The organism is Pseudobutyrivibrio sp. MD2005 (assembly GCF_000621865.1).
Classification (GTDB): domain Bacteria; phylum Bacillota; class Clostridia; order Lachnospirales; family Lachnospiraceae; genus Pseudobutyrivibrio.
In genome coordinates, this window is record NZ_JHXE01000012.1 from 1 (window position 1) to 115,343 (window position 115,343).

Consider the following 115,343-nt stretch of genomic DNA (forward strand, 5'->3'; position numbering starts at 1 on the left):
TTTACTAAAAAAAGGTTTTTGTTTCGTCTTAGAAACTAAATGAATTTCAAGGATACATGTCATTCATAAACTTTTCGAAGAAAAGTTTGTGTTAAGTAACAAGCTTGCTTGTTACCATAAAAACTTGTATTAATTCAAGGTTTGTTTCACTGTTCAGTTATCAATCTTCGCTTTGTTGTTGCCTCAGCAGCAACTCGTTTATATTATCACGATGTCAGCTTCTTGTCAACAACTTTTTTCTTTTATTTTGAAACTTTTCAGGATTTTAAAATTGTTTATACAATTTTCTCAATTCCTTATTATGTTTCCGCACCTCGTTCCCTCAGTGCTCGATTATAATATCACCTAAAATGCGCCATGTCAACAGATATTCTGTGAATCTTTTAAAGTAAATCTATTCACTGCTGCCACGGCAATTGTGTGAATTGTACCAATTATTTTTGCAATTTCATTTTAGCCTCTATATTTAGTTACTGGTTAATAATATTTAGCGAGATATCGCATCCACTGCTTCTTTCACATTGGAAACCCCTATTACTTTTATACCAGATATACTACTCACTGCAGGCAAATTAGATGCAGGAATAATAGCCTTTTTAAATCCTAGCTTTTTTGCTTCACTAACTCTTTGTTCAGCCATCGAAACTGAACGCACTTCCCCTGATAGACCTATCTCTCCAAATACAATAGTACCTGCATCAACCGGAATATCTTTTTCGCTAGAATATACAGCCATCGCTATAGCTAAATCAATTGCTGGCTCATTAATTCTTATACCACCTGCAATATTCACATATATATCTGAACGACCAAGGAATATACCACATGATTTATTGGCCTTTAAATCTCTCATTCTTTCCAATACAGCAACTAACAGATTTACTCTGTTGTAATCACAGCCCGTTGCCATTCTACGTGGAATTTCAAATGCTGTCTTGCTAACAAGTGATTGAATTTCAACTAATATAGGACGTGTCCCTTCCATAGAACATGTAACAACGGAACCTGTCGCATTTTCTGGTCTACCATCAAGCATCATAGCAGACGGATTTTTAACCTGCTCCAAGCCTATATCTCTCATTTCAAAAACGCCAATTTCATTTGTAGAGCCAAAACGATTCTTAACCCCACGCAATATTCTATATGAAGCATGTCTATCACCTTCGAAGTATAAAACAGTATCTACCATATGTTCTAACACTCTTGGACCTGCGACAGTACCTTCTTTTGTAACATGTCCAACAATGAATACCGCTATACCCTTCCCTTTTGCAATTTGCATCAATACAGATGTTGATTCTCTAACCTGTGATACCGACCCAGGTGCAGAACCGACTGTTTCATTAAACATCGTCTGAATAGAGTCAATTATTAGAACTGTTGGCATCTCTCGTTCCACAACAGCTCTAATAGTATCCAAACTAGTTTCACACAGTAAATCCAGTTTATCATTAAAATCACCTATTCTATCAGCCCTAATTTTAATTTGCTGAAGTGATTCCTCTCCTGATACGTACATAACGTTAGTACCTGATTTACATAATTGTTGACATGTTTGAAGTAACAGTGTTGATTTACCTATACCAGGATCTCCACCTACTAAAACCATCGATCCAGGTACAATTCCGCCGCCCAAAACTCTATCAAATTCTTCAATGTTAGTAGATATTCTCTGCTCATTAGAAGCTTTCACGTCTATAAGCTTAGTAGGCTTTATATCAGACACCTTGGCCCTTGTTTTTACAGTAGTTTTATCTATAGTTTCTTCTACTAAGGTGTTCCACGCGCCACATGCAGGACACTGTCCTGACCATTTTGAGCTTTCATTACCACATTCCTGACAAAAAAACACTGAAACCTTTTTATTCGCCATTATTTTCTCCTTATAGATAAAAATCTTCCCAATGTAAATTGGGAAGATTTCGTCGTTCATAATAAAATAATATTAAACTTTTTTAACTTCAACTAAAACCGCTACGCCTGGGTCTAATTCAACTGACAAATTAAGCTTTCCACCAAGATTTGTCTTCATCTGTCCTGCCTTTGTACCAGCAACTGTAATATCATAATCAGTCTCTGGTTCAAGCTCAAGAGTAATCATTGCATCCTCTTTTCCCTCAACTGTGAAAGAAACTGAATCTGCGCTACAATTGAATTTTTCTACTGCCGTTCCTGGCACAGACTCATAAACGAACATCCCATTTCTCTCAAGTTTTGTGATATCTGAGAATGTCTTTACCTTGTACAAGTCCCCGTCGTGTTTGTAGTCCTCAAGCTTCTTCTTAGCAGATAAGGTGTAATCGCCAAAGCTGATGGTTCCGTCTGCTTCACTGCGAATCAACTCACTAATCACAGCCATCTTAAATTCCTCCTATAGTTACTGCACGTTGCAGAATGTCTTACCCCGATTATAACAAAGGAATTTCATTTTCACAATAAAAGTAAAAATAAATTTACTTATTTTTCAAAAACGATTACATCCTTTTTAACCTTTGCTTTTACAGTATCAGAAGATTTGATTTTACCAGCTAAAATATCTTCTGCCATCACATCTTCCAGAGCTGTTTGTATCTTGCGTCTGATTGGTCTAGCACCATACTTAGGATCAAATGATTTTTCAACAATCCATGTCTTAACAGATGCCGTGATTGTAACTGTAATATCCATCTGTTCCTTACATCTTGCAGCAAACTGCTTAACCTGAAGTGCCGCAATTTCCTTCATATCATCTTTATTTAGCGCTCTGAATACAATAGTCTCATCTATACGATTTAAGAACTCAGGCTTAAAGATTCGCTTAACCTCTTCCATAACGCCATTCTTCATAAACTCGTAATCTTTGCTTGCATCCTCTTTTGAGGCAAAACCAAGCTTTTTAGGCTCTATTATAGCCTGAGCTCCAGCATTACTTGTCATTATAATAATTGTGTTTTTAAAATCAACTTTACGGCCCTGCGAATCTGTTACATGTCCATCATCCAAAATCTGAAGCATTACATTGAAAACATCAGGATGAGCCTTCTCAATTTCATCAAAAAGAATAACAGAATATGGGTTTCTTCTTACTTTTTCTGAAAGCTGTCCGCCTTCATCATATCCTACATATCCTGGAGGCGAACCAATCATTTTAGATACAGAGTGCTTTTCCATGTATTCACTCATATCAACTCGGATCATTGAATTCTCGTTACCAAAGACAGCCTCCGCTAAAGCTTTAGATATTTCTGTTTTACCAACACCTGTAGGACCCAAGAATAAGAACGAGCCGATTGGTCTTCCCTTTTCTTTTAAACCAACACGACCTCTACGTACTGCTCTAGCAACAGCAGATACCGCTTCTTCCTGTCCAATAACACGCTTGTGTAAAATACTTTCTATTTTTCTAAGACGTACAGATTCCTGCTCTGTAAGCTTTGCTACAGGTATCTTAGTCCAAAGTGCAACAACAGCAGCTACATCATTTTCAGTTAGCACTGTAGGCTTATTGTTTGCTCTACGTCTAAGGCGTTTTTCCTCAGCCTCTTTTTTAGCAATAAGCTCATCCTTGTCCTTTTTGATAGAACTAGCAAGTGCTATATCACCTGCAATGATTGCATCTTCCATATCTTGAGATAATTGCGCAATCTTCTTTTCTAAATCATCATCCTTTGTAACTACTTTAACTGTCTTAAGCTTAATTGCAGCTGCAGCTTCATCCATAAGGTCAATAGCCTTATCTGGTAAAAATCTATCTGCAATATATCTCTCTGATAAGTTAACACAAGCTTCTATAGCTTCATCAGGAATAGTAATTCCATGATGAGACTCATAGAGCTGTCTAACGCCTTTAAGAATTTCTATTGTCTCTTCTGTTGTAGGCTCTTCAACCATAACTGGCTGGAAACGTCTCTCGAGAGCCGCATCCTTTTCTACGTATTTACGATATTCAGTGATAGTTGTGGCACCTAAAATCTGGATTTCTCCTCTAGCCATTGCTGGCTTAAGGATGTTGGATGCATCGATTGCTCCCTCTGCTCCACCGGCTCCAATAAGGGTGTGAATCTCGTCGATAAATAAAAGTATATTGCCTTCAGCTATTACCTCTGCTATTACCTTCTTGATTCGCTCTTCAAATTCACCACGATACTTTGAGCCAGCAACCATTCCTGATAAATCTAATGATAGAACTCTCAAATCTTTAACAGAATCAGGAACATTACCATCAACAATACGTTCTGCCAAGCCCTCTACTATGGCTGTTTTGCCAACACCCGGCTCACCTATAAGACATGGATTATTCTTTCCACGTCTAGAAAGAATCTGGATAACACGCTGAATTTCAGATTCGCGTCCAACAATAGGATCAAGCTCACCTTCTTCAGCTAGTTCTGTTAAATCCCTTGAAAACTGTTCTAAATAAGATGTCTCATTACGCTTTCTGCCACTGTTTATAGCTTGCATTTCTTCCTTGTAGACAGTTCCCTCTGCCCCCATTCCAGCAACAAGCTCAGAGAAAAGCTTATGTGGGTTAATATCAAGCGAGTTTAAAAGTCTTGCACCTGAACAATCCTGCATTCTAATCATAGCTAAGAGCAAATGCTCTGTTCCTATTGTTTTAGAATTGCACTTTTCAGCTTCTTCTAGCGCATGGTCTAAAAGCTGTTCCATCTTAGGTGTGTAGCCGTCACGATCCTGAATAGCTATCTCTCCACCTGGAGATATTAATTCCTCAACAAGCTTTAACAATGCTTCCTTACTAACACCGTTAGAATTCAAAACTTTGGCAGCAAGAGAGTTTTCCTGATCAATAATAGAAATCAGCAAATGCTCCGTTCCAACATAGCTATGCTTTAAAGATTTTGAAAGCTTTGATGCGCCTGTAATTGCGCGTTTTGCCTGCTTAGAATATTCCATATTCTTCTGCTCCTTTTATAGATCATTTAAATCCATCATGTTTAAACTAGAAGCTCTTCTAGCTTCATATGATTCTGATTCATAACGAGATCTCGATGTATCATCCTCATCCTCTATCTCGTCATCATATTCATCATCCTCTTCGTATTCCTCTTCTTCCTCATCGTCGTCATCATCTGCATCACGATCTCTGAGAGAGAACACAATTGAACGAGGTGTTTTCTTTGCAGGCTTAATTGGAGCCTTTGCAAAAACATCTCCATCAAAATCGTCGTCATCACCACGACCTCTGATTGCCTTATTAATAATGATAAATAATAATACTACACATAGGATAATTAGTCCCATGATTATCTTTCTGTATAAGCCAAGCTTCTGAATATAAACTCCACTGTCAGAACCGGCTGCACCACTTTCTCCGTCGCCTGAAGTAGTGTCTACTGAAGATGATGAGAGTGCAGACTCATCGAATCTTGAAACAGTCTTGTACTCTGAATCATATACATACCAGCCTGTTGCGCCATCCTGATTTGTTCCATATACATAATAGAAAGCAGAATCACCTGTAGTGTAAGCTGTAGCTGTGCCGCCTGTCACTTCAAGGCTAGTAGCTGTAAATGCTGATGAAGGGCCAGAGCCATTATCTGAAATAATGACGTAACTATCTTTTGAGCCAAGCATTAAAAACTCTGAAACAGTGCCAGCCTCAGCATCATAAAGATAGAACACACCTGAACCAGATGTATTGTCTGCTGGCTTTAAATATAATAAAGTAATTGTTCCATTTGAAGGCTCGCTATAAGTACTTGAACCAATTTTTACAGTAGTCTTAGAAAATCCTGATGGCATTTCAGAATCAGAATATCTTTCAGAAACTACATATGCTGTACCATTAATATCAAAACCACCATCTGAATTGAGAGAACCTACTACTCCACTCGCAGATGTAACAGCTGCTGGCTGAGCGCCATCTGTTTCTGTGTTTTCTGTTTCATCTGTCTCAGTCTCAACATCTACTTCTGCATCATCTTCTTTAACAACTGTCTCTTCTTCATTGTTTGCTGTTTCAGTTGTTTCTGTTGTAGTCTGAGTACTAGCTGAAGAGCTAGAACCGCCAATACTAAGAGTGGTGCTACTTCCAGAATTAGCAGATGAAGATACTATAATAGAAGCTGTTCCTGCTGATGAAGCTTTAAAAACAATATCAGCTGATTTACCAGAGAACGAAACTGAATTACCTTCAGCGCTGGCAGATGATGCACTACAGCTGATGTAATTAAGCATACTTGATGTGTATTTAACTGTGATAGTACCACTTTCTGTGCCCGACACAGATACTGTAACCGAATCCCCCACCGCAGGAGAACTCTTTGAAACCGTGATAGTGGTAGTACCTTGTGCAAAAGCCACAATATTAAACGCAAAAACTAAAACCGCAATAATAACCGCATTGAAAAACCTTCTATAACATTTACTCATAACAATTACCTTCCTTAAAAGCCGGTGTGCCCATAGCCACAATAACTTGTAAAAGGCCAATGTGACACACTATATATAGATACTTTAATTATAGGTAACCCACAATACTTAGTCAACAATTTCTACAAAGTAATATAAGCCAAACAATCCCTGAAACCCCTGAATATGAGCCGATTATGCTCGCAAGATTGTTATGTGAAATTTGTATGTTAAGGATGAATAATATAACAAATATAATGCAAATGGTAACAAGCTGTGATATTACTGCAAGTGAAACTATCATGTCTTTGTCTAATCTTCTCTTCATAAATAAGTACCTCCTGTGTTATCGATGAGATAATTCTAGCAGGATTATATGTACCTATTTATGTACTTCAAAGAAGATGGTGAAGATGGTGAAGGCGAAATTTTGAATTAAAAAAGCTACGTGCAATACATCTGTATCGCACATAGCCTTTTAATAAGGTGGAAATTCGTGTTTAGAATCCTCCACCAAGATTTTCCAGTGTATCAATTACCACTGTACAATCTGGTTTTACATTTTGCATAACAACCTTCATTTGGTCTTCAGGTATAGCTACACAGCCACCAGTATATGGCTTGTTAGGTCCTGTACAATGTAAGAATATAGCTGAACCAAGCCCTGGAACACCTTCCTCATTGTAGCTGATATTTAAGCAATATTGATACTGACGAGTATACTCAATAAGATGCTCACTATTTTGGGTATCAAGATTTGGATAATCATTAATATTAACCATCTTATTGTACTGCATTCCTGGGTTTACATCACCTGACCAATACTGTTCATTACCGACCTGAATATAAGGTATGGCACAGCCAGGATCTTTTGCAATTCCAAAGGCCGCATTAAATCTATAGGTTCCAACAGGTGTCTTCCCATCCCCTTCTACCGTCTTTCCAAGGCCATTTTTACCTATAAAACCAGGAGTGCTCATAATCTGATACCACTTGCCATCAGAACCCTTTTCATTCAAGGATACCCATGCTGTAGTTCCTTCATAATTTGCAACAACAAGCATTTGAGTAGAAGTCTTCGCTTGTGGCAACTTTGTAATCCAATCAGGAGAATTGCCAAGCATAGTAGTGGTTGAAGTGGTGGCACCTTCAGTATTTGTAGACGAAACTACTGATTTCGTTGAAACTGGGAATGTAAAATATGTATCTTTATATGGTTCATTCTTCAATGTGAAATGCCACCATTCCTCTGGAAGCGGATTAAATCCATGGCGAACCATAACATCTCTAAGAAGCATTCTATTTGCATACTGCTCTGCTGTAATGCCAGTATAATCAGGATGGCTCAGTTCACCAAAATAATCAAAGGTTCCTCCCATATCTACTTCTTTTTCTGTAGTCATATCAAAAAGAGTCAAATCTACAGTGCTACCCCTGCTATGACCTGAATGTTCGGCAATATAACCTTGTGGGAATAAAACTGTTTTATCTAACTCAGGATAAAAATATTGCTTCATTCGCACATCATTTTCATCTAAAGCCCAGTTCATAAAATTGGTAACTGCCATCTGAGGACGATATGCATCGTATATCTTTAGTCGATATCCTTTTTGCATAAGTTCGTCACTGGCACCTTTTAAAGCTACTGCTGCCTCTTTTGTAAGAAGTGCCACCGGCTCCTCGTACCCAGCAATTCTGTCGCCAACAAAATTATAAGTAGAATAATATCTAATCTCTTGAATAGCATCAGGCACAACATCACTAAGTAATACAAAATCAGACGAATCCGCAGACAGCTTGACATCATCGTTTTTAGCACAAGCCTTTAGCATATTCAAATCAAATATACATAAAGTAAGCGCCGTAATAATTAATACAGTCGTAATTCTTTGAAATACTTTTTTCAAAGTCTCCCCTCCTTTGCTTTGTTAATTATTTCAGTAATAAAAATTTTACCTCAAATTAATAAATAATGGGGAAATATCGCAAAAAGTTCATAGACTATTGTTTTTTCATCAAAAAAGAGCCCCTTACAATAAAATACATTGTAAGGAGCTCGCATATCATCAACCACCTGAGTGATATTAAACTGCTAAGAAGAATTTAACTAAGAATAATGCTGCAATTACATATGTAAGAGCTGAAACTTCTTTAGCTTTTCCTGTAAATACCTTGATGAATGTGTATGAAATCATTGCAAGTCCGATACCGTGTCCGATTGAACCAGAGATAGGCATTGCAATAAGCATGATTGTAACAGGTACACAAACTGAAAGATCATCAAAGTTAACCTTCTTAAGACCAGTCATCATAAGAATACCAACATAAATAAGTGCTGATGATGTAGCTGCTGCTGGAATAATAGCAGCGATAGGTGCGAAGAAAATACATACAAGGAATGCAATACCGCATGTAAATGCTGTAAGACCTGTACGTCCACCTGCCTCAACACCAGAAGCTGATTCAATAAATGTTGTAACTGTAGATGTTCCAGTAAATGAACCTACGATTGTACCAACTGAATCTGAAAGAAGTGCTTCTTTCATATTTGGCATATTACCTTCTCTATCTACCATGCCGGCACGAGAAGCTGTACCAACAAGTGTACCGATTGTATCAAACATATCAATAACGCAGAATGTGATTACAAGTGTAATCGCTGTAAACCATCCCATTTTAGCAAGTCCGCTAATGTTAAACTTGAAAAGTGTTGTTTCAGCCATATCACCGAAAGCTGGAACAAAAGATGCATGTGCAAGTGATGCAAATGGATTGTTGCCAAGAATAAATGCATCGCCAGCCCAATAAAGAACTGAAGCTGCAAGCATACCAAGGATAACAGCACCCTTAACACCCTTCTGTGCAAGAGTAACAATTACGAATAATCCAACAAACATAGTAACTGCAGAAAGAACCATAACTGGATAAGCATCTGTCATTACTTCCTTAGCATGACTAGCTGTTAATGATCCAAAGAAGTCCTTCATTACAAAATACTGTGTACCATTTGAATCTGCAATATATACATTAGAACCAAATCCAATGTTAAGAAGCATCAAACCGATAGCTGGCGAGATACCAAGACGAATTCCAAGCGGAATAGCATCAACGATCTTTTCTCTGACATTTAAAAGAGAAAGGATGAAGAATACAACACCTTCAATGAAGATGATGCAAAGCATTGCCTGGAATGACGCAACATAACCCATTCCTTTTACAGCAACAAGTTCACCGATAACAACTGCCATGAATGAGTTAAGACCCATTCCTGGAGCAAGGCAAAATGGCTTATTAGCCAAAAATGCCATAACAAAAAGTGCAACTGCTGATGAAAGACAAGTAGCAAGGAACACACCATTCCAAAGAGCCTGTCCTCCCTGTCCATAATTTGTGAGGATGTTCGGATTCAAGGCAATAATGTAAGCCATTGTCATGAATGTGGTGAGTCCAGCAAGAATCTCTGTTTTTACAGAGGTGTTGTTGGCACTGAGTGCGAATGTCTTTTCTAACATAATACTCTCCTTTTATATAAAACTTTAATTGGAACCTAGTTTAATGAAGCCTTAATGAAAGCAGCAAACAGTGGGTGTGGCTTATTAGGACGACTCTTAAATTCTGGATGGAACTGAACACCAACGTGGAATTTATTTGATGAAACTTCGACAGCCTCAACAACCTCATCGTTAGGTGATGTACCAGAAATAGTAAGTCCTTTTTCTGTCATGAGCTCACGGTATGAGTTATTAAATTCAAATCTATGTCTATGACGCTCTGAAATGTTGTCTGAACCATACGCTTCATGAAGCTTTGTGTCTGGTCTGATAGCACATGGATATGCACCAAGACGCATAGTACCGCCCTTTCTGAGAACAGCCATCTGCTCTTCCATAAGGTCGATTACACAGTTCTTTCCTGTGCTATTAAACTCTCTAGAGTTAGCATCTTCAAGACCGCAAACATTCCTAGCAAACTCGATAGCAGCAACCTGCATACCAAGACAAATACCAAGATATGGAATATCATTTTCACGTGCAAACTGGCAAGCAGCAATCTTACCCTCTACACCTCTATCACCAAATCCGCCTGGGACAAGGATTCCATCACAAGCACCAAGCTTTTCTTTAACGTTATCTTTTGTGATTTCTTCAGAATCAACCCATTCAATTTCAACGTGAGCATCATTAGCATAACCGCCATGATAAAGAGCTTCACGAACTGAAAGATATGCATCATGAAGAGCAACATACTTACCAACAATAGCAATCTTTGTTGTCTTCTTAAGACCCTTGATAGTCTCAACCATCTTCTCCCACTCTTCAATCTTTGGAGTAGGATTATCAAGGCCAAGTTCACGGCAAACAACATCGTCTAAGCCGTATTTATGCATCATGAGTGGAGCTTCGTATAAGCAATCTAATGTATCATTTTCAATTACGCAATCTTTCTTAACATTGCAGAAAAGAGAAATCTTATCTTTGATTGATTGCTCAAGTGGATGATCCACACGGCAAACAATGATATTTGGAGCGATTCCAAGTGACTGAAGCTCCTTAACTGAATGCTGTGTTGGCTTTGACTTGTGCTCTTCAGAACCTGAAAGCCAAGGAACGAGTGTAACGTGGATAAATAAGCAGTTCTCACGTCCCTTTTCAAGAGATACCTGACGAATAGCCTCAAGGAATGGCTGTGACTCAATATCACCTGTTGTTCCACCGATTTCTGTAATAAGTACATCGCAATCTGATGTCTCTGCGCCCATATAAATGAAACGCTTGATTTCTTCTGTTATATGAGGAATGACCTGTACTGTCTGTCCTAAATACTCGCCTTTTCTCTCGCGGTTAAGGACATTCCAGTAAACCTTACCAGATGTAAGATTAGAGTATTTATTAAGGCTCTCATCGATGAAACGCTCATAATGTCCAAGATCAAGATCTGTTTCCGCTCCATCGTCAGTAACAAATACTTCACCATGCTGGTATGGGCTCATAGTACCTGGATCAACATTCATGTATGGATCCAACTTCTGTGAAGCCACCTTATAACCTCTCATCTTAAGTAATCGTCCAAGGGACGCTGCTGTAATACCTTTTCCTAAGCCAGATACTACACCACCAGTAACAAATACATGCTTTGTCATGCTCTACTCCTTTGTTTTTAATTTTGGCATAAAATAAAAATAGCGTTTTTTTTTTTGAAGATTTACTCCTCAAAACCAAAAAACGCTCAATTACTACGAAAGTTTACAACATCAAATATGATTTGTAAAGTATAAAATATAACTATTTTTCTTTTGGCTATACCTACAACTTTTCGGTCATTTATAACAAATTTAATATTTTGTTTATTGTATATTTTGCAATCTCCATTTATAATACGTCATGTTGTGAATTCTATATATTAATAAGAAAGAATACATTGGTTATGGAAAAAGAATTATTTAAATTAGGAATCGACATCGGCTCTACGACCGTTAAAATAGCAGTTCTCGATGACGATAACAATCTATTATTTTCTGATTATCAGAGGCACTTTGCCAACATTCAGCAAACTCTTACTGATTTATTAACACAGGCAAAGTCTTCACTGGGTAAAATTCAAGTACGTCCAATGATTACTGGCTCAGGTGGACTTACTTTAGCAAAACATCTTGGTGTAGAGTTCGTGCAGGAGGTTATAGCGGTATCCACTGCCCTTACTCATTATGCACCTAAGACAGACGTTGCCATCGAGCTTGGCGGCGAGGATGCCAAGATTATCTATTTCGAGAATGGTAACGTTGAACAACGTATGAATGGTATTTGTGCCGGTGGTACAGGTTCATTTATTGATCAGATGGCTTCTCTATTACAGACTGACGCCACTGGTCTTAATACATATGCAAAAGATTACAAAGCAATTTATCCAATCGCCGCTAGATGTGGTGTATTTGCAAAGACAGATATTCAGCCATTAATTAATGAAGGTGCATCTAAAGAAGATTTATCAGCATCTATCTTCCAGGCTGTTGTAAATCAAACAATATCTGGTCTTGCTTGTGGTAAGCCTATTCGCGGACACGTTGCATTCCTCGGCGGTCCTCTTCACTTTTTGGATCAGCTTAGAGAAGCATTTATCCGCACTCTCAAATTAGATGATGAGCATGCTATTCTTTTGGACAATTCTCATCTTTTTGCAGCCATAGGTTCTGCCCTTAATTCTAAGGAAGATCAAAACGTTCCTATGGATAACCTTATCGACAAGCTATCAGAAGGCATTAAGATGGATTTCGAAGTAGCTCGTCTTGAACCTTTATTCGAAGGGGAAGATGATTTTAGAGCTTTCAAAAATAGACATGCCAAAGCAGAAGTTAAAAAGGGTGATTTAGCAAACTATCATGGCAATGTTTACCTTGGTATCGATGCTGGTTCTACTACTACTAAGCTTGCTGTTGTAGGCGATGATGGTACACTGCTTTATTCTTTCTACTCAAGCAATAACGGTAGTCCACTTGCTACATCCCTAAAGGCTCTCAAAGAGATTTACTCTATCATGCCTGAAGATACTCATATCGTTCATTCATGTTCTACCGGTTATGGAGAGGCTTTACTTAAGGCCGCACTTCAGCTTGATGATGGCGAAGTAGAAACAATCGCTCACTATTATGCCGCTGCTTTCTTTAATCCTGAAGTAGACTGCATACTTGATATCGGTGGTCAGGACATGAAATGCATCCGCATCAAGAACGGTGTAGTTGATAGCGTTCAGCTTAATGAAGCATGTTCTTCTGGTTGTGGTTCATTTATTGAGACTTTCGCTAAATCCCTTGATTTTACTGTTCAGGATTTTGCTGAAGAAGCGCTTTTTGCCATGAACCCTATCGATCTTGGAACACGTTGTACAGTATTCATGAACTCAAAGGTTAAGCAGGCTCAGAAGGAAGGCGCCAGTGTTGCTGATATTTCTTCAGGTCTTGCATATTCAGTTATTAAGAACGCTCTTTTCAAGGTTATTAAGCTTTCTGATGCCTCAGAGCTTGGAAAGAATATCGTTGTTCAGGGTGGTACATTCTACAATGATGCTGTTCTTCGTTCACTTGAAAAGGTTGCAGGTGTTAACGTAGTTCGTCCTGATATTGCAGGTATCATGGGTGCTTTCGGTTGTGCCCTTATTGCTAAGGAGCGCTACGAAGAAAACCCTACCACTACTACTTTAGGCATTGAAGAAATAAACAATCTTACATTTGATACAAAGCTTACACGTTGTCAGGGATGTGTAAACCACTGCTTACTTACAATCAACAGATTCTCAGGTGGTCGTTCATTTATCACTGGTAACAGATGTGAAAAAGGTGCTGGTGGAGTTAAAAATAAAGAAAACATCCCTAACCTTTACGAATATAAATACAAGAGATTATTTGACTATGAGCCACTTTCTGAAGAAGAAGCCACACGTGGTACTGTAGGAATTCCTCGTGTACTTAACCTTTATGAAAATTACCCATATTGGGCTACATTCTTTAAAAAGTTAGGATTTAGAGTAGTTTTATCTCCTCGTTCTAACCGTAAGGTATATGAACTTGGAATAGAATCTATTCCATCTGAGTCTGAGTGTTACCCTGCAAAAATGGCCCACGGTCACGTACAGTGGTTAATCAACGAAGGCAATGTTGATTTCATCTATTACCCTTGTATCCCATACGAGAGAGATGAATTCCCTGATTCAAACAATCATTACAACTGTCCTATCGTTACTTCATATGCAGAAAATATTAAAAATAACGTGGATGAGATTACAACTGGAAAGGTTCGCTTCCTCAATCCATTTATGGCATTCTCGTCAGAAGAGATATTAACAACTCAGCTTGAAAAGGTATTCAAAGACGAATTTGATATACCAGCTGCAGAGGTAAAGGCAGCTGCACATGAAGCCTGGCTTGAGCAAGAGCATTTCAGAAATGATATGTATGCCAAGGGAGCAGAAGTTCTTAAATATTTGGAGGATACAGGAAAGCACGGTATCGTACTTGCAGGTCGCCCTTATCATGTAGATCCTGAAATTAACCACGGTATACCAGAGCTTATAAACAGCTACGGCATCGCTGTTCTTACTGAGGATTCAATCTCTAACCTTGGCGAACTAGAGCGTCCTCTTATTGTTATGGATCAGTGGATGTTCCACTCACGTATGTATGCCGCAGCAAATTACGTAAAGAAGCATGATAACCTGGATTTAATTCAGCTCAACTCATTCGGTTGTGGTTTGGATGCTGTTACAACTGACCAGGTTGCAGATATCCTTACAGGCTCAGGCAAGATTTACACATGCCTTAAGATTGATGAGGTTAACAACCTTGGTGCCGCTAGAATCAGAGTTCGCTCTCTTCTTGCTGCCCTTAGAGTTAAAAAGAAGAAAAAACAGGAAAGAGAAATCGTTCCTGCTAGTTACAAACGTATCGTATTTACGGAGGACATGAAGAAGAATTTCACAATTCTTTGTCCACAGATGTCTCCTATCCACTTTGATTTAATCGAGCCTGCATTTAATGCTGCCGGTTACAATTTGGTTATTCCAGACATCCCAACTCGTACTTGCATTGATGTAGGTCTTAAGTATGTAAACAATGATGCATGCTACCCTTCACTTATGGTAATCGGACAGCTTATGGCTGCCATAGATACCGGAGAATTTGATATGAGCCGTACAGCTCTTCTTATATCTCAGACTGGTGGTGGTTGCCGTGCTTCAAACTACATTGGATTTATTAGACGTGCCCTCGCAAAAGCCGGCTATCCTGATGTTCCAGTTATTTCAATGAACCTTAACGGATTTGAGCCAAACCCTGGATTCAAGCTTACACCAAGCCTTATCCAGCACGGTTTATATGCTCTTACATTCGGAGATATTCTTCTTCGTTGTGTATATAGAGTTCGTCCTTATGAGGCTGTTGAAGGTTCTACAAATCAGCTTCATGATAAATGGAAAAAGCAGATTATTGAATTTGTATCAAACACAAAGGTTCTTTCTCATAGTAAGTTCAAGAGAATGTGCCGTGAAATGATTCGTGATTTCGATAATCTACCAATTATCGAAGGTCTTAAAAAACCACGTGTTGGTATTGTAGGTGAAATCCTTGTTAAGTTCCTTCCAGCAGCTAATAATCAGCTTGCTGAATTGCTTGAGCAGGAAGGTGCCGAGGCTGTCGTTCCAGATTTAACAGACTTCCTTCTTTACAGTTTCTATAATGCAAACTTCAAAGAAGAAAACCTTGGTGCAAGCCGCAAGACAAAAATGTTCTGTAATTTAGGAATTAAGTTCTTTGAGTGGTTAAGAAGTGCTGCCAGAGATGAATTTAATAAATCAAAGAGATTTACTGCACCTGCATACATTACAGATACAGCAAAGAATGCAAAGGAAATTGTTTCAATTGGTAACCAGACTGGCGAAGGTTGGTTCCTTACAGGAGAAATGCTAGAGCTTATTGAATCTGGCGCCAGCAATATCGTATGTATTCAGCCATTTGGATGCTTACCAAACCACGTAGTCGGTAAGGGTGTTATTAAGCGAATTCGTCACGAACATCCAGAAGCAAATATCGTAGCTATTGATTACGATCCAGGTGCTTCAGAAGTTAACCAGCTTAACAGAATCAAGCTTATGTTATCGACTGCAAATAAAAATCTCAATAAAAAAGAGGCCTAAGGCCTCTTTTTTCATTATCAAAATCTGTTAAATATTAGATGCTACAATCCTAAATTCGTATGGCTTTAAGTAGGATTTCTCCCATTTACTCTCTGGGTAATTACCAAAGATTATGTTATCACCATAGAACTCTACAGCTTTTGTAAAGCCTGTCAGATTACAATAGATATACAAGCGTTCATCTTTGGATTCTCTAGTAAAAATATACACATCATTAGGTGATGCTACTCTTCTATAATTTCCTTCAGCAAGTGCCTGAGAATTCTTTCTAAACTCAATCATCTTTTTATAGAAGTTTAGAATACTATTTTCATCAGCACTCTCATCTTGTACATTGATGTATGATTTATTAGCATTAATTTTGATCCAAGGCTCTCCAGTAGTAAATCCTGCCCCCTCAGATGAATCCCATTGCACAGGTGTACGAGCATTGTCTCGCGTAGTTTGAAGAATAAGCTTACGTCTAACGGAGTGTACAAATAATAAGCGTTTCATCGCTTGATTGATATTGTATGACTCTATATCCTTTATATCTCTTAACCCTCTGAAATCGGCATTTGTCATGCCAATTTCTTCACCTTCATAAATAAAAGGAACGCCTCTAAGAGAAAGGTTTAGGCCGCATAGCAGCTTAGCGCTCTTTTCCCAGTATTTCCCTGTATTACCAAAATGATTAACAGAACGGATTTGATCATGATTCTCAAAGTAATTTGCAGGAACCTCTAATGCTTCCTGCCACTTATCAAGAATTCTTATAAGCTTACATGGTCTATATTTTTTCTTGAACCACTTGATTCCTCTGCTGTCAACATCCATGTGCTCAAAGAAGAATACCGCATCTAATTCCTTACGATTTTCATCGCTAAGTAGTTTTGCATCGTCAGGAGTAACCATTACTGTCTCACCAACAATAAAAGTCTTGTATTTGCTCCAAACCTCTGAATTAAATCTTTGAATCAACTCGTGACAGCCTTCTGTATTAAGATAATGCTCCCTTCCAGTAAGACTAAAACGTTTTATACCATTTTCAAGTGATTCTTTATAAATGATGTTGATTACATCACATCGGAATCCAGCCACTCCTTTATCAAGCCAGAATCGCATGATATCTGTGATTTCTTCGTAAACATCAGGGTTATGCCAGTTTAAATCAGGCTGCCTCTTGCTAAATAAATGAAGATAATAATCTCCAGATTCTGTTTTAGTCCAAGCCTTTCCTCCAAAAAATGAGCCCCAATTGTTTGGAGCGCCATGGCCTTTACCTTCTCTAAAGTAATAATAGTCTCTATATTTAGGGTCACCAGCAAGGGCCTTTTGAAACCACTCATGATGATCAGATGTGTGATTTATAACAAGGTCCATGATAATCTTTATTCCGAGGCGCTTAGCACGACTAATAAGTCGTTCCATATCCTCCATTGTTCCGAAGTCTGGATTTATGTCCTTATAATCAGAAATGTCATAGCCGTTATCATACCCAGGACTCGAGTACACTGGACTTAACCATATAGCGTCTACGCCTAAATCTTTTAGATAATGAAGCTTAGATATGATACCACCGATATCCCCAATACCATCTCCATTGCTATCGCAAAATGAGCGTGGATAAATTTGGTATATCACCGCGTTTTTCCACCACTTTTTCGTGCTAGAAGTAGCCATAACCGTCCCCCATTTTCTAGTGTCTAAATCAATCATAGCTGATTAAACATATATTTTCAATAATTTATTCACAATTTAATCACATGGCAACAATTAATAAATACAATTCAAAAACAATAGCTTAAATATACAAAAAACGGCAGACTCCTCCGTCTGCCGTTATATATTTATGATTATTTTGCATCATATTATTATTTATAACAATATACTCTCTGTGATTATTTTGCCAATAACATCATAATCTTATTAGATCTAGCTACAAATTCTGTCATAGCCTCTGGTGACAATGGTGCATTAGCAATCTTAGCTAAATCATAAAGCTGAGCCGCAAATATAGGTGCGTTTTCTGCATCCTTATTGTTGAGGATATACTGTACCAAATCGTTATTTGCATTAAGCACAAGTGTCTCAGATGCTGAACCAAACATTCCCATATCCATTCCGCCCATAGCATACATTTTCATCATATCCTGCATACGGCGGCTTTCCTCTGAAACAGTAAGCATTGAAGAAAGATCCTTGTTCTTGAACTTCTCAACCTTTACATCAAGACCTTCGTTATTAAGTGCTTTTCTAAATACCTCTGTAAGTGTATCAGTCTCTGCCTTAAGCTCATCCTCAGATGTTTCTTCTACCATTGAATCAGTAACATCTGCATCTATACGACAGAACTTGTAATTTTCGTTACGCTGCTCAAGCTGTGTAATGAATGAGGTATCGATAGCATGATCAAGAATAACTGCATTCATACCTTGCTCTTTGAACATGGCTACATACTGTCCCTGCTGATTCATATCAGTTACATAGTAAACAGTCTTACGTGTATCTTCTGGCTCCTTAGATGCATCGGTGTCTTTATTTTCATCAACTACCTCAGCCTCTACCTTCTCACCATTTTCATCTGTAGCCTTCTCCTCTTCCTTGACAAGAAGCTCTGGAAGAGTAATGTACTTGTCGTTAATATCCTTGAATAAGATGTAATCGTTCATCTTATCGCAGAACTTGTTATCCTTTAAGCAACCAAACTTGATGAATGGAGCGATATCGTCCCAGTATTTTTCGTAAGATTCCTTTTCTGTCTTACACATTCCAGTAAGCTTATCAGCAACCTTCTTTGTAATGTACTCAGAAATCTTTGTAACAAATCCATCATTCTGAAGAGCAGAACGCGAAACGTTAAGTGGTAAATCAGGACAATCAATAACACCCTTAAGAAGCATTAAGAACTCTGGGATAACTTCCTTGATATTATCTGCAATAAATACCTGATTGTTATATAGCTTGATTGTACCTTCGATTGAATCGTACTCAGTATTAATCTTAGGGAAGTATAAAATACCCTTGAGATTGAATGGATAATCCATGTTAAGGTGAATCCAGAATAAAGGCTCTTTATAATCGTGGAATACATCACGATAAAATGCTTTGTAATCTTCTTCTGAGCATTCTGAAGGATTCTTTGTCCAAAGTGGATGTGTCTCGTTAAGTGGAACAGGACGCTTTACAATCTTAAGCTTATCCTTAGCTGGTGATACTTCTACCTGCTCTTTTGTACCATCTTCTTTTTCTTTCTCTTCGAATTTAGCTTCCTCATGAATCTCTTCGATTACTTTATCTGTGTCGCGCTTATCGGCAGCATCGATTGTCTCGTATTCCTCTGGAGCATCCTTCTTTGAAAGATAAATCTCAGTAGGCATGAATGAACAATACTTTTCAATGACCTCACGTGCTCTGTATTCATTAGCAAACTCTAAGCAATCCTCATTTAAGAAAAGTGTGATTTTGGTACCGACCTGATTCCAGTCGCCATCACCCATCTCAAACTCTGTGCCGCCATCACATTCCCAGTGAACAGCTGTAGCGCCATCTTTATATGATAATGTATCGATATGAACTTCATCCGCTACCATAAATGCTGAATAAAAACCGAGACCAAAATGTCCAATAATCTGATCTGAATCAGCCTTATCCTTGTACTTCTCAAGGAAATCTGTAGCACCTGAGAAAGCGATTTGATTGATGTATTCATCTACCTCTTCAGATGTCATTCCAAGACCATTATCGATGAATGTAAGTGTTTTGTCCTCTGGGCTAACGATAACCTGAACCTTAGCCTTATAATCAAGTGGAAGTGAATACTCACCCATCATATCTAACTTTTTGAGCTTTGTAATAGCATCGCAACCATTTGAAATAAGCTCTCTATAAAAAATATCGTGATCACTGTATAACCATTTTTTAATTACTGGAAAAATGTTCTCACTTGTAATTGATAAACTACCCTTTTTGTTTCCCATTATTACGTCACTCCTTTGCAATAAATCTCACTTAAATAATGATAATACTGCATTTTCTCAAAGTCAATAAAAAATTAGCACTCATTTTAAATGAGTGCTAATAAGTCATTATTTTTCCGATACACAGTAATAATCAAAGGTGCCTTTGCTGACTAATTCACCAGCTTCATCCACAACATCTACATCCACAATGCAGAATTTACGAGTACGCTTAATAACGTGTCCCTTAGCTGTAATTCTTCCAGATTTTGCCCCTTTTAAGAAGTAATAGTTAGACTGTTGAGTAACATACTCTCTTCCATCTGCGCGAGATGAATATCCTGCACATGTGTCAGCAAGAGCAAAATGCGCACCTCCATGAGCTACTCCAAGCACATTTAAAGTCTCTGGAACAATATCAATATGTGCTGTAGCACCTGTTAATTCTATGTCATCTAAAACTATATGGTTGTACTTTACAAACTCATTTGCCTCTAATGAATGGCTTAGCATATCCATTAATTCTTTACTCATTTTATATCCTCTCTTCAATAAAACACTAGACATATTATATCAAAATAGCGTAAAAAAAGGACAACCGTTTTGGTTGTCCTAAATCCCTTATGTACTCTCCCTTTTCACAAGTGATACAGGTAGAAGTGTGCGCTTTGGTACTGTTTTCCCCTCTGATGCCGAAATGACCATGTCAACTGCGGCTGACGCCATTTCTTTTATAGGTTGATGGATAGTTGAAATAGGTGGATTAGTGATTTGGGAAATCATAACGTCATCAAATCCAACTAGCTTAATATCCTCTGGAACCTTTTTTCCAAGCTTTGAACACACTTGCAACACTTGTGAAGCTATAAGGTCAGAACTGGCAAAGACGCCGTCTATTTCATCATCCAGTCCTAACGCATCCTCAAGTAAATCATGATAATCCAAACTGTTGTATTGTCCAATATTGGTCTCTACAACTTTGTAATAAATTCCGTTCTTTTCACAGACCTCTTTAAATCCCAATGTTCTGTCATCGGCTGGCATTGAATTCTCCGTTACACCGCTGACATTTAATAATCTTTTACAGCCCCTGTCAATTAGATGCATAGCAGCAAGCTCCCCTCCTTGCTTGTTATCACACTCTATTGCCGCTGTACCGTTCTCCACAAAACGCTCTACTGTAACAAGTGGAATTTTGCTATCTGTAAATTCCTGCACTGCAACACTTGCTGAAAAAAGAATTATCCCAGCAACTCGGTTGCTTGTGCACATATCAAGATACTCTTTTTCTTTATTATCTCTCCCCTTTGAATTATAAAGAATAATTTTATATCCTTTTTTACTTGCAGCGTTTTCAATATTACTAATCATCTCCGCAAAATACGGATGTCTAATATGTGGGACAATGACACCAATTGTATTTGTAGACTTCTTTGATAGAGAGCGAGCAACTTCGTTTGGTGTGTAATTAAGCTTGTCCATCGCTGCAAAAACTTTTGCTCGAGTTGCATCACTAATATAACCCCTATTATTAAGAACTCTGGAAACAGTAGTGACGGTTAAGCCACACTCTGCCGCCACATCCTTTAATGTAGCCATTAGGTCCCTCCTTAAATTATTTAACAGCGCCAGCTGTGATACCTTCAACGATATATCTCTGTAAGAAGAGGTATAGAACAAGGATTGGAAGCATCGCTAAAAGAAGTGCCGCCATGATAAGTCCTGTATCTGTTGAATATGTACCGTAGAATACCTTTGTAGCAATAGGAATAGTGTATAATTCCTTACGACCTAATACAAGTGATGGAAGTAAGTAATCATTCCAGAATGCCATTGCATCAATGATTGCTACTGTAGCAATAGTAGGCTTCAATATCGGAAATACGATTTGAGAGAAAATCTGCCATTTGTTACATCCATCAATTGTAGCTGCTTCTTCAAGAGAAATAGGTACATTGGTGTGGATACTTCCATGGAACATAAATGTTGCCATAGAAAGTGAGAATCCAATGTGCATGAATATCAATGTAATTCTATGATTCAAAATACCAAAAATTCCACCATAAAGAGAAACAAGTGGTACCATGAGAACCTGGAATGGAATAACCATTGAAGCAATCATAGTAACGAATAAAATCTTGTTTGCTTTCCAATTATTTCTAACAATAAGATATGCTGTCATAGACGACAAGATGATAGTTCCTATTGTTGAAAAAATTGTTACGACTAATGAGTTTCCAAATGATCTAAAGAAGTTCATCTTCTTGATAGCATTTGGGAAGTTCTCAAGTGTAAAGCCATGTCTACCAATCAAAGCTAAAGGATTAGCTGTGATATCTGACTTTACTTTAAATACATTCATAATAACCATAATGAAAGGGAATACAAATGCAATAAATAATATCGTAAGTACGATAATCATAAGGGCATGTTTTATTTTTTTGTTGCGTGCTGCCTTTTCGTTTTCCATTATGCCTGTACCTCCCCTTTCTTACCAACGTATACCTGTAATCCACCAATTACTGCACAAATGATGAATAAGATTAATGCCTCTGCCTGGCCAGTACCATAGTTCTTATTAATGAACGCCTGATTGTACACGTGCATAGCTGCAAGTGCTGAACTACCATATGGATCACCGTTTGTGAGTGAAAGGTTAACATCGTAAACCATGAAGCATCTGGTAATTGTAAGGAACAAACATTGAACGAATGATGCTGTCATAAGAGGTATAGATATGTGAATGATTGACTGTGAACCTGTACAGCCATCAATTTTAGCCGCCTCAATAACATCTTCTGAAACGCTCATAAATCCAGCAACATAGATAAGCATCATGTAACCTGCATACTGCCAAACTGAAACAATAATCAATGCTGCGATTGCACCACTTTCAGTTGCAAGAAGTGATTTAGCGTTTCCACTTGAAATAGTACTTGCAAGCTCAACAAGAGCTTTGTTAAATACGAACTTCCAAACATAACCTAATACGATACCACCAATTAAGTTTGGAACAAAGAAACCTGCTCTGAAAAAGTTCTGTCCTTTAATACCGCTTGTTACCATGTATGCAATGATAAAAGCTACTGCATTGACAAGGATAACTGCTATTGCAGAATAAATAAATGTTCTACCGAGTGATACCCAGTAACCTGAATCCGCAAATGCGTTAACATAATTCTCAACGCCTACGAATGGTTTTACACGTGAGACACCGTCCCAGCTAGTAAATGTAAGATATAAACCATAAATAAAAGGTATGATTACCACACAAGCAAAAATCACTGTTGAAACGCCTGCAAAGAGCAAATACTGCTTTAATTTATAGCTCATGGTATTTGTTTTCATATTGATTTCCCTTCTAATAAATTGGGCCCTGAGAGTCTCAAGGCCCATATTATGATATTCAGTGTAGTTCGCCCTATTTATGGGCTCACAAGATGTAGACTCGCCATTTAAGATGCCTTCGTCTAATGTAGTTCGCCCTATTTATAATCAGCTTCGCTGATGAGGGCTCACAGCATAATTTTTACTCGCTTACAGCTTCGCAAAAAATATGCATTTAATGTTCAATTGGTGTTGCAGACTTGAAGTATGTTTCTACTTCCTTAACTAATTCGTCTCTGCTCATAGCCTCATCTAAGTACTTCTGCATAATCTCCTGACCTACAACTGTCATGTGATCATCTGGTAAGTAGTTGTAGTTAGGGATAAGCTTTCCAGCATCAGCGTAAGACTTAACTGATAATGAAAGTGGGTCAAGTGCTGAAGCATCAATGTTATCAAATGCAGGAACAAGTGCGCACTGCTCTGTTAAGAATGCATTTCCTTCGGGATCACTTACAAGCCAATTTAAGAAATCAAGAGCTGCCTGTCTCTGCTCATCTGAAGTAGCGTCTGAGCTATCTACGAAGATGTACTTAGAACCGCCACCTACAAGCTTTGTATTTGTATCATCAGATGTATTCTCTGGTACTGGCATAATTCCCATGTTCTCTGTGTAATCGTACTGGTTGATTACTGACCAATCCCAGTTACCACCAAACATGAATGCGATTTCGCCTTCAGCAAGCTTCATTGATGTCTCTTCACGATCTGCGTTAGCTGCTGAGCCCTTAGCATAGTTGTAAGCGATTAATGTATCAAATGTATCCATAAGTTCGTTGAACTTTTCATTGCTTCCAAGATCAGCCTCACCTGCAAGTAATGAGTTTACGAATGCATCTGGATCTTCCTGCTGCTCGTATACTTCTGCGAAGTAGTGAGCTCCAAGTGACCAATACTCAGAAAGAACACCAACTGGCTGTTCCATTCCGCCTGCCTTAAGCTCATCTAAAAGAGCCTTGAAATCATCAAGTGTTGCTACAGATGATGGATCAAATGTCTCACCTGTGATAGCTTCGATTGCATCTGCGTTGTAAAGAACACCTCTTGCCTCAACACAGAATGGGAAACCAGCAAGCTTATCGTTTACTGTAATACCAAGGTTTGTATGGCTAACCCAATCTTCATTTGAAAGATCGTAAGCATAATCATCAGCAAGTGAATAAATATCCTTTGCATCTACCATTGTAAGTGTGTATGGATCATTAGATGCATACTTTGTTGCTACCTGAGAAGCAACAGTTGTGTCTGTGTCAGCGTTGTATACTTCAACGTGAACTCCTGTAGCATCCTCATAAGCCTCAGCCATTTCCTCGAACTGAGTCTGAATCTCAGTCTTAGAATTTAAAATTGTGATTGAAACCCCTGAACCAGAACCGTTAGAATCTGATCCGCCATTGCCGCATGCTACAAATGATGCTGACATAGTAGCTACCACTAAAAGTGATAATAACTTCTTCTTCATTACAATTAACCCTCCTTCAATAGGTTGTGTGTTGTTTATGTGAAGATAATAGCATTGGCTATATGGTATGTCAATCGGTTGACATACATTTTAGGCCCCAAAATGCTCATTTTGTTAGAATGAGTTAATTTCTAGTTGTCATTTTTGTGCACTTTTTACATAATATCATCTCTCATTCAAATTCTAAGAATGTTATTTAATGTTAAACGTATGACATACCATAAAGAAAAAAATAAAAAAAGCGTTATCGCATATACGATAACGCAAACAGTTCCAACAAAATACTACTAATTTAATTTTAAAGATCTACAGAGCCTACGCGGTCCTTATTAGCAACATAATAAATCTTGCGCTCTTCTGGCTTGATGTAGATATTGATTTCCTCAAGAGTCTCTTTCTTGTAATCCTTCTTGAACTGAGCCTGAGCTTTCTTTAAGCACTCAGCCTCTGTGAACTCACGATCCTGATACTGAACAACTGCTGTTGTTACTACAGCCTTCTTAGCCTTAGCTACTGTCTTCTTAACAGCCTTTGTAGCTGTCTTCTTTACTGTCTCAGCCTTCTTTGTAGCTGTAGCCTTAGCCTTTGTAGCTGTCTTCTTTGCTGTTGTAGCTTCCTTCTTAACTTCTGTTACGGCTTTCTTTGTAGCCTCTGTTGCATTAGCCGCTGCAACCTTTACTGTACTAGCAGCTGATGCAGCTGACTTCTTTACGTCATCAACTGTTACTTTTGTTGTTACCATTTTTTCACCCTCCTATATGAGCAAAACATTATTATTTTTTTATTAAGGTATATTATAGTCATTTACATTTGCAATTGCTAGTATTTACCCCTAATTTTCTACCAAATAACTAATAAAATTATAATAATCTTCACTTTTTCGTATAAATTGCGTAACTATTGTAAATATTCATTCAGTGTAGCAAATAGTTTGTCGTTTGTAAGTTCCGACACATCCTCAGGAAAATCTATACCATTCCACAATTTAGTATTCATATCTGAAAAATTTCTATTCTCTATATCTGAAACAATATCGTCTAAAACTTGCTTACGACGATTCTCAATAATTACTTCTTTATTGGCTTCTGACAGCTCCTCATTATACTTGTCCAAGCACTGGAAAAAATAATATCCACCGTCTGCTGCAACAGCTGTACTTACTTCATCTGTATCTAGATTAAATACAACCTCGTCAACTTCTTCAGGGTATTCTCCTCTTCCAAAAGTCACCTGGTAAGAATCCAATTCTGTGTATGTAGATGCAAGTCTCTCGAATGTGTATCCATAATCAATCATTCCCTGAATCTCTTGAGCCTTTGATTCATCAGATACAAATAACACGAAAGCTTCCATAACTCGTGCTTCATCTTCTGAAACTTCTTCATCAACTGAATCCATTAATTCCTGATATACCTTTGAAGCTAATGCATAGTGCTCATATATTTTCTCTATGTCGCCCTTCTTTGCACCAGTGAATGATTTTTCTGCTGAGTTCAATGATTTGTAATACTCAGCTGCTGCATCTTCACATGCCTTTTTTTCAGCATCAGAAAGTTCAATTTCATTTTCCTCGGCATATAGATTTAATACATAAACACGTGTAAGATGTTCCATTGTCAAATCTTTAATCGAACTTGTCATGGTGCTGACATCGTAATCATCAGACCAAAGATTAACTCCATTAACAGAGCCATAGATATTTTTTTCATTTAAAAGATAAACAAGCGCCTCTTTCTTTGAGCACTTCATATCTCCGATTTTAAATACAGTGCTATGACCACTTGGCGCACCAAAGTACACTTCCTTATCGTTTATTGTACATGCCGACATGGTGAGGCATAAGCATATCGTAAATACGAATGCAGTAATTCTTTTTATAAACTTCATATTAACCCTCTACAACAAGATATCTTCCATCACTTAAAGGAAAAACTTCCTCTGCAGATAGAATTTCATTCTCAGACATACCCGTTGTATCCATTCCATCCTCAAGATATGCCATAACTTCTTTTTTATTTTTGCAGACAACTGCACATACATCCTCTAAGAACTCTGCAGCTTCGTCATAGTTCTCAGCTACCTTTTCAGGAAAAAGCTGAAGCTGTTTATCCAAAAAAGTTTCGACTACTAATTTGTCGTACATATTGAAATACTCCTCTCTAATGCAAACGAATAAATTAACACTTCTTTAACTGGTTGCTCGTATGCTTTTTCAATTGCAGATTTATACAACTGCAATTGCTTTTCATATCTTAACACTAACTCATCTTCTTCGTCCACTCTATCTGTCTTATAATCCAAAAGAACTATTCCATCATCTTCTTCCCAAAATACATCAATGATTCCCTGAACAAGAATCAGTTCATCTGATGCATCCGAATCTGCAAACAAGTCCTCTGCATCTGAGCCAAAGACAAAAGGCTTTTCTTTATAAAGACGATTCTTTAAAGCCGCCATGCGCATACGATTTGCGGAATCATCCTTCAAAAATGTTTTTAATTTATTGATACTAATTCTTTCAAACTCATCCTCTGATAAACACTTGATTTGATTCATATATTTAAGTTGTTCATCAAAAGAGTCTATAATATCCTCTCTAGCAAAATCATAGCATTCCAAAAACCTATGCATTGCAGTTCCATATAGTGCTCCAGCCGGGACATTGGCATTTTTTGTTTCTTCTTCAGATGCCCCTCTCATAAATATTGGAATGTATCGTTCATCCTCGTTAAATATGAATGCAGGTGCAGCATCTTCATTAAATGCAAAAGCCTTTTCCATCTGCTGATGCTTGATTTCAGAAACCGAGTACTTGCTTTTATATGCGCTGTCTTTAATACCATCATATTCATAAGATAAGATATTTGATATCGCATTTTCGGAATTCATTTCATCTTTTGAAATCATATCCTTTATGATTATTTTAGCCTGCTCTTTTGATATGGTTTCTTGGATTTCACTTATAAATAAATCTTCGCAATTTATCAATTTCCTTTTATAGTTGTAGCCGGTAATATTCAAAGCTCTAACTATCAACTCCAAACTCGAAGAAGCCTTTAGCTTTGTGTAAGTGTCAAGGGTGGCATCAAACTCCTCTAACTTTTGTATGACACTCTTGCTACTAGACGGCTTTACTGTCGATGTAATGATAAGCTTATCTACCGCTCTGGTAAGTGCAACATACAGTATTCTTAAATACTCTCCTCTGGCCTCTGCCTGGACTCTGGACTTTACTATATTATAAAGAGGTGTTTTATATGAAAGTCGTGTAGCTGGATTGCGATAATTCATAGCAAGTCCCAGCTTGTCATCATAACAATAATATCCCCCTTCGGATTTTATGCCTCTGCCACAGCCTGCAACGAAAACAACCGGGAACTCAAGTCCCTTGCTCTTGTGAATAGTCATAATTCTAACTGCTTCATCATTTTCGGTTACAATCTTAGCCAAGCCTAAATCTTCATCGTATGTCTTAAGTCCTTCTATATATGAGACAAATCTGGATAAACCCTTAAAGCTGGTATTTTCAAATCTTATGGCTTCATCGATAAGCTTATCTAAATTAGCCGACGCCATCTTTCCATTAGGAAGCGCTCTTGTGTATACGTCAAATCCAGTTTCTTTTAAAATATGCTGAAGCATTTCATGAATCGGAGTATCAATAGCCTCATCTCTAAACTGATTTAATACTTCAAGGAATGCTTCCACATCTTTTGCATGAAACTCATTTTGATATTCCAGAATGCAGTCGTAAAATGAAATCTTTGGATTAGTAGCTCTGATTTCTGCCAATCTTTCTGACGAAAATCCAAACATAGGAGAATGAAGCGCTGCAACTATTGGAATATCATTAAATGGATTGTCGATTGTTTGAAGCATGGCAAGCACTGTTTCTATCTCTTCTCTATCGAAGAACCCAGTTTCCTCCGCAACATAGGCCGGAATACCGCAATCCTTTAACACAGAAATATATTTATCTGCATGATCTTTCGTGCCTCGCATCAAGATAACAATATCCGAAAGCCCCATTTTTCTTTGAGCTCTTCCATCATCACCTTTACAGCTAACTTCAAATTGTTCTGCAACAAGCTCCTTTATTCTCTTTGCTATTACAAGAGCTTCCAGAGAATCTGCATCATCAATATTCAACTCACTCATTGCATCTTTATCCTCTGATGCAATAAGCATCTCGGCAATATAATCCTCTTTATTTCCTTTAAAGGAATCATCCCCAAGCTTTAAAGCAGCCCTTTCGTCATAGGTAACACCACCTACATCCATCTGCATTAGCGGTTCAAATACTTTATTGCAAAATTCCAGAACTTCAAATCTACTACGGAAATTTTTATCCAAATCAATGCGAATAGAATCCCCTTCTGTTGTCATTGGATACGAATCCAGCTTATCAATAAAAAGCTTTGGACTAGCCTGTCTAAAAGCATAAATAGACTGCTTTACATCACCTACTGTGAAATAATCTCGCCCATTTGTGATAGCTGTTAGTATCTGCTCCTGTAGTTCGTTGGAATCCTGATACTCATCAACCATTACCTCTTTAAAATGATTGGAAAGCTCAATGGCAACAGGACGTTTTTCGTGGGCCTCAGAATCCTTGTCCCTGAGTATTTCAAGTGCCATATGCTCAATATCATTGAAATCAAAAATATTGCGTTGCTTCTTTTCCAAAAGAAGCGCTTCGGAATACGCCTTTGCAAACTTCAGTAATGCTTCTGCCTGCCTTTTAACAAATGAAATATCCCTTACCATACTCTCTAGATTTACAGAGTAATATGATTCCTGAAGAGATCTTGTTATTTCTTTATATAATGCGCGCAGTGCTCTTGCTCGTTTTATATCATCATCATTCAGTACTGTTCCCTTTGTACCAAGCCTTGCCGCAAAGCTTGTATTATTGATAGCTTCATACTTATCCACATAACTTGATGCTTCAAAAATGCGTTTCAACAATGCAAGCTCATGAGACAGCTGTGTGGCATCATCGCTTTTACAATCTCCATTATATAAAGATATGAATCGCTCTAATTGAGCTATAGGCTTTTCCAGAAAAGTATCAGTCAGTTTAACAATTTCTTTTGCAAGCTCAGAATCTGCCAGCGCTTCAACAGTATCGATATCATACAGTTTAAGAGCATTGTCATACCACTCGTCGAGCCAAGCATAGCTTTGAGCCTTCTTGTGAAGCTCATGCACCATATCCTTTAATGTGGAAATATTTCTTCCACTTATATAAGCATCTGCCAGAAGCTTAAAATCCTCATCTGGGTTTTCAAGTTTGGATGACAAAAGATCGTTGAACACATTATCATCCAACATTTTCAACTCACCAGTCTGACCGATTCTAAAGGAAGGATCCATATCAATTTCATAAAAGTAGTTTTTAACAATCCAATTGCAAAAACTATCAATGGTACGGATATGAGCGCTATGAATAAGTGTGGCCTGGGTACGGATTCTGGCACTGCTGCTATTTGATAGGATTGCTTTTTCTATAGCTTGACGAATCCTGTCCTTCATCTCTGCCGCTGCTGCATTTGTGAAGGTAACCACCAGGATTTGATCTACATCTATTCCATTTTTCTCATCCAGTATTTCAGATATAATTCGCTCTACCAATACAAAAGTCTTGCCGCTGCCTGCTGCAGCGCTAACAAGCATATTTTTACCTCTTGTATTTTTTACAAGCTCCTGTTCCTTAGTCAGTGCCACTGGTATCCTCTCCTAATTCCTTTTTCATTAATTCTATTATTTCCGAATTGTCTTTTGCCTTCGCCAAATCCCTGGCATTAAACCCAGCTTCATTTTCGTTGAAGTGACATATGCTACTGTAATTACAATATCTGCAGGCATCGATGTGTGTCCCTAAACGGGCAGGTGATGGTTCAAACTCGCCTTCAATTATTCTTTCAGCCGTCTTCGATGCAGATAGCATAGAGTAATCTATTACTGTTTGCATATCCTGCCTGCTAACAGCATTTGTTTTGGCAGATAAATCTCCTCCTGCCTTTATTCCATAAGGTACAATTGATGATTCTTTAGTCTGACCATCTCCCAGTCCTACCGTAGAATCATTAGCCCTTAAATCATCTTCCTCAAGAGATAAAAGACCTTCCATTTTGTTCTGCTTTACTCGCTCTTCTTCGGCACTCTTGCTATCTGCCGAAGTCTCTAAAAACTTATTTGCAAGTTCATAATAAAGCATTGCAGAAGGATGAAATGCTGTATTTGGATATTTTTCTTTTAGCTTGTCTATTACAACACCCATATATATTGGAAGCTGTAAAGATAATCCATAATAGCATTCACTTAATTCAAGCTTATGACCGCTTGATTTGTAATCTATGATTCTAACAGCCTTATCATCTGATGCCGTTAAATCGATTCTATCAACCTTTCCCTTGAGATTTGCAAGCTGCTCATCTGTTTCTAATGAATATATCTTTGAAGTTATTTCTTCTTCAAACATCTCCGGCTCAAACTCACCTCTTGAAACCTGCAGAGTGATTACCTGAACCACATATCTTAATGTGTCCTTCATACTCTCCACGATGTATCTTTGAGTGTAATCCTCCAAGGTGGCTACCTTTGCCATGCTTTCAAACGTCTGGGAAATTGCAACATCAATATACTTTTCCCGCTCGGCTTCTGTAACCTCTCTAAAGGTCTTGCCATCCTCCTTTAAAGCCTGCGAATATCTCTCAATGGCCTCATGATAGAAGTTGCCCATGTCGATACTTGAAAGCTCGAACTGTTCTCGTTCTTTAAGCTTTAAGACATATGTAAGGAAATATTTGTAGCTGCATTCGTTGTATAACTCGAACTTAGATATTGAGCCTGATATTATCTCATCTTCATTTAATGCCTCATTTACAGCAAGCATTACATCCTGAGAAAAGCTTTCCTTTTTGTGCTCGTAAAATGCACCTTCTATCAAAAGATTAAGTGCTTCTTCCTCATTCTTCTTTGCCCAAGCTATAAGCTGGCTAAGCAGCCTGTGTTCTTCTGCTGATAAGGCGTCAAACCCAAATGTTACAGCCTTGTTCAAAAGCTCTGTCAAATAAGTAAGACAGCTTGTTTTTGATAGCATCTTATCCTCTGGTGAAAACTCAATAATTTCGTTTAATGTAAGACCTGGGAATAATTTTTTAATTGTATCAATTAAATATGATGGATTAACACCTTTTCCCTCGCCATCTACTCGTGGCATTGTAATATAAAGCCTTTCATTTGGCTTTGTGAGCATTAAATATAGATAAAAGCGCTGTCTAAATGATTTTTGCCTGTCACTAGGTGCAAGTTCAAAGCCTAATGCTAAAAGCTGTTCTCGTTCTAACTGAGACAAAATACCACCATTTTCGACTTTTTTAGGAATTGAATCGTCTGAAGCTCCCATACAAAACAGCACCTTTATATTGGATAATCTGGTACGTTCAATATCTCCCAAAATCACACTATCATTTGCAGGTGGGATGACACCAATTGAAGCTGCAGATAATCCTGCTTCATATATGTCATGGAATTCCTTTAACGCCATAGGTTCATCGCCCAAAATGCCTACCAACTTGTCAAAAATATCCATAATGACCTGGTAAACCTGGCTGTACTCCTTCGCTCTGACAGTCTCATTTTTATCTTCATACATTTGGCCGCGTTGTTTGAGCTTGCCTTCAAAATCAAAAGTAACCATAAAATTATATAAAGCCACTGCAATGATTCGTACATTCAGATTTTTGTCTGAAAGCTGCTTATCCAATTCCATAAATGGCTTTATGATGGATTCTCTGATTTGATTTACCTTTAGCAAATCTTCATCCTCAGAAAACTGATTAGAACGGATGGCAAATGGATGGAAATACTTTTTCTTGCCTCTTATACCGGTAGAAATCAGGTAGTTTTCCAAAAAATCTATGTCCTCCACTGGAATATCAACCATTCCAGATCTGAGGAATCTAAACACATCTTCTCTTCTAAAATCTCTTTCAAAAATGTCAAATACCGCTGCCAAAGCTTCAGACATAGGTGAAAACAAGATTTCTGTTTTGGCATCAATGAAGTAAGGTATGTTGTACTCAAAAAATATCTCTGCCGCCAAATAGCGATATGTTTCTAGATTTGGTGTAACAACAGCAATGTCCTTATAGTGCATTCCCTGTCTCACCAAACGATTAATCTGGATGGCCGTATAACGCAGCTCATCTCGTATGCTTCGACAGCTAGTGAGCACTATTGAATCTTTAGCATCGTCCCCTTCATAAGCCTTGCAATTGTCGCGAAAGATATTTCTTTCCAAGTGACTCAATACACTATTATTTGATAACCAACCGTTATCTGCTGAAATCATCATTATCGGATTGATTTCAACCTGCTTGCGCTTTGCAAGCTTATTCAGCTTTAATGCAAATTCTGAAGACATGGAAAATAAAGCATCCTCTCCCTTATCCTCCAGAAGGGATGCTTCTTCATCAGCTGTTATGGTTACAGCAACCTCGTCACATATATCAAGCATGTGCTCCACAAGTTGATACTGAATTGGGGTAAATCCTGTAAATCCATCTAAAACTACCGTAGAATTCTGTACAATCTTAGAATCATCTAATAGCTCATTAAGTGTAGACAGAATTGACTCTGTGGTAACATATTTTCCATTAATAAAGTCCAAAAAAGCCTCGTATAAAACTAACAAATCCGAGGCTTTTCTCCTGAAACTTTCAGACATTGCAGGGCTGGCAATCATCTCTTTTAATTTATCAGCTGTTATATTATACTGAGTCATTTCGGAGATAAGTGACTTCACCTGCGTTATATAGCTAATTTTAGTTATATTCTTACTTAAGGTTTTGAGTTCTTTTAGATGATTATTAATTATCTTTCGTACAACAAGTGATTTTCCGGTATCATCAAGTACTGCATTTACACCTGCTGCAAGCTCCTCAAATACTCTATATGCCAATCTATTAAAGGACAAAACATCTATGTTCATAATGCACTTGTTTGGATGCATCTGAACCAGCAAACGCTGAGTAGACATTGTGTACTGTTCAGGAACTATGATAAGAAAATTCTTATCCTTATTTTCAATTGATTCTTTTATTATCCTTGAATAAAGGGTAGTGGATTTACCACTACCCGAACTACCAACTACTATTGATAATGCCATTTATACCTCATGTAATCCGCTCGTTACGGCTACAAGCATTATCTTACTTTGCTTCGCATGGAAAGCTTCGCTTGAGTAAGAAATTAGCTTGATGCCTACGAGCTCATTTAATTAGTTTAATTACTGCGGGAACATGCCTCGAAGCATGGTAGCCATTGAGCCTGTTCTTGATCGCTGATATGGTTTGCCTTTAAGATAAAGCTCTGCAACATTTAACTTGCATAACTCATTAACAGGAACCTCGTATGGGTTGCCGTCAAGCACTACTAAATCGCAACTCTTTCCCATTTCAAGAGTTCCTCGCTCTTTTTCATCAAACAATGATAATGCTCCATTATATGTAGCCATTCTAAGAGCTTCATACACAGAAACTGATTCATCAACATTTTTATTGTTGCAAGCATCGTGTATCCACATAATCGGATTTGGATCAGTGGCTGGTGCATCAGAATTGAAACAAACCTTTATGCCTGCATCAGTAATTGTGCGAAGTGGATTAACAAAACTATAGCGCTCTTCTGAGAGCATATTCTTGATAAACTCATCAACGCCATCAATATGAGATAGCAATGATGGCATCGCCGAAATCATAATGTTGTATTTGCTACATATCTTTAAGCTTCGCTTGGTAGGCAATGAACCATGCAATATGATATGTCTGTGGTCATATCTTGGGTAATCCTCAAGAGCCATAGCTATAGCATTGACTGCTTGTTCAAAAGCAGCATCACCAACTGCATGCAACGCAATCTGGTATCCTGCCCTATTGGCATTTACACAGAACTTTTGAACATCCACATCATCATAGTATGAAACACCCTTATGTGATGCATTTGAATATGAATCTATAAGAGAAGCATCCTGATTAGAAAATGTTCCATCGAGATTTGCAAATACAACTCGATTCATGTCTTTTTTTGCAATCTTATCTACATTGGAACATTGATAAGCAACCCTTATCTGCATTCCGTTATCAAGTCCTTTGGCAACAGAACGCTCCATATCAAAATCATAATCACGTATAAATCCTAATCCACTTGCCGAGCAGATAAGACCAATACCCTTGCTAGCCAAAAAGTCTGTAGTTTCCACCATTGAGTCTATAACCTTTTTGGTAGACAGGCCATGAGAAACGAATTCGCAGGCAGTTGTAAATGCCTCCTGTCTTAGCTCACCTGTCTCAGGGTTAAAGCCTCTGAGATTTTCAATTTTGGATTTAACCGTTTCGATAAACATGCTATTAGCAACACCAGAATGAGCGTCATGCTTGATTATCAGTGCAGGCTTATCTGGACAGGCCTTATCCATCTGCTCTCTTAATAACAGATATCCTTCTGAAACAGAAAACTCTGTGGCACCAAATCCTACTATTATGTTTTCTCTGGTATTTTCAGCATAATCTTTAAGCTGCTCTAATATTTTAGAATTAGAATCTGTATCATTGATAGGAAACAGCTTATGCAAGATGGAAAAACCAGAATAATGCGTATGGGTATCTACAAATGCCGGCAACGCCACATTGTTCCCCAATTCTATTGGAGGAACAACCTCGTACTGGGTTGGAAGGGTATCACCAATATAGGCGATTCTTCCTTCCCTCTCAACTAAGTAATTTGCTATAGTATTATTCTCATCGCATGTGATAATAGTACCATGAAAAACCTGCATATCCTACCTCCCAATACAAATAGTATTACTTTGCTTTTTTAACAGGTCTGCAAATGTGACGTGGAATACCATCTACCATGATTGGAGCCACATCGCCCTGAATCAATGGCTTAGCATAGGTAATGAAAGCCTCTGTCACATATGTACCATCATGTGTAATCCAATTTCTGGGAACAAGCTTTTCATCATTAGCAATCTTGTGCACATCCTTAACCTCTGTACCGCACTGGTAAGGGTCATCAGAATGGCGAGTAAGAGTAACCATCTTACCTGTATCACCTTCGTCGGCTGCAAGCACAGCTGCACCACCTACCTGATATGCTTCAAGGATATCGATACGAGATGCTAAATGAGAGCCTGCACGTTGAAGTGTTGAAAGCTCAATAGCTCTTGTCTTACATCCAAGTTCACGACCAATATAATTGCAAAGATATGATGCTGTACCAGTCAGCTGCTTATGGTTAAATGCATCTACGAATTCTACGTTGCTTCCAAGCTCACAAACATATTTGCCATCTTTAGTGTGAATACCTTCAGAAACACAGATAACAACTGAATGCTGCTGCTTTAACAGCTTTTCAACTCTCTCTTTGAATTTTTCAACATCAAATGGAACCTCTGGTAAATAAATCAAATCTGGGCCTTCACAATCTTCTCCCTTTGCAAGGATTGAAGCGCCTGTGAGCCATCCTGCATTACGTCCCATAATTTCAACGATAGTAACAAGTCCCTTGTCATACTCAAGACAGTGGCCATCTCTGATAATTTCCTTTACAGATGTACCGATGTATTTAGCTGCACTACCAAAACCTGGTGTATGATCTGTAAGAGCTAAATCGTTATCGATAGTCTTAGGGCATCCTATAAATCTAATTTGTGAACCTGTGATAATTGCATAATCTGAAAGCTTTTTGATGGTATCCATAGAATCATTACCACCTATGTAAATCAAAGCTTCGATTTCGAGCTTGTTAAGAATAGCGAAGATTTTCTCGTACGTCTCCATATCCTCGTGGATTTCAGGAAGCTTGAATCGGCATGAGCCTAAATAAGCTGCTGGTGTACGTTTAAGAAGTTCTACATCCAAATCATTCTTGATAAAATCGGAAAGGTCAATGTAGTCCTCTTCCATAAGTCCTTTGATACCATGAAGCATTCCATAAATCTTTCCTGCCCCACGATCCTTTGCTGTCCTAATAACTCCTGCCAAAGAAGAGTTGATTGCGGCGGTCGGTCCGCCTGATTGTCCCACAATTACGTTTCCAGTCATCACTACTACCTCCCAATTTTTAAAATCTTTAATTAGTCATCTCTAGGGTCGTCTCTAAAGAAGCTAGCTATAATATCACATATACACCATATGCCCCCGCCTACGGTAGATGCGATAAAAATCTTAAAAATATTGATAATTAGAATACTGGCTGTAAGAGTACTAGCGGTAAAACCAGTAACTAACCAATATACAGGCCTGGCAAACAACCAATATCCTCCTACGTACAGCCCCAAAACTGTACCGAGGATGCTAAAAAGATACGCCAATGCCCTTTTTGCATTTCTTCTCATATATGACTCCCTATTTAATATCTACTTAAAATGGTAGCATAAGAGACCCAAAAACGCCACACAAAATCCCATAACATACAATTGAAATGATTGCAGCCATTGCAAATCCAGCGATAACATCTTTGATAAAATGAACACCGCCAACTACTCTAATTACCGCAAGTGCCACACCGGCCACTGAAATCAATGCACCTAAAGGGATAGATGTTTGCATAATAGTGAATGAAACGATAAATATAGAAAAAACATGTCTGCTAGGGAAGCTTTTTCCCTTTGTATCCTTTACAAGAACAGGGACAAAATCATATACCTCGTATGGTCTTGGTGAACTGACAAGTTTTCTGTATATGCTGACTATGGTAAACGAAACAAAAGGGACAATCACGCTTCTATACAAGAGAAGCCCTCCATCCCTCTCAATGCAAAATAATCCATAGATAAGATATGAAATATAGAAAATAACTGTAATATAAGTAATGGCCTTGTCAAGCAAATTGATTACTTTAACAAGACCATTATTATTTTTAATACGTTCTGAAAGCGCTTTATAAGCTATCATGTGTTATGCACCTATTAATAATGTATTGTCTGAATGAGATTTAACTGCTTCCTCAAATGTATGCTGTGCATAAGAAACATCTTTGCCCAAAGCAAATGCCATTTCTTCGTATAGCTTTCTTCCAGCAAGATTAAGGATTTTCTCATCCATCGCCATAACTTTCTTGCCGGCAGCTAAACGGCTCCATTTTCTGATAAGCACTGTCTTTACCACACGTGCCATAGCCTCTGGAGTGAATTCAGCCATAACCTCTTTGATTTTTTCCTGAAGAGCCCTCTCGTTTGGCTCCTGGATACACTCAATGTCGTCAATATTGTCAAGAATTCTAGTAATAGCCTCTACTTCTGCTACCGGACGTAGCCTTACTGTAGAGCCAACAATTGGAGTAAATACCTTTGCCCCTGCCTTAAATACAGGCGCCATACAGTAGTAAGTCTTGCGAGAACCTTTGCCCATAAGCTCCATGTCATCGATATCTTCTATCTGACATACACCACTACCCTCATGAACTAAATAATCGCCTACTTGATATTCCATTTTTCACCATCCTTCTAAAACATAACAACCGGTACCTCCACAACTCTATTCCCCTAAATCTAAATTGCGTATTCATCACGCTGTATGGTTATATTATATCACGAAAAATGGCTTAAATACACAGAAAATTCACATTCGTTAATAATTCCTACTAAAAATTAAAATAGAATTATCTTTTTTGTAAAAAATGTCCTATATTCTGAAAATTAAATTTGCCTTTACATTAAGAAAGAGTTTTGCAATGCAAAACTCTAACATAATAATTTTATTAAATGGGTTAGACTGTGAGCCGGGTTATGTCTTTTAAAGTAGTCATCTATCTAGGACCATTGTCGCCAATGGCCTCAAGCGTTCAACCTAGCGCTGGCGGGCCGCGTACGCGCTGTTTAGAACTTGCTTCGGATGGGGTTTACATGGCTATCATTGTTACCAATGATACGGTGGTCTCTTACACCGCCTTTCCACCCTTACTAATTTCACCTTTTAGCGGTTTCTTTCTGTTGCACTATCCTTGGAGTTGCCTCCACCAGCCGTTAGCTGGCATCCTTGCCCTATGAAGCCCGGACTTTCCTCTCCCCTATCATTACAATAAGGCAGCGACTACTCATCTAGCCCATAAATAATTAAAGTATGCAACTTCCTCCTATAAATTCACGAACCAGAGAATTATTAGGAATATAATCTGGTGCCATAGGAATAAAGTAATCTAATAGTTTAATAAGTCTTTTTGCCTCAGGATACATAGGATGATCTGGCTCTATGGCATAAAGCTGAGGCGCGACATATAATTTTAGCACAGCCATCTCGTAAATTAAAGCCGTGTTGAACAAATAATCTGCTTTTTCCTGGAATGGGAAGATGTATTTTTCTTCTCCTCTTCTAACTGAATCCCACATAGCAATGGTCTCAGCCGCAGATGTGGCACGTGTTCTTGAATCGCGGACAATTCTTCGAATCAATCTTCCATCTGTTGTTGATAGAGGATTGTGTTCATCGATAGAAAGCTGTGTTAATGCTGACAAATAAATCTTGTATTTGCTTTCTGCTGGAAGAGCAGAGCTCATTCTATCGTTCAGTCCGTGGATACCCTCAATAACAAGAATATCATTTTTGCCTAATTGCATGTAATGATCATTGTATTCGCGCTTGCCTGTCTTGAAGTTGAAGTTAGGCAGGAGCACTCTTTCTCCTTTGAGGAGCTTAACCATGCATTCATTGAAATATGGAACATCAAGGCCTTCAATTGACTCAAAATCCTTTTCGCCATATTCATCTATAGGCATTTGATCACGGTTCAAGTAAAAATCATCAAGTGGTACTGGATGTGGAACACATCCCAAAGCTCTAAGCTGTGCTGAAAGCTTATGAGAAAATGTAGTTTTGCCAGATGAAGATGGACCTGCCATCATGACAAATTTAACATCCTTTCTATCAACAATAGTACGAGCTAATTCACCAATGTTTCGCTCCATAATAGCTTCTTGGGATAAAACAATATCTTTTATCCTGCCTGTAGTTATCGCTTCATTTAAAGCACCAACTGTAGGCACTCCCATTGTTTTTCCAAAACGTGAAGCAGCCTGCTGAACCGAGAAAAGCTTCATAGGGCGTGTGAATTCAGCTACTTTTCTTGTGTCCCCTGTAAGCTTGTTGGCATTAGGGAACATAAGCATAATTCCATTTTCAAATTTCAGTAAATCAAAATATCCCAAACAGCCAGTTGATGGAACCATGTATCCGTAAAAATAATCTTTACAGCCATCTAAGTTGTAAATATTGATGCTTGAGCTGTTGCGATACTTCAAGAGCTGTTCCTTGTTTATCATATTAAACTCATGGAACATCTCTCTAGCCTGACTGGTTTTGATTGAATATTTTTCAAGAGGAATATCCTTTTCAACAAGATTATGCATAACCTTTTTCAATTCCTCTATCTTTTCTTCTGTGATTTCCTCAACACCATCAAATGTACAGAAATCTCCCTGTCCAAGAGAATGTTCTACTCTTAAGTAGGCATGTTCAGGGTGTGGATAAACCTGCATAAGAGCCCTTTGTAAAAGAAATACAACGCTTCTTCTGTAAGCTCTTCTTCCATCTTTATCCGCTGTAGTCAAAAACTGAATTTCGGCATCTTCATTTACAGTCTTACCTAATTCTGTAAGACTTCCATTATACTTAGCAAGAACAATGTCGTCCTTGTAATCATCCTTATGAAGTGCAGCAATCTCAATTAAGCTTGTGCCATCTTTATAAGTCTCTTCTTTTCCGTTAATGATTACTTTAGCCATGGCTACCCCTCCATTTCTCCGGTAAGATTATCGATGATTGAAAGATTTTCCTTAAGCTCATCGATTCTTTTTTGTATAGGTGAACCCTCTGCTATATTCTTTTGCAAGCTTAGCTTATCTAGAATTGATAAGTATTCATTTTTGTTCTTTTCAAGAAGACGCTTGAATAATGGCAATTTCTTTTTAATGATAACTGGGCCATACATCAATTCAGCTGCCGATAAAACAGCCGATGAATCAGGTGTATAGCAAACCTTTATAATCGGATAGATTTTACCTTCTTCAATGCAAAGCTCTTCATCCAAAATTGAAAAATGATTACGCACTAAGAACTCTCTTAGCTTATCGTATTCAGATTGTGGCTCTAGTATAAGTGTTTTGGCACTTTTAGCCACTTCAATGCCTGCATCAAGTATTCTAGTAATAAGGGCGCCGCCCATACCACAAATACATATGGTGTCAGCTTCAGATACCGCAAGCTTTTTAAGACCATCTGACAATCTAAAATCTACTTTGTCTAACAATCCATAAAGCTCAACGTTTTCCTTAGCTGAATTAAGAGGGCCTTTGTTGACATCCATCGCAATAGCATGTGATGCTACGGCACCTTCTAAAAGTGCTATAGCAAGATAACCATGGTCACATCCTACATCGCAAATGACATCGCACTCAGGCACCATTCCATATATAATTTGTAATCTTTCCGATAATTTTACCATTTATTTATGTCGATTCTGTTTATTGATCTAAGTAATCCTTTAATTTTCTGCTTCGGCTTGGGTGACGAAGCTTTCTAAGAGCCTTGGCCTCAATCTGACGAATACGCTCACGAGTAACGTTAAACTCCTTACCAACCTCTTCAAGTGTACGAGCCTTACCATCCTCAAGACCAAATCTAAGGATAAGTACACGCTGCTCACGCTCTGTAAGAGTATCAAGCACTTCGTGAAGCTGTTCCTTCAAAAGTGTGAATGTAGCAGCCTCTGCTGGTACTGGAACGTTCTCATCTGGAAGGAAGTCTCCCAAATGGCTATCTTCCTCTTCACCGATAGGTGTTTCAAGAGAAACTGGTTCCTGAGAAATCTTGAGAATCTCATGTACTCTATCAACTGTGATTCCCATAGCCTCTGCGATTTCCTCTGGAGTCGGTTCGCGGCCATACTCCTGTAGTAACTGTCTAGAAACTCTGATAAGTTTGTTGATTGTTTCTACCATATGTACAGGAATTCTGATTGTACGAGCCTGATCGGCAATAGCACGTGTGATAGCCTGGCGAATCCACCATGTAGCATATGTAGAGAACTTGTATCCCTTGTGATAATCGAACTTTTCTACAGCCTTCATAAGACCAAGGTTACCTTCCTGAATCAAATCAAGGAAAAGCATACCACGTCCTACATAACGCTTAGCAATAGAAACAACAAGACGAAGGTTTGCCTCAGCAAGCTTATTCTTAGCTACCTGATCTCCATCTTCCATACGCTGAGCAAGCTCAACCTCTTCTTCTGCTGAAAGAAGTGGCACCTTACCGATTTCCTTAAGGTACATTCTAACAGGATCTTCAATGCTGACTGAATCAGGCACTGACATATCGATATCTTCGATATCCTCGTCATCGCTAGCGAGAAGTAAAGCATCAGATGGACCTGATGAGAAGTTTACATCAATTCCCTTCTTATCAAGGTGTGTAAGGATACGCTCCATCTGCTTAGCATCGATTTTGTAATCCTTTAAGAACTCTGTGATTTCATAATCTTCAATGATGCTCTTCTGTGATTTTGCAATCTTAACAAGCTCTGCAACCTTTGAATCAAGCTCATCACTTCCAAATGAATCTTCATCATCTGTATCATCATCGTCTTCATCTTCATCAATAGATGTCTTAGCACCTACTGATGCTAAAAACTCATCTACATCATCATCGTCTTCAGTCTCATCAATGTTGTCGAAGTCGTGCTCATTAAACTCAAGATCTTCTGCTGTGATTTCCTCAATGTCGCCAAAATCAACATCTTTGTCATCTGCATCAGACTCATCAGCTTCCTCGAGAGAATCTTCCTCAGCCTCTGCTAAAAATGCTTCAGCTGCAGCATTTAAATCTCCATTCTCAATTAACTCGTCAACCTTCTTTTTTGCCATTTTGTTTCCTTTCTATATTGAAATTTCAATGCGCTCTAATTTTTGAAGTTTTACCTTACCTTCACGCAAAGTTTTCAAATCTGTTCCATTATTCTTCGCCATCTGCAAAGAATTTTTCTTTATCCTTATCAAAGTCTCTTTTAGAGCTTTGCTCAGATCTGTGTTGTCAGTGAGTTCGCCAACAGTTGTGTTGAACAGGGCTGCAACAGTGTTGCGTTCCTCTTCTTCCATAAACATATCAACTATTCTGGCGGTATCAACTTTTTGCTCCTTTTCAAGGCTATCAAAAACCTCAAAAGCAACCTTTTTATATACACCGTCTTCAAAATCATCTGGACTAACGTAATCCTTGATTTTGCGGTAAATATCAGTTTGTTCAACAAGCCAGGTTAGAAGTAGCCTCTGGGACATCTTCATTCCATCATCCTTAGGCTTTTGCACGCTTTTCCTAGCTTCTGAAGCCGCATTGCTGCTTTTGACTGTAATGCCAGACTGTCCAAGCTCTATGATGTATTTGCCAAGAGCATCTCTCGGAATATTGAACTTGGCCGCAACTGCTTCAGTGTAGTTTTCTCGCTCCAGCTGAGTTGGAAACTCTGTAACAATCCTCCTGGCAACTTCCTTTTGGAAGTCAGACCTTTTTTCAGGATCTGTCAAATCATAGTTCTTTTCCAACATTCTGATTTGATACATAAAACTATTTTCAGCATTTTGAATACGCTTTTCGTATTCATCTGCACCAAGAGCTTTTATAAACTCATCCGGATCCTTGTATGGTGTCATATTTATGACCTTGCAGGAAATGCCTGCATTTTTAAGAATCGGAATAGCACGAAGTGCCGCTTTTTGACCAGCACCATCTGAATCATAGCTAAGATAGACATCCTTTTGATATCGCTTTAGCATGCCGGCATGCCCTTCTGTGAGTGCCGTACCCAAGGAAGCCAAGGCGTTGTCAAAGCCTGCCTGATGCAGTGATATAACATCCATATAGCCTTCGCACAATATAAAATATTCTCTTCTTGTGGAGCGAGCTAAATAAAGTCCAAAAAGAGTTCTTGATTTGTTGAAAATCTCTGTCTCCGGAGAATTTAGATATTTAGGCTCTCCATCCCCCATTACTCTTCCACCAAAGGCAACAACCTTGCCATTGGCATCTGCAATAGGAAACATTGCTCTGTTCCAGAATTTATCATGACCACCACGTTTTTCATCGATGGTGATAAGACCGCAGTCCTTAAGTATATTATCATCGTAGCCCTTGCCACGAAGATATTTGTATAAAGAATCAGAATATCTGTTAGTACACCCTAAACCAAATTTGTTTAGCGTATCCGAAGAAAGCTCTCTCTTCTTAAAATAAGCCATTGCATTTTCGCCTTCAGGTGAACGAAGCATTTTGAAATAGTAGGCAGCCGCTTCTTTATTAATCTGAAATAATCGACTGCGTCTGTCAGCCTGCTGTCTTTCCTGATAGGTAAGCTCCCTATGAGGAAGCGTAACGCCGCATCTAGGAGCCAGCTCCTCAAGTGCTTCCTTAAAGGTCATGTTTTCGTATGCCATTAAAAAGCTAAAAACATTTCCACCCTTTCCACATCCGAAGCAGTAATACATCTGCTTCTGTGGGCTTACAGAAAATGAGCCTGTCTTTTCATTATGAAAGGGGCATAATCCAAAATACTGGCTGCCCTTTTTTTGTAAATTAACATATCTGGAAATAACATCCACTATGTCCGTCTTGGAGCGGACCTCTTCGATGATTTCCTCTGAATAATAAGGCATTTATTCTCCCTTGTATTAGAATCCGTCTACGACCCATGCCTTAGGCATAAAGTATTCATTAAACTTGGTAATGCAATACTGATCGGTCATTCCGGAAATATAGTCGCATATAATTCTTTCCTGGCTGGTGCCTTCATCTTCCATGGCGCGATATCTTTCTGGCAGCTCTGTAAAATGATCAGTGTAATATTCATACAATTCTCTAATCATTCTCTTAGCTTTTACTTCTTCCACCTTTGCCACAGAATCCTTATATACATTTGCAAACATAAATTTGCGCAGTTCTGACATAGCCTCCTCGATTTCAGGAGACATTTTGATTATTGGGCTATCAGTGCTTTCAATGATAACGTCATGAATCAATGTGTCCAAACGAACTGCTGATGTCATACCAAGAGTCTTTCTGATTTCGAGAGGAATATCCTCCTCCGTAAGAATATGCGCTCTGATGGCATCATCAATATCACTGTTTACATAAGCGATTTTATCAGATAACCTGACAATCTGACCTTCTGGAGTGGATGGATGACCGCTAGTCTGATGATTACGAATTCCATCCCTAACCTCCCATGTAAGATTAAGGCCTTGACCACCCTTTTCAAGCTTTTCTACTATGCGGACACTTTGCTCAGAATGCACAAACCCAGTAGAGCACATCTCATTAAGCTGCGCTTCTCCTGCATGTCCAAAAGGTGTGTGCCCTAAATCGTGTCCCAGAGCTATAGCTTCTACCAAATCTTCATTGAGTCTAAGAGCCTTTGCAATAGTTCTAGCATTCTGTGAAACTTCTAATGTGTGAGATAATCGCGTTCTATAGTGATCACCCTGAGGAGTAAGAAATACTTGTGTTTTATTCTTCAGACGGCGAAAAGCCTTACTGTGAAGAATTCTGTCCCTATCCCTCTGAAATAGAGGTCTGATATCACATTGTGCCTCGTCCTTTTCACGTCCACGTGAATTTTCATTGAGTGTGGCATAAGGGCTAAGTGTTTCCCTCTCCATCTGCTCAATCATTTCTCGTATTGTGCTCATTTTTGCCTCCCTCATTAGCATTAATCGAGACTCCTATAAGACATATTACGAGAAAAAAAAGGATATCCTTTTTTTATAAAGATATTTTTTTATTTTATTAACCTTTGATTGATATCTTCTGCCCTATAAAACAAAAAAGAGCTGAGACACTTGCCTCAGCTCTTTGTTAATGCGGAAGATGGGACTTGAACCCACACGATCGCAATGATCACAAGATCCTTAGTCTTGCTCGTCTGCCAGTTCCGACACTTCCGCATGTCTTTCGATTGATTACTCTCTCGCGACGACTCGTATATAATAGCATCCATATACCCATACGTCAACACTTTTTCTCAAATTAAAGTGTCGTATTTTTACACGCTAAATCAGAATATTCTGACACAATCATGTTTCTGTCCATTATAGCTATTGAAGGTAAACATAACAAACGGACGACACCAATTCGAAATCACCTGATTCCTAACTGGTGCCGCCCCTTAATATCGATCCCAATGGTCTATACCTCTCAGTCTCTTTTATTTTTATAACTTCAAATTTGTCGCGTGTAAAATCTTAATTCTCTGGTGGACTATACCTCCATTCACTAGATTTTAAATAATTACTAAACTTACTTGTCTGGTGGTCCGTACCTCCAATTCCTAAATTTCATCGATTACAAAAAATTGAATTTAATTCTCTGGTGGTCTATACCTCCCTTTCTAAAAAAATATTTTTCTGTCATTTGATAAGTCTATTATATCGTGATACCAATAAATTGCAAGTCAATTAATGAATATATTTTATTTTTGTCAGATATTTCAATGTTCGGTTAAATGTTTTGTGAATAATTTAGTATTGAATTTTAAGTAAGGCCTCACGGTTTAAGGATAATAGTAATAATACCCAAAAAACAACCCCCTTGACTTAAAAGTAGAAATTCTATAGAATACTTTATGCGCGCAGAAGTGGCGGAATTGGCAGACGCGCAGGCTTCAGGTGCCTGTGGTAGCAATATCGTGTGGGTTCAAGTCCCATCTTCTGCATATTTTCATTTCATTAATCAAACACCCGGATGGCTCACAGCCTCCGGGTGTTCATTTTTAGCATATTTCTGCCGAATCCAGCACGATGGTAAATGGCCCATCATTTTGCAATGATACTTTCATATCTGCACCAAACTCTCCAGTTTCTACATGGAATTGTTCCCTGCATTTTTCAATAATGTATTCATACATTTCATTAGCCATATCAGGAGCACCTGCCTCTATAAAAGATGGGCGATATCCTTTTTTGCAATTAGCATAAAGGGTGAACTGCGAAATTAACAACAGCTCTCCTCCTACATCTGTTAATGATAAATTGATCTTATCATTCTCATCATCAAAAATACGAAGCCCTAATAGCTTTTTTACCATTTTATCTGCAATTTCTTTTGTGTCTGAATCGCATACTCCTATCAATACTAAAAAGCCCTTGCCAATCTTACCAATTACATTTCCATCAACCGCAACTGACGCCTCATTTACTCTTTGAATTACAAATTTCATACATCTTCTCCTATTTTTCTTTTATAATTATCGTCATCATATATTTAGAATCATCTGGAATGGTCATAGCACTTGTAAATATCTCTTCGGTTTCCATTCCACAATCAATTACAGCATTAACGCTAATCTTGCCAGCTTCTTCTAAAGGGATAAGCTTTTCTTTTATCTCTGAAATATATTTTCCACTTTTCATGATGATTTTGGTTCCGGGCAGCTTTAATTCATCTTCGATATTTCCTTGGCCTGATATGATATGAATGTTTTCTTCTGCCTCGCTAAGCACTATACCTGCGGATGCAGCTGAGCCGCAAAAGGAAGTGATTCCATTTATTATCTCTACCTCTATCCCATCTTTTTTGGCCAGCTTCATAATGTATCCAAAGGTAGAATACACTGTTGGATCACCTATTGTTAGAAAAGCCAGATTATATCCATCCAGCACCAGCTGTTTGTATTTATTATAGAATTCCTCATGGATTTCCTTTAGGTGATCTTCATCCCTTGTCATTTCAAAATCCATGCTAATTGTCTTCTTATATTTTATTTCAGGAACAACAGGAAGCGTAATTTGATACGCCCTGCACTTATCCTTATCAGCTCTTGGTAAGCATATTACATCTGCTTCTTTTATAGCCTTTACAGCCTTAAGCGTGAGCATTTCCGGGTCTCCAGGGCCCACACCTATACCAAGCAAAACACCTGCCATATAGCATCCTCCATAAAAATTTATTTACATAACTCCCAAAAGGTTACGGCACTGGCTGCTGCAACATTAAGAGAATCCACACCATGATGCATGGGAATAATAGTAACAAAATCACTTGCATCAATAGTCTCCTGCTTTATCCCTGTACTTTCCGTACCAAAGATAACAGCGAGCTTCTCCTGCTTTTTTAAAACAGGATCGGCTAAAGATATAGCATTATCCTTAAGTGCCATAGATACCACTTTAAATCCATTACTTTTAAGGGTAGTCACGTAATCAGACCCTTTATCAAAATATGTCCATGGAACCTGAAAAACTGTGCCCATAGCTACTCTGGCAGCCCTTCTATAAAATGGGTCTGAGCTATCGTGAGTCAATATGATTCCATCCACCCCAAGAGCTGCTGCAGATCTAAAAATTGCCCCTACGTTTGTGGGATTCATAACATCTTCTAGAATAGCAATTCGCCTTGATTCTTTGAGCAAATCTGTGACCGCTGGAAGACTTGGGCGCATGCAGGCAGCCAGCACTCCTCTTGTCAAGTTAAAGCCTGTGATTTTGTTTATAACACTTAGCTCTGCGGTAAATATCTCTACATCATCAGAAATATCAGCCAGCAAATCCTGGACCACATCTGTCTCATATGCTTTTTCCTCTACCAAAAAACATAAAGGTGTAGCACCGCGAGAAAGAGCTCTTTTTATCACCTCTGGAGTCTCAGCGATGAAAATGCCACCATTGGGTTCAAAATAATGATATAGCTGAGCCTCATTATATTTTGTGAAGATGTCTAGTCGCTCATCTTCCAAATTTTGTACTTTTATTACCATTAACCGACTAACAATTCCTTTCTACTCTTTAGTCCCCAATAAATGATAAATGAACTGCTGGGCCGTTCGACCAGAAAGACCTCCCTGCTCCATTTCCCAGATCTTAGCCTTTGCAATAATCTCTTCCTCTGGCATAGTGATACCAGCACGGGCAGCAAGCCCCAAAACAATTTCAATATATTCCTTTTGCATTGGCTTTGAGTAACTGATCGTTACACCAAATCTATGAACTAAAGAAAGCTTTTCTTCTACGGTATCAGAGTGATGTCTGTCATCTGTATTTGCCTGATCATTTCTATCGTTCCATGTCTCTTTAATAAGATGACGGCGATTTGATGTTGCATAAATCAAGATATTATCAGGCTTAGTCTCTACGCCACCTTCAATGACAGCTTTAAGGAACTTGTACTCAATCTCATGCTCTTCAAAAGATAAATCATCCATGTAGATGATGTACTTATAATTTCTGTTTTTGATGCTGGCAATAATCTTAGATAGATATCTAAACTGATGCTTGTAAATCTCTATCATTCTAAGGCCACTGTCATAATATTGATTAACAATAGCTTTGATACTGGTAGATTTACCAGTACCGCTATCACCAAAGAGTAGCACATTATTAGCTTTCTTGCCCTGAACAAAGCTTTCTGTGTTTGCGATAAGCTGCTGCTTTTGATATTCGTAACCGATAAGATCATCAAGAACAACTTCATCCATATTGTTGATTGGGACAAACTGAATATCGTTAACCCCTACCTCTTCTATACGGAATGCCTTATTAAGACCGAACATACCTACACCATAGGCCTTATAGAAATTCGTAATTACGGTAAAGAATTCCTTTTCATCTGAAGCTGCTTCTAATTCCTTAGAAAGCTTTCTAACCTTTTCACTTACGTTTCTGTTGTACATCTGCTGATTCTTGCGAACAGAATTGTAATTCGTAAATACGGAGAAGACCTCTATTCCCAATTCCTTTTCCAAAGCTGAAAAATCGTAATCAAACAGCTCTTTTAGGATTCTAAAATCATTTTCAACTAGATGATTAACAGAACCTGGCTTAACTTCTGTTTTTTCTGTAACCAGCGAAAATGGATTCTCATTGGTAATAATATAGAAAGCAAGATAATTATGCCAAAGATTGTCATCAAAACCATAATCTGTGGCGAGCATTAAAAGGCGCTTAGAAATGGCATTGACTTCCCTTGTTGTCTCTCGCTTGTTGTAATCACCTGATTCCACCTTATCAATAGCTCGTCCCAACTGATACAAAATGCTGTCTTCTGTTAAATCGCCATACATTAAAAGTCTTGAAATCTTATCGTACATAATCTATCCTCTCTTTTTCTTTTTATTACATTGTATACTTTTTTAGGTATTTTCCAATAAAAAAATGGTTGGAAGTGTTTATTAATGGCTAATCCTGTTCTCTTTTATAATCCCCCACCCTACCATCCACACTTATTGACAAATCCAACGAGAACACCATAATACATATTAAAGATTACAATATTAGAGGTGCCTATGATTCAAGATATATATCCTAAAAAACTAAATAACAGCTACAATCCTGCAGCTAAAGTAAATGACAATTCTCTTATAGTAGTCCATGACGCTGGAAAGTTTTTGCTTAAAATAGACGAAGATAATGCAACCATAGCATTTCCTACCGTTAAAGATTTAAAAGACTACAATAATTATATTTATCTATTCCAAGTATCTGGTGAGGAATTCTTCTACGCTCCTGATTTTGATAAAGAAAAAGATGTTATTCCTGATGGATTCGATTTTTACACTATGAAGCAGCTTAGAAATTATTACCTCAATCCAAAGCATTATGTGTTTGCAAGCTATACTGCTATTCAACTAATTGATTGGTACGAAGCTAATAGATTCTGTGGAAAGTGTGGAAATAAAAATGAGCTTTCTAAAACAGAAAGAGCTTTAGTGTGCCCTAGCTGTGGGCATGTGAGATATCCAAGAATTAATCCTGCTGTTATTGTTGGTGTGAGAAATGGTGACAAGCTTCTTCTTACCAAATACCGCACAGGCTTTGCACACAATGCGCTTGTTGCAGGCTTTACGGAAATCGGAGAAACAATAGAAGAAACTGTTGAGCGTGAGGTTCTGGAAGAGACCGGCCTTCATGTAAAAAATATTACATACTATAAGTCTCAACCTTGGGGTATTGCCAGTGATATACTAATGGGATTTTACTGTGATGTAGATGGAGATGACACCATCAGCATGGATGAGAGCGAGCTTAAATATGCCCAGTGGGTATCTCGCGAAGATATAGAACTTCAGCCCCTGGAATACAGCCTTACTAATGAAATGATGAAGCAATTTAAAGATGGAATAAAATAAAGCCTCGCGAGCTAAGCTCGCAAGGCTCTTTTTATTCCTCTGGAAACATTTCCTCTAAAACCTGATAAACACCCTTATCACCCCAGGATGGGCAAATGTTATTAGCGTGTTCCTTAACAGCATCTGGAGCAGTCTCAACAGCATAACTGTGCACAGCAGTGTCTAGCATACCTGTATCGTTATTATTATCTCCGAAAACCATTGTTTCCTCTGGGGAAATGTCAAAAAGCTTTTGGATAAATCCCAGGGCAGCTCCCTTATCAACTGATTTATCCATCATATCAATCCAGTCTTCTCCGGCCATTGTAGCCTTTACCTTATCCTTCCACTCAGGGATGAGTTTAGTCTCACCAAGCTGACGGATTGAAGGCCTATGGAATGCCGATACTTTGATAATCTGCTTTCCTTCTTTAAGCACATCATTTACAACCTCAACATGGTTTCTATAGCCTTCGGTGAGAAGCTTTACAAAGTTTTCTTCATTACCTGGCTCTATGTATGTAACGCCAGGGCCTTCCCATATTACATTACAATCAGGAGTCTCTCTAAGCTCAGCCGTAAGTTTTTCTACATAGGCAGAATTCATCTCTGTAACATGTATGTCGACTCCACGGCACTTAACATGAGCACCGTTGCTGGCAATAAAAATCAAATCATCTTTGATTTCCTCAAACATTCTCTCAATACTTGTAGACTGTCTGCCGCTGGCAATACATACAATTATATCTTTTTCACGAAGCTTTTTAACCTTCTCAATAAATTCAGGATAGATTTCAGGAGAACCATCCTTTACAAGTGTTCCATCAACATCAGTTGCTATTAATTTAATCATATTAACCTTCTTTATATACAATAATAAAAATCAATTCTCCATCATTGTATCATCTTATTGAAAGGTTTCAATGATTTTTTATAATGCCAAATCCACATGGGCCACCGTGGCTGCTGCACCAGTACTTTCTTTAAGATAGATACCAGTCTTTCTAAGGACTGCATCGGTATTTCCATCCATGTCTTTATAAGAAAATTCTGTATCTATATTTCCAAGATAAATTGCACCTACATCTGCCTCTTTAAGATTTAGTAGCTTATCATTGCCATTTTCATCCTTTGTCCAAACCTTTAGCTTGGAATAAACAGAATCATTTTCATCTATCCAGCCGTTTTTATCCTCATCGTAGGATGCCAAATCTTTAAAGCCATCTCCTGATTTTGTTCCAAACAGCTCAGAGCCATCATTGATTTTTCCATCATCATTTTTATCTAAGGCTAGAAATCCACTTCCCTTGCCTACAAATGATATTTCATCCTCTTTTCCATCAGAATCAATATCAAACAAAAACTTCTGATCTGAGATAGATGTTGCATTTGTATCCATATTTATTACTAGTGGATCTGTAAGAACTCTAGTGTATGTTTCTTCCGATAAAGTGTCTATCTTTTGAGAGAGACTTCGCCCAAGAGTAACTTCTACATTAAAGTTTAAGGTTCTACCATCAGAGGTCTGAACAGCGCCTGTGCTCTTAAACGCGGTATTCTCATATTCAAGATGGGTACCCGAGGTGGCTGTGATTTTCTCCCATACCTGCACCCTAGAAGGATTTACAGATGAAGCCAAATTCAAAGTGTTTTGCTTTACCCCATTGACACTAAATGCGACTTGATTTTCCGGACAATTTCCAATTATTTTGTTTTGCCAATCCTTAAATGATTGCATTTGCTCTAGATTTCTTAAATCGGATATACTTCGCTTTCCAGTCAGAAATTCTAGCATGCGCTTAAGAAGCCGAATTTCCAGGTCCTCGTATTCCCATGATGTCATGGCCTCATTAGCTTCTTTTGCACGATTTGCCTGTTCTGCAAGATTTTTGAAAGCATTTTGCATGTTCCTCTGCTGCTGTTCCTTTTTTGATTTTTCTTCATCTTTTTGAAGTTGCTCAAGTGATTCCCTGTAGGATTTTTCTCCCTCTTCTGATAACTTCATGATAGCGCCAACCGTATCCACATTCGCTTGACGTTCAACTGTTACAGATTCAAGGTGGGAGTAAGAATAAGAATTGTGGGTAGATGCCATGTTTACATGGCTGTTTTCAATCTTCATAGCGGACTCCTTTCCACAAACAAAGAAAATAAAAATGTGCCAAACGCGAAGACCTTCGCACTTCCCTATGCCTAGTCTTCGTATTATTTATCGGCGAAAATTTTTAAAAATTAATATAGAACGTAAAAAACAGTAGACTATACAAGCCTACTGTCATATAACGGGATCATTGATGATTATAGTTCAAATTCAACGTGTGCTGTAGTATCTACAAATGGTACAACAACATCTTTTGTAACCTCTAAACGAAGCTCATGTTGCTTGTACGCCTTTACAGCATCCTCTGTGTCGAATATAGCTTCCATAGCCACATCTCCATTTGACGAGCTAAAACAATCAGTGTGAACCTCAATGCTCTGAACTCCTGGTATCTGTCCGTTGAGAGCCTCCAGTCTATTTTTCATATTAGACTTGATTGTCTCAAGGTTTGGGCCGAAGCACTTATCCTGCAATGTCCAGATGATGATATGTTTTACCATTACGTATTACTCTCCAATTTCTTTCTCTAACGGGTACTAGTTTAACACTTTTAGTCAATGAGTTCCACAACAGATTATCTACCATGTAAATAAATACATTCTTTTCGACAAAAAAATGAGCGATGCCTAATGCACCGCTCATTTTATAAATCATTATTTAGAGATTGGTAAGTGGGTCAATCTGCTCAAGAACATTATTCATATCCTCAAACATGAATCCCTTCTTAGTAATCTTAACCTTGATGCTTTCGATATCGTCAGAAACAGTATCAAAGTATCTCTGAGAATCCTCAATATTATCAGAAATAGTATTGATAGATGTCTCGCAGTTTTTAAATACATCAGCCATCTGGATACTCTGATCTGTAACCTCATCAGCAACAGTCTTAATCTGGCCCACAACCTCCTGTGTCTCAACAACCTTATCATGAGATGCCTCGATAGCTTCTTTTGTGTGATCTACCGATTCAACAAGTCGATTGTTGTTCTCGTCAAGAGTCTTCATACTATCAAAGATTGAAGTAACTACGCTCTGAATCTCTGTTGAAAGATTTGTTACTTCATCAGCAACAACGGCGAAACCTCTACCTGCCTCACCGGCACGAGCTGCCTCGATTGATGCGTTAAGAGCCAAAAGATTTGTCTGCTTAGCGAAGCCACCAATCTGCTCAACCTTTTCTCTGATTTCATCAAAGCTTGCCTGGAATGCTTCAAATACCTTCTCTACTTCTGCAATAGTATCAGAAACAGCACTTGAACTCTTATCTACGTTTTCCATACCTTCATGAGATTCATCTGCTGTGGTAACAAGCTTTTTAACAATCTCATCAAAGGCCTGTGTGATTTCTTCGATTGTTCTGAACTCTGCCTTAAATTCATTTACAGATTCAGATACGCTACTATACTTATCTTCAACTACTGCAAATGAATCACTAATTGTCTCAATACCACGAATGGTATCAGCCTCTTCTTCCTGAAGCTTGTTTTTCTGCTCAATAGAAAATCTTCCGACTTCTTTGATGGCTTTAAGTTTATCTTTTAAGTCTGCAGTCTTTTCAATCTTCTGTACTGGCTCAACAACCTGTTCTTCTTTTTTATTCTTTCTACTAAAAAGTCCCATAATCCCCTCCTGCTATTCTATTCAAACACCGCGCATACCATTGTCTGATTTACATGCTGTTTCTTATACTGCTCTCCACCACCAACAATTCCGACATGAGGTCCAACACTCTTCATTGCTGATAAAAAGTCTGTCATATAATTTTGCTGATTGAATAGCAAGTGTCTGTAGATACAATTTACTGAGAAGATAAATGAAATCCTGTTGTTCTCATCCTTTATCTTTCTTCTTGTATCATTGCCAATAGAATCATAATCCTTCAGCTCTAGGATTTGAATCGAATCGTTCTCATTAATTCTCTTGTAGTTAATCAATGAGCCATTATTTCCGATTGCATATGGGCTACTGATAAATATCTCATCGCCAATTACACGACCAAGGGGACTGACGAGGATGTTATCAACAAGTTCTCCTCTGCTAACACCTGCATCCTCGCAATAAACATCTGCTGCAGGTCTGCCGTCAAGTGTAATAAGCTCCTTGTTTGCAAGATTTACTTTTGTAGCAATGTGTGTTTTGCTGCACTCCATTGGTCCAAAAATATTCTCTGAATATGTTCTAATCTTTCCAGACTTATTTTTAATTAAAGCATAGCAACATGCATCTGGGTAAAGTACACCGTTTAGCATTGCATAAGCAGTAGCACCAGCTGGATATCCAAAGATTGTTCCACCAACAATTGGAATTCTTGCTCTTTCTAGCGCAACATTCATTGTTGTTACGAGTCGCTCTTCATCATTTGTGCAGAACTCCATGCAAATAGTGTTGCTATCTCCTGCCTGAATCTTTGACACCCTTTGCTCCAAAGCTGCAATATCTGCTAAAGGTGCTGTAGAAAGATTTCTAATGATTCCAACTTCTGCAGCAACATCACTACCAAACGAAAGTAATATCATTCTCTTATCAGATGACTCTGTATCATAGTACGATGTAGTACTAGTTCCTATAAATGGAACATCTGGAAACTTGCCAGATATTACTTCTGATGCCTCTTTCAAATGTTCATACGAACAGAGCAATACTAATAACGACGGATTGCTTGCTTTTGCCAAAACTTCTGAAACAGCTGAATTGCAGTCTGACTTCATTGAAGTACCTATTGATATTTGCATATTAACTCCTTCCATATTTGAAATAATAACTTGCAAGGAAGATATTACTTTTCCCCAAATTAACACTCTAGATGCAGTATACTACTATATTATGGAAAAAATGTGTCATAACTTATTATTTTTTCTGTATTTTATTATTTTTTTTGTTAATTGCCACAAACATTAGTATTATGATAGCCACGAGTATAATTCCACAAATCACCCATTTGAGTATAGAAAGCTTAGCAAATGTTTCTATTGCAAATGTGCCTTCAAGGCCATTCATCTCACACTGGGCATAGCTTCCAGCTATTTCCACTTTCTTAGATACCCATTTTCCATCAACATATTGGTAGATGTTAAGTCCACCCACATCTCCAACAAAAAATCTTATCTCTGAAACCGGGTCTTCTTCTAATGAGACATCTTGCAAACTTACGTCATAGCATTTAATAACACTATCATCCCTTGTAGGATATGGCTTATCAATCTCTGTGTTCTCCTTAACTGTCAGCGAAGAAACTTCATAATAAACACCTTGCGCCAGAGCAAATGGTTTATTATCAAGTAGCATGTCGGATGCCAATACTGTAACATCGTCAGCATCTTCAGCAACTAAAAACATGTTGCCTGTAATTGTATCGCTATAGACGCCGTTCCATACAAGATGCATGTTTTTCTCTGTTTCAAGATCCGGATATTCCAACTTATCGATGGAAGTACCATAATCCATTTTCTGGGTCTTAACCAGCTTATAGTCGCTATTATAATAATATACGTTCAGTTCATTAAAATGGTCAGCTACAGCTGAGCTTAAAAGCTTATCATATGAAATAACCTCTGCGATGCCGTTATAGCTTACGTTATTAATTCCGCCTAAACTATCATTTGCATAATAATTATTGAAGATACTGTTCATCATATTGCTATGAGCAGTTGTGACATCTTCAACGGAATCACTGATAACATCGCCTATTACTTCACCGCCCCAGTTGGCATCTTCTTTTATTTGGGTAAAGGTGTAACAATTTCTAAGTTTTTTAGCAGCTCCAGCTATACCGCCAACGTAATTCAAGCCCTCGAGATCAGATGCGCTATAGCAATCACTTACAGTTCCCTTGGAGTATCCTACTATACCACCTATATAGTTGCCCTCTTCGGAAATAATTCTGTTCTTGCCCTCGCAGTTTCTAATCAAGCCTAAGCTGGAGTTTCCTACAATGCCGCCTGCATTTTCCTTTCTTAGCTCGATAATTCCATTACTATAGGAATCTTCAAGTACGGCTAAGGTTACATATTTATTGCCATCTACTTTGCCATATCCATCGTTGGCATCTGTTCCCTCTACTGCTATCGCCCCAGCAACACCTCCAACATTTCTATCTCCATTAACGTAGCCTTTGTTATAGCAGTTCTTAATTCTTGATGCATCTTCATTTTCAGCATCAATTGCAGAATAGTCCTCGATAATGTCCTCGCCATTGGCAATTCGCTTCATATTATCAACCTGCTCTTCAGCAAGACTAGTAATATCAGCAAGTTTATCGTTAATAGCATTAATGTCTTTTGTGATAATAGCTCTATTCTTTGACATGCTATCACTCATATCTACTAACGAAGAAGACATATCATCTGTCACTGTATTAACTCTATCATCTGCTTTTTCAGTAACATCGTTAATGTTGTTAATCTCGCTTTGCGCCTTTGAATCAAGTTGCCCTTTAACTTCGTTTCCAACCCATGATGTGTCATACTCTCCTATAGTAGTCTGGGCTCTGTTTACATCAGAATCAAGGTTTTCTATTCTGGAAATGACTGTATTATAATCAAGGTTTGCTATATCTTCGGCTTTTTCTTCTTTGATTTGATCAATATCTTTTTCCGACAGTTTACCTTGAAGCTTCTTTATAGAATCTGACGCATTATCAATTCTACTCTTTGTCTTGTCGACCTCATCGTTGATAGAGTTTGTCATATGATCAGATATAGCATTTATATCTGATGACATCTGGTCTCCATTTTTCTGAACGTCATCTGCTGCATCTCGTATTGAATTCTCAGCATCCTGGCTGGCTGCAGCTGTATCGTCGGAGAGCTGTCTGGAAAGATGCTCCAAATCGTGGATATAAGTTACTAAATCTTCACCTGTTTCCACAATTGTCGGCTCAAACTGACCTGCTATTCCACCGACATCCTGCTTTCCATACACCTTTCCATTATTGGTGCAGGAATCGATTTTACTGCAGAATCTACCGGCAATTCCTCCCACGTTTTTACCTGCATGCTGATAGCCAACAGTACCGTTATTGGTACAATTAGAAATTGGCCCAACGCTGTAGCCAGCAACTCCACCGATATCTACACCAACCTCCAAGCTATCGTAAACGGTTTGTACAATGCTTTCCAAATCAAATGTAGTCACCGAAGAATCTTCAAGCTCTAGCCATCTGCTATCGGAGTTAATATTACCATTATTTGTACAGCCAGTAATTGAGCCTCTATTTTCTCCAGCAATTCCAGCCACAAGCTTCAGACTGTAAACATCCGCTTCATTAGTGCAATTTTCAATCAAGCCAACTCCGCCATTGTATCCTGCGATTCCACCAGAATTGCCTGTACCTGTCACTATACCCTTTGCTGTACAATTTCTTATAGTTCCAGCATTCGTGCCTGCTAACACACCGATGTAGTTATTCTTGTCTAAGGAATAGATTGTTCCATCAATAGTAAGATTCTCAACTACAGCTCCTTCTTCAATATATCCAAAGAAACCGATTGCGCCACTGGACTGATTAATATTGAATCCAGATACAGTGTATCCGTTTCCATTAAACACTCCTGAGAAGGAATCTATACCTGTAAAGTCGTCTATTCCTTCCAGATTAATGTCACTGTCCAAAACAACAGAATACTCCTGGGAGCCACTTCCAACACGGCAGGCATCCGCAAATTTCATAAGCTCTTCCGCAGTTGAAATATGAAGAGCGTTGTCCAATGCTTCTTCAGTAGCCTCTTCTCCTTCTGCTGCTTCCTCTTCCTTCGCGGCATAAGCTGTATCAATCATAGAAAATGACATAATGGAAGATGCCATAACAAGTGCTAAAAATCTTGTAAATCTCTTATTTTTCACGGTCATCACCTCCCATTACAGTGTATGCCTCAATTATTTTGTCCACCTGCTCGTCTGTAAATTGAGGTAATGCAGTGTTTTTGTTTTTAGCGTAACTATCATCGCCCTTGTTGCTAACCCTAAGATCTACTTCGCCAATGATTGTTCCACGCATAAATCCTATGACATCACCTTCAATATGGCCTCGTACAAATCCGTCCACTCGATTTAATCCAATATCTTTAAGATTCTCACCGCTGAGCTGAACGTTCATATCGAATGATGTTTTTTCAATCAGTTTATCTCCAAATAGAAGAATCTGTGGCAGTGCAAACATTACTACGAAGATAGAAATAATTGTTCCTCGACCAAGGCAAACACCGATACCAGCAATACAAGGCTCACTGGTAAGCTGTCCAATCAGAATACCTGCCATTGCAAGCATTGTTCCTGATGTAACGATTGTTGGGAAAGCATAGTTCATAGTATCAATTATGGCATCCCTAGGAGACATGGTCTTCTTTACTTCCTGCCATCTACTTGAAACAACTATGGCATAATCAATATTTGCACCCATCTGAATAGAACTTACAATCAAATATCCCATGAAGAAAAGATTTGTGCTTGTTAAATATGGGAATGAGAAGTTAATCCAGATACAGCCTTCGATGATTAATATCAAAAGCACTGGCATACCAGCTGATTTAAAGGTAAATAGCAAAACTACCAAAACCGCCAACATCGAAACCACATTAACTACTGTGTTATCTCTATCGAATGTTGCTTTCAAATCTTTCTGGCTGGTAGATTCACCCGCAACAACAATGTTTGCTTCATCACCATAATAATTTTTTGCAATAGAATGTAGCTCATCAAGGAATGCAAATGTCTCATCACCTTCCTCTGGAAGAGTCAAAAAAATAAGCATTCTGTCGTAATTTGTTCCTTGAAGCTGATTTCTAGCTATATCAATCTTTGTATATGCGTCTTCAACAGTCTTAGCCTGATCATCGTCCAATGTTATATATTCATCCTCTATCTCACTATGAAGGAATGTAAACATATCAATGAATGGAACTCGATAATCTGTGATGCCACTAATGAGTCTTCCATAGTTCTCGTCATCGATTGCATAAGCAGAATAAAGCAGTTCACCAACCTCGGTATCTATACCAATCATTTCAGAGAATTCTCTGGCATTAAGCTTTTCGGTAAGCATACGGCCGTTCATAGCTTCAGTATTTGCAAGACCAGTTGTGTACTGCACTTCGTCTCTTGAATCCAGATATTCAAGTAAATCAGCTTCTTTTTCATAATCGCCTGATGGCACATTAAGGGCAACCATTGTAGGAGAGCTAAAAGTATCATCAATCAGTTCATTGATTACGTCCTGCTCGCTTTTTGTTGCTGTCTCAAGTGTTGAATATCCATATACATAAGGACATTTTGATGAATAAAAATATCCAAATCCAATCAGATACAGGAATATGATTGGCACAATATATCTTGTTTTGTATGCGAACTTTCCAACAAACGGAATACTTGGTACAAAGCTCCTATGCTTTGTCTTCTTCATTGCTCTTGCAAAAAACATAATAAGACCAGGCATAAGCAAAAATACCGACATCAAGCTTAGCAAAATAGCTTTTATAAGTACCACAGCCATATCAGGTCCTATGCCATACTGCATGAAACTCATGGCCATAAGACCACCAATTGTAGTTAAGCTGGAAGCTGATATTTCAGGTATAGCCTTACTTAACGCTAAAATATCTGCCCTTCTGTAATTGGTTCTCTCTTTTAATTCATTTTTATATTTATTAAGGAAAATAACAGCATAATCTACCGATAGTGCCAGCTGAAGCACTATTGTTACACTATCTGATACGAATGAAATTGTTCCGAACATGAAATTGGTACCTTTAGCAAGAATAGCTGAAGATAAAAAGGTTATTACCAATACCGGAATCTCAGCGTAAGCATCGCTGGTAAATAGCAATACTAAAAATACAATTATTGCAACATACACTGTAATGGATTGCATTTCAACAGCGATTGTTTCGCTTTCCTGGTCGCCTAGTGTTGTTGACACATAGTAATCGTAGCCCTCAAATTCCCCCTCAAGTTTGCTAAGTGCATCCAGGCTCCTATCGTCATCTTCTTCATATATAAACGTGACTGTTAGTAACGCACTAAAATCATTAAAATGGTCGGTGGTGTTATCAAACTGCACCATGGCAACATAGTCTAATGCTGAAATATCATCTACCAAATCTTCCGCCATATCGTAGGTGATATTTTGAACCATTACCTTGCAAGAGCCATAGGTTATGTATTCTTCCTCCATCAAATCCAGACCTATGCTTGTCTCAGAAGTATCTGGTAAATATGCAGATAATGAATTTTCTACTCCTACCCAATTAGCTGCTATAGCAGAAAATATAGCTCCAAGAGAAAACAATAGAACAAACAGATTTCTCTTATCAACGATAAAAGTCGCAATTTTCACCATGAAATTTTCATTCTGTTCTTCTACAATCATTTCCTTATTTTTTGACATTGATGCCTCCTTAATCCCCGTATAAGGATATTTGTCTCTCAAAAGAATATATCGATAATTTTAGTATAGCACTTTAGGATTTAAATCAAATATTACAATCTGGCCCCTTTGTACTACAACCGATTACAATGATAGCTGTCCTGTAAATTAATGCATAAAAAAATCACCTCGTATACTAACAAGGTGATTTTATCTTTATATATGTCGTTTGAACATCATTACAAATGCTACCAGCAAAATGGCACTGCTTCCAAGTATACTTCTGATTCCAAGTATATTAGATACCACGCCTCCAATTCCTGCTCCAATAGCAAAAATTAAAATAATGCCATAGTAATGTAATGCTTTATCTAATGCTTCTGCTTTTCGATTTCGAATAAAGTTAGAAAGGTTATCCGTGCCACTTCTAAGATTGCCAATACACATTGTACTTGCATATGGGTATCCGTTAACCTTTCTAAAGGTCTGCACCTGCATTGCACAGGACATAGAAACTAATGCATTGGCAAGCATATTTAAATTATCTGGGATAAAGGCAACGGCAGCCAGTACTATAATCTCTATTAGTAGAATCATCTGCCGCCAGTGTAATTTCTCAGAACTCTTGCAAAAATATCCAAATTGCTCCGAGATTATGACTCCTATGGCAAAAGCAACTATAGGCATTAAATAATGTAAAGCTTTTAGCCAATCTCCCATCATAAAGTGCTGGCTCATAAGAACTATATTGCCAGTCTGTGCATTTGCAAAAACATTACCTCTAATATTGTAGGTGTATGCATCCTGAAACCCGCCTGATAAAGAGATAATAGCTGATAGTAAAAATGATTCTGATGTCTGTCTCTTTTTCATGTTATGACTGCTTTCGTTTAAGTGATTTTAAATACTCTTTGTGTTCATCGGTTACTCTAAAGCTTTCAACCGATTTTTGGATTGTCTTATTGTGTGTCCACACATCAAGAGCATCATTTTCAATATAGCTGATAGCATCAGCATATTGCTTAGCAAGCGCAGTAGCGAAATACCAGGCAATTGCCATATTGATATAGTACTCATCAGATTTTACCGATGCCACAAGCTCAAGATATTTCTTATCAAAATCATCATCTAAAAACTGGGACATCAATGTGACTATAGCAAATCGCACCGTATAGGTATCATCAGAACGAATCCATTCTTCTATTTTTGATACAAGCTTGTCTCGATTCTTTTTGAAGGATTTCGGTGACATTTGATCACAAGTGGCCCAATTATCTATATAAGGAAGAAACTGTTCCAGCCTTGCGATACATTCATCGTAATCCTTAATCTCTGAAATGATAAAAGCGTGAATCTGATTCTCATCAAAGTACTGATGTGGCAAAGCATCTAAAAACTCCGCCACATCCCCTCTCTTACAGTAACCTTTCGCAAGCTTTCTAAGGACTGGAGTCCTGACACCTATGGCCGATTTCTCCGCTATAGTAGGTGTAAGCTTGCTTTGAAAGTCTCTGTATTTAATATCCTGATTTGAAAATAAATCTGCTCTAATATCTTCTACTATCATATTTACATTGAAATGATTCCAAACACGTTAAGTATAGCACTAACTAAAATAATAACAACAAATGCTGGGCATAAAAATCTAATCATGAATCTAAAGATTGCTTTTCTTCTAAATGGATGGTCGCCCTGCTCTACCTCTGCCTCAAGAGTTGCAATAGTCATATACTTTACAACTAAAATGCATGTTGCAAATGCTGCTATAGGCATCATTACTGAGTTTGTAATAAAATCAAAAAAGTCTAAGAACTGCATTCCTATGATTTTTATATTGGCAAGTGGTCCATTACCAAGAGATGATAAGCTACCAAGGATAATCATAATTACAGCCATGATGTTTACACCAAACTTACGGCTCCAACCAAATTCATCTGAGAATGTAGATACAGCACTCTCTGTCAAAGCGATAGCACTTGTAACTGCTGCAAATAAAACTAAAGCAAAGAATAAAATACCAATTACTCTACCAAATCCCATGCTTGCAAATATCTTTGGCATTGTAATAAACATAAGTGATGGTCCAGCATTAAGTGTGCCCTGGTCTCCGCCTGAGAAAGCAAAAACAGCTGGAATAATCATAAGGCTGGCAAGAATAGCAATCGCTGTATCGAAAATCTCTACCTGCTCTGTAGATTCCTCAATACTAACTTCTCTCTTAACATAAGAGCCAAATGTAATTAAAATACCCATGGCAATTGATAGTGAATAAAACATCTGACCCATGGCAGTAACAATTGTCATAATAGAGAAGTTCTTAAAGTTAGGTATAAATAAATACTTAACACCAGCAAGTGCGCCTGGTCGTGTAACTGAGTAAATACAAATTACTACAGCCAGAACAACTAATATAGGCATAACAAATTTGGATACTCTCTCAATTCCGTTTTCAACACCCATATAAATAACTACAAGTACAAGTATTGCAAATACGATAAACCAAAGCTCTGTTTCAGCACCGTTTGTGATGAATTCACCAAAGAATGTGTCACTGGCAATGGCTTTAACATCGTTTCGAATATATTCAAATAAATACTTGCATACCCATCCACCAATTACTGAATAATAAGGCACGATGAGAATTGGGATGATTGCATTAAGCCAACCTCCAAGTCCCATGAGCTTATTATTGTTACTGATTCTATTAAATGCTCCAACCGGACTTTTGCTTGTATGGCGACCTATGGCTGTCTCCGCCATAATCATTGTGTATCCAAATGTTAATGCTAAAACTATGTATACAATTAAGAAGATTCCCCCACCATACTTAGCACACAAATAAGGGAATCTCCATATGTTTCCTAATCCAACAGATGCTCCTGCAGCAGATAGAACAAATCCAATCTTACCCGAAAAGCTGCCGCGTTTCTTTTCTTTCAATTTCTAAATTCCTCCATATCACTTTAATACTTTTAAGCTTTAACACTTTACGCTGCTAAACTCGTATTTAGGTAGTATACCAAAAAAAATTGCTTCTAGGAAGAGCCCTGAAGCAATTTTTTAAACTTATATTATATTTTTTATTCTATTCATTCTTTCATCCAGCTGGTGATAAACCGGTGTAAGCGGCCACGGCATAAGCTCTATGTATTCTTTATCAGATGGGTTCAATGTTGCAATTCTTTTAATAAAGCCTTCATCTTTTGTATATAGAAGTTTACCAAATTCACATTTAATATATTGCTTATCTGAATTATCAACAGTTTCTGTCACTCTACGAAAGCTGATTCTACCAAAACTATCCTGTTCCTTTATATATGAAGCTTTCTCATGGGATTGCTTAGGCTCATCGAGGCAAATCATTCCTATATTAATGAAGTGCTCCCACATATAACCTGCAATCTTTTCTTTTGAAATAGGATAATCTAATCTATCTGATATCTCAGATATGGAATATCCCAAATCAGCTAAATGGCGCACTGCACCACCTGCTGCTGCATCGTTTATAAAATTTGATAAGGCTTTGTTGAATTCTTTCATAGTTTAGAAAATAAGTATCACTTCTATTTTTTCCAGCACATCGGATCCTCAGCCTGAAGGTCACCAGTGGCATTATATCCTACGGCACGACATCCTCTGCACCAGTTAAGAAGCTCACAATCCTTACATTTCTTAATATTCTTAACTTCTCTGTAGCTCTGCGCAAGATTGCTTTCACGTACCATTGCAAGATTATCAGTCTTCATATTTCCGATTACGCTTTCCATGCGCCTGCATGCCATAATATCCCCGTTGGCAAGAATGGCTACACCCTGTCCCAAATGACAGCCGTCACATATTCTATCGGGATTTGACTTAGAATACTCTGGAACTTCGAAATCCCCCAGCTCATACTGTAGCAGCGTAAAAAGATGATCCTTTAGACCAAATTCTGTCCTTATGCCCGCCTTCTTAAACTCTTTACGCTTATTGTAATATTTAAGAAGAAAATCCCTATACTCTTCTGGTGATGGATATTCCTCCTTTGCTTTTTCCGGTGAGGTAGCACAATACCTTGCGAAGGTAAAGGACTGTACACCGCATTCAGCAGCTACATCCATACATTTCAGGATATCGTCAAGATTCTGCTTGCTTGCCGTTGCCATGAACTGAACATACATCCCAGCTTCTTTAAAATATCTTACAGCATCTATCGTAGCCTTGAAACTTCCAGGTTTTCTCAGTTTATCATGGAATTCCTCCAATCCGTCAAGGGACATCTGATACTTGTAACAACCTAGCTGTCTTAGTCGCTTTACTACTTCGGTACTTAAGTGGAACGGATTTCCCATGATAAGCCACGCTATACCTCTTGTGTGCAGTTCCTCCGCGAAATCCCAGAATCTTGGATGAAGAATCGGATCTCCTCCACTTATGGCCAGCGTAGGATACCCTAGATGTTTTGCTGAGTCCTCCGTAACCTGATCTAGTGTATGCATGAGCTGTTCCCAAGATGTTGATACACATTTTAGCCTTGCATCCTCTGCGAACAGATAACAGTGCTTGCAGCGCTGATCACATTCGTCCGTTATATGCCACTGATATGCATTTACGCGTTTCATCCTAATCCTGCCTAATGCCTGGTCCTTATCTGTCAGAATGATTCCTATCCTGCAGTCCTTTACCTTTCCCTCGTCCCATATAATTCTTACATAAGCAACGTCTATACAGCAGATTATCTGCCTATATCCAGACTCTTTATCATAGAATGGGAAGGAATGGTTTACAGAAAGGGAATCAAGCCCTGAAATCACCTCATCACTAGCACCATACTCATTAAGGATGCTTTTTATGGTCTTGCTGTATTTCTTTGTTGAAAAACGATGTGTAGCATCAGAGTTTCCTGTTGTAAAGGTCAGTTCGCTGACATTTCCCTCTCGCTTTATTCGATACCTAACTAAGTATTCACTCAGCCGCTCCATGATGCTGTTAAGCTCATTTATTTCCTTAAGATCATCATGACTTTTAAGATCAATTGAATCTGAAAAATCATTCTCTCCTGTGAAGCTCCTTAACCCCTCCGACGTAAGCTCAACTCCTGTGAACATACCACATTGCTCAGGCTTAAGGACAGGCTCTATTATGCTGTTCGTAAAATATTCACCGTCTGTTGTATAATTGATATAATAACATTCCCTACTATTAAGGACTGACGCAATCCTTACAGCTTCTCCCGTAAGCAATGACATTTCTACATATGTATCTGGTAAATACCCCTTCGGTAAAAGAGCTGCCAGTTCATCTGTTTTCCATTCAAATACAGTGGAGTCCTCAAACAGCTTTTTTTCTCTCAGTCTGGCTAACAAAAACTTAAAGATATCTTCTGAATCTACAGGTAATACTCTTCTTATCTTGTCCATACATTTTCCTTTACATTTATCTTATGACTTTTCAACTAATCCTCAATGATAAATTCATCTAAAAGATTTGTTATCTGAAACACGTCCCTAACTGGCTCATTAATATGTCTTATTATCATCTCACCCTGGTCATCCATAATCTGGGCCGCTTCCATAAGAATACGAAGTCCCGCACTGGATATGTATGAAAGCTCTGCGAAATCAAATACAAGCCTTTCCACACCATTCAACTTACCATCCATTTGCTTATCCAGCTCCTGGGAAGTAAGAGTATTCAACTTCCCCTCAAGTGTGATTACAAGCTCCTTGTCATTCCTATCCATCTTAATATTCATTGTATCCCTCCCTCTACATTATTTCTTTCCGTGATATTCAATACATAGCATGGTCAAATCATCAAACTGCTCCTCATCTCCTGCAAACTTTCGTACTTCTCGGTCTACATTGTGAGTGATTTCTTCAGGCGATAAATCAGCTACATCGTTTAATGCCTTCAAAGTCCTGTCCATTCCAAACAGCTCCCCTTCAGCGTTCATTGCCTCCTTCACACCATCTGTATATACAAAAAGCTTTGAACCTGGCTTCATTTGTATCTCATAATTGGTATACTTCCTGTTCTTCCTGATTCCAACCATGATTCCATGAGGCTCCTCATATGTCTTAAACTCACCATCCGGTTCCTTAAGAATCGGATATTCATGTGCCGCATTTGAAGCGACAACAAGTCCTGTATTTATGTCAAGTATAGCCACCCATACTGTAACAAACATCTTTTCCTTATTATTGGAAAAGATAATATTATTAACATCCTCCAAAGTCTGATGAGGGTCACGACAGGAAATAATCTGGCTTTGGATAATACTCTTTGCCATCATCATGAACATGGCAGCGGGGATTCCTTTCCCTGATACATCGGCAATTACCATAGCCAGGTGATCCTCATCTACAAAAAAGAAATCATAAAAATCTCCTCCCACTTCCTTTGCCGGTGTCATAGATGCATATATTTGAAACTCTGTTCTCTCAGGAAATGCAGGAAATATGTTTGGCAGCATATCGGTCTGGATGCGGGTAGCAAGGTTCAGCTCTGTTTTAACTCGCTCCTTCGCCAACATGATTTCCATTATCTCATCAACGTAATCTCTCATCTTCTCAGTGAGAATTCCAAAAGACTCCGCCAAATCCTGTATCTCGTCCCCCGTTCTGTATATGTCCTCCATTTCAAAGAACATATTGAGACCGCCCATCTCTCTCATAGATTCAGCAAGCTTTGAGATAGGTTTCACTTCCTTTGCGGATATCCTGCTTATAATAGCCACAGCAACAGTAATCATGATTATCAACATGATAATTGCGCCAACAAGCGACTTGGCAAACCTGTTATTCTGCTCAACAATCGTTTGCCTTGAAGACTCCCTCATTTCTGCCAAAAGATCATTTGCAGGATCCATTATCTCATCAACGGAGACGAACATTATCTGTGCCCATCCACATGTTGCAACGGGTCCGTATGCTGCATAGTAATCCTCCCCGTCTACCTTCAAGCGACAAACTCCGAACTTACTATCAAGAGCCTCATTAATGATTTGACTAAGCTCAGGATTAACGGTCTTTCTGATATCATGGGAAGCATCTTCCGGTTCCTTCAATTCACCAGAAGTACGATAAGTAGCTTCTAGATGTCCTTCCCTGTTTACAAGCACCGAAAACCCAGATTCACCGATATCTCGCTCTTTTATATAATTAATTATGCCGTCTAATTCCACAGCACCTTCTATAACTGCAACCAGCTGGTCATCAACATAGACCGGCATACTGTATTCCATTTCACTGTGCCCGCTGAACTGACTCTTATCAATGGATGAAAAATATATACCGTCTGCATCCACAGCTCCATAAAACCAAGGGCGTGCTGTTGGATCAAAATCCTTTATTTCTCCATTCTCATCAAATTTCCGGTCTGAAACACTGTCCACAGAAAGGGTCACTCCATCCGGAGTGCATATCAAACTTTCTATCGCTCCATAATCTGTTCCCACCATCTCTGTCATCATAGGCTCAAGATTGGCCAGACGCTGCATCATTTCATAGGTCTTTGGATCGATATTATCGTATCCGTCTGGTGCAATAAGCTGCAATGCTGGCTTCCCGGCATTTTCCATCTGGGGTGGAAGTATCTGCTTTTTTTCATACATCTTAGGATGTCGGAACACATCCTCCACCTGGCTGCGTAATGTTATTAGATCATGCTCTAAGAACCTGAATTCATCATCGGTACAGTCAGTCGACCAGGTAATAACGGACATCAGACTCTGCTCTGTATTATCAGTCATGACAGTTCCTAATCTGTCCTGTATAAGTCCTGACTGACTCTCCTCCTCAGATTTCATCACATTCTGGAGATTGAACAACTGAAAACAGAATATGCCAATAAAGATTAGGCCCATTGTCAGCGCTAAAATGATTATGAATTTAATCAGTTTCCCTGCGATTCCCCGGGATTTTAGAATCTGTTTCATACGGAATCACTACCTCTTCTCTAATCATTATTATATCTAAAATATCCTCTTAAACTGTCACAGCTGCTGCCTTCTTACAAGCTCAGCAAAAGCTCCATTCTTAGCGATAAGTTCATCATAAGTGCCTTCTTCAACAACATGTCCCTTATCAAGATAAATGATACGATCGCAATCAATTATGGTTGATAGTCTGTGTGCGATGATAATCCTTGTACATTTCATCTTACCTATCGCATCCGAGACAGCCTTTTGGGTTATATTATCAAGAGCACTTGTTGCCTCATCAAAGAAAATAACAGCAGGTTTAGTTGCGATAGCTCTGGCAATCAAAATCCTCTGCTTCTGGCCACCAGAAAATCCCTTACCTCCTGGCAATACTACTGTATTCATCTCAAGAGGCATCTTTCTTATATCATCCGCAACCCCGGCAATCTCTGCTGCTTCCCATGCTTCCTCAGATGTAATACCATTTCCGGCAAGGGTAATATTTGCATGAATAGACCCTTGCATAAGCTCGCCATTTTGAAGTACGGTACCTATGTGTTTGCGAAGAGAGGACTTATCAAGTGAGCTCAATGGTTTTCCGTCATAAAAAATCTCTCCCCTTTTTGGTTTTTCAAACCCTAGTAGAAGTTTCATCAATGTTGTCTTTCCACAGCCGGTAGTTCCGACTATGGCAACATATTCTCCCCTTCTGATATTGAGAGTCAAATCATCCAAAACAGGTGGCAATTCATCATCATATTTAAAATAAAGGTTCTGAATCTGTATATCTCCCTTTAAGCTGTGAACGATTTCCTTGTCACCTTCGGTTTCTGGAATGAACTTCATGGCAGGCTCAAGCACATTAAAAAGTGATATCGTTCCCGCAAGGGTATCAACGGTGCCTGATAAAGTCTGAAGAGAAGCGGTCACTATACTGAAAGATGCTATGAAAGAGTAGTACTCAGGCATCTTTATATCAGTCATAAAGGCAACAAGATAAATCAGCGCGGTGCCTGTCAAAAGAATCACCGGAGTGAGTATCGTATATATTTTCGCAAGAAGCGGCGGATTGTAGGTCTTCTCTACAGCGTTCTTATATACCGACGCCCATCTGGAGAATGCTCGCTTGGAGGCTCCTGTAATTGTGATTTTGTTTATTCCATCTATGAGACTGTAGGTGATGCCCGACTCCATAGCCTTGCCTGCCATCATGTCTGTTTTTGTGTGATACAGTATCTTTACCGCCTCATAGTTAAAATAGACTATTACAGCTATTATGAGGGATGCTACTGCTGCCAGCTTTGGAGAAAATATATACATCTGTATTATGCACACAAAGGAACACAGCGACGTAAGTATAGTGGAAAGGCTCATATCCAGTATATTCTTGACAATATTGTACATACTGCCTATTCTTTGCCCTAAATCACCTGCCGCAAAATTTTTAAGCTCATCGACAGGCGCATTGAGGGTACGCATCATAAAAGCCGCCTGAAGTGGTATTGTAATTTTGGTGCTTAACAATATGGAAATTCCCTGCTTTATAACTGTGAAAACAAAAACAGCTGCAGTTGCTAAAAGAAGCATCAACGTAACAGTAATAAGCACACTGACATCAGATGAATTTATAACATCCGACATAAGGAAACGGGTCATTGCAGGTGTTACCATTCCCATTAGTATCACTATAAAAGTAGCAGCTATAAAAACAAGAACCTCATTCATGGAAACAAAGCTTAACATAAATCTTATTATGTCCGAAACTTTAAGCTCCCTTTGTGGAAGAGATTTGTAGAATAGCAGCGCTGTTGGTTCAAACTGCCCTGCCTCTGCCCGAGTGATTTTCTTTCTCTTACCATCCTTTGGATTCGTATATGTATAACCAGACAGTCTGCCCGGAATCAATGCCGTATTCTCACCATCAACAGTTGTCCCAAGCATTACACCCGTAGCATTTTCATACCAGTCATCGGTAAGGGTTACCTCTCTCCACATTATGCCCTGTGGTCTGAAATAATTCTCTAAAAGCTCTGTTATATCTTCTGTCAGAATATCCATATCAGGCATCTTTATGTTAAGGCACCTTGCCACCCCTTTGAGTGCATTCCTTAAGACAGCACTGTCATCGCCGAAGTCTTCCCATATCCTGTAGCCTGTTACAACATCCACAAGCCCCTGATATGCATCGGAAAACATCCTGTCTTCATATCTTTTTTTCTTTTTTACCTGTTTATCAAAATAGCTCAAAGTCAATCTCCGGAAATCAGCTGTTCATTACAAGTTTTTTATAGAAACCATCATGCTCCATTAGTTCATCGTGAGTTCCACGTTCTATGATTTCGCCCTCATTAAGAACTACTATCTCATCGCAGTCACGTATTGTTGAAAGGCGATGTGCAACAACGATGCAAGTGATTCCTCTTTCACGTATAGCATTTACAACCCTGCTCTCCGTTGCCGCATCAAGGGCGCTTGTAGCTTCATCAAGAATGATTATTGACGGGTCTGTTACTAGAGCCCTCGCAATTTCAAGCCTCTGTCTCTGTCCGCCCGAAAAATCATAACCGCCCTCCTGAATACGATAATTGTAGCCGCCCGGTCTTTTCATGATTTCTTCGTGTATCTGTGCATCTCTTGCCGCTATAACTATCTCAAAATCCTCAATTGATGCATCCCACATGCTTATATTATTAGCTACAGTATCGTTAAACAGCATAATTTTTTGATCTATTACAGCTACGGAACCCCTGAATTCACTCTCGGGGATATCCTTCATTTCTCGTCCATCAAATGTAATCTTGCCTTCCCATGGTTCATACAATCCTGAAACAAGTGATAATATTGTTGATTTTCCGCACCCCGTGCTTCCAACAACAGCCACACTCATGCCCGGTTCTATCTTAAGGGAAAAATTCTTGATGATAGGCTCCTCAAGGGACGCATATCCAAAGGTCACATTTTCTATATTGACACTGCCTCCAAGCTTTTGATACTTATTTTCAGGTTTATCCGCAGCAAGAAGATTATACACAGGATAGCTCATAACATCTTCTATCCTTTCCATATCAGTCCTCATCTCCTGTATCTTCTGCTCAGAGCCTATGAACTGTTGTGCCGGACTCATGAAGGAAGTCAGCAGTGCCTGAAATGCCATCAACATTCCAGCGCTAAACCTGCCCATCATTACAAGATAAACGCCTATACTCAGCACAAGCACTGAAGATAGCATCATCAAGGCAGACGGAATACTTCCTATAACCCTTGTTACTCTGTCAAATTGCACAAATGAGGAATTAAGATTGGCTTGATAACCTGCCCATCTTGCGAAATACGTGTTTTCAGCGCCTGCTGCCTTTATAGTATCTATAATAGAAATACCAGCCATGGTCGAAGACATCAGTTTACCAACGTCACCCTTTATCACACGCATAATATTTATACGGCGGACAGCCATATAGTATGTGACCAAGACATTTACAAATACCGTCATGATACCGACGGTGGCCAAAATAAGATTATATCTGAACATAAACACGGCATAAATCACCATCATGACCGCGTTTATAATGAGTGGTACCAGCTGCATGATAAAGGTTTCAGCCACCTTTTCTGCAGCACTCTCATTCTGCTGTATTGTACCCACTTCCCTCTGTGTGAAAAAGCGTGCAGGCATATGAAGAACATGCCACATATATCTACTGCTCCCCTTTACACCCAACACACCAAACAGCCTCAGCTGGTATATTGACTGGGCACATCCCACAGCAAGCATTATGGCACATAATATCACAAGCATTATAAAAAATGTAGGAAACCATGAGCTGCATCTTTCTCCAAGTATGTAATCAACATATACACGTGAAAAAGCAGGTGTGAAAACACCTATAAGTGCAGTCACAACTGATGCAGTCACAACAAATATGAAAGTAGGTTTAGCCCCCGCAAGGCTCTCCTTCATATAGGAAAGCATACTCTTCCTACTTCCCTCTGGTACAAAGCCTTCGCCTGGAGACATAAGTATACACAGCCCTGTATATGCATCATCGAATTCCTTCATGGATATCTTGATGCTACCTCGTCCCGGGTCGTTTATGTAGACCTTATCCCCACGTCTTCCACACACAACTACGAAATGAGTGAAATTCCAATGCACGATGCATGGGTAATCCGCCTTCTCAAAGAATTCATCCACATCGTATCTATAGCCCTTGGCATTCAGACCGTAGATTCTTGCCGACTTGGCGATAGTGGACATCCTTATCCCGTCTCTTGAAACGGCGCAGACGTCTCTTATAGTGGAAAGCGGCACCCATTTGCCATAGTATGCCAATACCATAGCAAGTGACGCCGCTCCACATTCCATTTTTTCCATCTGCATTATCATCGGTACTCTAGCAATACCTTTTTTCTTTGGACCTCCAGGATTCATCCTTATCATTTTCCTCCAGCAAGAAAAGAAATCGGTCTAATTGATTCCGTCAAAACACTCGCTCTGTAGGTACCGTCCTCAAGATCACTTTCTGCATAAATCACACGATACCATTCGCAGCCTTTGTTTAAATATCGTATATCATTGGGAACCTGATCCTGATAGTAGAGACTGTTTCCAATCTCTTCAATCGTATATTCCTTATCCTCTATCACCACCTGCATTCCCACATTCATTCGTTCTACATCCTCGGCATTGAAATAGCAGGTAAGCCTGCCGTTATCACTTGAGGCTGCACCGTCTATATTAAGGTCTATCCTTCCGATAAATGCCCACAGTAAAAAAACAGCAATCAGCAGACCACCGCCAAGCACCATTACCCAGCTTGCATAACCGTTGACTCTTATATATCCATCCAATAATTCGACTTCAGATGCCTTTTTGACATTCTTTTCTCTGAATATACTCTTATCGCCCATATCTGTTCCCTACTGCCAGCTTTTCTACGGCACATCGAACCCTTGTCCTTAATATCTCTTACAGATAGTTACGTTCATTTTGTTTACCAGCAGCAAGATATATAGCCACAATAGCAGCCTCCACCTGCTGCATTATCCAGCTCATCATCCGATACTTCCCCGGATACTTTCTTCTTCATTATTTCCTTTTCTTCATCAGTCAACTCAACACCGTACTTTTCGAATATCTCTTTTTTTGCTTCTTTTGTTGATTCTCGTAATTCCTTTAAGAAGTCATCCCTCTTGTCCTCTGCAACCTTATTAAGCAGCATCTCCATTTTCTTATTTCCCATAGTGTACCTCCTTCAAATTGCGATTCCCCTTCGCAAACTATTTACAGTAATTGTTAATATTATACCATGGAATATACACTAGAATGGAATATACATTAAAAAATCACAATCTGTGGCTTAAAAGAAAGGCTTTGATATATGGAATTTCACAATATGTGTAATATTGTTTTTACAAAGCAAAAAGCCCAAGAACTATTCATTCTAGGGCTTATCTATTGTCGCGGTGTCTGATGCTGGAATGGCCAGACTAATTGTCTGCGCTAGCATCCCCACAGCCTGTGTTTGCATATATGCCGCATTCATCTACTAGCATTACATTTAATCCATCATTTAAGATAGTAGTCTTGCGGCTTATCAAACTAGCGAAGATACACTATATGCAATTTCGCTAGTAATTGCCAGGTAAACCTTACTAGCACATTAGCTCAATTTAATATCTCGCTAGTATTAGCTATCAGATTCCTACTAGCTTATGATAATAACACGGTAATCCGCTAGTAATCACACTCTGAAAGCTACTATTGAAATGCAGAAAATGACTACGATGCTAGTAAATGCACTATATGTAATTATCTTTTATTATTGGGTAATGTAATTGAAATGAAAATAGATAAAATCCCAGCAGCCATAATGGCCACTGGGATGTAGATTGCCTCACTACTCATAAGCTTATTCAGCAATACTTATTGTTACATTAACGTCCCCGGCACCAAGCATTTTTTTCATATCCTCCGCAGATGTATTTTCAATATGCCCGAGCTTTGTATAAGCCCAGCTATTTGAACCGTAAAACACTACCAGCTGATTACCTGAATACAAAACAATGTCCCCGGCACTTGTAGTCATCTGCTTATCATTCCTTGGAATAGACTGACCAATAGAGCCAACCTGCTCAAAGTCGCCATACATATCCATATCAATGATGATTGGTTTATCTTCAGCCAGATTCTTCAAAGCTTCTACTGATTCATTTTCTTCCCAGATTACCTGTATCTCTTCATCATTTATATAAAGCTTAAGCATATTTTCCGTCGACCTTTCATCATTAGTAATTACGTCTTCTTCATCCTTTAAGTGATTTTCCGTTTCCGTATTACTGTTCGTTTTAGCCTGTGCATTCTCATTATATCCACATCCAGTAAAGAGGGTTACAGCCATCACACATAATGCTGTAAGACTTGTCTTTATTATCAAAACCTTACTCATCGTCACCTCTCCTTATTTCAGATATTCATTAAAGAAGCTCTCAAGTTTGTCAAACGGAATATAATCCTTATCTCCTCCATCATACAGATCTGTATGAACTGCATCTGGAATGATCATCAGCTCTTTATTATCAGCATATTTGCTGTCCTTTATCATGTCGGCATAAGCGTCTTTACTGAAGTAGCAAGAGTGAGCCTTCTCGCCATGTACAAGAAGCACTGCACTTCTGATTTCATTGCTGTATTTAAGGATTGGCTGATTCACGAAGGATTCACAGCCTACCACATTCCATCCATCATTGGAATTAAGGGAACGGTCATGATATCCACGATCCGTTTTGTAGTAATCAAAATAGTCTTTTACAAAGAAAGGTGCATCTGCAGGTAGAGGATCTACAACACCTCCCGCACGCTTATATTCTCCATTCTTTAAATCTTCAAGACGCTGAGCGCACATAGCCTTCTTCGCTTCATATCTCTTGGCTTCACTGTCATCGGCATCAAAGTAACCTTTTGCATTAACTCTTGTCATGTCATACATGGTCATTGCAGCTGTAGCTTTAATTCTCGTATCAAGCGCCGCCGTATTGATAGCCATTCCGCCCCAGCCGCAGATTCCTATGATTCCTATTCTTTCCGGATCTACCTTTTCATTAAGTGAAAGAAAATCAACTGCAGCCATAAAATCCTCTGTATTGATATCAGGTGATGCCATATATCTTACATTGCCGCCTGATTCTCCTGTAAAAGAGGGATCGAAGGCTATTGTAAGAAATCCTCTTTCTGCCATAGTCTGAGCGTATAATCCTGAACACTGCTCCTTAACAGCTCCAAAAGGTCCTGATACTGCAATAGCCGGAAGCTTGCCATCTGTATCCTTTGGTATATACATATCTGCCGCAAGAGTTATCCCGTAGCGATTTGCAAATGTCACCTTGCTGTGTTCTACCTTCTCACTCTTTGGAAAGGTCTTATCCCACTCTGTTACTAAATTAAGTTCTTCTGTTCTGATCATCATTTGATACCTCCGTCATCTCTGCTTCATTTCGTTTTCGATTTTTCTAAGCATGAAATCCATGCAGTCAACTTTTCTTCCACATTCGTGGTACTCGTCCATGGCTCGGCATCTTTCTTTTTTCAACAGCCTTACCATTTCATCAATTCTGCCTGACTCAAATCTTTCCAGAATAATGTCTGTTGCCTCATTACAGCATCCCGCATCTGAAAGGCTTTGCTTTAGATATTCTTTATCCATGAGTATTCCTCATTTCCATGTAACTATTTCACTTACAATTCTATTGTATGAGCTTGTAAGATTTTTCGCTAATAGTTATAATGAATATCATATTATTCCATTTTGGCATATCATTCAGCAATGAGCAGTGCAGGAAAGGAAGCACCATGGAAATTAGGACTTTAAGATATTTTTTAGCTGTAGCAAGAGAAGAAAACATGAGCAGAGCCGCTGAGATACTGCATGTGACTCAGCCAACTCTATCCAAACAATTAAAATCATTGGAAGAAGAATTGGGTAAGAAGCTATTTACAAGGCACAGTTTCAGTATAAAGCTGACAGAAGAAGGAATTCTTCTCAGAAACCGTGCAGAAGATCTTGTGAGCATGGCTGATAAAATCGAGCAGGAATTTGTTTCACTTGATGACATAAGCGGAGGCGATCTTTACCTGGGACTTGCAGAATCTTATCAGCTAAGATTCCTTGCAAGAGCAATCAAGACCTTTAAAGAAAGCTATCCCAATCTCCATTATCACATCACAAGTGGTGATACAGAGCAACTATCTGAAAAAATAGAAAAAGGACTTCTTGATTTTGTTGTTCTGGTAGAGCAGCCGGACATCAGAAAGTATGAATATATAGAATTTCCACAGGCTGATACCTGGGGGCTTATCATTCCTGAAAGTGACCCTCTGGCAAAAAAGGAATCCATTCGTTTGGATGACCTAATAGGATTACCTCTTTTCTGCTCGGATCAGGCTTGGAACGGAGATATAAAGAAATGGGCTGGGAGCAGATTTTCAGAGCTACAGCTTGAAGGTTCTTTCCGTCTTTCCTACAATGGCTCTATTTTCACAATGGAAGGTCTTGGGTATCTTCTCACCTATGATCACCTTATTGATACATCAAAAGACAACGGCCTTGTATTCAGACCGTTGTCTCCTAAGCTTGAAAACAAAATATATTTCGCATGGAACCGCTATCAGGCATTTACACCTATAGCAGAAAGATTTTTATCGCACCTAAACCGGCACACATAAAAGACCCGGTACAAATGTACCGGGTCTACAGTCTGAACTGCTTTATCAAAGCAAATATCTATCAGTTAATTCTTTTACAACATTCATATTTACAACAGAAGCCGATGATTCAAATGTCAAAATCAAATTTTCACCGGGAAATATCCCATTATTTTCATATAATTCAATTTTTTTGATTGCGGATTTTGCATAGTCAGGATTATCCATCATTCCTTCATGCTCCCAGTATATTTCACCACCGGTTTTGTTTGACAAAAATGTAAAATCCGGATATATAGTTCCATATGGTTTTAGCCTTATTGGGCATTCATATTTATATTTAATCCCCTTTGACTCGAAGTAATCAGCTAATATCTTCTCTGATTTCGATCTAACTCTTACCCCATTATTTGACATGATTACTTGCGAATCTACTAAAAACCCCTTCCCCTCATAAGGCTCAGATATCCATTCATCTAGCTTCTGCTTTTTCGTTGGCTCAACAGGTATTATCAGCTTCTGACGCTCAGCGTGCTCTAATTGATATATTTGTTCTATTTTGTCATCATCATAAATCTTCAGCAATCCTTCTAGCTGTCTAGATACCTTTTCTGTATAACGTAGTATTTTGTTGTTATATGACTTCTGAGCCAACTTCTTTACTAGACTTATATCATTTTTTGGAATATAAACCTTGCCATCGGCCTCTGTACAGCGAAAATACTGCACACATCCCTGGCTCTTACCTAGACGTAAACTCCCCTCAGGTGCTTTCAGCAATTCCTGCTGCACCTTCTGATTAATACTATTTAATCTATTCAACTCATGTATTAATTGTTCCTTTATCGTAATAACATAACTCCTTTCTATAACTCCCACAGTGCAGTTCATACACCTTACTAGCGCTTAATCAGTTAATGACTTTCTGATAGTAGCTTTTGAGCTCCTTGGACTAGCGATTTGCCATATCTTCATATTTCGCTAGTAGTATTATGCATTCATCTACTATCATTACATCTCATCCATCATTTAAGATAGTAGTCTTGCGGCTTATCATACTAGCGAAAATACGCTATATGCAATTTCACTGGTAATTGCCAGGTAAACCTTACTAGCATATTAGCTCAATTTAATATCCCGCTAGTATTAGCTATCAGATTCCTACTAGCTTATGATAATAACACGGTAATCTGCTAGTAATCACACTCTGAAAGTTACTATTGAAATGTAGAAAATAACCACAACGCTAGTAATTGCAATATATATAATTATCTTTTATTAATGGGTAATATAATTGAAATGAAAAAAGATAAAATCCCAGCAGCCATAATGGCCACTGGGATGTAAATTCTGAAATAATCTCTGAAAGAGAAATGATTATCTCTTTGAGAACTGTGGAGCACGACGTGCGGCTTTGAGACCGTACTTCTTACGCTCTTTCATTCTAGGATCTCTTGTGAGGAATCCTGCAGCCTTAAGTGTAGGTCTGTACTCAGCATCTACCTCAAGTAATGCACGTGAAATACCGTGTCTGATAGCACCAGCCTGGCCAGTGTATCCGCCACCCTTAACGTTAACGATAACGTCAAACTTCTCTACAGTACCTGTAGCTACAAGTGGCTGACGAACAACTACCTTTAATGTCTCAAGACCAAGGTACTCGTCGATATCTCTCTTATTTATTGTAATCTTACCTGTGCCAGGTACAAGATATACTCTAGCAACTGAAGACTTTCTTCTACCAGTTCCATAATACTTTGTTGTATTCTTAGCCATGATCTACCTCCTATTAAAATGTAAGCACTTCTGGCTTCTGTGCCTGCTGCTTGTGATCTGGTCCAGCGTAAACGAAAAGCTTTGTGTACATCTGACGTCCAAGTGGTCCCTTTGGAAGCATGCCCTTAACAGCGTGCTCGATAACTCTCTCAGGATGTGTGTTAAGCATATCGCGAAGAGTTGTCTCCTTCATACCACCAACGTAATCAGAGTGATGATAATAAATCTTCTGATCAAGCTTCTTACCTGTAACCTTAATCTTCTCTGCGTTTACTACGATAACATAGTCACCACAATCAGCGTGTGGAGTGAAGACTGGCTTATTCTTACCTCTTAAAACCTTTGCAACTTCAGCACAAAGACGACCAAGTGTCTGTCCTTCTGCATCAACTACATACCATTTTCTCTCAAGCTGAGATGGGTTTGGCATATAAGTATTCATTGAGAATTCCTCCTTAAATAAATCTGTAAAAGCTTCCGAGCCGGTGATGTCCGGGCACCTGCAAGGAATGTTATAGTAAAACCTGCCTCCGGGCTAATGGACGCAAGTCTCCTTACTACATCAACCGTTACATTGTACTATAGCGTTTTATATTAGTCAACCTCTAATTTGCACTATTATCCATCTCGCTTCGCCTTACTACTCGTATTCTATTCCTATCATAGTAAGACCATGAGCTGGAGCTGTTGGGCCTGCAAGCTCACGGTTGCGGCCGCGGAAAATTTCTAACATGTACATCGGATCCATCTCTCCTGCGCCAACCTTAATAAGTGTTCCGGCAATGATACGAACCATATTGTACAAGAATCCATCACCTGTTAATCTGATGTGAATTACATCATCTTCTTTATAAACTCGAGCTGTGTAAATAGTTCGAACTCTTGATTTTACCTGAGCCTTTACTGATGAAAATGAAGTGAAATCATGCTGGCCTATAAGATATGCTGCAGCTTGATTCATCTTATCCACATCCAAATTGTAATAATAATGGAATGTATCCTTTCGCTTTGTAGGATCAGGCATTTTGCGATTTAGAATCTTGTATTCATATGTCTTACGACAAGGGGCATATCTTGGATGGAAATCGTCCTCCACCTGACATGAATACTGAACAACGATATCATCTGGCAAACGCTGATTTAAAGCGAAGCTGATTTTATCCGCCGGCATTCTTGAATTGGTGTCAAAGACTGCCACATTGCCCAGCGAATGAACGCCTGCATCAGTACGGCTTGCCCCCATAATAGATATAGGCTCTTGCAAAAGATCTGTAAGAGCCTCGTTTAATTTCTGTTCAATTGTTACTCCGTTTGGCTGAATCTGCCAGCCGCTATAGTTACTGCCATCATAGGCCACTACTATCATTACTCTCATAAAATAACCTTTACTGCATAAAAAACAATTATATATGTCACAATACAAATATATGCTCTTTGGTCTAAAGAACTATATTTAAGTGGACGCATTTTGGTGCGCCCTTCTCCGCCATTATAGCATCTAGCTTCCATAGCGTATGATAAATCATTGGCACGTCTAAAGGCTGAAACAAAAAGAGGTACTAAAAGTGGCACCATATTTTTAGCCTTCTTGATTAATCCACCTGACTCAAAATCAGCGCCTCTTGCCATCTGAGCCTTCATGATTTTATCTGTCTCCTCAATAAGGATTGGAATAAATCGCAAAGCAATCGACATCATCATCGAAATCTCGTGAACAGGAACTCCCACCTTCTTCAAAAAGCCTAATGATTTCTCCAAACCATCTGTAAGTTGATTAGGTGTAGTTGTAAGTGTCATTATGGATGTTCCAATGATAAGAATAATCATTCTGCTTGTCATAAGCACAGCGTTTTTAAGTCCCACATCACTGATACTAAAAATCCAAAATGAAGCTAATGTCCTTCCTGGAGTCAAAAACAGATTAAACAAACCTGCAATTATAAGTAAAATAACGATTGATCTTAATCCCTTTACCATAAATGAAAATGGCACGTGACTTAGCTTAATAATTCCTACAAGAGTCACAAGAACTACTGCAAACAGCACTGCGTTATTGGCAGAAAACAGTGTGATTATGAAAACCAATGTGGAAAACAGTTTGACTCTAGGGTCTAGAGAGTGCAAAACTGATTCCGCTGGATAATATTGTCCAAGTGTAATTTCTCTTAACATAAGTTTTAATCCTTTGTTTAGTCCAATCCCTTATGGGTATCGGCTAGTTCATTAATGCATTTACTATAGATTCTTTTGCTTCAGCAACAGTAGTTGCAGATGCATCTACATCATAGCCTGCATCTCTTAAGTCATTCATTACATAAGTTACCTGAGGCGCTGCAAGGCCCATCTTTTCAAGCTCTTTATAGTGGGCAAAAACTTCCTTAGGTGTTCCGTCAAAAGCAGGGCGTCCTGCATCCATAACTATAATTCTATCTACATAGTTGGCTACATCTTCCATTGAATGTGAAACCAAAATGACAGTGTCTCCACGCTTTTCGTGCATGTCAGTGATAAGACCTAGTATGTCATCACGTCCTTTTGGATCAAGTCCTGCTGTTGGCTCATCTAAAATAAGAACTGCAGGCTTCATTGCAATCACACCGGCTATTGCAGCACGGCGCTTCTGTCCGCCTGAAAGCTCGAATGGAGATGCAAGATAGAATTCATCTGGCAGCTTAACCAGATTTAATGCTTCGTACGCTCTTTTAATCTGCTCCTTTTCATTAAGCCCCTGGTTCTTTGGTCCGAATTGAACATCCTTGAACACTGTAGTCTCAAAAAGCTGATGTTCAGGATATTGGAACACCATTCCAACTTGAGTACGTAACTCTTTTATATCATAATCCTTATCGTAGATATCTTGACCACGGTAGTAAATATGACCATCTGTAGCTTTAATCAATCCATTTAAATGTTGCACGAGTGTTGATTTACCACTACCTGTATGTCCAATAATTCCGATGAATTCGCCTTCTTTTATGGTGAGACTAACATCATCAAGAGCCGTAACCTCGTAAGCTGTACCAGGCGAATACTTATATGAAGCATGATCCAAAATCAATACGTTCTCTTTTGAATCAGCTGATTTTGCATTAGTTTTATCGAAAGAACCACCCATTCCACCTGTTTGGGCTGAGATTCTTTTTAGATTTAATTTGCTAAGCTCTCCAATCAATTCCTTTCTTGTAAGTATACATTCAGCAATTGGTAAGCCAGCATTTCTCAATTCATCTGCAAGTAATGTAACCTGAGGAACATCAAGGCTGTGTTCTTTTAATGTCTTGACATCCTTAAAGATTTCTCTAGGAGTTCCCTCCATGAAAACCTTACCCTTTTCCATAACAAAAACGTAGTCTGAGTCAACTACCTCTTCCATGTAATGGGTAATCAAAATAACAGTAATACCTTTTTCTCGATTTAGCGTATGAACCGCTCTTAAAACATCTGCTCTTCCATCAGGATCAAGCATGGCTGTTGGCTCATCCAGAATAATACATTTTGGTTCCATTGCCATGACACCTGCAATAGCGACACGCTGTTTCTGTCCACCTGAAAGCTTATTAGGAGAATGATTTTTGTATTTGTACATTCCCACCATTTTAAGAGAACGCTCTACCCTCTCTAAAATCTCGTCTGTTGGGACACCTATATTTTCTGGTCCAAAAGCAACATCCTCATCTACCACTGATGCAATTATCTGATTATCAGGATTTTGAAAAACCATTCCGGCAGTTTGACGCACTGCGAATGTGTATTCATCATCAGAGGTGCTCATGCCATCAACCCAGATAGTTCCCTCTGACGGTGTAAGAAGAGCATTGATATGCTTAGCGAATGTAGATTTACCAGAGCCGTTATGCCCTAAAATAGAAATAAACTGCCCTGCCTCCACATTAAGATTGACATGATCAAGAGCGGTTTGAATGCTTTCAACATTACCCTCTTCATCACGTCTAATATATTCATGTACTAATTCTTTTGATTTTATAATTGACATTGGTACCTGCTATTCCTTCCAGTCAAGTCTATGCAAATTACCCTCGGTTTCTAAATCAAGGAAATCATTCTGTCTCAGTGCCTCGTACAAAACAACAGCAACTGAATTTGATAAATTAAGAGATCTTATATCATGTCCCATTGGAATACGAACGCAATTCTCCTCATTGTCTACAAGGATTTCTTCAGGAATGCCTGCGCTCTCCTTGCCAAACATTATGTAGCAGTCTGGTTCATATTTAACATCTGTATGTTTTCTCTTTGCTTTTGTGGTAGCCATATAAACCTTGGCTCCTGGGTTCTTAGCTTTGAAGTCCTCCCAATCGTCATAACGGAAAACCTCTAGCTTATCCCAATAATCCATGCCTGCACGCTTCACAGTCTTGTCTGTAAGCACAAATCCAAGTGGCTCAATCAAATGAAGACGTGTGCCTGTTGCGCAGCATGTACGCCCAATATTTCCAGTATTAGCAGGAATCTCAGGCTCATGTAAAACAATATTTAACATTTCTAGAATCCTCTAATTGTTCTAAATTTTACGCCTGTTACGATAACAAGCATTATATTTCTACGCTTCGCATAGAAAGCTTCGCTTAAGAAATACAATAGCTTGTTACCTACAGGCTGTTTTTTGTTAACGTGAGATTTTGCTCTCAGTCTTAGGCACGTAACTCCTCGATGAATTCTTCTATACGATCCATAGCCTTCTTCAAAGATTCGATTGAGTATGCATAAGATATACGCACGTTGCCTTCACCAGATTCACCAAAGGCTGTACCTGGAACTACGGCTACTTCTTTCTCGCGAAGGAGGCGTGTACAGAATTCTTCTGAAGACATTTCAAACTCTGCAACAGATGGGAAGATGTAGAATGCGCCATAAGGCTCGAAGCATTTTATTCCCATTTTCTTAAATCTATTTAAGAGATAACGACGGCGGTCGTTATATTCTTCACGCATCTGAGCTACATCCTCGTCGCAATCACGAATAGCAGTAACAGCTGCGTACTGACTTGTTGTAGGTGCACACATAATAGCAAACTGATGAATCTTTGTCATCTGCTTTACAATTATCTCTGGTGCACATACATAACCTAATCTCCATCCAGTCATTGCATGGCTCTTTGAGAAACCGTTGATGTATATTGTGCGCTCTTTCATGCCTGGGAAGCTTGCGATAGAAACATGTCCCTGACCTGTGTATGTAAGCTCACCATAGATTTCATCTGTAAGAACAAATAAATCGTATTTTTTAACGAGCTCAACAATTGGCTCCAAATCTTCCTTTTCCATAACGGCTCCTGTTGGATTGTTAGGAAATGGCATAATCAAAATCTTTGTCTTATCTGTAATAGCTGCTTCTAATTCCTCTGGCTTAAGTCTGAAATCATTTTCTTCCTTAAGATTGATAGGAACTGGAACGCCGCCAGCTAAAATAGTACATGGCTCGTAAGAAACATAGCATGGCTGAGGGATAAGAACCTCATCACCTGGATCAAGCATTGCTCGAAGTGCCACATCAATACCTTCAGAACCACCTACTGTCATAAGCATCTCTGTGAGTGGATTGTAATCCAAATCATAGTGACGCTTTAAGAAACCAGCTATCTCCACGCGAAGTTCCTTTAATCCCGAATTAGAGGTATAAAAGGTACGTCCTCGCTCTAGAGAATAAATAGCTTCATCTCTTACCTTCCAAGGTGTATCGAAATCAGGCTCGCCTACACCAAGGGATATAGCTTCAGGCATCTCTGCAACTATGTCAAAGAACTTTCTGATTCCTGATGGCTTTATTCCTGTGATAGTCTGATTTAAAGGGTTTCTCATAAGCTCACCTTCTCCCTCTCATCTACATGCTTCTCAGCCATAATAATTCCGTGGTCCTTGTATTTCTTAAGAACGAAATTAGTCTGTGTGCTAAGCACTGAGTCAAGTGGAGAAAGCTTTGCTGAAACAAAATCAGCTACCTCTCTAAGTGTATGTCCTTCGATTGAAACCATAAAATCATAGCTTCCAGAAATAAGATAAACTGCATCAACCTCTGGATAGTTGTAAATGCGCTCTGCAACCTTATCAAATCCCATTCCACGCTGTGGTGTAACACGAACTTCAATAAGAGCTGAAACCTTCTCTACGCTAGCCTTTTCCCAATTGATAAGTGTTGGATATCCGCAAATAATATGCTCATTTTCCATAGCCTCAAGCTCATTCATAACTGTAGCCTGATCACAGCCAAGCATCATTGCCAAATCACTCAAATCAATCTTACTATTATGCTCAATATAAGTTAAAATCTTTTCTCTCATTTTAATCACCCCTAAGTCCGTCAATTTCCATAGCCTATAAATATTATTATTCGCCACGCTTGCGCTCTTATTCGCTCATTGCCCTACATAAGATGCTGCTTACGCACCATCTAAGTAGGGATGGCTCATCAAGGGCTCATAATAACATTTATAGTCTACTCCAATTGACTCATCTAAATTTGTTAGTTACTAAACTACTATTTTCGTTCTACGTTTGGTACGGAATATAGTGCGTCGGCTTTGGGTGGCTCTAGGAAACGAACCTCGTCGCCACTTAAGACACGCTTATCATTTGAAGAGTTGGACTTCCCGATAATGGCGGATGCTACCCCCGCGTCCGCAAGCTTTCTAACCAAGCCATTGCCATCGTTTGTTGCTATAAGCATAGAACCTGATGAGATAAGCTCATAAGGATTGATTCCAAAGAACTCACACACCTCTATTGTTTCCTGTTTAACTGGGATTGATTTTAAATCTACATCCAAGCCTACGCCTGAAGCCTCTCCCATTTCCCAAAGGGCTCCGAATATACCGCCCTCTGTTATATCATGCATAGCTGCCACACCATGTTCTACCGCGATGCGACTTTCTGGAAGCACGCTTAGGTACTGATCAAAGTGCTTTGCAGTATCAATAAGTGACTGTGGCAATCTTGTAAGTAATTCTTCCTCGTGATCTTTTGCGATAATAGATGTGCCCTCTAAGCCAATCCACTTCGTAATTACGATATCCATATCTGGCTTAGCGCCGCCTGTAGATATCATCTGACCCTTCTTTACTTTACCTACAGCTGTCACTGAAATAAGTGGCTGATTGACAGCTTCTGTAACCTCTGTGTGACCACCGATTACCTGTACATTGTATCGCTGACAAGCTGCATCTACCTGCTCCATAATTGCCTTAAGCTTGGCCTCTCGCATTCTAGGTGTAAGTAAAACTGTAAGCAGAATACCGATTGGCTCAGCCCCGGCGCTGGCAAGATCATTGACAGATATTGTCACCGCGAGCTCACCTATATCCGATGCTGTGCCAGTGATAGGATCTGTTGAAAGAACAATTTCTTCATCAGGACCAACCGCCATAGTGGCACAGTCTTCTCCTATACCAGGGCCATTATTGACCTCTGGTCTTTTTACATGTAATTGTTTGATTACTGAGCGTTTTAAAACACTCTCTTTTAATTTTCCGATTTCCATATTTTTATGTCCGATTTAATGCAAAACACTAACTAGTTAGCTGCTGGTGCCTCTACTGTAGCTTCTGGAACTGCAGTGGCCTCTGGTGCAGCTTCAGTTGTTGTCTGAGTTTGAGTTTGAGTCTGTGTCTGTGTCTGTGTATCTGTTGATTCTGTTGTAGTAGGATTTGTAACAGAATACTTCGGTGTAATTACAAATGGAGTAGAATTAGCAACTCCTGGTGCATATGTGGCTATAGCCGCTGCTATTGTATTGGCATCCTGTGTAGATACAGCCTGAAGCATAGCATAAGATAAGTTAGGATCTTCTGATGCAATACCTACTGTGACTGTTCTGTTGGATGGATTGTATTTACTGTTGTTGTATACTTCTCTGCTAACTTCCTCACCATTCTCGTACACAATCTTCCATAGACGTGCTGAGTATCCTGTGTGTCCACTAACTGTAGTAGTCATTTTACCAAGTGGTACATTAGGATCTGCCACCCATGTAGTAGCCTGAACATTAACACCTGTAATTTCTGTCTCGTACTCAACTGAATGGGAAGCATCATCCTCTTCCTTACCATAGATGTTAAAGTAAGCCTTATTGCCATCACAATAACCTTCTATATATATAGGATAGTTCTTATTGTTTCTGATTTGAAAATCCTTACCACCTGATTCAGCAATGGCTGCATCCTGTGATGGTGGAACATATGTAACAATCATAGAGTGACATGAGCGAGTGATAATCTCAAGCTCTGCCTCTCGAACAGCTCCGTATAAGGTAGTTGAAACCTGACAAATACCACCACCGTATGTCTCAACAGTAGTACCATTCTCGTAAGAACCTGCTAACATATATCCATTTTCAGCAGAAAATGGTGTGATTGTGTTAAGAACTGAGAACTCATCTCCTGGATAGAGAATTGTTCCATTAATGAACCCAACACCGTTTGCCACGTTGTTCTTTCTGGCTGCAGATGATGAACTATAATCTGTCTCAAAGCTGCCTAGTAAATCTTTGATTTCAGCAAGCTCTTCCTTGCTTCCTCTAGGTTCCTTTACCTCTGTCGCAAGATCTATTGTAGCTGCACTACCATCCCATTCGTTTTCTATATAATCAGCAACGATTGATGCAGATTCTTCAATCTGAACAACGACACCAGATTTACCTTCATGGAATACAAAAGCTCCATTTTCTCTAGTTAAATAATCGTCACTAGCCTCGTCATTAACCTGACTTGAGGCAGAATTCAAATAGTAAATCAAGCCTTCTCTATCAACACCTAGCGATAAAGAAAAATCCTTTCCTCTGCCTTCTTCCAGATCCTTATTTGCCTTAAAACGCTCTCCTAAGTTGCCGTATGTGCCATAAGCCGCTGCCTTTGAAGTAACATCGCTATTTTTTGCTCCAATGCATAAGTCTGCTCCAGTAGCACTAATAGTCTGGTCGTTGGCTGAAAGAGTAAATGGTACATTATCATACTGAGAAAAGTAATCGGCAACAACAGATTTTGCTTCGCTTACTGTCATTCCGCCGACATCTGTACCTGCAATTGATATTCCTGCTGGAATAACCCTAGTGTCCTCTTCATCTTCCGACACTGCTTCAGCCTCTTCATTAGCAAGCTCTTCATCTGATACAACTGTCTCCTCTGATGACTCTTCAGCAAGAGAAATCATGGGAGTACATAAACTGCTGGCCATCATACCAGCTAAAATAATTGATAGAATATTCTTTTTCATAAAACACCCTCATTCGCCCTTTTGGCATTACAAATTATAGAAGCCAATATTAAAATTGACATAATAATGCTATTAAAATAAACTTAAAGTAAGGCAGTTGCCAGTGTAGTAAATACCATGCAAACCACTACAACTACAAGCACTACACTTGCCATAATTTGATGTTTTTTATTTCTTTTCATAATATAATACCTCACAATTATATAAAGTAAAGGAGAAACCATGGGCTTCCCAATTTTACCATTCTTTTTAATATTCCTAATCTGGCTGACATTCAGAATCAAGAGCCTTGATGCAAAACAAGAAAAACAACAGGCTGAATTCTGGGCTAAAGAAAAAGCCGCTAATGCCACTCCTGCTAAGGATATATCTAACCTAAGTTATATTACCATTCCAATAGAGAAATTTCCATTAAATTTTAGTGATGACGAAAAAGTAGTCGCAATAGAAAGTGAACTAAAGGAATTATCAAGTCACAAACTACTAAATCTTACTGGAATTTCCAATACGGATTTAAAACTGACATACGGCCTTCCTAATTTTGAAATCATGAGTCAGATTGGAGAAGACTTTGACAGAGTGTGCGTACTTTTAAATGCTTACGCAAAAGCTTTAATAGAAGCCGATAGAAATGACGACGCAAAAGCTGTGCTTGAGTTTGCTGTAGGTGTCGGTACTGATATCAGCGAATCATATGTGATGCTTGCCGACTATTATAGAACACGCTCACAGAATGAAAAGCTTGGCTTTCTCCGTGAGCGTGTTGAAAACAGCAATCTGCTGCTAAAAAATTCAATTTTAAATAAGATTGATAACCTTGTTCAGGAAGATTTCAGCGCCTACCCCCCAGAGCAACAAAGCTCCTGCTAAATAGGCGATTGTCTTCTTCTCAAAGCCAAAATGTAAACCTGTGTATAATCCTGCTGACACCATAATCACAGACATAACAAGGATAATAGCTATTATCTGCCATACTGTGGTGCCTACCAATCCACAGGCACATCCTGCTGCAGCTGTGTATATATTAGAAATAACAACTATTCGTATATAATCTAAAACTATCAAAGACTCTCTTCTGCGTTCTTGAACAAACTCTCTTCTGAAAGCCTTGATAATCAATCTGATTCCAAGTAATGCTAAAATAACAACTGCAATTATCTCGCCGTTACTTACTGGATTTGCAATTAATCCTTTTATTGAAATCAATCTGCAGAAGGCATATGCCCCAAGATAAAAGATTAATTCTAATCCTGCAACAACTCCACAAGCAACGAGAATTGTTTTTTGCTTTAGGTTTGCAATCATTGCACCTTGTATTTCCATAGCAGCGAAGACATCTAAAGATATCCCTGCTATAATGAGTAAATTTTCAACCCAATTCATTTATGATAATGCTCCATTCAATTTCTTTCACTATAATAATAGCTCAAATAGTTTAATATCGATAATATTCAAATATGTTTTCTTGTAAGTTAATAAACTACATTATTTTCCATTTGTATTACCAACAACTACTGAAATTGGGCTACGGAATATTCTAATATAAACATCTGCCAATTCTTCAACAGGAACTTTCATTCCCTTGATAAGCCACTGAATTGTAACCCAGCTGATTGAATGTGCAAGGAAATCTGCAACCAATTCCTTATTCAGCCATTTATAATCTGCGACCGATGCAATAGCTTCAACATCGATATACTTTGTTACAGCCTTGGCAACGCATCTATTAAATATTTCATTGAAAGAATTCTGTCCTTCCAGCTGTACCGCTCTCTTGTAGAATTCTTTTTCTTTTTCCATGGTAGTCAGCATAAATGTGATACATTCTTTAAGCATTCCATTTGAAAGCAATGGCTCCACCGGAACAAAAAGCTCATTTTCAGTAATCCACTCCAGCAGCTCATATTTATCCTGAAAGTGATTATAAAATGTAGGTCTGATAACCCCAGCTTTGTCAGTTATTTCTTTTATAGTAATTTTATCTATAGGTTTTGTTATTGCCAGCTCCTTCAAGCTTTCCGCCAAAACTATGTCTATAGCGTTCTGTGACTGATTATTCATAGCACTCCTTAAGAATCCTCATATTCCACTGTTACATAAAAGCCCTTTGGCGTCTCTTTGACATCTACTACAGTGCCTTCCTTTGCTTTGATACGCTGCAACGTGGTGTAATTTGCTGACATAGCAAAAGACCTGCCCAAAACATAATAATATGAATTAGGCAGCTCATATTCTGTAATGGAAAGAACATCACCGATGTTAAGCAGTCCTGTTCTTTCCATTTTAAATTCCATTTGTCCCATTAAACATCTTCCTCGTGAGTTATTGTTCCCTCTACAATAGAGCCTGTTGCTTTTCTAACAGAATGAACCATTCCAAAATCTGTCAATCCATCCCATATCATCATAACTCCAATAAGACGGGTAATTAAATTAACTATTCCAAAAGCAGCACCAATGCAAAGAATACCTAACAGAATATTTAATGCTGCAATGATAAACGCTATCCATATCTTATCAGCGCCAGCTCTTGCTGCTTCAAGGGCAAGCGACATATCCTGCACCCCATGGATAACAAGAATAACACCTATTGCGATTGGAATAATCGATACAATGGCACCTGCATCCAAAAACAGCCAGATACCTATAATCGAAAGAATAACGCCAACTGCAATCCCTACTGTATTGAATCCTCGTTCTGTAATCTGATTTATAACAATGATTACTCCTGACAATACAATAATTGCAGCTATAACCTTACTAATGGTAGCCAGGCTTTCAGCTGGAAAGATTAAAAGAAGCACACCAACTACAATAGTAAAAATAGCTGGAACAGTTATGTTCAACCTAAACTCTTTTATTTTGTCTCCCATGATTATTCTTCTTTTTCCTTTCCCCAAAATCCAATTGCAACTGTACCAGGACCTGTATGAGCACCAATTGTAGGGCCAATATCGAAAATACGAACCTTCTCTTTCATATTAGGGAATGCTTCCTCAAGCATATCCGCCATTTCTCTTGCATCATCATAACAAACTGAATGCGTAATAAAGATATTCTCATCATAATACACGCCGTCTGCTATATGATCTTTTATAGCTGCAAGACAAGCTTTCTTAACAAGCTTCTTTCCTCTACACTTCTGTCTAGGAATAAGCTTTCCTTCTTTATTGATATTTAAGAGTGGACAGATATTAAGCGCTGTACCAAACCATCCAGAAATCTTTGATATTCTACCACCTCTAATAAAGAATGTAAGATCTGTAGTAAAGAACCAAGTATTCTGAATATGCTTTTCAGTCCAATCAACCAAAGCATCGAAATCATATCCCGAATCTCTAAGTGATGCCAGCTTATCCATAAACAAGCCATATCCAGCTGATGCTGTAAGACTATCAAAAACTACCACCTTGCAATCCGAAAACTCTTCATTTAGCTCCTCAGCTGCAATACGTGCCGAATTGATTACGCCTGAGATACCTGACGCAAGTGTAAGATGAATAACATTCTTTCCCTGCTCCAGGAAGCATCTGAAATACTCAGCAAACTCATCTGCATTAACCTGTGATGTCTTAGTCATCGCCCCATCAACCATAGCCTGATAAAAGGCTTCTGGCGACATCGACTTATACAAATCATCCTGATAAGCCTTATCATCCAAATAATAATGGAAACAAATATGCTCTATGTTTTTTTCTTTAAGATATTCCTCTGTAACATCTGCTGTCGAACAGCAACTAATAATATAATCTGCCATTTATTTTCCCTTTTTTCTATGCAATTAGTTATCCGTTTGAGTATACCCCAAACCCACACGCAAATGCAACCGTACCGCCATCTATATCTTTTGTTACTAGCATTCACAGCCTATATATACATCAAAAAGCACCGCCCACCCACTGCGGCCGCCGCCAGCCAGGCACATGAGGGGACATTGCATGAATATTGCGTTTTTCTAATGGACCATTCAGGCATCTTTATTTACATGTGTCTTTTGCAGGCCTGTACAATTTTGAAAAAGGTTTTTGGTTGGCGGACACAAAGAATAGAATGATTTGTACTTCTTAGACTGAGGGAAACTTGGTTGATTTTGGAGTGCGCTTAGTAACATAAAAGCAGGTTTTGCAATATATAGGTATGCGCTGCCATGGACGGCAGCGCAAGTGGTCACTTAAAACACGATGTTGAATGTGCCACGGTACCTAGATATGCAAAACCTGCTTTGTTATGTTACTTAGCAAACGTAATATGAAACCAAGTTCCCTCAGCCTGAGAAGTACATAAAAAACTAAGTGTCCGCCACCTAAAAAACATTTTTCAAAATGGTTCATTCCGCAACAAGACACATGTGCGATACCTGAATTTGGTCCATAAGAAAAACTGCAATATTCGCAAAATCGTCCCCTCATGTGCCTGGCTGGCGGCGGCCGTGGTGGGTGGGCGGTGCCTTATAGGCGGATTGGCTGTGAATGCTAGTTGTTGTCTTGTAGGTAGGCTTCGATGGCTGCTAGGCCTTCTTCGTACTCCAGGTTGTCGTATGCGTCCTTGAGTTTTTCAAAGAGTTCGGTCTGAGCTTGATTTCTGTCAGCTTTGTGCAGTTTCTCAAGGCCATCTTCGATGGCTTTAAGTTCGTATTCGTCGAAGGCTTTGTGAAGGTCATTTATAACTACATCCACATCAACAACGATAGATTCTTCATAGTCTTCTATTATGCCATCTGGAGCCAATGCTGATAATTCTTTTGTGGCATCTTCAACCACTTCACATAGATTGTTGATGAATTCGTCTAAGTGTTCATCTACGTAGGACCAGGTTTCGGATTTTGCAGCCATCTCCATTACTCTGGCATTATCAGCAAAGGTATCTCTGCCTATTTGCTTGCTGACACCAGCAATTCCATGAACCTTTACTGTAAATAATTCTTTATCGTTTTTCCTGTAGTTAGGAAGATTTAGTAACAGTGGCTGCATCTCCCTGATGAACGCCTCTAATGTCTTTTGATAAACGTTACTGTTTTGTTTGTTGCGTTTTACAATGGACATCACAGTATCGCCTGTGTTTGGCTCTGCTAAATCTGCAGGAAGATTTCCTTCTATGATTTCTTTAAGCTTTATTCCAAGGATTGGCTTAGCTAAGAAATCTGTAAAGCCAGCCTCTTTAACCAATACTCTGGCGTTATCCTCTGAATTAGCTGTAACAAGTACGATAGGGACATCTGAAAACTCGCGTATTTTCTTGCAAGCCTCTGGTCCAGATAATGGCATCATCATCTGATCAAGCAATACTAAATCAAACTTGTTATTTTTCATGGCCTGTACAGCTGATGCTCCGTCTGGAACAGTTATAACCTCACATTCCCATGGTGCAAGAAGCTGCTGCATAATTTCCAGATTAATCTTCATATCGTCAGCTACCAGCACTCTGGCACGTGGATATACAAAATCTACTCTGTCTGGCAGACCGTGAAGGCCCTGGCCCTGATTGAGAAGTGTTGCTCTATTAAGGACTTTTTCAACCATGAATTCACTCTTGCTTTCTTTCTGGTAGAAATAGCCTTTGAATGTTGATCCAGAAATACCATCACTTGTAGCAGTGATTTCACCGTCCAGCTTTGCGATAAGCTTTTTAACAATAGCAAGTCCAAGACCGGTTCCTTCGGTATTCTTTCCATCTGCCGTAGTTACGTATTCACTAAATATCTCTTCTATCTGAGTAGGTGTCATTCCCTGTCCTGTGTCAGAAACAGAAAAGCTAATTTTAAATCTATCATCTACTCTTTCAAAAGCGATTTCTGCATGTATCGCACCCTTTTCTGTAAACTTTACAGCGTTGGATAATAGATTCTGAAGTATCTCTCTTACTCGCACTGCATCACCGTATAGATACCTTGGATATGCAGAAGTTATGGCCAAATTGAAATCAATCGGTTTTGATTGAAGATTCAGTATGGTAGCATATGCTAAATCTTCAAAGAGTAGGTTGATATCGTAAATACGTTCCGAAAACTCAAACTTTCCTGCTTCAAGCTTACTGTAATCAAGAATTGCATTAACAAGCTCAAGCAAGTTTTCTGAGGCTCTTTTAATATGAGTCACTAAGGTCTTGTTCTTTTCCGATAAATCCTTTTTCGTTCCTAAAATATCACTTATACCAAGGATTGCATGAAGTGGACTTCTAAGCTCATGAGACATCTGAGCCAAAAACTGACTTTTCTTAGCAGTTTCCCTCTTAGCATTTTTTGCTTCATCATGCTGCTCTGTAATATCAGATGCTGTAAAAATGTATCCCTTAATCGTTCTGCCGTCTTCAACAGGAGTGTAATGTACTCTGTACCATCTATCTGAAGAATAATACTCTGCATCATTTCTATTTTCTCTCACTAAAGTCTCAGCTAAGATAAACTTTCCATTTGAATTTCCACCGTCAAAGGCGAATCCTATTGATTTACCACCTGGAAAGAGCTCCATCGCTTTTTCATTTGCATCAATTACATAAAAATCTGAATTCACAAGACAGATCGGATATTCCATTCTGTCAAAAATTGTAGTCTTTAGGATAGAGCTGGTATCCTCTATTCTATTTGTGTGTGCAAGCCAAAAATAGATTAAGCAATCGCACAAAAATGCAAGCGAACGTGTTCTGTCAAAATCCAAGAAATCGTGTAGGATGTATCCCAGAATAGCTATAACAAAAGAAAGCATCATATATCTTCCAATTATTTTTTCTGTTCTGTCAAAATATGCTTTGGAAGGTGTATGAATTTCAATCAATATAGAAAGTGAAAACACAAACAGTACTGCTACTAAATCCGTATCATATGGCTTTGCTTCCATATTATAAAACTTCAAAAAGTCATAAAAACACAGGCCAATCATCAGCGCAAGTGAAATAAATACTATTATATTTACTTTCTTCGGCTTCTTTATCCCAAGAAAATAAAAGAACATCATAAACATGGTAACCATGGCGCACATATCACACAACAGGAAGATAAATGCTGCCGTGTCCATGGATTTAACAAAAGGAAGGACACAAAGATAAAAATCATAGACAGTAATAACACCTGCTATAACAGGCAATATTCTGTGATTAGTAAGATATACGTTGTTTGAAATCAGCTTCAGAAAAGTGAAAAAAGCCACTGCAATACAAACAACATCAAATATATATTTAGCGTTAAATAGGGTCATTATCATTCAGCATCTCCTCTACCAGTAGTTATACGCTTAAGTTCCGATTTTATAAAAGTAGGTTGATACGGTCTTACAATATATCCTGCTGCACCAACCTCTCTACAGCGAGCTACGGTATCCGAATCGTTAAGCGTAGTCACAAACAATACCGGGATTTCCATATGTAAGTTGTCTTTAATCTTTCTAGCCGTTTCTATTCCATCTAAACCAGGCATATCAACGTCCATAACGATGGCATCTACAGGCTCATTTTTCTCCAAATACCTGAGGGCTTGAGCTCCATTTTTTACCAAAACCAAATCATAAAAATATTCAAGAATGCCACGAAGCATCTGTAGATTAGTCATCATATCATCCACAGCCATAATCTTGTATCGCTTATAGGCCTGAATCATCTTGTTGCGCTCCTCTTCTGATTCCAGTGAGATAGAATCAGAATTAACATCCGCAACAAGAGTTATGTTGTAATTTTCCTTGTCCATAAGATCAAGTGTTGTACCATCCATCAATCTAATGATAGGACGAAGGTTATGAAAATCCTTATTTTCAACAATTATGCAATGTCTGCCATCAGACATTCTCATCTCTGTTCCCTTAGGATATAGTGGAACATGCTTTAGAAGAGCTTGCACTATATCTGTATCAAACATAAGCCCACATGCTCCCATCATATATTCAGACACCTCATAGGCTGAATATGGCTGCTTGTATGGTCGTTTTGATAGCAAGGCATCAAACACATCTGCCACATGAATTATCCTTGTGTACAGAGTCATTTCATCGTAAGTTATTCCATTAGGATATCCACTGCCATCAACATTTTCATGATGGAACAGTACGGCTACCTTAACATTTGGCGCAATATCCCATCTCTCTTTTATTGTGTCATAGCTTATTTTGGCATGACTTTTCATAATCTGGTATTCTTCCTGAGTGAGACGTCCTTTTTTATTCAAAATCTCATCTGGAATAGACATTTTGCCCAAATCATGTAATAGTCCGGCAAGGGCCAGCTCTTCCAATGCCTTTTCATCAAGCCCCATTGAAAGACCAATAATAGAACAATACAGTGCGACATTTACAGAATGAGCATAGGTGTAATCATCTGTTTCCCGTAAATCTGTCATATCGATAGAAATAGTGCCCTTATCCATAATTTCAGACACCATTTCTTTTGCTACGACTTTACAGCCATCTATATCCTGTCTTCTGACACAATCAATTCCTTTTCCTCGTAAAAAAGGCGAAATGATAGGATCAACAGTGATATCTGCTGACAGCTCATCTAGGATATAAAGCCCATCGAATTCCAGAGCCTTAAGCCTAGCGATATATTCCTGCGAAAGCTCAGCCTTTGCTCCAAGCAGGACTCTACCATATGAATCAAAAACCTCCGTGCCAAGCTTCATTCCCGGCACAACCTTTCCCATTTCAATGTATCGCATATCTTCCCCTATGCCTTCCATTATTATTAAGTAAATTTTACCTTATTATCCCATATAAAGCAAAAACCAGCAGGCTTTTTCACCTGCTGGTTATCTATATGGAAGGAGTAATAGAAAAAGAAACTATTTGTTTAAACGAATACTTACTACTGAGCACTTAGGAAGAGTAACCTTAAGACCTTCTTCAGTCTTAGCATATTGCTTGAACTCTTGCTCCTTTACAAGCTCAGGATTCTCAAATGTATTGTGATCTGCCATCGCACCTGTTAGGCAAACTGCTTCACATACATTGTAAGAAGCCGCATCATGAGTTAATTGAATTTCAACATCCTCATCTGCTTCAAGAGAATTGTTTGTAAGTGTAATTGTAATAACGCCCTGCTCATCCTCTGAAACTGATTCAAATACTTTTGGAAGTTCATTCTTTCCACTTCCAACTGTACTATTTTCAAGAAGGTCACTGCCAAGAAGTGTTGCTCCCTGGTGGTGACGGAACATCTTGAATACATAGTATGTAGGGGTTTTGATCATCTTTTCTCCATCTGTAAGCATTACAGATTGAAGAACGTTAATCATCTGAGCTATGCAGGCCATCTTTACTCTGTCTGAATGCTTGTTGAAGATATTAAGGTTCATACCTGCAACTAAGGCATCACGCATTGTGTTCTGCTGATACAAGAAGCCTGGATTTGTACCTGGCTCAACATCTGTCCAGATACCCCACTCATCAATCATGAGGCCAATCTTCTTTTCTGGGTCATACTGATCCATAATTGCACCATGCTTGTTGATAAGCTCTTCCATGAAGTAACTACGCTTAAGTGTCTGGTAGAATACTTCTTCTGTAAAGTCTGTAGCGCTTCCCTTGAAGTTCCAATCGTCCTCTGTCTCAGGAAGTGTATAGTAATGAAGAGAAAGACCATCCATAAATCCGTGGAACTGCTCTGGTGTATGATCAAAGCATGTATCCAGCACTTCCTTTGTCCAATGATAATCATCAACATTAGCACCGCAGCAAATCTTTGCGATTGGCTTGTTACCATTGTAATTTCTAACATATGTCTGATAGCGTCTGTATTCATCTGCATAATGCTGTGGGCGCATATTGCCACCGCAGCCCCAGTTTTCGTTACCAACGCCAAGATAATCTACTACCCATGGTTCTTCATGACCATTTGCTTTACGAAGATCTGCCATTGGAGATACTCCGTTGAATGTCATGTATTCAACCCATTCGCTCATCTCGCGAACTGTGCCAGAACCTAAATTCGCATTTACGTATGTCTTACAGCCTAGCTGCTTGCAAAGTTCGAAAAACTCATGTGTACCGAAGCTATTGTCCTCTACTACACCGCCCCAGTGAGTGTTTATCATTTTCTTACGAGTCTCCTTTGGACCGATTCCATCCATCCAATGATACTCGTCTGCAAAACATCCACCTGGCCAACGAAGTACAGGGACCTTCATTTCTTTAAGAGCTTCTACTACATCAGTACGCATTCCATTTACATTAGGAATGTCACTGTTCTCCCCTACATAAAGACCTTCATATATGCATCTGCCCAAATGCTCTGAAAAATGACCATAAATTTCAGGAGCAATGGTGCTCTTTTTGTTTTCATTATTAATTACTAATTTTGCCATTACTATTCTCCTTGTGTAATCCAATCCGCCTGTTACACTCACAAGCATTATGTTTCTACGCTCCGCATAGAAAGCTTTGCTTTAGAAACATAATAGCTTGTTAGCTACAGGCTCATCTAATTCTGAAGTTAAGCTTCAAAATTTTTTCTTATCCCTTTACCGCACCAGCAGTCATTCCGTCGATGATATATTTCTGGAAGATAAGGAAGATTACGAAGATAGGTAAAATTCCAAACATTGATCCAGCAATAAGTACGTCGTAATTGTTGCCATAAGGTGTCAAAAGTGTATTTAAACCAATTGGAAGTGTAAACTTTTCTGCTCCCTTAAGTACAAGAAGTGGCCAAAGAATGGCATTCCATGCACCCATCGCACTTAAAATTCCCATTGACGCAAAAGCAGGTTTTGCCAGAGGAAGAATAATTCTTACTGAAATACCATACTCTGTGCATCCATCAATTCTTGCTGCATCAAGAAGATCCTTAGGAAGACCTGATAAATATTGTTTGAAGAAGAAGATTGTTGATGCTGAGCATAAACCGATGATAATAACACCTGTATATGTGTCAATGAGCTTTAAAGCAATGATTTCCTTATAAAGTGGAAGCATAAGAATCTCAAAAGGTACCATCATTGTTGCAAGTACAATAGTGAATAAAAGATTCTTAAACTTAAAGTCATACATTGTTAGTCCATATGCTACAAAATAGCAAATTATAAGTGTCAATGCTACCGAAATAATGGTAATTAATAACGAATTCTTGTACCACATAAAGTACTTAATGCTATCGGCGTTTCCACTAAACAAATATTTATAATTATCAAGGTTCATTGTAGAGAGATTCAAATCAATTGAAAGGCCTCTACGAATCAATTCTGTACCAGGTCTGAAGGAAGCTAATAGACCTGCAAATACAGGAAATACAATTATTAAGCAAAGGATTACAAAGAATCCTGTAGCAAGTACTGTGCCCACCATTCTTCTAGGAGTGCCAGACATTGTCTTTTGTTGTGACATATTAATCCTCTCCCTTCTTGAATGTGCCATTCATAATAAGCTGTGCAAAGTTAATAATTAATGCTACTACAAGAAGTACCACACCAACTGCACATGCATAACCCATATCATTTTTCTCGATACCACGCTTGTATAAGTATCCAACAATTGTCAAACCAATATTATTTGGTGATGAGTTTCCTGCCCATAACATATATGATTCAAGGAACATTGAAAGACCGGCATATACTGAAATTGTAAGAACATATACTGTTGTTGGCTTAAGTAATGGTAGTGTTACGAACTTAAACTTCTGCCATCCTGAAGCTCCATCGATATCTGCTGCTTCATATAATGAAGAGTCAATAGATTTGAGACCTGATAAGAAATAAAGCATATTGACACCAGTCCATCTCCAGCAAGCAATAATCAATAATGCAATCATTCCTGACCAGCCCATCTTTAACCACTTGTATGTACCAAGGCCTAAAGCCGCTGTAATCATGTTCATCTGACCTGTTGTATATTCTGTAAACATCAGGCGGAATAAAGTACCAGAAATAACTACTGATGTTAAAGCTGGCATATAAAGGATTGCCTTCCATACTCCCTTAGCTTTTACTAAATGGCTATCCAAAAGAACAGCAAAAAGCATAGGAAATGGAATCAAAAGAACCAATGTAAAGAACATATATTTAACACTGTTGAAAACTGCAACGTGAAACACATTATCTTTAAGAAGCTTTGCGTAATTTGCAAAACCAATCCAATCAGACTTTATAGCTCCAATATCTTGAAAGCTCATTGTAAAGGCTGTAATAAGGGGATATACCCAGAAAAAGAAAAAGCTTAAAACAAAAGGTAATACAAATACATATGGTGCCACCTTCTGAGAATTGATAAATTTCTTGATTTTCATAATGCACCTTTCTTTAGTTTTAAAATAGGGTTGCCTGCCGAAGAAGGCAACCCGTAAAAATATACTTGGTTTCTCGAACGAGAACGGGAAAGCGCACATTTAAAATCAGCTTCGCTGATGGGTGCGCTGTGGGAGATCATTTTTGAAGTCAAGCTTCAAAAATATTCTCCTTACTGCTCCATATCTACTGCATCCTGTGCTTCCTGTAAAGCGTCATCGATTGAGTAATCTGGATCTTCAAGCACTTCGTTAAGTGTTGATGTGCAGAAATACTCGTTGATTGTTGGGCTTATAGATACAACTGAAATCTTACCAATGTTATCCATTCCGATATCATTTAATACATCATAAGGATAGTTGATAAAGAATGAATTGTACTGGTTGTTGTCATCATGTGCAAATGCATCATCGCCCCAAAGAGCTGTGTTACATACATCAAATCCAAGTGTATCCCAAATGTGCTGCTCGCCCTCTTCTGACATCTTAGCCCAGCATGTGAATTCAGCTGCAAGGTCCTTGTTTTCAGACTGCTGTGTTACAACAGTACCTGTACCACCAATACCTACTGAACACTTCTGTCCTTCTTTGAATACAGGGCACTTTGCGATATACCAGTTACCCTTCTCATCTGGCATGTAGTTTGCGAAACGTGACATATACCACATTGCCTTAGGGAATGAAACAATGTTTCTATCCATAATGTTCTGGAAACCAGCTTCGCAATCAACGTGTCCATCAGGAGATACCTCTGCAAATCCTGACTTTAACCATGACTGCTGCATTGTAAGCATTTCCTTAACTGAATCAAGCTTTACATTTGCTGGATTATCAAATCCACCTGTCCAATCATCGCCATACTCAGACATTGCAATCCAGAGCCAATCAACTCCGCCTGTATCAACTGAAGTAAAGTACTTTGTATCATCACCTAAAGCTGTAAGGTATTCATTACCAAGTGCTTCGTAATCTTTCCAAGTCTTAACCGCATCAATCTTTGCAATAACTTCATCCTGTGTAAGACCCATTGCTTCAGACATTGCAGCTACATTGTAATACATTACTGTTGCGCCTACATGGTAAGGTGCACCGTAATAGTTGCCATCTTCACCCTGGTATGTTTCCATTCTTGCAGGAACCATTGTGTCAAGGTAATCAGCAGCATAATCATTAAGAGGTACAAGCCACTGATCAAGACCTTCAACTACGTTAGGGAACTGACCAACTTCTACATCACAGATATCTGGAGCTCCTGTTCCAGACTCTAAAGCTGTAAGAAGCTTTGTGTGCATATCGCTGTATGGATATGTTGTACATGTTATTTCAATAGTGTTATCTGGATGTTCCTCATTCCACTTTTCAGCCATCACGCCATAATGCTGTCCGTGAAGCTCAACAAATGTCCACATTTCAAGATGTGTTCCATTAGGATCACCAAAAGTATTTGTAACTACTTCCGATTCCGCTGTCTCTTCTGCAGCATCTGGATCAACCCCACCTTCTGAAGCTGCGCCACCACAGCCAACAAATAAGCTAGCTGCCATTGATGTGCAAAGCATCGCACTAATCAACTTCTTCTTCATTCTTCTCCTCCTTATTTAAAAAGAAATGTTTGTAATGAACAATTATTAATAGTAAAATCAACTGAGGCTTGTTAGTTGAAATCATTTAACAATGGCTCATCAACGTTTATGTTATTATTATAAATCCGAGGTGGCGTAAGTCAATATTTATTTTAGCTTTTTCTAAAGTATTTTGGATATTCTTTTATTATCCACAAATTAGACCGCAACTTTTTAGTAATTTTCGACAAATCATTATTTCTGCGGCAACTTTTAGCCATCAGCAGTCATTATTTTTAGATAATCCTAAAATATTTAATCTTACATTATCAGATATATTGACAGTGATTTTACTTAATTTTATAATAAATAGTAATATTTTAAATTATCCAAAAGGAGCAGAGTTATGATACATATCACATCTCTCGAAGAAGGCCTTGAACTATTCAAAGCCTTAGGTTCTGACGTACGAATTCAGATTCTCACTACATTATTAGAAAATGACCGCATGAGCATGAATCAGTTAGCTACCGAACTCAAGCTAAGCAACGGTGCTCTTACAGGCCATATCAAAAAGCTTGAGGAATGTGGTCTCATTTCAACTTCCAACGAATCTGCCAGTCACGGCAATTCTAAGCTTTGTTCTGTTATCCAGGACAAAATCGTTGTTGAAATAGAAAAGCCTGAAGATTTAGCCAATGTCATCACAACCGATATCAGAGTTGGTCAGTTTTCAAAGTACGACATCTGCCCTACTTGTGGCCTAGCCAACAGCACTTCTGTAATAGGCGAAATAGATGACTCCAGATACTTCAGCCATCCAGATCACTTCAATGCAGATATATTATGGTTTACAAAGGGTTATGTAGAATACTCCCTTCCAAATCTCATTCCAAGCAACAACAAAATCACTCAGATTTCTATCTCATTTGAGATATCTTCTGAAGCGCCAGGAATCGACAATAATTGGCCAAGTGATATATCATTTTCTTTAAATGGAACAAAGCTCGGTATGTGGACCAGCCCTGGAGATTTCGGTGGAGAAATTCGCGGTATGTTTACCCCAGATTGGTTTCCACCAAACTGGAATCAATACGGTTTGCTAAAGCTTCTTGTTGTCAACAAGCACGGCACCTTCATTGACGGTCTTCAAATATCAGATATTACTATCGACGATTTAAATCTAATTGGTAACGCACCACTTGATTTTAGAATCGCTGTAGAAGAAGATGCTGCCCACGTAGGCGGTGTCACACTCTTCGGAAAAACATTCGGAAACTACGGCCAGGATATCCGCGTATCCATGAACTACAGCCCTGTCAATTAACCCAAACTGGCGCCATCAGCTGCGCCCATTAACTAAGGCATACGCCACGGGGAGCTTGCCTTGAATATTGCAAGAATATTTTGTTTTTCTAATGGGCAACATAGGCATCCTTATTGACATGTGTCTTTTGCAGGTCTGTACAGTTTTGAAAAATGTTTTTAATTGGTGGACACACATAACGATATATAATGTACTTCTTAGACTAAGGTGAACTTGGTTGATTTTGAAGTGCGCTTAGTAACATAAAAGCAGGTTTTGCAATTTATAGGTATGCGCTGCCATGGACGGCAGCGCAAGTGCGTAAGCGACAGGACGTCGCATGGAGCACGGTACCTATATATGCAAAACCTGCTTTGTTATGTTACTTAGCAAACGTAATATGAAACCAAGTTTCCTTAGTCTAAGAAGTACATTAAAAACCTCGGTGTCCGCCAAATTAAAGACATTTTTCCAAACAGTTCATCCCGCAACAAGACACATGTATGATGCCTATATTTTGCCCATTGAAAAACTAAAATATTCGCAAAATCATTCAAGGCAAGCCCCCGTGGCGTATGCCCTGCTACATAAAGCGCAGCTGATGGCGCCTACCACATTTTGCGTGGGCAGCGGGATACTTTTGCTGCTGCACGTAGTTCTACGTAGCATCCGCAGGACATGCAGGTGCCTTCGTTGAGCTTGTCACAGGTGGTACAGATAGCAAGACGCCTCTCGTATTCATCGTCTGTTACCATATCCTGTGATTTTAATGCAGCTTTATATTTTTCAATCATTGAGGTGTCTGCATCAATCATATCTCTAAGCAGACACCTGGTACATACTCTGTTTTCAATCATAGTTAAAGTCTGGTCTTCCATCTTTCCAACCAAATTTCATGAGCATTGCATGACGATTGGGATTGTATAATGGATCTCCAATAATTTCTGTTTCGGTTCTGGCATGATATACAAGAATATCATTGCCTTCTTCATCTACTGTAAATGAATTATGACCTGGGCCATATACTACGTGTTCAGCTGATGAAGCAAGCACAGGTTGACGTGATTTGTGCCATGACAATGGATCAAGTAAGTCGCTGTCCTCGTCTGCTGTAAGCATGCCCATGCAGTAGTTGATGCCAGTATCGCTGGCCGAATAAGTCATAAATATCTTGCCATTTCTTTTGATTACGGCTGGGCCTTCGTTTACCCAGAAGCCGTGGCGTTCCCAATCATAATCAGGTGTTGTAAGTAAAACCTGATCTGTAGCTAAAGTATATCCGTTTTCCATGCGAGCAATGTACAGATTAGAAATCTGCTTTCCTACTCCCACTTTTTCAGCCCAGATATAATACCAATCGCCGTTGTTTTCAAAAACAGTAGCATCAAGTGAAAAGGCTTCAAAAGAAAACTCATCGCTTTTTGCTCTGGTCATCTTGCCTTTTTCTATCCATGGGTCAACCATTGGATCAGGGCCTTGGCACTCTAATACATATGGTCTGATTTTCCAGATGTCCTCTACTTCGCCCCCAGCGTAATAAATGTACCACTTTCCAAATAGAAAGTGAATCTCTGGCGCCCAAATATGCTTTGACATAGGGCCTGATTCATGCTTGTGCCACACCTCAACTTCTTTTGCATCCTTTAGTCCTTCAAGTGTCTCACCGCATCTTAAAACGATTTTATCGTACTCAGGTACTGATGCTGTAAAATAATACTTTCCATCAGTGTGTCTATATACATATGGATCTGCCCTTTGCAAAATCCATGGTTTATTGTATTCAAAATTCTTGTCCATCTTATTATTCTTCTCTCCTATTTTTTACGCTTCGCAGGATAATCACTTGTATTTAACGCCCCAAACAGATTCATTCCCACCAACTGCCGAAAATGTCATAACATCTGTTCCAGCTTCATCTTTCATTTCACAGAAAACACCACTATATACTTGACCGTCAATGGTAATGTTCATATAGTATGTACCATCTGTCATATTCCATGTACCGGTTACTTCTTTACCATCGCAAGTACCGTCCTTATTCAAATATACAATTATCGGATTTGCGATATCACTGGAAATATCAGTACCCTGATTAATCAAATAATATCTTCCAATAAGGTCATCCTTAGAATAACCTGTGTCACTAACCATTTCATTCTGAGTCTGATAAGGCAACTCACAAGGCCATCCCTGGGCATTCATCAGCATTTGATGTACTCTTGGTGAATGGTTCTCAACACCATCATTAAAACGAGTATGGTACACCAGATATTCTCTTCCATCCTCATCAATAAATGCTGAATTATGACCTGTCGCCATATAAGCTTTGCTTAGACTTGGCAATTTATAATTGCCGGAAAGCTTTAATCCATAGTTTTGATGAAGGGCACTCTTTTCAGGATATTCTCCATTCATATCCACATACTGGCCATCAACTGTTTTAGAACGGAAGACTCTCATCTGATATCCTCCATTGCTGGTTAGGCCGCCATAAGAAACAAATAGATAATAGTATTCTGTTGAAGGGTCATACATAATATATGGTCCTTCAATTGAAATATGGCCTCCACCTAGGAGCTTCCTTCCGAAATAAGCATCCACATTATTCGCTTCATCAGCCTCAGGGTGAATAACCAGTCCTGTCTTTGGATCCAGCTCTAATAAATAGATTCCACCAGACCAGGAGCCATATACCATCCACATCCTGTCATCTGCGTCGTAGAATACAGCTGGGTCTATAGCATTGGGATAATCCTCATAATTATATGCTCCACCCTTTATATAATGCTTTTTTGCATAATCCTCATCCACATAATCTAATACATCTGTACTGCTTATATTTTTATTAGTGAATCCCGAATATATCAAAGCTCCCTGCCATTCAAATGGCCCTTCAGGAGATTTGCTCGTACCAAAGCATAGATTCGACGCGTTAAATGTGCTGGTAGTGCAATAATACATATAATAAAGACCTGTCATCTTGTTATATATAACATCTGGTGCCCATACATGAGTAGAGCCATCGTCGGTCTTAATTAAACTGTCTTTAGATCCAGAATAGGCAAATGCTTCATCAGCCACCTCATAAATCTGGCCATAGACAGGATTTGTTTTCATATAACCGTCTGCAATAGATTCCCAGTTTAATAAATCTGTACTTTTTGCAGCTGCCATATGTGAGCCATAAATATAATATGTTCCATCTACTTCTAAAACTGATGGGTCATGGACAGAAACGCCCGAAGATACGTCGCCAGTGGCAATGCCATCATAGCTTACAGTATAATTCTTTTTTTCAGATAGTAAGCCTGAACAACCTGTAAGACATCCAACCATAGAAATAGCTAAAACACATGATAAGAACCTTTTCACGTGCTATCCTCCCTATTATATTGTTGAAAATCCTCAAGACATCAAGCCTCTAAAAAATGTTTGAAGATAATATTAAGTTACTCTATAAGGAATCAAAAAATCCTAGTAAAGTAAAATAACTGTTCAAGAGTACTACTCCTGAACAGTTACAATATACCAAAAGATAATTAATAATACAATATTTATTTTAATATTTTCTAAAATAATTCACAATTACTTATCATTCATCTTTGCAAGCTTAGCAGCCTGGTCTGCAGCAATAAGTGCATCAAGGATTTCCTGAATGTCACCATTCATAATCTTATCAAGCTTGTAAAGTGTAAGGTTGATACGGTGATCTGTAACACGTCCCTGTGGGAAGTTGTATGTACGAATCTTTTCTGCACGGTCACCTGTACCAATCTGTGAACGACGCTCTGCAGCCTCTGCATCCTGCTGCTTCTGAAGCTCTAAATCGTAAAGCTTTGCACGAAGAAGGGCGAAAGCCTTTTCCTTATTCTGAAGCTGTGACTTTTCAGTCTGGCTATAGATAACAATACCTGTTGGGTAGTGAGTAAGACGAACAGCTGAATCTGTTGTGTTGACACACTGACCACCGTTACCGCTGGCTCTCATAACATCGATTCGGATATCCTTCTCATCAATCTGAATATCAACCTCTTCTGCCTCAGGCATAACAGCTACTGAACATGTAGATGTCTGGATACGTCCCTGTGACTCTGTTTCTGGGACACGCTGCACACGATGTACACCTGATTCGTACTTAAGGATTGAGTAAGCTCCAGTACCCTTAACCATGAACTCGATGTTCTTCATACCACCGATACCAGTTTCATCTGCTTCAAGAAGCTCAACCTTCCATCCACGAGACTCAACATAGTGTACATACATACGATAAATCTCTGCAGCAAAAAGTGCAGCCTCTTCACCGCCGGCACCTGCACGAATTTCTACGATAACGTTCTTGTCATCATTAGGGTCCTTTGGAAGGAGAAGAATTTTAAGCTCCTGCTCTAATCTTTCAACCTCTGCCTGAGATTCCTTCATTTCTTCCTTAGCAAGCTCTTTCATCTCTTCATCAGACTCGATTTCAAGAAGCTCTAAAGAATCCTGAATATTCTGCTTGTGAGCAGAATACTGCTTATATGCCTCTACGATAGGTGCAAGCTCTGCCTGCTCCTTCATAAGGGCTCTAAATCTATTATTATCATTTGCAACATCTGGCTCAGATAAGAGATTCATAACCTCTTCATATCGCAAAACTAAATCTTCTAATCTGTCAAACATTCTAAATTCCTCCTACAAATGTCCCTTTACGACACGATTGTTACCTGCTAAATCCTTTATTACCTCAACATCCTTGAATCCGGCATCGTCAAACAGTGCCTTCACATCTGGACCTTGATCATAACCTATTTCAACCAAAAGCCAACCTTCTTCAACAAGGTATTTGCTGGCATTTCCAATTATCTGTCTATAGAAATATAATCCATCATCGGTACCATCAAGAGCTATTCTTGGCTCATGATCCTTTACCTCTGTTGTAAGCTTTTCTATTTCTTCTGTTCTAATGTAAGGTGGATTGGACACAATGGCATTATACTTGCCTGTGACACCGCTCCAAAGATTACCTGAAACAAAGTTAACCTTAGGCCCTACTATTCTTTCGCCATTTTCTCTGGCAACTGTAAGTGCTTCCTCTGAAATATCGACACCCACACCTGTGAGCCCTTGGCCTAATGCAGCAAGTGAAATAATAACACATCCGCTGCCTGTACACAAATCTAATACATGACTTCCGCTTGGAATCACCTTTAAAGCTTCTTCAACCAGAGTCTCTGTATCCTGCCTTGGGATAAGAACGTGTTCGTTTACCCAAAAGCTAAGTCCCATGAATTCCTGCTCTCCAGTGATGTGCTGAAGTGGAATATGGCTGGCGCGTTTCAACAACACGTCTTTGTATTTATATAAAGTGATTTCATCGATTTCTTGATTTTGTTCAAGAAAAAATCTAGCTTTTGTAATACCTGTCACAAAGGACAATAAGTACCACGCATCTATTTTGGCATCAGCTATAGCTTCGCTTTCCAGCAGCAGAATAGCTTTTTCTAAGGCTTGTTTATATGTCATTTAAAAACACTCCTTGTTTTTCTCCTGAAATTCTTTCCAATCAAAAACAGCTTCAACTGAAGCGATACCAACTTCTATCATATCATCTTCTGGCTCCATAACAGTAAGTCTTTGAAGCCATAAGCCAGGCTTTGATATTGCATTCACAAAAGCATTATCGTATCTGCCAGCTAGACGAATAAATTCGTATGATATTCCTGCTATCACAGGAATCAGTAATAATCTTGCTCCAAGCTTCATCCAAGTGTTATCAAACCTGATAAACATAAAAACGAATACAGATATGATAAAAACTATAAATATAAAGCTGGTTCCACAGCGCTTATGGAAACGAGTAGATTTTCTAACATTTTCCACATTAAGAGGCAAGCCTGCCTCTACGCAATTAATGCATTTATGCTCAGCTCCGTGATACATAAATGTGCGTCTTATATCTTCCATTCTGGAGATAAATATCACATATCCCAAGAAGATTGTTATTCGAATAATCCCCTCTGCAAAAGCTATTAAAGCCTGAGAATCAGTAATACGATTAAGTCCTAGGGAAATGAAATAAGGCAACGCAAAAAAGATACCCATGGCAAGTGCTAATGACAACACCAATGTGCCTCCCATTTCTGCCTTTTCTTTCTTTTCAAGCTTTTTTAGCTCTTCCTCTGAAAGTGTAGACTTATCTGGTGTATCCTCATCCTCGAAAAAGCTGGCAGAATACATCAGTGTCCCAAGACCTATAACAAGAGAATCTATAAATGTAACAATGCCTCTGATTATTGGAATCTTATGCCATAAATCATTAATATCCCTTGTGTTTTTAACATCTACTGCTATTTCTTTATCTGGCTTTCTGACTGCCACAGCATATTTATTGCCGTTGCGCATCATAACGCCTTCCATAACAGCTTGTCCACCTATGCCCGAATACTTCACTATATGCCCCTAGTCTGCCAGCTACGGCTACATGCCTACTGGCTCATCTAAAATCCTAAATCTCTAAAATATCCATGTTTACGCTAACACGGAAAAAGGGCTGAGACGAATCTCAACCCTCAATGACTTCATATCTAACAAACTACTTTGCGTCAATGCCGTACTTCTTGTTGAACTTGTCAATACGTCCACGAGCCTGTGTAGCTTTCTGCTGGCCTGTGTAGAATGGATGACACTTTGAACAAATTTCTACGTGGATGTTCTCCTTTGTAGAACCTGTAACGAATGTGTTACCGCAGTTGCAAGTAACTGTAGCCTGATAGTAATCTGGATGGATACCCTGTCTCATTTCTTTCACCTCTCATTTAACTTTTTTACAATTTCCAACTGTAATAATGAGCTGCTAAAAATGTGTTTTCCACATTCATCCCGATTAACAGCTTCACAAGTATAACATGTTTATCTCGAAATAGCAACCCCATATTCGTCACCATTCACAGTTGCCATAATTTATGACGCCCTCACCCCTGGCGGCGGCCTCCACTATACACATGGCGTGATTTTGCGAATATTGCAGTTTTTCTTATGGGGCAAATTTATGCATCGCACATGTGTCTTGTTGCGGAATGAACCATTTTGAAAAATGTTTTTTATGTGGCGGACACTGAAGTTTTTATGTACTTCTCAGACTGAGGGGACTTGGTTTCATATTACGCTTGCTAAGTAACATGACAAAGCAGGTTTTGCATATATAATCACCGTGGCACATTCAACATCGTGTTTTAAGTGACCACTTGCGCTGCCGTCCATGGCAGCGCATGCTTATATATCGCAAAACCTGCTTTTATGTTACTAAGCTCGCTCCAAAATCAACCAAGTCCCCTTCAGTCTAAGAAGTACACTTTATACTAGGTTGTGTGTCCGCCAACCAAAAACCTTTTTCAAAATTGTACAGGCCTGCAAAAGACACATGTAAATAAAGATGCATAAATGGCCCATTAGAAAAACGCAATATTCATGCAATGCGCCATGTGTATAGTGGAGGCCGCTACAAGGGCGCGGGGCATCACAACAGGATTTGCAGTGAATGGTAACAGTTATTCGACAAAGGAAGCTCTTTCTACCCATCTGTCTCGGCGGAAAAAGTCTTCGAGCTTGCTGGTAAGCGTTTTTTTGTCAACAGATTTTAAGATATAGTCTTCTGGGCGCATGTCCACGGCTTTCACCACCAGGTCTCTGTCATTTTTGCCTGTTAAAAACATTACAGGAATATTCCTTGTGTTGTGGTCACTTTTTAGCATGTGAAAGACTGTTGGTCCGTCCATGGATGGCATCTCATAGTCCAAAAGAACAAGGTCTACCGAGTCACTGTTTTCCATAAGCCAGTGGATAGCCTTGCTGCCAGAGTCCATAATAGTAACCTGGTATCTTTCCTTCATCCATTCGTTCATCATTCTCAAATAGGTCACATCATCATCTATTATGAGGATATGATGCTTTCTGGCAGGAGCAATCTCCCCATTTAGCACACTTTCAATCGTTTCTATCAATGCATCCATATCCACAGGACGAGCAAACCATTTTACTATGGCAGATTCAGGAATAATTTCTATAGCGTGGTTGAATTCTGCTTTTTCTCCTACAAGTATTACCTGACGCTGTTGTTCTAAGCATAGGTCCTTTAAATCACTAAGAAAATCTTCGCCTGTAGGAGTAAAAATACTATCATCAAGATAAAATATAATAGGTTCCTTTTCATCGATTGCATCTACAATCTGACTGACTCTCGGTCTGACTGATATACCATCATATCCAGCTTCCTGTAGCTTCTTTTTAATTCCCATTACAGAAAAGCTTTCTTTTGCGCTGACAATAGCTACTTTACTCTTTTCTAGCGCGTTACTGTTGAAAAAATCCATAAGTCGTCTCCCCTTCTACAACATCTCTCCCGCCGCTTTTGAAACAGCTTCATAGTCAAGTTTTTCCAAAAGATTCCTGATATTATTAATCTTTTCCGTAAGCTCTGCCGACATTTCGTACTCATCTAAACCGTTTAATACCATTTCTGTAGAACTGTAATCGCATACATTAGCCATCTCTATAATCGAATATAAGGCATCCTTCAGATCACTATCTGATAAGAATTTTTTGCCATTCTTCTTTCCTTCATAAGCATCTCTCAGGCTTAGATATTCAGAAATCAGTTCCATATGGTGACTCTTAATATAATTCCAGTCTTCAGACTTACCTGCTTTCTCTAAAGCCTCCGCCTTTTTAGAGATGGACATTTCTCCAATAAGACGAGCAGTGCTCTTCAATCCATGGACTTTTATAGTGTAATTTTTGATATCACCTGCTTCTAAAAACTCATCAAGCTTTTTAGCACTTTCATCAATAGTAGATACAAATATCTTTATAAGTGCGTTGCGCTCATCATCATTTGTTGTAAGAGATTTATCATTTCTTACATCACTTATAGCCTTCTTTAGCACCTTTTTCTTAGGAACATACTTTACCAGCATGCTCTCAAGAGCCTCTGCGTCAATCGGCTTGGTTAGATAATCTACGAAACCGTTAGAAAGATAGTATTCCTTTGCGCCTGCAATGGCATTTGCGGTCAAGGCAATAATAGCAGTCTTCTTTTTTAGTAAGCCCTGCTTATTTATAATATCAACAGTTTCTATACCATCCAAATCAGGCATCATGTGATCCATAAAAATCACATCATATTCTTTCTTACTTACCAAATCTATCGCTTCTCTGCCTGATTCAACCAAATCAGGGACGAAATCATAGACCTTCATGAGATTCTTTGCTACCATCAAATTCATCTCATAATCATCTACCACCAATATATTTGCAGCCGGCATAGATGGGAAAGTGTATTTATTGCGCTTTTTATAGCTTTGCTTAATACGTTTTTTATAGTCTCCCACAGGTTCATTGTTAACAATGCCCTGAGAAAACACAAAAGAAAATACCGAACCTTTGCCATAAATACTGCTTACAGCAAGCTCGCTGCCCATTAATTCTAGAAGCTTCATTACAATCGGAATACCTAGACCCGTGCCCTCAATATTCCTGTTTTTCTCTTCGTCAACTCTTTTGAAAGCAACATAGAGATTATTTAAATCCTCTTCTTTAATGCCTATACCTGTGTCCCTGACAGCAATGTATATATCAATATTGTTGTCATTACGGTCCACTTCTCGCATAGTAAAGGTTATTTCACCACGCTCCGTGTACTTAATGGCGTTGGTAATAAGATTCATAACGATTTGAGTGAGTCTTACATCATCCCCCAATAAGGTCATCGGAAGATTGTTATCCACGTCTATATTAAATTTTAGGCCTTTAGCCTTTGCTCTTGCTGATGCACCTATGATAAAGGTGTTGATAGTAATTGCTAAATCATATTCCACAGGAATGATTTCCATCTTCCCGTCTTCAAGCTTCGAATAATCAAGGATGCTGTTAACCTGAGCAAGCAATGATTTACCTGCCTGCTTGATGTTTGTTGCATACTCAACTATCTGCTCATCATTGGACTCTCTAATAATCATTTCGTCCATGCCCAAAATGGCATTGATTGGAGTCCTTACCTCATGAGACATATTGGCCAAAAACTCAGTCTTGGCCTTGTTGGCCGCATTTGCCGCCTCTATCTGAGTCTGCAAAGACTTGGATAGCTTTTTCATCTTGTGGAACATGATAACAAAAAACACAACTAGAATTGCTAATAAGAATACTAATACGAAAAGAATTAGATCCATAACTCACCCCATATGAACTGGCAATCGTGCTTTCGCACCAATTGCCTATCCCATTAAAATATCTAGTACTGCACCATATACCTCGTCGCTTTTGACCTTCCAGTTATTGCAAAGTGTTTCAGCCTGCTCCTTTGTTCCAACATGAAAACTAAGATCCATTGTAGGAACATCATTTTCCGTGATGCGAAGCTGAACCACATATCCGCCTCTATCCGCCTTGAAGTAGGTAGCTTTGTAGCTATTTTCCTCCTTCATGGTGATAGAATTAAGCTTTAAATATTTATTTATATCCTTTGACAGAGCAGGAGAAATCTTTTCCTGAAAAAGCTCTAATGTCTTCTTGCCCTCGTCTGTAATTGAATACGTTGTGTTGTTATGATTAGTCTTAGATAAAATCAGACCAGCCTCTTCATCATCACTGATAGCCTGCTGAGCTGTAAAATAATCAGTAAGATTTCCCTCCAGGAAGAAATCTGTAATCTGACTGTTGCTAAGTGGGAATCCACTCCGATTAAGTAATTCTAGTATTGTAATCTTGTATATTAAATTCGGTTCTGCCATGATATTCCTCACCTTGTTAAAACTTAAATGAGTGCTATTAAATCACTCTCTTGCGTATTACCATATCAATGTATTCGTCATTGTTTTTAGTATGAGCAAACATATTGAGTATAGTCTCTACCGCATCTTCTTTTCTGGCACCGTTGATAGCCTTACGCATGATTTCCATAGCATCAAGCTCTTTCTTTGAAAGAAGTAAATCTTCTCTACGTGTACCAGAACCAGTAATATCGATTGCTGGGAAAATTCTCTTTTCAGAAAGCTTTCTATCAAGAATAAGCTCCATGTTACCTGTACCCTTGAACTCCTCGAATACAACATCATCCATCTTTGATCCTGTATCTACTAATGCAGTTGCAAGGATTGTAAGAGATCCGCCTTCTCTCATATTTCTGGCTGCACCAAAGAATTTCTTTGGCATATGAAGTGCAGCTGGATCAAGACCACCTGAAAGTGTACGTCCAGACGGCTGAACAGTAAGGTTGTA

93 protein-coding genes, 2 tRNA genes and 1 other RNA gene (1 of these 96 running past the window's edge) are annotated in these 115,343 nt (G+C 38.7%); 6 read left to right on the forward strand and 90 right to left on the reverse strand.

Going from position 1 to position 115,343, the window contains the following annotated elements:
• Positions 1-487: 487 nt before the first annotated feature.
• The 8 genes from radA to T498_RS0103975 form a co-directional block, all read right to left on the reverse strand.
• On the reverse strand, positions 488-1,873 hold the full coding sequence (radA, locus tag T498_RS0103935) for a DNA repair protein RadA (protein ID WP_028234797.1): 1,386 nt from the start codon (positions 1,871-1,873) through the stop codon (positions 488-490).
• A 72-nt stretch (positions 1,874-1,945) separates the two neighbouring features.
• Entirely contained in the window at positions 1,946-2,359 is a 414-nt protein-coding gene (locus tag T498_RS0103940; protein ID WP_028234798.1) for a hypothetical protein, read from the reverse strand.
• Positions 2,360-2,457: 98 nt separating this feature from the next.
• Positions 2,458-4,893 carry an ATP-dependent Clp protease ATP-binding subunit gene (locus T498_RS0103945; protein WP_028234799.1) on the reverse strand — a complete coding sequence of 812 codons (2,436 nt, stop codon included), beginning with the start codon at positions 4,891-4,893 and terminating at the stop codon, positions 2,458-2,460.
• Between the two features lie 15 nt (positions 4,894-4,908).
• Entirely contained in the window at positions 4,909-6,372 is a 1,464-nt protein-coding gene (locus T498_RS16865; RefSeq protein WP_028234800.1) for a hypothetical protein, read from the reverse strand.
• Between the two features lie 112 nt (positions 6,373-6,484).
• A complete protein-coding gene (locus tag T498_RS0103955) occupies positions 6,485-6,679 on the reverse strand; it encodes a hypothetical protein (RefSeq protein WP_028234801.1) in 195 nt (64 codons plus the stop codon).
• Positions 6,680-6,851: 172 nt separating this feature from the next.
• Complete coding sequence (locus tag T498_RS16870) at positions 6,852-8,258, reverse strand: M15 family metallopeptidase (RefSeq protein WP_197019911.1); 1,407 nt, start codon at positions 8,256-8,258, stop codon at positions 6,852-6,854.
• 177 nt (positions 8,259-8,435) lie between these two features.
• Positions 8,436-9,863, reverse strand: coding sequence for an NCS2 family permease (locus T498_RS0103970; protein ID WP_028234802.1), 1,428 nt, complete (start codon positions 9,861-9,863; stop codon positions 8,436-8,438).
• A gap of 35 nt (positions 9,864-9,898) precedes the next feature.
• Positions 9,899-11,491 (reverse strand): CTP synthase, encoded by a 1,593-nt coding sequence (locus T498_RS0103975; RefSeq protein ID WP_028234803.1) that lies wholly within the window; start codon positions 11,489-11,491, stop codon positions 9,899-9,901.
• Positions 11,492-11,775: 284 nt separating this feature from the next.
• Between T498_RS0103975 and T498_RS0103980 the strand changes: the two genes are divergently transcribed.
• A complete protein-coding gene (locus T498_RS0103980; RefSeq protein WP_028234804.1) occupies positions 11,776-16,032 on the forward strand; it encodes a 2-hydroxyacyl-CoA dehydratase in 4,257 nt (1,418 codons plus the stop codon).
• Positions 16,033-16,059: 27 nt separating this feature from the next.
• On the opposite strand, the gene T498_RS0103985 is transcribed toward T498_RS0103980, so the two are convergent.
• The 24 genes from T498_RS0103985 to T498_RS0104095 all read right to left on the reverse strand — a co-directional run bounded on the left by T498_RS0103985 (position 16,060) and on the right by T498_RS0104095 (position 45,817).
• Positions 16,060-17,694 (reverse strand): glycoside hydrolase family 13 protein, encoded by a 1,635-nt coding sequence (locus tag T498_RS0103985; protein ID WP_028234805.1) that lies wholly within the window; start codon positions 17,692-17,694, stop codon positions 16,060-16,062.
• Between the two features lie 218 nt (positions 17,695-17,912).
• Positions 17,913-19,991, reverse strand: a complete 2,079-nt coding sequence (gene htpG, locus T498_RS0103990) for a molecular chaperone HtpG (protein ID WP_028234806.1) — start codon at positions 19,989-19,991, stop codon at positions 17,913-17,915.
• A gap of 108 nt (positions 19,992-20,099) precedes the next feature.
• On the reverse strand, positions 20,100-20,504 hold the full coding sequence (locus T498_RS0103995; RefSeq protein WP_051524577.1) for a PaaI family thioesterase: 405 nt from the start codon (positions 20,502-20,504) through the stop codon (positions 20,100-20,102).
• A gap of 87 nt (positions 20,505-20,591) precedes the next feature.
• Positions 20,592-21,569, reverse strand: a complete 978-nt coding sequence (locus tag T498_RS0104000; RefSeq protein ID WP_028234808.1) for a LacI family DNA-binding transcriptional regulator — start codon at positions 21,567-21,569, stop codon at positions 20,592-20,594.
• 16 nt (positions 21,570-21,585) lie between these two features.
• Positions 21,586-22,440, reverse strand: a complete 855-nt coding sequence (locus T498_RS0104005; protein ID WP_028234809.1) for a carbohydrate ABC transporter permease — start codon at positions 22,438-22,440, stop codon at positions 21,586-21,588.
• Positions 22,440-23,318 (reverse strand): carbohydrate ABC transporter permease, encoded by an 879-nt coding sequence (locus T498_RS0104010; protein ID WP_028234810.1) that lies wholly within the window; start codon positions 23,316-23,318, stop codon positions 22,440-22,442. Before T498_RS0104010 ends, T498_RS0104005 begins: the two co-directional genes overlap by 1 nt.
• 214 nt (positions 23,319-23,532) lie before the next feature.
• On the reverse strand, positions 23,533-24,819 hold the full coding sequence (locus tag T498_RS0104015; protein WP_028234811.1) for an ABC transporter substrate-binding protein: 1,287 nt from the start codon (positions 24,817-24,819) through the stop codon (positions 23,533-23,535).
• 298 nt (positions 24,820-25,117) lie between these two features.
• Positions 25,118-25,561, reverse strand: a complete 444-nt coding sequence (locus T498_RS16105; RefSeq protein WP_051524578.1) for a DUF6465 family protein — start codon at positions 25,559-25,561, stop codon at positions 25,118-25,120.
• 155 nt (positions 25,562-25,716) lie between these two features.
• Positions 25,717-26,706, reverse strand: a complete 990-nt coding sequence (locus T498_RS14795; RefSeq protein WP_051524579.1) for a peptidylprolyl isomerase — start codon at positions 26,704-26,706, stop codon at positions 25,717-25,719.
• A gap of 1 nt (position 26,707) precedes the next feature.
• Complete coding sequence (locus T498_RS0104030) at positions 26,708-26,962, reverse strand: hypothetical protein (RefSeq protein WP_028234812.1); 255 nt, start codon at positions 26,960-26,962, stop codon at positions 26,708-26,710.
• Complete coding sequence (addA, locus tag T498_RS0104035) at positions 26,947-30,546, reverse strand: helicase-exonuclease AddAB subunit AddA (protein ID WP_028234813.1); 3,600 nt, start codon at positions 30,544-30,546, stop codon at positions 26,947-26,949. Before addA ends, T498_RS0104030 begins: the two co-directional genes overlap by 16 nt.
• Positions 30,533-33,994, reverse strand: coding sequence for a PD-(D/E)XK nuclease family protein (locus T498_RS0104040; RefSeq protein WP_028234814.1), 3,462 nt, complete (start codon positions 33,992-33,994; stop codon positions 30,533-30,535). Before T498_RS0104040 ends, addA begins: the two co-directional genes overlap by 14 nt.
• 120 nt (positions 33,995-34,114) lie before the next feature.
• On the reverse strand, positions 34,115-35,662 hold the full coding sequence (locus T498_RS0104045; RefSeq protein WP_028234815.1) for an amidohydrolase: 1,548 nt from the start codon (positions 35,660-35,662) through the stop codon (positions 34,115-34,117).
• Between the two features lie 25 nt (positions 35,663-35,687).
• Positions 35,688-36,932, reverse strand: coding sequence for a 6-phosphofructokinase (locus tag T498_RS0104050; protein WP_028234816.1), 1,245 nt, complete (start codon positions 36,930-36,932; stop codon positions 35,688-35,690).
• 32 nt (positions 36,933-36,964) lie between these two features.
• On the reverse strand, positions 36,965-37,225 hold the full coding sequence (locus T498_RS0104055; protein WP_028234817.1) for a hypothetical protein: 261 nt from the start codon (positions 37,223-37,225) through the stop codon (positions 36,965-36,967).
• A gap of 25 nt (positions 37,226-37,250) precedes the next feature.
• A complete protein-coding gene (locus tag T498_RS0104060; RefSeq protein WP_028234818.1) occupies positions 37,251-37,784 on the reverse strand; it encodes a phosphatase PAP2 family protein in 534 nt (177 codons plus the stop codon).
• 3 nt (positions 37,785-37,787) lie between these two features.
• Positions 37,788-38,321: a CarD family transcriptional regulator gene (locus tag T498_RS0104065; RefSeq protein WP_028234819.1), complete on the reverse strand. Its 534-nt coding sequence runs from the start codon at positions 38,319-38,321 to the stop codon at positions 37,788-37,790.
• 269 nt (positions 38,322-38,590) lie between these two features.
• Positions 38,591-38,937: RNase P RNA component class A (gene rnpB / locus T498_RS16135), an RNA gene on the reverse strand.
• Positions 38,938-38,944: 7 nt separating this feature from the next.
• Complete coding sequence (locus T498_RS0104070; RefSeq protein ID WP_028234820.1) at positions 38,945-40,609, reverse strand: nucleoside kinase; 1,665 nt, start codon at positions 40,607-40,609, stop codon at positions 38,945-38,947.
• 2 nt (positions 40,610-40,611) lie between these two features.
• Complete coding sequence (locus tag T498_RS0104075; protein ID WP_028234821.1) at positions 40,612-41,328, reverse strand: tRNA (adenine(22)-N(1))-methyltransferase; 717 nt, start codon at positions 41,326-41,328, stop codon at positions 40,612-40,614.
• Between the two features lie 19 nt (positions 41,329-41,347).
• Entirely contained in the window at positions 41,348-42,484 is a 1,137-nt protein-coding gene (gene rpoD / locus T498_RS0104080) for an RNA polymerase sigma factor RpoD (RefSeq protein WP_028234822.1), read from the reverse strand.
• Positions 42,485-42,760: 276 nt separating this feature from the next.
• Positions 42,761-44,530 (reverse strand): DNA primase, encoded by a 1,770-nt coding sequence (gene dnaG / locus T498_RS0104085; protein WP_028234823.1) that lies wholly within the window; start codon positions 44,528-44,530, stop codon positions 42,761-42,763.
• Positions 44,531-44,545: 15 nt separating this feature from the next.
• On the reverse strand, positions 44,546-45,562 hold the full coding sequence (locus tag T498_RS0104090) for a deoxyguanosinetriphosphate triphosphohydrolase (protein ID WP_028234824.1): 1,017 nt from the start codon (positions 45,560-45,562) through the stop codon (positions 44,546-44,548).
• A gap of 170 nt (positions 45,563-45,732) precedes the next feature.
• Positions 45,733-45,817: transfer RNA gene (locus T498_RS0104095), tRNA-Leu, on the reverse strand.
• Positions 45,818-46,500: 683 nt separating this feature from the next.
• Here T498_RS0104095 and T498_RS0104100 point away from each other — a divergent pair.
• A tRNA-Leu gene (locus tag T498_RS0104100) sits at positions 46,501-46,584 on the forward strand.
• 57 nt (positions 46,585-46,641) lie between these two features.
• Here the strand turns inward: T498_RS0104100 and dtd are convergent.
• Genes dtd through T498_RS0104120 form a run of 4 tightly spaced genes read right to left on the reverse strand, consistent with a single transcriptional unit; the run spans position 46,642 to position 49,953 of the window.
• Positions 46,642-47,088: a D-aminoacyl-tRNA deacylase gene (dtd, locus tag T498_RS0104105; RefSeq protein ID WP_028234825.1), complete on the reverse strand. Its 447-nt coding sequence runs from the start codon at positions 47,086-47,088 to the stop codon at positions 46,642-46,644.
• 10 nt (positions 47,089-47,098) lie between these two features.
• Positions 47,099-47,794, reverse strand: a complete 696-nt coding sequence (gene cobI / locus T498_RS0104110) for a precorrin-2 C(20)-methyltransferase (protein ID WP_028234826.1) — start codon at positions 47,792-47,794, stop codon at positions 47,099-47,101.
• A 20-nt stretch (positions 47,795-47,814) separates the two neighbouring features.
• Entirely contained in the window at positions 47,815-48,624 is an 810-nt protein-coding gene (locus tag T498_RS0104115; RefSeq protein WP_028234827.1) for a TrmH family RNA methyltransferase, read from the reverse strand.
• Between the two features lie 21 nt (positions 48,625-48,645).
• A complete protein-coding gene (locus T498_RS0104120; RefSeq protein WP_028234828.1) occupies positions 48,646-49,953 on the reverse strand; it encodes an ATP-binding protein in 1,308 nt (435 codons plus the stop codon).
• 195 nt (positions 49,954-50,148) lie between these two features.
• On the opposite strand from T498_RS0104120, the gene nudC reads away from it, so the two are divergent.
• On the forward strand, positions 50,149-50,991 hold the full coding sequence (gene nudC / locus T498_RS0104125; RefSeq protein WP_028234829.1) for an NAD(+) diphosphatase: 843 nt from the start codon (positions 50,149-50,151) through the stop codon (positions 50,989-50,991).
• 31 nt (positions 50,992-51,022) lie between these two features.
• On the opposite strand, the gene T498_RS0104130 is transcribed toward nudC, so the two are convergent.
• The 21 genes from T498_RS0104130 to T498_RS0104230 all read right to left on the reverse strand — a co-directional run bounded on the left by T498_RS0104130 (position 51,023) and on the right by T498_RS0104230 (position 77,033).
• Complete coding sequence (locus tag T498_RS0104130; protein ID WP_028234830.1) at positions 51,023-51,823, reverse strand: Cof-type HAD-IIB family hydrolase; 801 nt, start codon at positions 51,821-51,823, stop codon at positions 51,023-51,025.
• A 78-nt stretch (positions 51,824-51,901) separates the two neighbouring features.
• Positions 51,902-53,092: a hypothetical protein gene (locus tag T498_RS14800; RefSeq protein WP_051524581.1), complete on the reverse strand. Its 1,191-nt coding sequence runs from the start codon at positions 53,090-53,092 to the stop codon at positions 51,902-51,904.
• Between the two features lie 176 nt (positions 53,093-53,268).
• Positions 53,269-53,571, reverse strand: coding sequence for a Dabb family protein (locus T498_RS0104140; RefSeq protein WP_028234831.1), 303 nt, complete (start codon positions 53,569-53,571; stop codon positions 53,269-53,271).
• A 157-nt stretch (positions 53,572-53,728) separates the two neighbouring features.
• The gene (locus tag T498_RS17150) at positions 53,729-54,691 is read right to left on the reverse strand and encodes a methyl-accepting chemotaxis protein (protein ID WP_028234832.1); all 963 of its coding nucleotides are present in this window, start codon (positions 54,689-54,691) and stop codon (positions 53,729-53,731) included.
• Positions 54,692-54,708: 17 nt separating this feature from the next.
• Positions 54,709-55,803 (reverse strand): FIST signal transduction protein, encoded by a 1,095-nt coding sequence (locus T498_RS0104150; RefSeq protein ID WP_028234833.1) that lies wholly within the window; start codon positions 55,801-55,803, stop codon positions 54,709-54,711.
• Between the two features lie 115 nt (positions 55,804-55,918).
• Positions 55,919-58,912 (reverse strand): coiled-coil domain-containing protein, encoded by a 2,994-nt coding sequence (locus T498_RS0104155; RefSeq protein ID WP_028234834.1) that lies wholly within the window; start codon positions 58,910-58,912, stop codon positions 55,919-55,921.
• Positions 58,902-61,451, reverse strand: coding sequence for an efflux RND transporter permease subunit (locus T498_RS0104160; protein WP_028234835.1), 2,550 nt, complete (start codon positions 61,449-61,451; stop codon positions 58,902-58,904). Before T498_RS0104160 ends, T498_RS0104155 begins: the two co-directional genes overlap by 11 nt.
• Before the next feature lie 195 nt (positions 61,452-61,646).
• Positions 61,647-62,303, reverse strand: a complete 657-nt coding sequence (locus T498_RS0104165) for a YoaK family protein (RefSeq protein WP_028234836.1) — start codon at positions 62,301-62,303, stop codon at positions 61,647-61,649.
• Position 62,304: 1 nt separating this feature from the next.
• Positions 62,305-62,997, reverse strand: coding sequence for a DNA alkylation repair protein (locus tag T498_RS0104170; RefSeq protein ID WP_028234837.1), 693 nt, complete (start codon positions 62,995-62,997; stop codon positions 62,305-62,307).
• A gap of 2 nt (positions 62,998-62,999) precedes the next feature.
• Complete coding sequence (locus tag T498_RS0104175; protein WP_028234838.1) at positions 63,000-64,370, reverse strand: sodium-dependent transporter; 1,371 nt, start codon at positions 64,368-64,370, stop codon at positions 63,000-63,002.
• A 126-nt stretch (positions 64,371-64,496) separates the two neighbouring features.
• A complete protein-coding gene (locus T498_RS14805) occupies positions 64,497-64,970 on the reverse strand; it encodes a hypothetical protein (protein ID WP_036977776.1) in 474 nt (157 codons plus the stop codon).
• Positions 64,971-64,993: 23 nt separating this feature from the next.
• Positions 64,994-66,829, reverse strand: coding sequence for a radical SAM/SPASM domain-containing protein (locus tag T498_RS16495; RefSeq protein ID WP_081779677.1), 1,836 nt, complete (start codon positions 66,827-66,829; stop codon positions 64,994-64,996).
• 35 nt (positions 66,830-66,864) lie between these two features.
• On the reverse strand, positions 66,865-67,164 hold the full coding sequence (locus T498_RS14810; RefSeq protein WP_036977778.1) for an STAS domain-containing protein: 300 nt from the start codon (positions 67,162-67,164) through the stop codon (positions 66,865-66,867).
• A gap of 18 nt (positions 67,165-67,182) precedes the next feature.
• Positions 67,183-69,348, reverse strand: coding sequence for a SpoIIE family protein phosphatase (locus tag T498_RS16110; protein WP_081779678.1), 2,166 nt, complete (start codon positions 69,346-69,348; stop codon positions 67,183-67,185).
• 57 nt (positions 69,349-69,405) lie between these two features.
• Positions 69,406-71,580, reverse strand: a complete 2,175-nt coding sequence (locus T498_RS14820) for an ATP-binding cassette domain-containing protein (protein ID WP_051524583.1) — start codon at positions 71,578-71,580, stop codon at positions 69,406-69,408.
• Between the two features lie 16 nt (positions 71,581-71,596).
• Entirely contained in the window at positions 71,597-73,771 is a 2,175-nt protein-coding gene (locus T498_RS0104205) for an NHLP family bacteriocin export ABC transporter peptidase/permease/ATPase subunit (RefSeq protein WP_051524584.1), read from the reverse strand.
• Entirely contained in the window at positions 73,768-74,241 is a 474-nt protein-coding gene (locus tag T498_RS0104210) for a hypothetical protein (protein ID WP_028234841.1), read from the reverse strand. The genes T498_RS0104205 and T498_RS0104210 overlap by 4 nt, the downstream gene beginning before the upstream one ends.
• Positions 74,242-74,324: 83 nt before the next feature.
• Positions 74,325-74,573 carry a hypothetical protein gene (locus tag T498_RS0104215; RefSeq protein ID WP_028234842.1) on the reverse strand — a complete coding sequence of 83 codons (249 nt, stop codon included), beginning with the start codon at positions 74,571-74,573 and terminating at the stop codon, positions 74,325-74,327.
• A 669-nt stretch (positions 74,574-75,242) separates the two neighbouring features.
• Positions 75,243-75,779: a cyclophilin-like fold protein gene (locus T498_RS16115; protein ID WP_051524585.1), complete on the reverse strand. Its 537-nt coding sequence runs from the start codon at positions 75,777-75,779 to the stop codon at positions 75,243-75,245.
• A gap of 12 nt (positions 75,780-75,791) precedes the next feature.
• A complete protein-coding gene (locus tag T498_RS0104225) occupies positions 75,792-76,793 on the reverse strand; it encodes an alpha/beta hydrolase (RefSeq protein ID WP_028234843.1) in 1,002 nt (333 codons plus the stop codon).
• A gap of 15 nt (positions 76,794-76,808) precedes the next feature.
• Positions 76,809-77,033, reverse strand: a complete 225-nt coding sequence (locus T498_RS0104230) for a hypothetical protein (RefSeq protein WP_028234844.1) — start codon at positions 77,031-77,033, stop codon at positions 76,809-76,811.
• A 146-nt stretch (positions 77,034-77,179) separates the two neighbouring features.
• Here T498_RS0104230 and T498_RS0104235 point away from each other — a divergent pair, with 146 nt between their 5' ends.
• A complete protein-coding gene (locus T498_RS0104235; RefSeq protein WP_028234845.1) occupies positions 77,180-78,052 on the forward strand; it encodes a LysR family transcriptional regulator in 873 nt (290 codons plus the stop codon).
• 45 nt (positions 78,053-78,097) lie between these two features.
• On the opposite strand, the gene T498_RS14830 is transcribed toward T498_RS0104235, so the two are convergent.
• From T498_RS14830 to T498_RS14835, 11 genes are all read right to left on the reverse strand, one after another.
• Positions 78,098-78,910: a hypothetical protein gene (locus T498_RS14830; RefSeq protein WP_155951013.1), complete on the reverse strand. Its 813-nt coding sequence runs from the start codon at positions 78,908-78,910 to the stop codon at positions 78,098-78,100.
• Between the two features lie 498 nt (positions 78,911-79,408).
• Positions 79,409-79,807: a 30S ribosomal protein S9 gene (gene rpsI, locus T498_RS0104245; protein ID WP_028234846.1), complete on the reverse strand. Its 399-nt coding sequence runs from the start codon at positions 79,805-79,807 to the stop codon at positions 79,409-79,411.
• 13 nt (positions 79,808-79,820) lie between these two features.
• A complete protein-coding gene (gene rplM / locus T498_RS0104250; RefSeq protein ID WP_028234847.1) occupies positions 79,821-80,249 on the reverse strand; it encodes a 50S ribosomal protein L13 in 429 nt (142 codons plus the stop codon).
• Between the two features lie 198 nt (positions 80,250-80,447).
• Positions 80,448-81,182, reverse strand: a complete 735-nt coding sequence (truA, locus tag T498_RS0104255; protein WP_028234848.1) for a tRNA pseudouridine(38-40) synthase TruA — start codon at positions 81,180-81,182, stop codon at positions 80,448-80,450.
• Positions 81,179-81,979, reverse strand: a complete 801-nt coding sequence (locus tag T498_RS0104260) for an energy-coupling factor transporter transmembrane component T family protein (protein ID WP_028234849.1) — start codon at positions 81,977-81,979, stop codon at positions 81,179-81,181. The genes truA and T498_RS0104260 overlap by 4 nt, the downstream gene beginning before the upstream one ends.
• 43 nt (positions 81,980-82,022) lie before the next feature.
• Entirely contained in the window at positions 82,023-83,801 is a 1,779-nt protein-coding gene (locus T498_RS0104265; protein ID WP_028234850.1) for an energy-coupling factor transporter ATPase, read from the reverse strand.
• A 9-nt stretch (positions 83,802-83,810) separates the two neighbouring features.
• Positions 83,811-84,308: a tRNA (uridine(34)/cytosine(34)/5-carboxymethylaminomethyluridine(34)-2'-O)-methyltransferase TrmL gene (gene trmL / locus T498_RS0104270; protein ID WP_028234851.1), complete on the reverse strand. Its 498-nt coding sequence runs from the start codon at positions 84,306-84,308 to the stop codon at positions 83,811-83,813.
• Positions 84,309-84,459: 151 nt separating this feature from the next.
• Positions 84,460-85,626, reverse strand: coding sequence for a pyridoxal phosphate-dependent aminotransferase (locus tag T498_RS0104275; protein WP_028234852.1), 1,167 nt, complete (start codon positions 85,624-85,626; stop codon positions 84,460-84,462).
• Entirely contained in the window at positions 85,623-86,105 is a 483-nt protein-coding gene (locus tag T498_RS0104280; protein WP_028234853.1) for an Lrp/AsnC family transcriptional regulator, read from the reverse strand. The genes T498_RS0104275 and T498_RS0104280 overlap by 4 nt, the downstream gene beginning before the upstream one ends.
• 197 nt (positions 86,106-86,302) lie before the next feature.
• Positions 86,303-87,301, reverse strand: coding sequence for an AIR synthase family protein (locus T498_RS0104285; RefSeq protein ID WP_028234854.1), 999 nt, complete (start codon positions 87,299-87,301; stop codon positions 86,303-86,305).
• Between the two features lie 32 nt (positions 87,302-87,333).
• Positions 87,334-89,031, reverse strand: a complete 1,698-nt coding sequence (locus tag T498_RS14835; protein ID WP_051524587.1) for a VanW family protein — start codon at positions 89,029-89,031, stop codon at positions 87,334-87,336.
• A 222-nt stretch (positions 89,032-89,253) separates the two neighbouring features.
• Between T498_RS14835 and T498_RS0104295 the strand changes: the two genes are divergently transcribed.
• Positions 89,254-89,901 carry a hypothetical protein gene (locus T498_RS0104295; protein ID WP_028234855.1) on the forward strand — a complete coding sequence of 216 codons (648 nt, stop codon included), beginning with the start codon at positions 89,254-89,256 and terminating at the stop codon, positions 89,899-89,901.
• Here T498_RS0104295 and T498_RS0104300 read toward each other — a convergent pair.
• The 11 genes from T498_RS0104300 to T498_RS0104350 all read right to left on the reverse strand — a co-directional run bounded on the left by T498_RS0104300 (position 89,830) and on the right by T498_RS0104350 (position 102,808).
• Entirely contained in the window at positions 89,830-90,414 is a 585-nt protein-coding gene (locus T498_RS0104300) for a manganese efflux pump (RefSeq protein ID WP_028234856.1), read from the reverse strand. The two genes, T498_RS0104295 and T498_RS0104300, sit on opposite strands and share 72 nt — an antisense overlap.
• 102 nt (positions 90,415-90,516) lie before the next feature.
• Entirely contained in the window at positions 90,517-91,092 is a 576-nt protein-coding gene (locus tag T498_RS0104305) for a TetR/AcrR family transcriptional regulator C-terminal domain-containing protein (protein ID WP_028234857.1), read from the reverse strand.
• Positions 91,093-91,100: 8 nt separating this feature from the next.
• Positions 91,101-91,334, reverse strand: coding sequence for a hypothetical protein (locus tag T498_RS0104310; protein WP_028234858.1), 234 nt, complete (start codon positions 91,332-91,334; stop codon positions 91,101-91,103).
• A complete protein-coding gene (locus T498_RS14840) occupies positions 91,334-91,903 on the reverse strand; it encodes a DUF308 domain-containing protein (protein ID WP_051524588.1) in 570 nt (189 codons plus the stop codon). The genes T498_RS0104310 and T498_RS14840 overlap by 1 nt, the downstream gene beginning before the upstream one ends.
• Before the next feature lie 2 nt (positions 91,904-91,905).
• Positions 91,906-92,787 carry a DegV family protein gene (locus T498_RS0104320; RefSeq protein ID WP_028234859.1) on the reverse strand — a complete coding sequence of 294 codons (882 nt, stop codon included), beginning with the start codon at positions 92,785-92,787 and terminating at the stop codon, positions 91,906-91,908.
• 715 nt (positions 92,788-93,502) lie between these two features.
• Positions 93,503-96,220, reverse strand: coding sequence for a hybrid sensor histidine kinase/response regulator (locus T498_RS0104325; RefSeq protein WP_197019913.1), 2,718 nt, complete (start codon positions 96,218-96,220; stop codon positions 93,503-93,505).
• Between the two features lie 2 nt (positions 96,221-96,222).
• Positions 96,223-97,668, reverse strand: coding sequence for an HD domain-containing phosphohydrolase (locus T498_RS0104330; RefSeq protein ID WP_028234861.1), 1,446 nt, complete (start codon positions 97,666-97,668; stop codon positions 96,223-96,225).
• Positions 97,669-97,791: 123 nt separating this feature from the next.
• Entirely contained in the window at positions 97,792-99,312 is a 1,521-nt protein-coding gene (locus tag T498_RS0104335) for an alpha-N-arabinofuranosidase (RefSeq protein ID WP_028234862.1), read from the reverse strand.
• Positions 99,313-99,460: 148 nt separating this feature from the next.
• On the reverse strand, positions 99,461-100,330 hold the full coding sequence (locus tag T498_RS0104340; RefSeq protein WP_028234863.1) for a carbohydrate ABC transporter permease: 870 nt from the start codon (positions 100,328-100,330) through the stop codon (positions 99,461-99,463).
• Between the two features lies 1 nt (position 100,331).
• A complete protein-coding gene (locus tag T498_RS0104345) occupies positions 100,332-101,228 on the reverse strand; it encodes a carbohydrate ABC transporter permease (RefSeq protein ID WP_036977783.1) in 897 nt (298 codons plus the stop codon).
• Between the two features lie 170 nt (positions 101,229-101,398).
• A complete protein-coding gene (locus tag T498_RS0104350) occupies positions 101,399-102,808 on the reverse strand; it encodes an ABC transporter substrate-binding protein (RefSeq protein WP_028234865.1) in 1,410 nt (469 codons plus the stop codon).
• 385 nt (positions 102,809-103,193) lie between these two features.
• Here T498_RS0104350 and T498_RS0104355 point away from each other — a divergent pair, with 385 nt between their 5' ends.
• A complete protein-coding gene (locus tag T498_RS0104355; RefSeq protein ID WP_028234866.1) occupies positions 103,194-104,114 on the forward strand; it encodes an ArsR/SmtB family transcription factor in 921 nt (306 codons plus the stop codon).
• A 587-nt stretch (positions 104,115-104,701) separates the two neighbouring features.
• On the opposite strand, the gene T498_RS0104360 is transcribed toward T498_RS0104355, so the two are convergent.
• From T498_RS0104360 to rho, 11 genes are all read right to left on the reverse strand, one after another.
• Positions 104,702-104,950, reverse strand: coding sequence for a DUF6171 family protein (locus T498_RS0104360; protein ID WP_028234867.1), 249 nt, complete (start codon positions 104,948-104,950; stop codon positions 104,702-104,704).
• Positions 104,943-105,890 (reverse strand): glycoside hydrolase family 43 protein, encoded by a 948-nt coding sequence (locus T498_RS0104365; protein ID WP_028234868.1) that lies wholly within the window; start codon positions 105,888-105,890, stop codon positions 104,943-104,945. The genes T498_RS0104360 and T498_RS0104365 overlap by 8 nt, the downstream gene beginning before the upstream one ends.
• A 42-nt stretch (positions 105,891-105,932) precedes the next feature.
• Complete coding sequence (locus T498_RS0104370) at positions 105,933-107,465, reverse strand: glycoside hydrolase family 43 protein (protein WP_028234869.1); 1,533 nt, start codon at positions 107,463-107,465, stop codon at positions 105,933-105,935.
• 213 nt (positions 107,466-107,678) lie between these two features.
• Positions 107,679-108,752, reverse strand: a complete 1,074-nt coding sequence (gene prfA, locus T498_RS0104375) for a peptide chain release factor 1 (RefSeq protein WP_028234870.1) — start codon at positions 108,750-108,752, stop codon at positions 107,679-107,681.
• 12 nt (positions 108,753-108,764) lie between these two features.
• Positions 108,765-109,595, reverse strand: coding sequence for a peptide chain release factor N(5)-glutamine methyltransferase (prmC, locus tag T498_RS0104380; protein ID WP_028234871.1), 831 nt, complete (start codon positions 109,593-109,595; stop codon positions 108,765-108,767).
• Positions 109,596-110,522, reverse strand: a complete 927-nt coding sequence (locus tag T498_RS0104385; protein ID WP_028234872.1) for a DUF1385 domain-containing protein — start codon at positions 110,520-110,522, stop codon at positions 109,596-109,598.
• 142 nt (positions 110,523-110,664) lie between these two features.
• Positions 110,665-110,871, reverse strand: a complete 207-nt coding sequence (rpmE, locus tag T498_RS0104390) for a 50S ribosomal protein L31 (protein WP_028234873.1) — start codon at positions 110,869-110,871, stop codon at positions 110,665-110,667.
• A 748-nt stretch (positions 110,872-111,619) separates the two neighbouring features.
• Entirely contained in the window at positions 111,620-112,441 is an 822-nt protein-coding gene (locus T498_RS0104395; protein WP_028234874.1) for a response regulator, read from the reverse strand.
• A gap of 15 nt (positions 112,442-112,456) precedes the next feature.
• Positions 112,457-114,295, reverse strand: a complete 1,839-nt coding sequence (locus T498_RS14845; protein ID WP_051524589.1) for a hybrid sensor histidine kinase/response regulator — start codon at positions 114,293-114,295, stop codon at positions 112,457-112,459.
• A 45-nt stretch (positions 114,296-114,340) separates the two neighbouring features.
• Positions 114,341-114,856, reverse strand: a complete 516-nt coding sequence (locus T498_RS0104405) for a DUF4364 family protein (protein WP_036977786.1) — start codon at positions 114,854-114,856, stop codon at positions 114,341-114,343.
• A 37-nt stretch (positions 114,857-114,893) separates the two neighbouring features.
• Positions 114,894-115,343 carry the 3' end of a transcription termination factor Rho gene (gene rho, locus T498_RS0104410; RefSeq protein ID WP_028234876.1) on the reverse strand. Its footprint extends 960 nt past the window's final position, so only the last 450 of its 1,410 coding nucleotides appear in the window; the start codon falls outside the window, past its right edge — the gene reads right to left on this strand; its stop codon occupies positions 114,894-114,896.

Coding starts and splice junctions, on each gene's coding strand:
- rpsI (WP_028234846.1), bottom strand. CDS start 79,807: ATGGCTAAGAATACAACAAAGTATTATGGAACTGGTAGAAGAAAGTCT.
- T498_RS0103970 (WP_028234802.1), bottom strand. CDS start 9,863: ATGTTAGAAAAGACATTCGCACTCAGTGCCAACAACACCTCTGTAAAA.
- T498_RS0104150 (WP_028234833.1), bottom strand. CDS start 55,803: ATGCAAATATCAATAGGTACTTCAATGAAGTCAGACTGCAATTCAGCT.
- T498_RS17150 (WP_028234832.1), bottom strand. CDS start 54,691: ATGGGACTTTTTAGTAGAAAGAATAAAAAAGAAGAACAGGTTGTTGAG.
- truA (WP_028234848.1), bottom strand. CDS start 81,182: ATGAGAGTAATGATAGTAGTGGCCTATGATGGCAGTAACTATAGCGGC.
- T498_RS0104165 (WP_028234836.1), bottom strand. CDS start 62,303: ATGAAAAAGAGACAGACATCAGAATCATTTTTACTATCAGCTATTATC.
- T498_RS0103980 (WP_028234804.1), top strand. CDS start 11,776: ATGGAAAAAGAATTATTTAAATTAGGAATCGACATCGGCTCTACGACC.
- rplM (WP_028234847.1), bottom strand. CDS start 80,249: ATGAATACTTATATGCCAAACCCATCTCAGCTTGAGAGAAAATGGTAT.
- prfA (WP_028234870.1), bottom strand. CDS start 108,752: ATGTTTGACAGATTAGAAGATTTAGTTTTGCGATATGAAGAGGTTATG.
- T498_RS0104295 (WP_028234855.1), top strand. CDS start 89,254: ATGGGCTTCCCAATTTTACCATTCTTTTTAATATTCCTAATCTGGCTG.
- T498_RS0104365 (WP_028234868.1), bottom strand. CDS start 105,890: ATGGACAAGAATTTTGAATACAATAAACCATGGATTTTGCAAAGGGCA.
- T498_RS0104405 (WP_036977786.1), bottom strand. CDS start 114,856: ATGGCAGAACCGAATTTAATATACAAGATTACAATACTAGAATTACTT.
- T498_RS0104140 (WP_028234831.1), bottom strand. CDS start 53,571: ATGGTAAAACATATCATCATCTGGACATTGCAGGATAAGTGCTTCGGC.
- T498_RS0104210 (WP_028234841.1), bottom strand. CDS start 74,241: ATGGGCGATAAGAGTATATTCAGAGAAAAGAATGTCAAAAAGGCATCT.
- T498_RS14845 (WP_051524589.1), bottom strand. CDS start 114,295: ATGGATCTAATTCTTTTCGTATTAGTATTCTTATTAGCAATTCTAGTT.
- T498_RS0104285 (WP_028234854.1), bottom strand. CDS start 87,301: ATGGAAATCGGAAAATTAAAAGAGAGTGTTTTAAAACGCTCAGTAATC.
- T498_RS0104265 (WP_028234850.1), bottom strand. CDS start 83,801: ATGTCAATTATAAAATCAAAAGAATTAGTACATGAATATATTAGACGT.
- T498_RS0104300 (WP_028234856.1), bottom strand. CDS start 90,414: ATGAATTGGGTTGAAAATTTACTCATTATAGCAGGGATATCTTTAGAT.
- T498_RS0104090 (WP_028234824.1), bottom strand. CDS start 45,562: ATGAGCACAATACGAGAAATGATTGAGCAGATGGAGAGGGAAACACTT.
- T498_RS0104030 (WP_028234812.1), bottom strand. CDS start 26,962: ATGTACGACAAATTAGTAGTCGAAACTTTTTTGGATAAACAGCTTCAG.
- T498_RS0104360 (WP_028234867.1), bottom strand. CDS start 104,950: ATGATTGAAAACAGAGTATGTACCAGGTGTCTGCTTAGAGATATGATT.
- T498_RS0104060 (WP_028234818.1), bottom strand. CDS start 37,784: ATGATAGCTTATAAAGCGCTTTCAGAACGTATTAAAAATAATAATGGT.
- T498_RS0104330 (WP_028234861.1), bottom strand. CDS start 97,668: ATGCGATACATTGAAATGGGAAAGGTTGTGCCGGGAATGAAGCTTGGC.
- T498_RS0104225 (WP_028234843.1), bottom strand. CDS start 76,793: ATGATCAGAACAGAAGAACTTAATTTAGTAACAGAGTGGGATAAGACC.
- T498_RS16495 (WP_081779677.1), bottom strand. CDS start 66,829: ATGGACAAGATAAGAAGAGTATTACCTGTAGATTCAGAAGATATCTTT.
- T498_RS0104075 (WP_028234821.1), bottom strand. CDS start 41,328: ATGGTAAAATTATCGGAAAGATTACAAATTATATATGGAATGGTGCCT.
- T498_RS14805 (WP_036977776.1), bottom strand. CDS start 64,970: ATGAAAGAATTCAACAAAGCCTTATCAAATTTTATAAACGATGCAGCA.
- T498_RS0103995 (WP_051524577.1), bottom strand. CDS start 20,504: ATGAGTAAAGAATTAATGGATATGCTAAGCCATTCATTAGAGGCAAAT.
- T498_RS14835 (WP_051524587.1), bottom strand. CDS start 89,031: ATGAAAAAGAATATTCTATCAATTATTTTAGCTGGTATGATGGCCAGC.
- T498_RS0104230 (WP_028234844.1), bottom strand. CDS start 77,033: ATGGATAAAGAATATCTAAAGCAAAGCCTTTCAGATGCGGGATGCTGT.
- T498_RS0104235 (WP_028234845.1), top strand. CDS start 77,180: ATGGAAATTAGGACTTTAAGATATTTTTTAGCTGTAGCAAGAGAAGAA.
- T498_RS0104160 (WP_028234835.1), bottom strand. CDS start 61,451: ATGTCAAAAAATAAGGAAATGATTGTAGAAGAACAGAATGAAAATTTC.
- T498_RS14800 (WP_051524581.1), bottom strand. CDS start 53,092: ATGAAGATTGAAAACAGCCATGTAAACATGGCATCTACCCACAATTCT.
- T498_RS0104010 (WP_028234810.1), bottom strand. CDS start 23,318: ATGAAAACAAATACCATGAGCTATAAATTAAAGCAGTATTTGCTCTTT.
- T498_RS0104005 (WP_028234809.1), bottom strand. CDS start 22,440: ATGGAAAACGAAAAGGCAGCACGCAACAAAAAAATAAAACATGCCCTT.
- T498_RS0103975 (WP_028234803.1), bottom strand. CDS start 11,491: ATGACAAAGCATGTATTTGTTACTGGTGGTGTAGTATCTGGCTTAGGA.
- radA (WP_028234797.1), bottom strand. CDS start 1,873: ATGGCGAATAAAAAGGTTTCAGTGTTTTTTTGTCAGGAATGTGGTAAT.
- T498_RS0104115 (WP_028234827.1), bottom strand. CDS start 48,624: ATGGTAATAAAAGTACAAAATTTGGAAGATGAGCGACTAGACATCTTC.
- T498_RS0103985 (WP_028234805.1), bottom strand. CDS start 17,694: ATGGCTACTTCTAGCACGAAAAAGTGGTGGAAAAACGCGGTGATATAC.
- T498_RS0104065 (WP_028234819.1), bottom strand. CDS start 38,321: ATGGAATATCAAGTAGGCGATTATTTAGTTCATGAGGGTAGTGGTGTA.
- T498_RS0104275 (WP_028234852.1), bottom strand. CDS start 85,626: ATGAGAAACCCTTTAAATCAGACTATCACAGGAATAAAGCCATCAGGA.
- T498_RS16105 (WP_051524578.1), bottom strand. CDS start 25,561: ATGGTAACAACAAAAGTAACAGTTGATGACGTAAAGAAGTCAGCTGCA.
- T498_RS0103945 (WP_028234799.1), bottom strand. CDS start 4,893: ATGGAATATTCTAAGCAGGCAAAACGCGCAATTACAGGCGCATCAAAG.
- T498_RS16865 (WP_028234800.1), bottom strand. CDS start 6,372: ATGAGTAAATGTTATAGAAGGTTTTTCAATGCGGTTATTATTGCGGTT.
- trmL (WP_028234851.1), bottom strand. CDS start 84,308: ATGTTAAATATTGTTTTACATGAGCCTGAGATTCCTGCTAATACTGGA.
- T498_RS0104170 (WP_028234837.1), bottom strand. CDS start 62,997: ATGATAGTAGAAGATATTAGAGCAGATTTATTTTCAAATCAGGATATT.
- T498_RS14795 (WP_051524579.1), bottom strand. CDS start 26,706: ATGAAGTTTATAAAAAGAATTACTGCATTCGTATTTACGATATGCTTA.
- T498_RS0104215 (WP_028234842.1), bottom strand. CDS start 74,573: ATGGGAAATAAGAAAATGGAGATGCTGCTTAATAAGGTTGCAGAGGAC.
- T498_RS0104050 (WP_028234816.1), bottom strand. CDS start 36,932: ATGACTGGAAACGTAATTGTGGGACAATCAGGCGGACCGACCGCCGCA.
- T498_RS0104395 (WP_028234874.1), bottom strand. CDS start 112,441: ATGGATTTTTTCAACAGTAACGCGCTAGAAAAGAGTAAAGTAGCTATT.
- dtd (WP_028234825.1), bottom strand. CDS start 47,088: ATGAAATTTGTAATTCAAAGAGTAAATGAGGCGTCAGTTGCGGTTGAT.
- T498_RS0103955 (WP_028234801.1), bottom strand. CDS start 6,679: ATGAAGAGAAGATTAGACAAAGACATGATAGTTTCACTTGCAGTAATA.
- rpmE (WP_028234873.1), bottom strand. CDS start 110,871: ATGAGACAGGGTATCCATCCAGATTACTATCAGGCTACAGTTACTTGC.
- T498_RS0104320 (WP_028234859.1), bottom strand. CDS start 92,787: ATGGCAGATTATATTATTAGTTGCTGTTCGACAGCAGATGTTACAGAG.
- T498_RS0104350 (WP_028234865.1), bottom strand. CDS start 102,808: ATGAAGAAGAAGTTGATTAGTGCGATGCTTTGCACATCAATGGCAGCT.
- T498_RS0104015 (WP_028234811.1), bottom strand. CDS start 24,819: ATGAAGAAGAAGTTATTATCACTTTTAGTGGTAGCTACTATGTCAGCA.
- T498_RS0104355 (WP_028234866.1), top strand. CDS start 103,194: ATGATACATATCACATCTCTCGAAGAAGGCCTTGAACTATTCAAAGCC.
- T498_RS16115 (WP_051524585.1), bottom strand. CDS start 75,779: ATGAGTAAGGTTTTGATAATAAAGACAAGTCTTACAGCATTATGTGTG.
- T498_RS0104045 (WP_028234815.1), bottom strand. CDS start 35,662: ATGCAGGTTTTTCATGGTACTATTATCACATGCGATGAGAATAATACT.
- T498_RS0104040 (WP_028234814.1), bottom strand. CDS start 33,994: ATGGCATTATCAATAGTAGTTGGTAGTTCGGGTAGTGGTAAATCCACT.
- T498_RS0104260 (WP_028234849.1), bottom strand. CDS start 81,979: ATGTTAAGAGAAATTACACTTGGACAATATTATCCAGCGGAATCAGTT.
- T498_RS0104340 (WP_028234863.1), bottom strand. CDS start 100,330: ATGTCACAACAAAAGACAATGTCTGGCACTCCTAGAAGAATGGTGGGC.
- T498_RS0104055 (WP_028234817.1), bottom strand. CDS start 37,225: ATGAGAAGAAATGCAAAAAGGGCATTGGCGTATCTTTTTAGCATCCTC.
- T498_RS0104310 (WP_028234858.1), bottom strand. CDS start 91,334: ATGGGACAAATGGAATTTAAAATGGAAAGAACAGGACTGCTTAACATC.
- T498_RS0103940 (WP_028234798.1), bottom strand. CDS start 2,359: ATGGCTGTGATTAGTGAGTTGATTCGCAGTGAAGCAGACGGAACCATC.
- T498_RS0104305 (WP_028234857.1), bottom strand. CDS start 91,092: ATGAATAATCAGTCACAGAACGCTATAGACATAGTTTTGGCGGAAAGC.
- htpG (WP_028234806.1), bottom strand. CDS start 19,991: ATGGGAAACAAAAAGGGTAGTTTATCAATTACAAGTGAGAACATTTTT.
- T498_RS14810 (WP_036977778.1), bottom strand. CDS start 67,164: ATGAATATTAAGATGGATAGGAATGACAAGGAGCTTGTAATCACACTT.
- T498_RS14840 (WP_051524588.1), bottom strand. CDS start 91,903: ATGGGAGACAAAATAAAAGAGTTTAGGTTGAACATAACTGTTCCAGCT.
- T498_RS0104070 (WP_028234820.1), bottom strand. CDS start 40,609: ATGGCTAAAGTAATCATTAACGGAAAAGAAGAGACTTATAAAGATGGC.
- T498_RS0104335 (WP_028234862.1), bottom strand. CDS start 99,312: ATGGCAAAATTAGTAATTAATAATGAAAACAAAAAGAGCACCATTGCT.
- cobI (WP_028234826.1), bottom strand. CDS start 47,794: ATGGCAGGTGTTTTGCTTGGTATAGGTGTGGGCCCTGGAGACCCGGAA.
- T498_RS0104325 (WP_197019913.1), bottom strand. CDS start 96,220: ATGACCCTATTTAACGCTAAATATATATTTGATGTTGTTTGTATTGCA.
- T498_RS0104205 (WP_051524584.1), bottom strand. CDS start 73,771: ATGATAAGGATGAATCCTGGAGGTCCAAAGAAAAAAGGTATTGCTAGA.
- T498_RS0104120 (WP_028234828.1), bottom strand. CDS start 49,953: ATGTACGATAAGATTTCAAGACTTTTAATGTATGGCGATTTAACAGAA.
- T498_RS0104280 (WP_028234853.1), bottom strand. CDS start 86,105: ATGAGAGAAAAGATTTTAACTTATATTGAGCATAATAGTAAGATTGAT.
- nudC (WP_028234829.1), top strand. CDS start 50,149: ATGATTCAAGATATATATCCTAAAAAACTAAATAACAGCTACAATCCT.
- T498_RS0104345 (WP_036977783.1), bottom strand. CDS start 101,228: ATGAAAATCAAGAAATTTATCAATTCTCAGAAGGTGGCACCATATGTA.
- prmC (WP_028234871.1), bottom strand. CDS start 109,595: ATGACATATAAACAAGCCTTAGAAAAAGCTATTCTGCTGCTGGAAAGC.
- T498_RS16110 (WP_081779678.1), bottom strand. CDS start 69,348: ATGAAACAGATTCTAAAATCCCGGGGAATCGCAGGGAAACTGATTAAA.
- T498_RS0104000 (WP_028234808.1), bottom strand. CDS start 21,569: ATGGCTACATTAAAGGATGTGGCGGCAGAGTGTGGCTTAACCGTCACT.
- T498_RS0104130 (WP_028234830.1), bottom strand. CDS start 51,823: ATGATTAAATTAATAGCAACTGATGTTGATGGAACACTTGTAAAGGAT.
- dnaG (WP_028234823.1), bottom strand. CDS start 44,530: ATGCCTTATTATTCAGAGGAAATCATCGAAGAGGTCCGCTCCAAGACG.